Consider the following 115,343-nt stretch of genomic DNA (forward strand, 5'->3'; position numbering starts at 1 on the left):
ACGCACCCACCAATTTTTGAAAGAATTCATACGTTTGAACAATATGAGAAACAAAGCAAAAAGGAGTAGCATGATAGCTACTTCTTTTTTTATAGAGATATAAGTTTCATATTGGGAATATTTATCATTGCTTTTTATTGTGATTTTGTAAATAATAAGCTATAAAATTCTAAAAATCTATATATAAAGGAATAAAGGTGAAAAAATGTATTTTTTACAAAATTTAAAAGTGAAATATAAATTATTGTCGCTTATTTCATTAGCAGTTTTAGGTATGATAATTATAAGCAGTGTAGCAATTAGTTCTATTAATAAGATTAAGCATGATACAGAGGTTGTAGTAGATGATTATCAATATTCTGCAATTTTATTAGAAGGAATGCTTCGCACACAAAATTCACTAGAATATAATTTATTAGAATTAATTACGGCATCACAAAATGAAGTAGCAAATAAAGAGGGAATAATTGATAATATTGAAAAGGATCTTAAAAAATATGATTCTTTATTAAAAGAATATGATGATGGTTTTAATTTAAGTAAGCAAGAGGATGAACTGTTTCAGAAGATGAAGAAATCTTTACCAAGTTATAAAGATACATATAAAAAAATATTTGAAAAGGCGAAGGCAACAAACGAGCCACAAATGGTACATGAATTTCAGAAGGAATTAAAACCGAAGGGAATAGAGTTAGCTGGTTATGCAGTGGATCTAGAATCGTATGTTTCAAACTTAGCTGATCAAGTGTTTAAAGATTCTCAAAAAATGATTGATCGATCCGTTATTACCTTTATCATTCTTGTAGTAGTTACTACAATCGTTATATGTATAGTAAGTTATATTATTAGCAAGCTTATAGTTGCTCCTTTACAAACGGTTAGTCGTATGATGGAAAGAGCGAAAGAAGGAGATTTAACCGTACATGGTGATTATACTGCTAAGGATGAATTAGGTGTATTAGTAAGTAATTTTAACGAGATGATTGCAGGGCTAAGAACAAATATGCAAGAAGTAGAGAATAATATTCAGCTTTTATTCCAACATGCAGACGGAGTAGTATCTGCATCAGAAGTATCTAGTAGTGCAGCGAAGAAAATCACTATGGATATTGAAGAAGTTGCAAATGGTGCAGAAAGTCAAATGCAAGCAATGGAACAAACTGCGGGTGCGATGGAAGAGTTGACACAAGGAATGCAGAGTATAGTCAATACATCATCCTCTGTAAATGAATTATCTGCTCAATCAGCATTAGATGCAGAGAATGGTAACAAATTAATGAAACAAATGATTCAACAGATGGATACAATCCAAAATTCGGTACATAGCGGTGTGAAACAAGTAGAGACTATGAAAGAACAATCAGAAGAAATTGTTAAAATCATTGATGTGATGCAAGGTATTACCTCCCAGATTAATTTATTAGCATTAAACGCTGCAATTGAGGCTGCACGTGCTGGTGAAAGTGGTAGAGGATTTGCAATTGTGGCAGATGAAGTGAGGAAATTAGCAGAACAATCTAGTGATTCTGCAAAACAAATTGAGAATCTTATTACTCAAGTTATGGGAACAACGAACCATACGGTACATATGATGGGGAAAGTAGATAATGAGGTACAGGCAGGCACACAAGTAGTAATGCATACAGAAAAAGTATTTGGAACAATTACAGAAAAAGTACAGCAAGTATCTGAGCAAATTCAAACGGTATCTATGTCAACAGATGAAATTGCAGCGAGTAGTGAGGAAATCTCGGCTTCTGCAGAAGACATGGCTCAAATTTCCCAAAGATCATCTGACCGAACTGATAGGGTAAAAGAGTCTATTCAACAGCAAGAAAAATCTGTTCAAGAGATTTCGGTTTCAATTGAACATATGCATAACGCAGCAGGAAAACTAAAACAAATAGTTGCCCAATTTACTCTTCAAAAGTAGTAGCATATTTGAGTGTTAATAAAGATAAAAAAATCATCCTCTTTTAAGAAAAAAGGATGATTTTTTTATCCCGTTATTTGCTGGGCAGTAAGACCCCCACCTCAAAATTCAGCGAAAAATGCTACCCTTGAAATATAAACTATCAATATAGTAGCCTCCATTAGGTATCTCCTTTAGGTGCCAATAAAGGGAAGTTATAAAGTGAAAAGGAGTTTATAAAGAAATTGTAGAATGTTTTAGTATATAACACCTTAGATGTAACAACTTCCTTTTTGAAAAAGAAAGAAGGAGGCATAAAGCAGAAAGGTAGTGGAAATATTTCTTCTAGAAGATTTGCATTTTATCTTACATTCACCAAAAAATAGTACTCCTGAAACAATGAAGTTCATTTTATTTGAATGAAATAGGGAGAGAGGATAATGAAGAAAAAAATATTGGGTGTAATGATGATTGCGACAATGGCAGGAGGTATATTTGCAGGGACGAATGTGATGCCTGTAAAAGCGGAAGAGTATCCACAAATGATTGTGTTTGAAGATGTTCCATACGGATTTTGGGCATATGATGCTATTATGGATTTAGCGTATCATAAAATTATATTAGGGTATGGAAACGGGAAGTATGGTGTTGGCGATCTTATAACACGTGAACAAGTAGCTGGGACTATTTACAGAACACTTGAGATAAAAGAAGAAGGGCCAGTAGCGAATCCATATAAAGATGTTTCTGATAGTACAACCACTTTTAAAAAGGAAATTTTAGCGTTAACAAAACGTGGGGTTTTTACAGGGGATGGCCAAGGGGATTTTAGGCCGAAAGCACCAATCTCTAGAGCGGAAATGGCTGTCATTTTAAAACGAGCATTTAATTTTGAAACGAAACAAAAACATACATTTAAAGATATTCCAAAAGGTCACTGGGCAGAAGATGCAATTAGTGCGTTACAATCTAATAATGTTGTGAGAGGAACTGGGAATGGCATGTATGAATTAAATCGCCCTGTACCTAGAGAACAATATGCTCAGTTTATTAATAATGCGATTATTAATTATCATTTGAAAGAGGATTGGAAGTAGAGTGAACTATGAAAGCACAAATAGAAATAGTTGTGCTTTTTTGTTTGTTTAAAAAGAATTATTATTCGTATTTATGTATTTTTATGGTTATACACAAGCTTTATAATCAACCCGATGAAAAAGACATGATGTGTAATATGATTCACAAAACCGTCACGAAATGTGTCGAAAAATATATTGTCTCTATACCATTTATTCTGTATATTTTTAAAAAAACATATGCATATTGGGGAGATAATTGGATGAGCAAAAAATTATTAAAAACAGCTACAGCATTAACAATTATGGGTGGGGTGTTATTCTCAGCAGAGAGTGATAGTGTAAAAGCGGAAAGTGCACCGTTGCAAAAAACAAATACAATTGTATTTCAAGATGTACCAAAAGGACATTGGGCATATGAGGCAATTCATGAATTAGCGGAGCAAGAAATCATTTTGGGATATGGTGATGGAATATTCGGTTTTGGGGATAATGTAACACGTGAGCAAGTTGCAGCTTTAATTTACCGTGTGTTTGATATGGAAGAACAAGATGAATATGAAAACCCATATGGAGATATCGATGAAAATTCAACAAGCTTTATCGAGGAGATATTGGCTTTAACGGAAATCGGAATTTTCCAGGGAGACGAGAATGGAAACTTTAGACCGAAGGCAACGTTATCGCGTGCGGAAATGGCACAAGTTCTTACGAATGCTTTTGACTTACAGGCAAAAGGATCTCATAACTTTAATGATGTTTCAGCAAATTCATGGGCAACGAATGCAATTAGTGCAGTACAAACAAATGGTATTACAATGGGAATCGGAGAAGGTAAATTCGGTCCGTCTATGAAGGTAACGAGAGAACAATACGCACAGTTTTTACATAGAGCAATATTGCATGATATGGAACAAGGGCAGTAATAAAGTTTAACTAGTCAAAGTGAAATTTAAAAATAATACAAAAAGGTCGTTGTTGTATAACAGCGGCCTTTTTTTTATAAAATAAAGCGCGAAAGAATGACGTTTTGAAAAAAATGAAATGAATTTTCAAAAAAAACTTCCTTTTCTGAAGATTTGTTATATAATATAAAACATGAAATCAAATCTGTTATAAAACAGTTTAAGAAGGGGATGCTAATATGTCGACGCAAACTTCACGGGTTACACTCGTTGGAGAAATGTTACCAGCGTACAACGAAATATTGACACCTGAGGTGCTTAGTTTTTTGAAGGAACTACATGAGAATTTTAATGAGCGCCGCATAGAACTTTTACAAAAACGTGTAGAAAAACAAAAGAGAATTGATGCAGGGGAGTTTCCGAAGTTTCTAGAAGAAACAAAACACATACGTGAAGCGGATTGGACAATTGCCAAGCTGCCAAAAGACTTAGAGGATCGTCGCGTAGAGATTACTGGACCGGTAGATAGAAAGATGGTCATTAACGCTTTAAATTCAGGAGCGCATCTTTTTATGGCGGATTTTGAAGATTCGAATGCACCAACTTGGGAAAACGCAGTTGAAGGTCAAATCAATTTACGAGATGCAGTAAAGGGAACGATTTCACATGAAAATGATAAAGGGAAAGAATATAGATTAAATGAGAAAACAGCTGTACTCATTGTACGTCCAAGAGGATGGCATTTAGAGGAAAAGCATATGCAAGTTGATGGGAAAAATATGTCGGGTAGTTTAGTAGATTTCGGCTTGTACTTTTTCCATAATGCGAAAGCTCTTTTAGCGAAAGGGAGCGGCCCATACTTTTACTTACCGAAAATGGAAAGTTATTTAGAAGCGAGATTATGGAATGATGTATTCGTATTTGCTCAAAAATATATCGGCATTCCAAATGGAACGATTAAAGCAACTGTGTTACTGGAAACGATTCATGCTTCGTTTGAAATGGATGAAATTTTGTATGAGCTAAAAGATCATTCTGCTGGCTTAAACTGCGGAAGATGGGATTATATTTTTAGCTTTTTAAAGAGTTTCCGTAATCATAATAAATTCTTACTACCAGATAGAGCACAAGTCACGATGACGGCGCCATTTATGCGTTCGTATTCTTTGAAAGTAATTCAAACATGTCACCGCCGTAATGCACCAGCAATTGGAGGAATGGCGGCACAAATTCCGATTAAAAATAATCCAGAAGCAAATGAAGCAGCTTTTGAAAAAGTGCGTGCTGATAAGGAACGCGAAGCTTTAGACGGTCATGACGGGACTTGGGTTGCCCACCCTGGACTTGTACCGGTTGCAATGGAAGTGTTTAATCACATTATGAAAACACCAAATCAAATTTTTAGAAAACGTGAAGAAATATGTGTAACAGAAAACGATTTACTAGAGGTACCGGTGGGAACGATTACAGAAGAGGGCCTTCGCATGAATATTAGCGTAGGTATTCAATATATTGCATCTTGGTTAAGCGGACGGGGAGCAGCACCCATTTATAACTTAATGGAAGATGCGGCAACAGCTGAAATTTCAAGAGCACAAGTATGGCAATGGATTCGTCATGAAGGTGGAAAACTAAATGATGGTCGTAATATTACGCTTGAATTAATGGAAGAGTTAAAAGAAGAAGAATTAGCAAAAATAGAAAGAGAGATTGGTAAGGAAGCCTTTAAGAAAGGGAGATTCCAAGAGGCGACAACGTTGTTTACAAATCTCGTTCGGAATGATGAATTCGTACCATTTTTAACATTACCGGGTTATGAAATTTTATAAAAAATGAAAAGGGGATGGAACAAATGAAAAACGAAAGAATCGAGAAGTTACAAGAAAGCTGGGAATTAGATGAGCGTTGGAAAGGGATCACACGTCCATATTCGGCAGAAGATGTAATTCGCCTGCGCGGGTCAATTGATATTGAACATACGTTAGCGCGTCGTGGTGCTGAGAAGCTTTGGACATCGCTTCATACAGAAGACTATATTAACGCACTTGGCGCATTAACAGGAAACCAAGCGATGCAACAAGTAAAAGCTGGGTTAAAAGCGATTTACTTAAGTGGTTGGCAAGTAGCAGCTGATGCAAACCTTTCTGGGCATATGTATCCAGACCAAAGTTTATATCCAGCGAACAGCGTACCTGCTGTAGTAAAACGAATTAATCAAACGCTTCAACGTGCGGATCAAATTCAGCATATGGAAGGAAGCGGTGATACAGACTATTTCGTACCGATTGTAGCAGATGCAGAAGCTGGATTTGGTGGGCAATTAAATGTATTCGAACTGATGAAAGGTATGATTGAAGCAGGTGCATCAGGTGTGCATTTTGAAGATCAATTATCTTCAGAGAAAAAATGTGGCCATTTAGGCGGAAAAGTACTACTACCAACGCAAACAGCAGTACGCAATTTAATTTCTGCACGCCTTGCAGCAGATGTAATGGGAGTGCCGACAATTATCGTTGCAAGAACAGATGCGGATGCAGCTGATTTAATTACGAGCGATATCGATCCTGTTGATAAAGCATTTATTACAGGAGAAAGAACACCAGAAGGGTTTTACCGTACGAATGCAGGTCTTGATCAAGCAATTGCGCGCGGTTTAGCGTATGCACCGTATGCAGACCTCGTTTGGTGTGAAACGTCAGAACCAAATTTAGAAGATGCAAAACGATTTGCGGACGCAATTCATAAGGAGCATCCAGGGAAGCTACTTGCATATAACTGCTCACCTTCATTCAACTGGAAACAAAAACTAGATGAAAAAACAATCGCAAGCTTCCAAAAGGAAATCGCATCTTACGGTTACAAGTTCCAATTCGTAACACTTGCTGGATTCCATTCATTAAATTACGGTATGTTTGAACTAGCACGTGGCTATAAAGAGCGCGGCATGGCAGCATACTCTGAACTACAACAAGCAGAATTCGCAGCTGAAAAACACGGCTACTCTGCAACACGTCATCAACGCGAAGTGGGAACAGGTTACTTTGATGAAGTGGCACAAGTGATTACGGGCGGAACTTCATCAACGACAGCGTTAAAAGGATCTACAGAAGAAGCACAGTTTACGAAATAAAAGGAAGGGGCACCTTTTTGAAGGGTGCCCCTTATTATTTTCTAAAAGATTCGAAAAGAGAGATTGAGTTGTCGGCAAAAAACAATACTAACTTTTCTTTATTACTAAATCAACTCCACTCAGCCCTATGATCACGAATAAACTTCATATCTTTCTCATAATGCTCTAGATGTCCTTCATCGATCATTCTTTGGAAATTCAAGTCGCCTTCTTGCGCTTTTCGTTTCATATATGTACATAACCCTTCTAATCGAAGTAACACCATTCCTAAGTAATCTTCATCCATATTTTTATCATAGGACTGAACGAACAAATTCACTCTCTCTTTAATACGATCTGCATGTTGCGATGAGTCATAATGAACGGCTTCACCAGATTCTGTATAATACACTCTACTTAAAGGCACACAAGTATAGAGTGTATAAGCGATATCCCATAGTCTTGGACCAGGAGCAGCAACATCGAAATCAATAATCCCTACTGGCTTCTCATTATTAAAAATAATGTTATATATGGCAAAATCATTGTGACATAAAACCTCAATGTTATTTGGAGTGTGATCCATCGGTTTCCAATCATCTAATAACGGAAAATCACTTACGGCATCATGGTAAAGGCGGAGCATCTTTGCGATTTCTTTTAATACATCATTAGATCGCATATATTCTTTTAAAGGATAATTGCCAGCTTCTCCTTCAATAAAGGATAAAATCTCTCTATCTTTTTCATCTACACCTAAAAACTTTGGAGCATAATGAAATCCTTTGTTTTCTAAGTGTTGCAATAGCTTATGAATCTTTTCACTGCCTAGCTTTAACTCTCGCCGAACAGTATTTTCAGAACGATATACGTTTGAGACGTTTCCCCCTGTTAGTCTTTCTTCTTTAGCGTAGTTTGACATGTGAAAATTCCCCCCTGTGATTAAAAAATCCAATTCCAAATAGTGAATAGACCAACAATGGCAGAAAAGAGAAGGGAAGCAAGCAATGCTAGACAGCCAAAAGGAACTAGCTTATCTTGCCATGTTTCTTTATACTCATAAACTAAATTCTCTACTACTTCTTTCTGCATTGAAGATAAGGGCTTATCTTTATCCAAACCCTTTATATGGATAGAATCGCCTTTAAACTTTAAAGCACGTGCAATATGATGAGGACTATTTCCCATTGATTTTTCAAATAATAAACATGATTCATGCATAATATCTGTTTTATGCTCTTCTAGATACCAGTAACGTCCAGCCATTTCCGGATATTGTAATTTATAATAAATATCTCCGAGTTGTTTTCGAAGATGTAATTCATTTGGGTATGTAAAGATGAGGCCATGCAATCTATCTCTTGCTTTTCCAAGATTATTATTTTCAATATCCTCTTCAATTCTTTTTAATGTTTTTTTAGGAATTTTATTGGTCATAAACTCCTCCTTATTTAGAATAGAGATAATTATATTTTATAAGAAATACTAAAAATTAGAAATTCTATTTTCGAAAAAGATTGTACATTTTATTTTAATGTGCTATGATAATGTCAGTTGAATAGTTAAATTAAGCAATCCATATGTTATCAAGTGCTGAAAACGAACGAGAAAAAGTATGTGAGAACTAGTTTATGTTTCGTATTTGATAATGTGTGGATTCTTTTTTTAGACAGGAAGACTAAAAAATTTAAAATTTGTATTTTCTTAGGAGGAAATAATTATGGCAGTAACAGGACAAGTAAAATGGTTTAACAACGAAAAAGGCTTCGGTTTCATCGAAGTTCCAGGTGGAAACGACGTATTCGTACATTTCTCTGCAATCGAAACTGACGGTTTCAAATCTCTAGAAGAAGGTCAAAAAGTTAGCTTCGAAATCGAAGACGGTAACCGTGGACCTCAAGCTAAAAACGTAATCAAACTATAATTTTATAGTTGATGATGGAAAAAAGGATGGCTAATGCCATCCTTTTTTTAGGTTGTGGAGAAAATTTTTCCAGAGCCTGTTTTTATATGTAACTCTCTTTTTTTTATGTTAAAACTGGTAAAAAATTATCGGGAATGCGTATTAGTTTCTGTAGAAGAGTTAGTTCAGCAAGAGCATTTGCTGCGTATGATAGTAAATAACTATAAATTTGTTTTCTCTGTTGAAATGGGGAAATCTTTTCTAGATAGACCTTGAGTAACATCTTTTTTGTTAGCATTGTTGTTGGAATTTTGTACGTTTTGAGATGATGTTTCTAACAGTTGTTCTTGTTCCTTACTAGGGGTATTCAGAGCATCTGAGGGGATGCTATTAACCTGCTGGCTTAATAGATCTTCTTTATCCATAAGTATACAGCTACTTTTTGGAATTCGATAAAAAGTAATGTAATTATAACTAGCTACTTATATATTGTGTTTTTGAATGAAATTATATACAAAACTTATATTACAAAGTTAACTAATTAACGAATTGTTAGTGATGGATAAAGATGTACAAATTTTAATTTTTTAACAAAAATTAAAAGCGGGTAACAAGTACAAATACTCTTTCTCATGTTTTATATAAGGAGCATATTACAAATCAAAAAAGATGTAGAGAACCTTGGAAGAAAATATAGTTGTTTTTTTAAGGGTTAAGAAGAATAAATAAAATGATACTACAAATGTAAAAAGGCATTCCATAAAGGAAGGCCTTTTATTGTTCTTGCCCTGATTTTTTCTTCTCACGTTTTTTACATTCTGTACATTTTGATTTACGAAACGGTTTGGCAAAGAATAGCAGAATGAAAAATAAACCGAATATAATACTAGCTGAGTTTTTCACGATAATGATGCTACTATTTTTCATTTGAATCGATGGTTGGATTTCTTTTTCTTCCATAGTGGCCCTCTATATATTGGATTTACATTTTAATTATAGCAAAGTTAATTGTTTTAATGATGTGAAAATAGGAAGGGATAATAAATATTTATAGGTAGTATAAATGTTGTTTTTATAACTTTAAAATTAAAAATCACTATATTGTGATTTTATTATTTAACAAATGTTTGATAAATGATAAAAAACTGTAAAAAAGCGGAACTTGTAAGCCATTTCCTTTTCATAGATGCTAAAATTATATATGCAGCTGCTAATATAAATGGAAAAAAGGAGATAATGGAGTATGGAAAGTAAAGTGGAACGCTATGTCGAAAATTATGTTGTAACGAAAAATACGATGGCCTTACTTCCTGTTATTCTAAGTGAAAAGAAAATTGTTACGCGAGTCGTTGAAATGAATGATTCTTTTTTCGTATTTCAAAAACCTCTAGATATTATAGAAAGAAGTTGCCGCAAGCATGGCTCTAGTTTCTTAGGCAGAAAAGAAGGAACGAAAGAGTTAACTCATATTACACATAAAGCACCGATTGCGATTAGTCCAGCAGATCAACTTTATTTTTTCCCTACCTATTCTTACTCTAGAAAAGAGTGCGCTTGGTTGTCTCATTTTTATATTGAAAGTAACAAAGAATTAAAAGATGGAAATCTTATTATTAGATTTATAAATGGTTTTGCTGTGAAATTAGAAATATCAAAAACTAGTTTTGAAAATCAACAAAATCGTACAGCGAAATTACGTACTGAATATGAAGATCGTAGGAAAAAACAAGGGAATCCTTGTTTTAAAGAGGTCGATAAAAAAGAGGAATCAACATTAAGACCCGCTTATGAGAAAGTGTATGTTGTTAGAGAAGAAGAAGTGTAATATAGAAAAAGCTGCCTCTAGAATGTTGCTTTAAGCGGCATTCTAGGACAGCTTTTTTGCTATTTAAATATTAATAAGTTTCTTCCTTACGGGCAGCATCCATCATAATGAAGATAGCTGATAAAATATGCAAAATCATTCCTACAAACGGAATCCATGCAAGGCAAGAAGTTACAATTCCTAGCACATTACCGTTAGCACTCATATTAGCTTTTTTAGCCAATACTAAAGTGACGATATGTAATACTAGCATGAAAAGAAGTGGTAACCAAAGTAAAGAAACAACAATAGTTCCTCCGAGTACAGGTATTCCCAGTAAAGCCTCTAAGGCACCAGTAACCCATTTTAATAATTTTACTGTGTCTTTCAAAGTATTTCCTCCTAGAAACATAAAATAAATATATTGCGATATTTAGTATAACAGATTTATGTTGTTATTTTAATAAAAAATGTAAAAAATACTATTTTTTTATATTTAAATAAATTATTTGTAATATACTATTTTTGAAGGGATATAAGGATATTGTTGGATGTGGTGTTATTAATATGTAATATCTTGTCAAATATTGATAGATTATCATAGCTAAATAATGAAGGAATTCTTATGAAAGATATGGAAACTTTAATAAATACATCTCCATATGTCGTATCTACCATTTCCTCTTTCATATAAGCAATGATACAGTAGGGATAGTATTTAGAGTAAAGGGGTAAAGTGTAGAATGGATTTTCAGACAATCAAAGAGTATTTTTCACCAGAAAATATGGATCATATTGTTGAGAGTTATAAAGCGTTCGGACCACTTCTTGGTATTGGTTTACCGATGATAGAGGCGTTGATTCCAGCATTACCGCTTATTGTATTTGTACTGGCAAATGCTGTTGCATTTGGCTTTTGGCTCGGTTTTCTTTATTCATGGCTTGGATCAGTAATGGGTGCATTACTTGTCTTTTTCATCATCCGCCATTTTGGTCGCAGTCGTTTCTTTTCGTTTGTAAATAAGCATGAGAGAGTACGAAAAGCAATGGGATGGATTGAAAGAAAAGGATTTGCACCGATTTTTGTTATATTTTGTTTTCCATTTACACCGTCAGCATTAATAAATGTTGTCGCTGGTTTATCCCGAATTAGTGTAAAACAGTTTGGGCTAGCGTTAGCATTCGGAAAACTTGTGATGATTTTTATTTTAACGTATATCGGTCATGATTTAATGTCATTTATTCATAATCCAGTGAAATCAGTCATTGTAGCGATTGGTATTTTTATTTTATGGTATGTCGGTCAGAAAATCGAAGTAAAGTTAGAACTGCATTAAGAATAGTCTTCTTTGTAAAGGAAAGCTTCAGTATTAAAGGATAAGGGGAGAAGCAGATGAAGAAAACTTTGAAAAAAGAAGGCATAGAGTGGATACGAACAATTTTAATTGGTGTATTATTAGCTGTATTTTTTCGAACGTTTTTCTTTTCGACGTACGTTGTAGAGGGGAAGTCAATGATGCCGACATTACAAGATGGCAATATGCTCGTTGTAAATAAGGTGAGTTATCAAGTTGGGGACTTGAACAGATTTGACGTTGTGGTGTTTCATGCGAATAAAAAAGAGGACTATGTAAAGCGGATTATCGGTTTACCTGGAGATCATATTGAATATAAGCATGATAAATTATATATAAACGGACAATTCGTGGATGAACCTTATTTAGAGAAATATAAGAAGGAGATAAATGGACGACAACTAACAGGTGACTTTACGCTAGAAGAGTTAACGAAGGAAAAAACGGTGCCACCTGGATATATTTTTGTAGTAGGTGATAACCGCCTCGGGAGCTGGGATAGTAGACACTTTGGATTTGTAAAAGCTGATACAGTTGTCGGTAAAGTTGATTTACGATATTGGCCAATTCAAGAGGTGCAAACGAATTTTTCAAAAGGTTGATATAATAGATAGAAGTATAAAAAAAGGCAAACTACTCCGTTTGTCTTTTTTCGTGTCCTATAATACAATTATAGTAGCAAACTAACGTTCGTTATGTAAGTGAAAGGTGGGGTTACATGTCACTTCGATTTGTGATTGGTAGAGCGGGAAGTGGAAAAAGTACACTTTGTTTACACGAAGTGCAAGAAGAGTTAAAACAGCGCCCGAGAGGGGAAACAATATTATATCTTGTGCCAGAACAGATGACATTCCAGACGCAGCAGGCGTTAATTGGAAGTGAGGATGTAAGAGGTTCTATTCGGGCACAAGTTTTTAGTTTTTCACGATTAGCGTGGAAGGTACTACAAGAAGTTGGCGGAGCGAGTCGTCTTCATATTGATGAAGCGGGAGTACATATGTTACTTCGTAAAATTGTAGAGTCTCGTAAAGATGGGTTATCGGTGTTCCAAAAAGCAGCGGAGCAAAACGGTTTCTTTGAACATCTGGGCAGTATGATTGCAGAGTTTAAACGTTACAATGTAACGCCATCTAACGTATATGAAATGTGGCAACAATTAGATGCGCATAGTAGCAGTGCCGAGCAAAAGCTATTAGCGAATAAAGTGTATGATTTACAACTACTATATGATGATTTTGAACGTGCTTTAATCGGAAAATATTTAGATTCAGAAGACTACTTGCAATTGCTAGTGGAAAAGCTTCCGCAGTCTGAATATGTAAATGGTGCGGAAATTTATATAGATGGATTTCATTCATTCTCCCCGCAAGAGTTAGAGATTGTAAGACAGCTTATGATTTGCGGAGCGAGAGTTACGATCACGTTAACGATAGATGAAAAAACGTTAGCGCAGCCAGTAAATGAACTCGATTTATTTTATGAAACGACGGTAACGTATGAAAAAATAAAACAAGTAGCGCGTGAAGAAAAAATAGAAATTGAAAAAACAATTCCACTTATGGAACAGCCGCGTTTTCATTCTCCAGCATTAGCGCATTTAGAAGCTCATTATGAAGCGCGTCCGAATGAAAAATTTAACGATGAAGCGAGTGTAACGATTAGTACAGCTGCGAATTTACGAGCGGAGGTAGAAGGTGTTGCTCGTGAAATTCGTAAACTTGTTGCGGATGAAAAATATCGTTACCGAGATATTGCAGTACTTCTTCGTAATGGGGAAAGTTATTACGATGTGATGCGAACGTTATTTACAGATTACAATATCCCGCACTTCATCGATGAAAAGCGCCCGATGTCACACCATCCATTAGTAGAATGTATTCGTTCTGCACTCGAGATTATTAGTGGGAATTGGCGTTATGATGCGGTGTTCCGCTGCGTGAAAACAGAGCTTTTATATCCATTAGACGTAAGAAAAGAAACGATGCGTGAAGAAATGGATGAATTTGAAAATTACTGTTTAGCGTACGGTGTACAAGGAAAGAGATGGACTTCAGAGGATCCATGGATGTATCGCCGTTATCGTTCTCTTGATGATACGAACGGGATGATCACAGACAGTGAACGTGAAATGGAAGAGAAAATAAATAGGCTACGTGACGTTGTAAGAACACCTGTTATTCGCATGCAAAAAAGGTTAAAGCGTGCAGGAACAGTTATGCAAATGTGTGAAGCAGTTTACTTATTTTTAGAAGAGCTGGATGTTCCAAAGAAACTAGAAGAATTACGTATACGTGCAGAAGAAAGTGGAGATTTCTTATTTGCGACAGATCATGAACAAGTATGGGAAGAGGTAATGAGCCTTCTTGATACGTTTGTAGAGATGCTTGGTGATGAGAAAATGTCTCTTTCTATGTTTACGGACGTTATGTCGACAGGTCTTGAGGCACTTCAATTTGCTAATATTCCGCCTTCATTAGACCAAGTATTAATTGCTAATATTGATCACTCCAGGTTATCTGACGTGAAAGCAACGTTTATTATAGGTGTAAATGAGGGGGTTATTCCAGCAGCACCTATGGATGAAGGTATGCTTTCTGATGAGGAAAGAGAAGTTCTTGGTGCGGCAGGAATTGAATTAGCGCCAACGACGAGACAAACTTTGTTAGAAGAACAGTTCGTTATGTATCAAATGGTAACGAGAGCATCTGAGAAGTTATACATTTCATGCCCGCTTGCAGATGAAGAAGGAAAGACGTTACTTGCGTCTAGCTTTATTAAGAAAATAAAAAGAATGTTCCCTAATGTGAAAGATTCATTTATTACGAATGACGTAAATGATTTATCACGTTCAGAACAAATTTCATACGTAGCAACGCCAGAAGTAACGTTATCTTACGTTATGCAGCAACTACAAACGTGGAAGCGATACGGATTTGAAGGGAATTTAGACTTTTGGTGGGACGTATACAACTTCTACGTAACTTCAGATGAATGGAAACAAAAAAGTAGCCGCGTCTTATCAAGTTTATTCTATCGAAATCGTGCGAAGAAACTAAGTACAGCAGTAAGTAGAGATTTATATGGAGATATAATTAAAGGAAGCGTCTCTCGTATGGAACTATTTAACCGTTGTGCATACGCTCATTTTGCGCAGCACGGTTTATCGCTTAGAGAGCGTGATATTTTCAAGCTTGATGCGCCAGATATCGGCGAATTATTCCATGCGGCATTAAAGAAAATTGCGGACAAGTTATTGCGTGAAAACCGTACTTGGGCGGATTTATCCATAAAAGAGTGTGAGCATCTTTCTGTTTTAGTAATAGAAGAAATCGCACCGTTATTACAACGACAAATTTTATTAAGTTCAAACCGTCATTTCTATTTAAAACAAAAACTACAACAAATCATTTTCCGTACGTCAATCATTCTTCGTGAACATGCGAAGTCGAGCGGATTCGTACCAGTTGATTTAGAAGTGCCGTTCGGTATGGGCGGTACAGGATCACTTCCGCCGATGGAATTCTCACTACCAAATGGTGTGAAGATGGAAGTAGTCGGCCGTATTGACCGTGTTGATAAGGCAGAAGATGAAAACGGGACGTTCTTACGTATTATTGATTATAAATCAAGTTCAAAAGCGTTAGATTTAACGGAAGTGTATTACGGATTAGCGCTTCAAATGTTAACGTATTTAGATGTTGTTACTTCGAATGCACAGACCTGGATGAAAAAAGGTCACACAGCATCACCAGCTGGTGTATTGTATTTTCATATTCATAACCCAATCGTTGAGATGAAAGGTGACGCATCTGAAGCTGAAATTGAAAAAGAAATTTTAAAGAAATTTAAAATGAAAGGACTCGTATTAGGAGATGCTGACGTTGTTCGTTTAATGGATAACAAACTTTCAACAGGAAGTTCAGATATTATTTCTGCTGGCCTGAAAAAAGACGGTAGCTTTAGTGCGCGTTCAAGTATTGCAAGTGAGCAAGAGTTTAACGTACTGCAAAAATATGTACACCATACGTTTGAAAATATCGGAAAAGATATTACAGAAGGTGTTATCGATATTGCTCCTTATAAAATGGGAAATAAAGCAGCATGTACGTTCTGTAACTTCAAATCTGTTTGTCAATTTGATGAGTCACTTGAAGATAATCAGTTCCGATCGTTAAAAGATATGAAAGATAGCGAAGCGATGGAGAAAATAAGAGAGGAGGTTGGCGGAGAATGATAGAAAATTGGCCTAAAAAACCAGAAGGTAGTCAATGGACAGATGACCAGTGGAAAGCTGTTGTAGCGAACGGACGTGATATTTTAGTTGCGGCTGCAGCTGGATCAGGTAAAACAGCAGTATTAGTTGAACGTATTATTAAAAAGATTATTAATGAAGAGAATCCAGTCGATGTCGACCGCCTGCTCGTTGTAACATTTACGAATGCAGCGGCGCAAGAGATGAAAAACAGAATTGGGGAAGCGTTAGAAAAAGTATTAATTGATGAGCCAGGCTCTCAGCACATTAGAAAGCAGCTGAGCTTATTAAATAAAGCTTCTATTTCGACGATTCATTCCTTTTGTTTACAAGTAATTAGAGGATACTATTACATGCTTGATGTGGATCCTCGTTTCCGTATTGCGAATCAAACAGAAAATGAATTGTTAAAAGAAGAAGTGCTAGATGACATATTAGAAGAAGAGTACGGAATCGAAGATAATACAATCTTCTTTGAACTTGTTGATCGTTATACGAGTGACCGTAGTGATGATGACTTACAACGTATGATTTTAGCGCTTCATACAGAGTCAAGAGCGCATCCAAATCCGGAAAAATGGCTCGATAAATTAGTAGAAGCATATGACGTAGAAGGAAAGACAATTGAAGATTTAGTGTACGCTTCTTACTTATTAGAAGATGTGAAATTCCAGCTTGAAACAGCGGAACAGCATATTCGTAAAGCGACGGAGCTCGCGATGCTTCCTGACGGTCCAGCGCCTCGCGTTGAAACGTTGCAAGCAGATGCAGCTTTACTTGGAACGTTATCATCAGCTGCTCGTGAATCGTGGACAAGTTTGTATGAAGCGATGCAAAACGTATCGTGGCAAACGTTAAAGCGCATTAAGAAAAGTGATTATAACGAGGATATTGTAAAACAAGTAGACTCTCTTCGTAATAAAGCGAAAGATGAAGTGAAGAAATTACAAGAAGAGCTATTTAGCCGCAAACCTGAAAGTTTCTTACGAGATTTTCAAGATATGCACCCAGTATTAGAAAAGCTCGTTCAACTTGTAAAAGTATTTACAGAGCGTTTCCAAGCGATGAAGCGAGATAAAGGAATGGTCGATTTCACAGATTTAGAGCATTTCTGTTTACAAATTTTAAGTGAACCAAGTGAAAATGGTGAAATGAATCCGTCAGCAGTGGCGCTCCAATATCGTAATAAATTTGCTGAAGTATTAGTCGATGAATATCAAGATACGAACTTTGTACAGGAATCCATTATTAAATTCGTAACGAAAGATTCTGAGAGTGAAGGGAACTTGTTCATGGTTGGTGACGTAAAGCAGTCGATTTATCGTTTCCGACTAGCCGAACCAGGACTATTCCTAGGAAAATATAAACGCTTCACACAAGAAGGATTAGGCGGCGGAATGAAGATTGACTTAGCGAAAAACTTCCGTAGTCGTCATGAAGTACTAGCAGGTACGAATTTTATTTTCAAACAAATTATGGGCGAAGAAGTTGGGGAAATTGACTACGATGTTGACGCTGAACTAAAGCTAGGTGCTACCTATCCAGAAGGTGAAGATGTAGCGGCTGAACTACTATGCATTCAGCAAACAGAAGAAGAAGTAATAGACGGTGAAGAAGGTTCGGAAGTAGAAAAGGCACAGCTTGAAGCTCGCCTTATGGCGCAGCGCATTAAAGCGATGGTCGATTCAGGTTATGAAGTATATGATCGTAAAACGGATAGTATGCGTCCGGTACAATACCGCGACTTCGTTATTTTACTTCGCTCCATGCCGTGGGCCCCGCAAATTATGGAAGAGTTAAAATTACAAGGAATTCCAGTATATGCTGACCTCGCGACTGGTTACTTTGAAGCGACGGAAGTAAATATTATGATGAACGTATTCCGCGTTATTGATAATCCGATGCAAGATATCCCGCTTGCAGCTGTACTTCGTTCTCCGATCGTTGGATTAAACGATGAAGAACTTGCAACGCTTCGTGCTCATGGAAAGAAAGGCTCGTTTTATGAAGTAATGAGCTCATTCTTAAAAGGGGCACCGCTTGAAGAGGAGCAAGAACTTCATGATAAATTAGAGTGGTTTTATAACTTACTACAAGGATGGCGTGAATTTGCACGTCAACAATCACTTTCTGATTTAATTTGGAAAGTGTACGGTGAGACAGGTTATTACGACTTCGTTGGCGGTTTACCAGCTGGAAAGCAAAGGCAGGCAAACTTACGCGTACTATATGACCGCGCAAGACAATATGAAGCAACATCATTTAGAGGATTATTCCGCTTCTTACGTTTTATTGAACGTATTTTAGAACGCGGTGATGATATGGGGACGGCGAGGGCCCTCGGTGAACAAGAAGACGTTGTTCGCATTATGACGATTCATAAAAGTAAAGGGCTAGAGTTCCCAGTTGTATTTGTAGCTGGACTCGGTCGTCGTTTTAATACACAAGACTTAATGAAACGTTTCTTATTGCATAAAGATTTCGGTTTCGGTTCGCAATTTATCGATCCGCGCAAACGAATTAAATATACAACATTATCACAGCTTGCGATTAAGCGTAAAATGAAAATGGAATTAATTGCGGAAGAAATGCGCGTACTATACGTAGCATTGACGCGTGCGAAAGAGAAGTTAATTTTAATTGGAACAGTTAAGGATGCAAATAAGGAAATGGAAAAATGGCTTGATGCGAGGGAGCATAGTGAATGGTTATTACCAGATCATATACGTGCCGGAGCGTCTTGTTATTTAGACTGGATTGCACCTTCATTATATAGACACCGTGATAGTGAAATGCTTCTTGAATTAGGACAAGGAAGTATTCCAGATGAAATTTACGGGTATGACACTAGCTGGAAAGTAGAAGTTGTGGACGGTAATACGCTACTTGCACCAGAGCCAGTTCAAGAAGAGAAACAAGAATTGTTAGAAGCGCTTCGTGAGAAAAAGGCTGTTCCCCTGCAAAGTGAGCGGAAAGAAGAAGTGTACGACAGATTAATGTGGAAGTACGGATATGAGGATGCGACATCTCATCGCGCGAAGCAATCTGTTACAGAAATAAAGAGAAATTATCAATCTGAAGAAGGTAGCGATAACGCCTTTATTAAAAAACTACGTGCACCAATTAAAACACGCCCGCGCTTTATGGAGAAAAAAGGGTTAACGTACGCAGAGCGCGGAACAGCAGTCCATGCCGTTATGCAGCATGTTGATTTGAAGAAGCCGATTACGGTTGAAGTTCTTCAAGAACAAATTGCTGGAATGGTAAATAAGGAATTATTAACATTCGAGCAGGCGGAAGAAATAGCCATTGAAAAAGTAATTTCATTCTTCGACAGTGACTTAGGTAAAAGGGTATTAGCGGCGAAAAGTGTTGAGCGTGAAGTACCATTTACGATGATGCTTGCAGCAGAAGAAGCATATCAAGATTGGCAAGGGAAGAGTGAAGAAACGATTCTTGTCCAAGGGGTTATCGACTGCATGATTGAAGAGGAAGACGGCATTACGTTAATCGACTTCAAAACAGATACGATTGAAGGAAAATTCCCAGGCGGATTTGAACAAGCAAAACCAATTTTAGAAGATCGATATAAAGTACAGCTTTCGTTATATGCAAAAGCACTGGAGAAAAGCTTACAACATCCTGTGAAAGAGAAATGCTTATACTTCTTTGATGGCAATCATATTGTAAAAATTGAAGAATAGAGGGACTTGAAAATGGCAACGGAAAAAACGTTAAGAACGTGTGAAAAAGGACATGAATACTACAAAAGTAGCGACTGTCCAACTTGCCCAACTTGCGAGAAAGAAAAGAAGCCGAAAACAGGATTTCTTTCACTTCTTTCATCACCAGCACGAAATGCGCTGCAACATCACGGAATTCAAACGATAGAAGAACTCTCAAAATATAGTGAAAAAGAAATTTTAAAAATGCATGGTATGGGACCAGCGTCTTTGCCGAAGCTTAGGAAGGCTTTGGAGGAGAGCGGGTTATCATTTAAATAAAATGAAATAGTGCTTCTTCACTACTTACTTGTTTATACCACTATTTGTGGACAGTAAAGCTCTTGCTTATTAAAATTTCATTTTAATAATTTTGAATTAGATAAAAGAAAAAAGTAGGAGAATATCTCCTACTTTTTTTACGCTGTTCCAATCTGATCTTGATCTGCCACATCAGAATCAAACGTATTTGTTGCACTAACACCGTTAAACGTATTCACGACAAACCCAACATTAGAAGCTCCAGATCCGTTATAGGCTTTCGTGTTTTCTTTCGGAGATACGTTATAAAAATCTCCTAAGTTGAAAGAGCCGTTACTGTTTTGCACGACGAGATTTCCTACAACCGAAGGCATACCATCCACCTACTTTACTAAGCTTTTTAATTACTATATGAATTATTGTGCGGAAGGTTCATCCGTAATATATTGGCGGATTTGCATAATACGAGAGTTATTAAAAGCATAATCAACATTTCCAATTTGAAAGCAACCAGAATTTAAAAGTGTCCGCAATTCAACGTTATTCACTTCAATAAAAGGACATTCATTTACAATATTTAATTTTACATCTGTCGTTCGTTTTGGAATTGTAATGTGTTCATCTGTAAAGATTTCAAAAGCATCAAAGCGACCTTCTCCCCGTATATAACAAGGAATTTCACGGTGGACGGCAATAGCTCTACTTTTTAATTCCATTTGGTTTGCATCTCCAACTTGAAATACGGCAGTAATCCCTAAAGAAATAATAGAAACATTTTGGACAATGGACACATGATGCAACATAATTTCTCAGTCTCCTTAACCTGGAGTAGGAGCGACATCTGTTACTAATGGTACAAATGGACCCTCTGTAACTGTTTCAAATGGTGTATCGAGAATAGAAGATAGAATGAGGAGATTTGCATCTCCAATTAAAAAGAGTGCGGACGACGATACACCGTTCATTTTAATCTGTCCGACTTTTAACTCACGGTTTACAACGTTAAGGTTCATACATAATTACTCCTTTCGGAAATTTCCTGGTATGTGCTGAATAAAGGAGAGAAAGGCTTTGTCAATATCTTGTTTCATTGCCTGAATAATGATATCTCGTAAATAATCTGGATCTGTTGAAATACCTTCATATGATTGCGCTTGTGATAAATAATAAGGGAGTCGATGCTCCATCTGTTTTTTTATGTCATCCACCATCATTTGTCGATACATTTCATCAAGCGGTGTTCTCTCTTCTTGTTCAAAATGGAGAATACGATTATATGCTTCTTCATCTAAGTATCGATGCATTTCTTGGAGGATACCTTGATAAAAGTCTGGGTTTGTTTCGGTTTCAGGGTTTACCTTTAATGTTTCTGTATCCACTTGAAAATCTTCAATTTGTTGTCCTTTTGCTGAAAATGGGTTTAAACCAATATTTAAAGTACCATTTAAATTTTCGACTTTTAATTGATCGAATTTGTATTCCACTTTTCCTACAGAAGAGGAGGGGCGATTTTTTAATTCGTTAAGCTCTTCTTGGAGTTGGCGCACTTGATCTTCTAAATTCAAGATGGCTGCTTGTTGTGTTTGAAGAGCTTGTTGAAGTTGGTGTAAGTAAGTATATATATCTTGATTCATTTGTGAAACCTCCTTTTCAATAGGGAGGGTAAAAATATTCCTACTATATATTTATGACAAGGATGTCTTAAGAAGAACTAGTTGATGGTTTGATAGAAATAATTTGTCCTTTCGCCTGTAATGGGCGAAGCGGCTCCGTAAATCCGCCTGTATTTGAAAATTTAGATAGGGCTTTAATACTTCCGGCAGTACCAATTTGGAACACAGAAGAGGTTGTAATGCTATCAATTTTAATACTGTTGATGACGATACTTTGGTTTACATAAAAGTTCAATATAATCGCCCCCTTTAAGTTGAACCAATTATCGCTTGATCGACGACATCTGAATCGTTGACAGTCGTTGCACTTTGATAATTGTAGACAGAAACGTTATCTCCAACGTTAAAAGAGCCGGCCCCGGCAAAAGCACGTGAGTAACTAATAGGCCTAATCGCAAATACATCTCCAATATGAAAAATACCACTTGATCCAATATTGACGATACGAATATGTCCGACCATAGCTGGCATACAAAACACCCTTCGTTTTTAAAATTTTCTTTTCTACTATTGTATGGGCGTTTCCAATAAAATGTGTATTTTTTTGAAATAAAAGAAACACACGCATTATTGCGTGTGTGTTTTGAACGTTTGATTAGGGTGTAAATCCGTATGTACATGACAAATTACATTTAAGAGCCTGTCCAGTTCTTGGCTACAATCCACTGTTTTTTGAGAAGTCATTCCATAGCGTTCAGCAAAATAAATCATTTTTTCACGTTTTTTTTCAATCGCTTGCTCAAACATTGAAATCGGCTCCATCTCTAAATGAAATTTTTAGTATATATGTAGTACATATTATACAAAAACTTCATAAAAAAGAAATGCATTCGCTAAAAAAAGTAAAATTTCTACATTTTATGCCAAATGATAAAGGAGTAACGAATCGGATATGAGAAGAATATTGTAAAAATTAGCGTGCATGAGAAGGTTTTTTTCTTGCGGATGCGAATACAATTAAAGTGTATGAGTTGTAGGATGGAGAGTGGAAATATTGCGTTTTGTAACGGCGAAAAAAGAAGAAAAGGTATTTGTAGGTATTGTGGATGAAGAAGAAGAAAAGGTATTACACTTAAGAGAAGCGCAAAGACAAAAAGGGGAAAAGGTTACAATCCCTATTACAATGCTAGAGTGTATTGAAAGAGGGACTGAATGCTTTGAGAAAGTATGTGAAATTGTAAATTGGGCAAAAGAGAACGGGGAAGCGGCGTATTATCCGTTAACAGAGGTGAAAATATTAGCACCGATTCCAAGGCCAAGAAAGAATATTTTGTGCGTTGGAAAAAACTATCGTGAGCATGCGGTAGAAATGGGCGGAGTAGAGTCTATTCCAGAAAATATAATGATCTTTACGAAAGCACCAACAACAGTTATTGGCATAAATGAGCAAATTAATGGTCACCCTCATGCAACGGACGAACTAGATTACGAAGGAGAATTAGCTATCATTATTGGTAAGCGAGGGAAACAAATTAAAAAAGAAAAAGCGCTTGAGCATGTTTTTGGTTATACGATTATCAATGATGTAACAGCTCGAGACATTCAAAGAAAACATAAACAGTTTTTCCTTGGGAAAAGCTTCGATACATTTTGTCCGATGGGACCGTATTTAATTCATAAATCGGTGGTTAATGCGCCGAATTCATTACACATTGAAACGGTAGTAAATGGAGAAGTAAGGCAAACTTCCAACACAAATAAAATGATTTTTCCAATAGAAGAAATTATTTCAACGATAAGTAAAGGAATGACTTTAGAACCAGGCGATATTATCGCAACAGGAACCCCGGCTGGTGTCGGAAAAGGTTTCACGCCACCAAAGTTTTTACATGCTGGTGATGAAGTGGTTATTACAGTAGAAGGAATTGGTACTTTGCGAAATGTAGTGAAGTGAAGAAAAGAGCTATCTTGTTAAAAGATAGCTCTTTTTTATGGCCTTGGGTTATAGAGGTAATCGATAACGGAAAAAGTGTAAAGACCAATGAATGCAAGTGTACAAATGCCAAATAGTATAACCGTAAGTGCGCTTTTTTCTCGTCCAAAACCAATGATAGTAAGAATAACAGCAGTCCAAAATGATGCTTTCAGTAGTGTGAATGTAGTAGAAGTTGAGTAGTGAGTAAGCCATGTTGTGGAAAGTAGGAAGCCAAAGAATGTAACTAAAATAAAAGATGTAGCTAAATAGTTAATATGTTTACCATATCTTAATAGCATATCGCACCTCCTTTACGATTTTAAAATACAGAAAATTACAATTTTATCTTAATATAAATGAATATAAAAAGAAAGAGGTTGTCCCAATATGTCGGACAACCTCTCTATCATTACGATAATACAGCTTTAATTTTTTGGAATGCCCACTCTAAATCTTCTTCAGAGATTACTAGAGGTGGTGCGATACGAATTACGTTTTCATGTGTTTCTTTACATAGTAGACCAGCTGCTTTTAGTTGTTCACAGTAAGGACGAGCTGGTTCGTTTAATTCGATACCGATGAATAAACCTTTACCGCGAACTTCAGTGATCATTGGGTTATCAATTTCTTTTAACTGCCCAACTAATTTTTCTCCTAATTGAAGAGAACGCTCTGTTAATTTTTCTTCTTCTAACACTTCAAGAGCTGCGATAGACACAGCACATGCAAGTGGATTACCACCGAATGTAGAACCGTGAGAACCTGGCTCAAATACACCTAAAATGTCACGGTTTGCTGCAACGCAAGAGATCGGGAACACGCCGCCGCCAAGCGCTTTACCAAGTATGTACATGTCAGGAGTTACATCGTCCCAGTCACAAGCGAATACTTTACCAGTACGGCCTAAGCCAGTTTGGATTTCATCTGCTACGAATAAAACGTTTTCTTTTTTACATACTTCAAAAGCTTCTTTTAAGTAACCAGCTGGTGGGATGTTAATTCCTGCTTCACCTTGAATTGGCTCTAAAATGAATGCTGCTGTGTTTGGTGTAATTGCAGCTTTTAACGCTTCTAAATCACCGTAAGGAATTACAACGATGCCAGGAAGCATTGGACCGAATCCACGCTTGTATTCTTCATTTGAAGACATAGAAACAGAACCCATTGTACGTCCGTGGAAGTTATCTTCACAAACGATGATTTCAGCACGGTTTGCTTCTACTTTCTTCACATCATAAGCCCAGCGACGAACTGTTTTAATTGCAGTTTCAACAGCTTCAGCACCTGTATTCATTGGAAGTACCATTTCTTTATTAGTTAGTTTCGCAACTTTTTCGTACCAAGGACCTAATTGATCGCTATGGAAAGCACGAGAAGTTAACGTAACACGATTAGCTTGGTCAATTAAAGCGTTAATAATTTTCGGGTGACGATGACCTTGGTTTACTGCAGAATATGCACTTAATAAGTCCATATAGCGGTTTCCTTCAGGATCTTCTACCCAAACACCTTCTGCTTTAGAAATAACGATTGGAAGTGGGTGATAGTTATTTGCTCCGTATGTGTCTGTAAGTTCGATAATATCCTTAGTTTGAATCATGATTGTTCCCCCTTTTGTTATTACAAGAAGTTTGTAAATACTCTAAATATTATATCATTTAAATGTAAAAAAGCGAAACATTTCCTGAAAATAAATGAACATGTTATCATATAGAGTGAAAAAGTGTGAAAAGAGGAGGTAAGGGATACGATGGTACATATGCATATTACAGCATGGGCGTTAGGTTTAATTTTATTCTTCGTTGCGTATTCACTTTATTCAGCAGGAAGAAAAGGTAAAGGTGTACATATGGGGCTTCGCCTAATGTATATTATCATTATTGTGACAGGTTTCATGTTGTACATGGGTATTATGAAGACTGCAACAAGTAACATGCACATGTGGTATGGTTTAAAAATGATAGCTGGTATTTTAGTTATCGGTGGAATGGAAATGGTTCTTGTGAAAATGAGCAAGAACAAAGCAACAGGGGCAGTTTGGGGGCTATTTATTGTTGCACTAGTAGCAGTATTTTACCTTGGACTGAAATTACCGATTGGCTGGCAAGTATTCTAATAAAAAATAAAACCACCTTATAATCTCAAAGACTTGGGAGATAAGGTGGTTTTTTACGTTATCCCGTAAACACCAGATTGGTGAAGGTTAATAATTAGTGGGGGTTGCCCCACTAATTAAAGTTTTACTTTATGTCGCATCAATATGCAACTCTTCTCCGTTTACTTTTGTAAAACGGAACATATTTTTATTTGATGTAGTGTGACGAACGAAATGATGCTGCAGTGTACAAATCATTTCTTCGTTATCAAACAAAAGAATATTTACTCCTTCGCGTGACTCCTCTTTCGGTAAGAAAGATAAATAATTATGACAATACATGCAATCATATAAAGAGTAGTGAAGTGATTGCAATGATTCCGTTAATAATGTGAAGACAGAGTCAGGTAATTCCTCCAGCCATTCATTATAGCTAAGAAGTAACTTTTTTCGAATACGTATCATTTCACCGTTTTGCAAATGGTGTTGCTCGTTGGCGATTTGTAATACATCTTGTTCATAGAAACGGGCTGGTAGCCAATTGTTATTATACAAAATTTCAAACCCATCTTCGGCAATATCTTCTAATAAAAACGCTTCATCATTTTCATCATCAAAGAATACCCACTCGTTGTTTATATATTCTACATTACCGACTGTATGAGCACGGGGTTGATTATATAAAATATGTTTACGTTGTATCATACACGATTTCTCCTTTATGAAAAGTAGTTATTTCTGTTATAGACAGTTCGTGCATTCTTTATAACTAGACACATCTAGACATAGGTGGGCATACAATAAAACACGTTTTACTGAGTGAAAATGCTATTCCATATGTGGATAGTAGGTTATCGTCAAGTTTTTCATTTTTTAATCCGCACTCTTAGGGTGGGGATTACTGCACGTTCAAGAAAAGAAATAAGATGGAAGGATGATTTATATGTGCGGGATTACAGGATGGGTGGATTATAAACGCTCATTAGAAGGAGAGCGGGACGTCGTTACGAAAATGGCTGAGACGTTAGCGAAGCGGGGGCCGGATGATAATAAAGTTTGGATTAAAGGCAATGTCGCATTTGGGCATAAACGTTTAATCGTTGTGGACCCTGAGGGCGGTAAACAACCGATGACTTGTTTAAAAGATGAAACGAATTACGCCATTTGCTATAACGGTGAACTTTATAACACAGAAGACATTCGAAAGGAATTATTAAGAAGAGGATATACGTTCAAAGGTCATTCTGATACAGAAGTATTATTAGCTTCTTATATTGAATGGAAAGAAGAATGTGTCAGTCATTTAAACGGTATATATGCGTTTGCAGTATGGGACGAACAGAAAGAACAAGTATTTATTGCGAGAGATCGATTAGGTGTAAAGCCACTTTTTTATAAATATGATAGCGGACGCTTACTATTTGGTTCGGAGTTAAAAGCGATATTGTCGCATCCAGATGTGAAGGCGGAAGTAACATTAGAAGGGTTATCAGAAATATTCGGACTCGGACCGTCAAGAACGCCTGGCCACGGTATTTATGCTGGTATAAAAGAATTACGTCCAGGTCATGCGATGACATTTTCAAAGAACGGTTTGTGTATATGGAGATATTGGAATGTAGAAAGTAAAAAACATGAAGACTCCTTTGAAGAAACAGTAGAGAAAACGCGCTTTTTACTACAAGATGCCATTACAAGACAGCTTGTTTCTGATGTACCACTATGTACCTTTTTATCAGGTGGTGTAGATTCGAGCGCTATTACAGCTATTGCGGCGAAAGAATACGAGAGATCAGGAAAAGGACAATTACACACGTATTCAATTGATTACGAAGATAATGACAAATATTTTAAAGCGAATGCGTTTCAGCCAAATTCAGATGCTCCGTTTATTAATTTGATGACAGAGACGTTTCAAACAACCCATCATCGTTGCGTCATTTCGAATGAAAAACTAGCAGAGTATTTAACGGAGGCGGTACTCGTTCGTGATTTGCCTGGTATGGCAGATATCGATTCGTCATTATTATGGTTTTGCCGCGAAATTAAACAAGATTTTGTCGTCGGCTTATCTGGAGAATGTGCGGATGAAATATTTGGTGGATATCCGTGGTTTTATAGAGAAGATGATCTACAATCGAGTGCATTTCCGTGGATGCGCTCTACAGAAGCGCGTGAACAACTTCTAAAAAAAGAATGGAGAAATAAATTAAATTTACAACAATATGTACAAAGGCGCTATGAAGAGTCGATTCAAGAAGTTCCTATTTTAGAGGGAGAAAGTCCGCTAGAAGCAAAAAGACGCCAATTATTTTATTTAAATATGGTATGGTTTATGACAACATTATTAGACAGAAAAGACCGCATGAGTATGGGGGCAAGCTTAGAAGTACGTGTTCCATTTGCGGATCATCGTCTTGTCGAATATGCGTGGAATATTCCTTGGGAAATGAAAATGTATAAAAACCGCGAAAAAGGTCTATTACGTAAAGCGTTAGAAGATGTGCTTCCACATGACATCTTATATAGAAAGAAGAGTCCTTATCCGAAAACGCATAATCCGCACTATACGAAAGCAGTCACAGTATGGCTGCAAGATTTATTAACAGATAAAGGTTCAATTTTACACGAACTATTTGATAAAGAGCAGTTGAGCGGATTGATTCAGTCTGGCGGCAGTGCATTTCAATCACCTTGGTTCGGGCAATTAATGACAGGTCCTCAACTTTTAGCTCATTTAGCACAAATTCACGTTTGGTTTAAAGAGTATGGGGTAAATATTAGGGAATAAGGGAAAAGCGACTTACTTTTATGTAAGTCGCTTTTTATTAAAGGAATTATCAAATGGAATTTAAAATCATATTAGAAGAAATACTTATTTAGAATAATTATCTTTACGTACTTATTGTTGTTTGTTATAATTGGAAACAAACGTTCTTGAAAAAGATTCTCATTTATAAAATTGAGGTGTTATATAGATGACAAAGAAAAAAATAGGTTTACTCGTAATGGCGTATGGAACACCGGAATCATTAGACGATGTAGAGGGATATTATACACATATCCGTCACGGGCGTAAGCCATCAGAAGAAGCGCTTGAAGATTTAATTGGGCGCTATAAAGCGATTGGTGGAATTTCGCCACTTGCAAAAATTACGAAAGAACAGGCGCATAAATTAACAGATTCAATGAATAACATATTTATAGAGTATGAATTTACTTGTTACTTAGGTTTAAAACATATAGCTCCATTTATAGAAGATGCAGTAGAAGAGATGAAGCGTGATAAGATTGGGCAAGCGATTAGTATCGTATTAGCGCCGCATTATTCTACATTTAGCATTAAAGCGTATAATGACCGTGCTATTCGTCTTTCAAAAGAAATCGGTGGTCCTGTTATTGAACCAATTGAACAATGGTATGATGAACCGAAATTTATTTCGTATTGGGCAGACCAAATAAAAGAAACGTTTAAAGAAATTGATGATAAAGAGAAAGTGGTCGTAATTTTTTCAGCACATAGTTTGCCAGAAAAAATTATTGCAGCAGGAGACCCATATGTAGAACAACTAAAGCATACGGCAGATTTAATTGCAGAAGCTGCAAATATTCAAAACTATACAATCGGTTGGCAAAGTGCTGGGAATACTCCAGATCCGTGGATTGGTCCAGATGTGCAAGATTTAACGAAAGATTTATATGAAGAGCATGGGTACGAATATTTCATATATTGCCCAGTTGGTTTTGTAGCGGAGCATTTAGAAGTTTTATATGACAACGATTATGAATGTAAAGTTGTAACGGATGAATTAAATGCCAAATATTTTAGACCAAATATGCCGAATGCGCAATCGGCATTTATCGACTGTTTGGCTGAAATTGTTTCCAAAAAAGTGAAGGAAATAGTTGACAAAGATTTAGTTTTGAATAATAATTAATTTATAATAATTTTAAATAAATAATAATTACTATGAAAGAAAGAGGAGGATCCCCCTAGATGAATCCAAATAATCGCTTAACAACAAACCAAGGTGCTCCAGTTGGAGACAACCAAAATTCTCGTACAGCTGGTCGTCGTGGACCGGTATTATTAGAAGACTATCATTTAGTAGAAAAACTTGCACACTTTGATCGTGAACGTATTCCGGAGCGTGTTGTACATGCACGTGGTGCAGGTGCTCACGGTGTATTCGTAACGAAAAATAGTATGAAGCCATATACGAAAGCTGCATTTTTACAAAATGAAGGAACTGAAACACCTGTATTTGTTCGTTTTTCAACGGTTATTCATGGTCAAGGTTCTCCTGAAACAGCACGTGACCCACGTGGGTTCGCTGTTAAATTTTATACAGAAGAAGGAAACTACGATATCGTAGGTAATCATTTACCAGTTTTCTTCATTCGTGATGCAATTAAATTCCCTGATATGGTACATTCTTTAAAACCAGCACCTGATACGAATATTCAAACGCCAGATCGTTACTGGGATTTCATGACGTTAAGTCCGGAATCTACACATATGATGACATGGGTATTTTCTGATTACGGTACACCAGCAAGTTATCGTGAAATGGAAGGTTTCGGCGTCCATTCATTTAAATGGATTAATGAAGAAGGTAAAATTGTTTATATTAAATACCACTGGAAACCACAGCAAGGTATACGTAACTTAAATGCGAAAGAAGTGCAAGAGGTACAAGGGAAAGACTTCAATCATGCTACTCGTGACTTGTTCGACGCGATCGAAAAAGGAAATCACCCGAAATGGGATTTACACGTACAAGTTATGCAATTAGATGAAATGGATTCTTTAGACTTTGATCCACTAGATCCAACGAAAGTATGGCCAGAAGATCGCTTCCCGTTAATTGAAGTAGGGACAATGACATTAAATCGTAATCCGAAAAACTTCTTTGCAGAAGTAGAACAAGTAGCGTTCTCTCCAAGTGCAACTGTAAATGGTATTGAGCCATCGGAAGATAAATTATTACAAGGTCGTTTATTCTCTTACCCAGATACACAACGTTATCGTCTTGGTGCAAATTACTTGCAAATTCCTGTAAACTGCCCATACGCAGCTGTTCATAATCAACAACGTGATGGTGCGATGCAAGTGAATCAAAACCCATCTACAATCAACTATGAACCTAGTCGTCATGCTGAAAATCCAGTTGAAGACAAAGCTTATCGCGATTCAACTATGAAAGTAGAAGGCTATGTATCTCGTGAAAAAATTGAGAAACCAAATGACTTCAAACAAGCAGGTGAGCGTTACCGTTCATTCTCTAAAGAAGAGCAAGATAACTTAATTGCAAACTTAACAAATGATCTAAAAGACGTAAATGAACGCACAAAATTATTAGCTGTTTGTAACTTCTTCCGTGCAGATCAAGAATACGGTATGCGTTTAGCGCAGGCATTAAATGTTGATATTACGCAATATGTAGGAAATGCTCCGAAATAAATAGGAAAAGACGACCGGGCTTCGGTCGTCTTTTTTGTGTGTAAATTTATGCCGGGGTATTTTTCATCTTCTTCATGTCAGAATTTGTTGGTAAATTGATATGTTGTGTCGAACCGTTGATATATTGAAAGAAACAATCGATATATTTGAAAAATCGTTGATATATCCAAAAAAACGTTGATATATTTACAGTTATACTAGGTGGGGTATGTTGCCTCGTGCGCAAAAAAAGGGATGCAATCTATTAGTAATAGATTGCATCCCTTTTTAGTTTGCTCGCTCTGCATGTTCATAAGCCTTCTCACCATGCATTGAAATATCAAGACCCATGTGTTCTTCGTGTTCATCTACTCGAACAGGGAGGAAGAAGTTGATCGCTTTAATAATGGCATACGTCATGATGATTGTGAATGCATATGTTGCGCCAATCGCTATAAGTTGTTTAAACAGTAACGCGGCGTTTCCGTAAAACAATCCGTTCGCACCATCCCCGTTTACGGTAGTAGTTGCAAATAGTCCTGTTGCAATACCGCCCCAAGTTCCTCCGATGCCGTGGCATCCAAAGGCATCAAGTGTATCGTCATACCCAAATTTTGTTTTTAAGAAGAAAACGGCGCCAAAGCATAATATGCCACCAATTGCTCCGATAAGAAGGGCGGAGAAAGGTGTAACGAATCCGCAAGCTGGTGTAATAGCGACTAGACCAGAAACAACTCCGCAAGCAGCTCCCATCGCAGTCGGTTTTGATTGGAAGAACCACTCTGAAAGCATCCAAGTTAATGCTGAGGCAGCAGCAGCTATATTTGTATTAATAAATGCAGTTAAAGCTACATCATTTAAGGATAATGCGCTGCCGACGTTAAAACCGAACCAGCCAAACCATAATAAGCCTGCGCCTAACATTGTAAATGGCAAATGGTGGGGAGAAGAACCATTTATGTTTTTTCGTTTTCCAAGGAAAATAGCTAATACAAGACCAGCAACTCCGGAAGTGATGTGAACGACGTTTCCGCCAGCGAAGTCTAGTGCACCAAGTTCCCTTAGCCACCCGCCGACGCCCCATACCCAATGAGCGACAGGATTGTAAACGATCGTTGTCCATAGAAGGATAAAAATAAGAAAGGCAGAAAATCGCATTCTTTCAGCAAATGCACCTGAAATTAAAGCTGGAGTTAAAATGGCGAACATGAGTTGAAACATCATGAATAAATTGTGAGGAATAGTAGATGAGTAGTCTGGATTTGGTGCGTAGGTAACTCCGTTTAGACCGAACCAATCAAGTGTACCGATAAGCCCGTGCCAATCTGGTCCGAATGATAAAGAATAGCCGATAACAATCCATTGAATCGAAACGATAGCCATTGCGCTATAACTATGCATCGTTGTGCTGAGTACATTTTTGCTGCGGACCATACCTCCATAAAAAAGTGCCAATCCTGGTGTCATCAACATGACCATTACTGTCGTCACAAACATAAAAACTGTATCTCCCATATTCATGATCTCTCCTCCTGAAATGTTAGAAAAAATAACATCTATTTGTTATGTTTCATATCATATTCGAAATAAAACTAAAAATCAACTAAATATTCAGAAAAGTATATAAAATATGTTAGAAAATCTAACATAGATTATTTTGAGAGGATTGAAATCGACATATGCGTTTCACTTGAATAATTGGTATAATATTCTTACAATTAAAAAAATTGGGGGATGCGTGTGGGGAAAATATGGACTAGGAAACTATTCATTTGTTTTTGCTTAGCTGTTGTTTTGTTTGTACCAATACATACTTTTGCAGACGAAAAAAGAGAGTGGCGAGATGAAGTTATATACTCCATTATGATTGACCGCTTTAATAATGGAGAACCGAAAAATGACAAGCAGTTAGAAGTTGGTAATTTAGAAGGGTATCAAGGAGGGGATATAAGAGGAATTATAAAAAGGTTGGATTACATAAAAGAAATGGGTTTTACTACCGTTATGCTTTCGCCGCTTTTTGAAAGTGGAAAGTACGATGGATTAGACGTGCGAAATTTTAAAAAGGTAAATGAACATTTCGGGACAGACAATGATGTGAAAGAACTTGTAAAAGAAGTTCATGCAAAAGGAATGAAAGTTGTATTTCAATTTCCGCTTGGAGAAAACGAACAACAGGTAATTGACGCAATGAAATGGTGGATAAAAGAAGTTGATTTAGACGGAAGTTATGTTATACAGAGTGAAAAAAAGCCGCGTTCCTTTTGGGATAACGCGCAAAAAGATATGCAAGTGATAAAGAAAGATTTTCGTATTATGACAAAGGAGGATAGCGAATACAACGAAAAAATAGTAGAGTCGTTTTCTAAAGCAGATGTATCGGTGAAATCGTTATACGATGTGAGTAAAAAAGAAGGAGAATTTGTTACGTTCTTAGATAATCAAGAAACAAAAAGATATGCGCGTATTGCAAAAGAACATATGTATTATCCGCCATCACGTTTAAAACTGGCGCTTACTTATTTGTTAACATCACCTGGAATTCCGAATTTTTATTACGGAACTGAAATTGCATTAGATGGAGGAAGTGTACCCGATAATAGACGATTAATGGATTTTAAGTCAGACGAAAAGTTTATGCAACACATAACAAAACTAGGTGAACTTAGGCAGGCGAGACCGTCTTTACGACGCGGTACGTTTGAGCTTCTGTATGATAAGAGCGGGATGAGCATACTAAAACGAAAATATAAAGATGAAGTAACTTTAGTAGCAATTAATAATACGAAAGAAACACAAAAAGTCTCCTTACCTGCAAGTGCAATTGGTGAAAAACAAGAGTTAAGAGGATTGTTGCAGGATGAAATTATAAGAGAGGAAAACGGGGAATTTTATCTCGTTTTAAAGCGTGAAGAATCAAACGTGTATAAAGTTAACGGAGAAACAGGTGTGAATTGGTTATTTATCTCCTTAATCGTTGGGGTGAATGTATTATTTATTGCGTTTTTAATTGCAGTTAAAAGGAAGCGTAGATAAGATGAGAAGTTGCTGGCTCTATGTTCATGTCTTCTTATTGTATATGTAAGTTTGTTCGGTGGCGCGATAGTGTTTATTCTGTTGATATGAAATTTCTTAAGAGAAACGATGTGAGAATGAAAACGTTCCTAGTGAGAGGAGGGCCAGGTTAGGAAGAGGATTTTCTTCCTAACCTGTTTTTTGTGTTAGCACCGATAGGGAAGAATCTTTGAAAAATCAATAATTGCAACTATATTAATTTTACATTACATTAAAAGTTAGAGAATACTCTTATACTAATACAGTGCTAAATAGTAGGTGGGAAAATGGAGTTTTACGATTTGGGTATTACCATTAAAGAGCTTAGAATTAAAAAAAATATATCACAATCCCAATTATGTCATGGAATATGTTCGCAAAGTCAAATTAGCAAAATAGAAAAAGGTGTGATTTATCCATCTAGTATATTGTTATATCAATTATCAGAAAGACTTGGTATTGACCCAAATAATATATTTGCATTAACTCAAAACAAAAAACTAAAATATGTAGAAAATGTAAAATGCGTAATAAAAGATTGCTTAAAGCAAAAACAATATAATGAACTTTATGAAATCGTGAAAAAAGAGAAAGATGAAAGGAATTTCCAGGCAAAAGAAGATAAACAATTTCTCCTATGGCATGAAGCAATTGCTATATTTGAGGCGAACAGATCCATAAAAACTGCTTTAAAGCTTTTAAATAATGCATTAAAACTAACTTTAACCAATGTTGATTTTTTATCAGAAAGAGAAATAGATATTATGCAGACAATGTCTATATTTTATGCGGAAAATAAAGAATATGATAAAAGTATTACTATATTAAGAAGGTGTTTAACTAATTTTAATAAGTTAGATTTTCCGAGAGATAAAGCGATTAAATTAAAAATCATTTTTAATTTAGCGAAATGTTTAGGTATGACCTATCAATATGAAGAGGCGGTAAAATACATTGATAAAGGAATCAAATTAGCTATTAATCTAAATACTTTATACTTATTAGGTGAACTTTACTATTTAAAGGGATGGAATTTATTAAGATTTAAACAACAGAATGAAGAAGATATTGCAAATAACATGAAAAAAGCATTATTTATATTTGAACTAACAGAAAAAGAAAATCTGATAAAAATGGTTAAAGAAAAATATTTTGAAAACCAAAATGAAAAAAGCCACTCATAATTCATTTGGGGATTACTTGAAATATAATAGAACCTACAGGGAAAATCCCTGTAGGTTCTAAACTTATAAACTTTCTTCTAAAATATTAGTGTTTAATATAAATTTTTGAATAAGAGTTTACTTAGTGTACTTTTTATTTTGAAGTCTGCATCTTTATTAACCATTTATGCTTCTTTTTAACTCCATCCAAATATAATTAAAATTAAGATGGTTCAAGTCGGAGGAAGGCGCTTTGAGGTGTCTTTTTTTATGACTTTTATCATTAACTATTTAATGTTTTTTTAAATGATTACATGACATAGTTTTTTTGTACCAAGCTTTGTTGATACAGTTAGACTTATCCGTTAGTGAATTCGCATTATTAGAACATCCTACAGTATTTAGGGAGAATGTGGCCAATAAAAACCATAATATTAATTTCTTCATATAACCACTTCTAACTCTTTTTTAATTAACATTTTTTAAGTTCCTTATTAATTTTACATTACATTAAAGGTTGGGAAATATTCTTATACTCATAAATTGTTACGTTTTGACGGGGAGAGGAATTATGAGTTACAGCGATTTTTAAGATGACTTTGGCCTAGGATGTAATTACTAAGAAAAGTAATTCAAATCGAAGGGAAAACGTCTTAAGTTGTCTTTTTCTTATTTTCCATAAGGTCTGCTAAATACATGTATGAAACAAATTCTACAATAAGGCCTAGTTTGATCATGCGGTCATTTGTAAAGTGCTCGTATGGTTAGACTTTGTTCACTTAGCAAATTTCACCGCATATACCATTTTTCTATGGTTTGTTCTCGTAATATTGTCTCTACAAGACAAAAAAGAAAACTCCTCTAATTAAGAGGAGTTTTCTTTTTAGCGGTAGTTAATGAACTGTACGTCGATTGGTAAATCAGCGCTACGAACAGCTGCGATTACTGCTTGTAAGTCATCACGGCTTTTTGCTGTAACACGTACTTGATCATCTTGTACTTGTGTTTTTACTTTTAATTTCATTTCTTTAATGATGTTGTTAATTTTTTTCGCGTTATCTTTATCGATACCTTGTTGAAGTGTTGCGCGTTGGCGAACAGTGTTGCCAGTTGCAGCTTCAACTTTTCCGTAATCTAAGTTCTTAATTGGAACGTTACGTTTTACAAGTTTAGAGATAAGAACGTCTTTTACTTGCTCTAATTTAAACTCGTCATCAGAAGTTAAAACAAGTACTTCTTTTTCTAATTTAATATCACTTTTACTTCCTTTAAAGTCATATCGGTTTTGGATTTCTTTTAATGCGATATTAATTGCGTTTGTTACTTCAGGTAATTCTACTTTCGAAACGATGTCAAAAGAACTATCTTTTGCCATAGTTAGCACCTCCAAATAAATTTCTAATCTTGTTATGTACTGTACATACTAAAGTATAGCTGAAAACGAGTCTAGACTTAAGTGTTTTCGTACTTATATTCATGTAACCTCATTTTATTATAGTGAATTTTGGGCAGTTGGACAAATATAGGAAAAATCATGTTATAATTAACTTTTGTTTGGAATGATAAAAAAGATAATTTTATATATATAGAAGGGAATTAAAAAATATGTATTTGCAAATAGGATCGATTGAACAGGTAACTGTTTTACGCGAAACGGAAATCGGATATATGGTTGGGAATGAAGAAGAAGAAATTTTCCTACATAAAAACGAAGTAGCTGGAGAAATTGAAGAAGGCGATGCGATTGATGTATTCTTATACCTTGATCACCAAAATCGTATTTCAGCAACAATGAAGGAACCAATTATTACAACTTATGATTGGAACTGGGTAAAGGTTGTAGAAGTTATTCCTAGTTTAGGTGTGTTTGTTGATATTGGTGTGTCAAAAGATATACTAATTCCAGCTGATGAGTTCCCGATTTATATGCCAGTATGGCCAGAAGTAGGCGACGAATTATATTGTACGTTAAAATTAACGAATCGTGATCGTTTAATTGCTCTTCCGGCAAGAGACAGTGATATGCAAGAAATTATCGTAGATGCAACGCCATCTATGCGTAATAAAAACGTAAATGGACGTGTATATCGTTCACTTCAAGTTGGTTCATTCATACTAACGGATGAGCATTTCCGTGCCTTCTTACACCATACAGAAAGAAAAGAACAAGTCCGCATCGGTCAGCGTGTAACAGGACGTATTATTGACGTAAAAGATGACGGTACAATTAACATTTCACTTCTTCCTCGTAAAGAAGAAGGAATGGAAGATGATGCTGCAGTAATTTATGCATATATGGAAGAACGAGGCGGAGCAATGCCGTTTTGGGATAAGAGCCATCCAGAAGATATTAAAGAACGCTTTAACATGAGTAAAGCTGCATTTAAGCGCGCACTTGGTAAGTTGATGAAAGAAGAAAAGGTTTACCAAGAAGAAGGTTGGACTTACTTTAAGAAATAAGATGAAAGATTAAAAAGCACACCCTTATCTAAAAAGATAAGGGTGTGCTTTTTTTAATTTCCTTGCGGAGAAACAAGAGTAAATGTATCTTTCAAATCACTATCATTTATTTTAATATTTGCCTTTTTTAATTCCTCTTGTAACAATTTTTTGCTGAATATAGGGTCAGCGATACGTTCTTCTTCTAAGTTTTTGCGAATAGATTTTTTTACTTCATCGTAAGGTTTTAAATCTTTTTTATCAGTTAATTTAATAACGTGATAACCGTTTGATGATTTTACGGGGTTGCTAATTTGTCCAACATTTAGTTTGTAGGCAGCCGTTTCAAATTCAGGAGCCATTGTACCTGAATTGAAGTATCCAAGGTCTCCACCTTTATCTTTTGATAGTAGATCTTGTGATTCTTGTTTTGCTAATTCTTCAAATGAAGCACCAGCATCTAGTTTACTCTTTATTTCTTTCGCTTCATTTTCGTCACTTACTAAAATGTGACTCGCTTTAATTTCTGGCTTATAGTGGTCTTTTACGTCTTTCTCTGTAATGCTTTTCTTAATTGCTTCATTCATAGCAAGTTTGAACTTAATTTGATTTTTGAAATCCTCTTCATCTTTTAAACCATTATTTTCTAATACTTTTTTGAATTGATCTCCATATTGTTTTTTTACTTTTTCTACTTCTTTATTTACCTCTTCATCAGATACTTTATATTTTTTTGTGATGACGTCTTGTGCCATCATTTCGTATAGCATGTCTTTTCCGTAACGATCTTTCAATTGTTTTTCGAAGTTATCCTTTGTAATGGTCGAGTCTGTTGCTGTAGCGACTGTAGCTGAGCCATTTTTTTGTTCGCAAGCAGATAGCATCAATATACTTATTAGTGCAGTAATAATGAAAATATGTTTCCCTCTCATGCCAACACCTCATCCGAATATGTTATCGCTATTGTAGAATATAGAAGTGAACATGAAGTGAATTTTTAATGTTTTTTTCCTTTAAAATGTAAAAAAGTACATCAACATAATTGTTGATGTACGATGGAATCAAAGGTGATCGGTCTTTTTAGAGTATGCACGTTTACCTTGCTGAATATTTTTTTGCTCTTGCTCATTTTTTTGTGTGCGTTTTGCGTTATTATCGCGTGCTTTTTTGTCGTTATCACTCGTATGTGGCATATGTATCAACTCCATTTCTAAACGTTGTACGTTTATCATTTCCTTTTTCGTAAAGACTATGTATAGCGGTGCATTTATGAAGGGTAAAGGTGGATTCCAAATGGATTTGAAGTTGAATTATACTGAACTTATAAAGAAGTTAATCGTTGTAATCATCGCAGGTTTATTAAACGCGATTGGGATGAATTTATTTTTAACGCCAGCAAAAGTGTATGCGAGCGGCTTTGCTGGATTGTCTCAATTATTATCACAAATATTAGGTGATTTTTTATCGATTCACATATCTACGGGAGTATTGTTTAGCTTATTTAATATTCCTGTCGTTATTTTAGCGTGGAAAAAGGTTGGAAAGGCCTTCACCTTTTTTAGTTTTCTTTGTGTTATATTTATGACTCTGTTTCTAGAAATTATCCCTGTTAGAGCGGTTTCGAATGATATCATATTAAATGCGATTTTTGGCGGAATTATTTCGGCAATTGGAGTAGGGATTGCTTTAAAGTGGGGTGCTTCTACAGGCGGATTAGATATTATTGCCATGATTTTATCAAAAATAAAAGATAAGCCTGTCGGTACATACTTTTTCTTTTTTAATGCAATTATCATTATCGCTGCTGGCTATGTATATGGATGGGAAAAAGCGTTGTATACGCTAGTGACTTTATATGTGTCAACGAGAATTATTGATGCAATTCATACTCGTCATGTAAAGATTACAGCATTAATTGTTACGAAGAATGGGGCAGACGTAAGAAAGGCGATTCACTCGCGATTAGTAAGAGGGATTACAACGATACCAGCAACAGGTGCTTATACGAATGAAAATAAAGAAATGTTAATGATGGTTATTACCCGTTACGAGTTATACGAATTAGAGAGGATTATTAAACAAGTGGACCCAGGTGCATTTACAAATATACTGCAAACAGTTGGGGTGTTCGGATTGTTTCGGAAAGATTAAAGAGGACCAAAGTTGGTCCTCTTTTTTAATGTAAATTCGTAATGTTTTGCAATTGCTCTTGCATTTCACGGAGCTGAACTTTTTCAGCAGTTGAAGAGTTTGCGTAAGCGGATTGCAAAGCATTTTTTGCTCTATACACGAGATCTTGTTGCTCAGTACCGCTTGAACAAGATACGGCATTTTCAACAGCATCTCTAGCTTGTTGGAATAGTAAGTTCCCCATTTAAACCCCTCCAAAAGAAGAGTTACTTCTTGCTTTTTCTGCCTCAGCTAATGTACCTCTGTACGGGAATCTTGCATCATGCTTCATAACAGCATCGGCTCCTTGTTGGATAAAACGTTTTGATTTGTTCTTTTTACCCATTCGAAAAACCCCCTTTATTTAGCTGAAAACAATCGACGCGATGTCTCATGCGTCTACTTATAGTATGGACATTTGGCAGGAAACTATAAGTAGGGAATTTTTAGATTACAACCCAAGAACCTCTTCTAAATATAAAGCAATACCATCTTCTTCGTTCGTTAACGTCGTATGGTTTGCGAGTGATTTTAATTCAGGGATGGCATTTCCCATTGCAATGCCGTGACCAGCAAATTCAATCATTTCAAAATCATTATCTTCATCACCGAAAGCGATAATTCGCTCTTGTGGAATGTTGTAATGACTAGAGATTTTTTGTAATCCAACTGCTTTATTTAATCCACTTTTCACAATTTCAATAATCGGCCAAGGTGCGCCCCATTTTCTATGGTCGATTACTTCCGCATGCATATCCGTTAAATGTTGACGAATTGCAGTGGAATGCTCGTCATGTGCATCAATTAATAAGCAAGTTGGATGATCGTTTAAAATATTTAATAAGTCTCCCGTAAAAATCTTAGGAGAGCCGAATTCGAAAATATGTTTTTTATCTTCATCAATTTCACGAACATACACATCGTCCATTACTTCCGCGTATATATTTTTTACGCCGAAATCAAAGCAAGCTCGTACAATTTCTTGCGCTGTTGCTAGCTCAAGAGGAGAGTGGTGTGTTCCCCAGCTTGAATCAAGAGGATGATGTACGTAAGCACCGTTAAAGTTTACGATAGGTGTGTTAAGAGCAAGTTCTTTATAGTAATCATAACTAGCACGGAATGGACGTCCTGTTGAAATAACAACAATATGTCCCTGTTCCTTTGCTTTTGCAATTGTATGTTTCGTTCGAGTGGAAATTATTTTGTTGTCTGTTAATAGAGTACCGTCTAAGTCTAATGCGATTAAATGTTGTTTGTTCATAATTTCACCTCTTATAATAATTTTTTTGTATCTATCTGTATTTCCGTTTTTAATATGCAGAAATAAGAGGTTAGACTTGGTGAAATCACCATAGATGGAAATTTCACTATATATCCATCTTACGTCTCAAAGTGCTGTGGTGTCTACTATTTATCGTTGGAAATTAAGAAAAGTCAACATCTTTTTAGAAAGTTCAAACAATGTTTCTTTCATTATGTACAAATTGTGAAAAGGGTTACATTGCTCGTATAATGAGGCATATAATGAATATGTAATCTTCTCGTATATGTTTGACTCTCCTTTGAAACTAGCCTAGAGTAGGTTGGTTTCTTTTTTTCTACAAGTAGGAAAGAAATCCCTGCTTACGCTCGTGTCATTCATATATATGTACAAGAATGAGATGTAGTACTGTTTCCTAAACATGACAGAAAAGCTTTCTTTTAAAATGGATATACTAATGAGGCAAGACGTCATGGAAGGAGAATGAAGATGGGACAAAATCGCAGGTTTCGTTCTGGACAAAAAGCGCCGAATGATGGCATTTACGTAGAAATTGGTGAAACGGGAAGTATGGTGAAAGATCCGCAAATGGTGAAATTAACTGCCGGTGAAAAGTTTCCGGATAACACGAATCATAACCGCCAGTGGACATATAAAAGAAAACCGTAACAGGAGCCGCAATCGTTATTGCGGCTTTTTTGTCGTCACACATTGTAATTTCATTTACCGTATTTTTAGCAGTATAATGAATGCTCTCTTTTTCTTTTTCAAATAATAAGTTTGAAAATACATAGGCAAAATTATTGTATAAAAAAGTCAGTTGGCGTATAATCAAATCAAAGGTCAAAGAAAGTCAAACTTTTGGAGGGCTGTAAAGATGGACTTAAATCAAATGACAACAAAAACACAAGAGGCGATTATGAGTGCCCAATCTTTAGCGGTATCTCATCATCACCAAGAGGTGGATACTGTTCATCTATTACTTGCATTATTAGAAGAGCAAGATGGATTAGCAGTACGTATATTTCAAAAAATGAATGTTGATATAGAAGCATTAAAGCAAGGTGCTGAAAGTTTAATTAAAAAGAAACCTTCTGTAACGGGGAGCGGTGCAGAAGTTGGAAAATTGTATGTAACGAGCGCTCTGCAACAACTGCTTGTAAGAGCAGGGAAAGAAGCAGAAAAACTGCAGGATGATTACATTTCAGTAGAACATGTATTGCTTGCTTTTTCTGAAGAAAAAGGCGATATAAATCAATTATTTACAAGATTGCATATTACGAAAGATAACTTATTACAGTCTTTAATGACAGTTCGGGGGAATCAAAGAGTGACTAGTCAAAATCCAGAAGCAACTTATGAAGCGTTAGAAAAATATGGTCGTGATTTAGTAGCGGAAGTGAGAGCAGGGAAAATTGATCCTGTAATCGGACGGGATAGTGAAATTCGACGTGTAATCCGTATTCTTTCACGTAAAACGAAAAACAATCCTGTTTTAATTGGGGAGCCAGGTGTTGGTAAAACAGCAATCGTTGAAGGGCTAGCACAGCGTATTGTGAAAAAGGATGTACCTGAAGGATTGAAAGATAGAACGATTTTTGCGTTAGATATGAGTGCGCTCGTAGCTGGTGCGAAATTCCGTGGTGAGTTCGAAGAGCGTTTGCAGGCTGTATTAAATGAAATAAAAAAGAGTGAAGGACGCATTTTATTATTCATTGATGAACTTCATACAATAGTTGGAGCTGGTAAAACAGAAGGTGCGATGGATGCAGGAAATATGTTAAAACCGATGCTTGCGCGTGGTGAACTGCATTGTATTGGAGCGACGACGCTCGATGAATATCGCAAATATATTGAAAAAGATCCAGCGTTAGAAAGACGTTTCCAACAAGTATTAGCAGAAGAACCAACTGTTGAAGATACAATCTCAATTTTACGTGGATTAAAAGAACGCTTTGAAATTTATCACGGTGTAAATATTCATGACCGTGCGATTGTAGCAGCATCAGTTTTATCAGATCGATATATTTCAGATCGCTTCTTACCTGATAAAGCGATTGACCTTGTTGACGAAGCGTGTGCAACAATTCGTACAGAAATCGATTCTATGCCAACAGAATTAGATGAAGTAACGCGCCGCATTATGCAGCTGGAAATTGAAGAAGCGGCTCTTGGAAAAGAAACGGATCGTGGTAGCCAAGATCGTCTAAAAACATTGCAACATGAATTATCGGATTTAAAAGAAGTTGCAAGTGGTATGAGAGCGAAATGGGAGAAAGAAAAAGAAGACATTCACAAAGTTCGTGACTTACGTGAACATTTAGAACGTCTGCGCCGTGAATTAGAAGAAGCAGAAGGTAATTACGATTTAAATAAAGCAGCCGAACTTCGTCACGGGAAAATTCCAGCAATTGAAAAAGAGTTAAAAGAAGCGGAAGAAATGGGTGCGCATAATAAACAAGAAAATCGTTTATTACGTGAGGAAGTAAGTGAAGAAGAAATTGCAGATATTGTTTCACGCTGGACTGGTATTCCTGTTGCTAAACTTGTTGAAGGCGAACGCGAGAAATTATTACGCTTAGAGCAAATCTTATCAGAGCGTGTCATTGGACAAGAGGAAGCAGTAAGCTTAGTGTCAGACGCGGTTCTTCGTGCTCGCGCTGGTATTAAAGATCCGAACCGCCCGATTGGTTCTTTCATCTTCTTAGGACCAACAGGTGTTGGTAAAACAGAACTTGCAAAAACGTTAGCACAGTCTTTATTCGATAGTGAAGAGCAAATGATTCGCATTGACATGTCTGAGTATATGGAGAAACACGCAGTGTCACGCTTAATTGGTGCGCCTCCTGGATATGTAGGATATGAAGAAGGTGGTCAATTAACAGAAGCGGTAAGACGTAAACCATATTCCGTTGTTTTATTAGATGAAATTGAAAAAGCACATCCAGAAGTATTCAACATTTTATTACAAATGTTAGATGATGGACGCATTACAGATTCGCAAGGTCGTACAGTGGACTTTAAAAATACAGTTATTATTATGACTTCAAATATTGGATCTGCTCATTTACTAGATGGATTAGAAGAAAATGGTTCGATTAAAGAGGAATCAAGAGACCTTGTAATGGGGCAATTAAGAGGACATTTCCGCCCTGAATTTTTAAACCGTGTTGATGAAATTATTTTATTCAAACCTCTTACAACGAATGAAATTAAAGGCATTGTTGATAAAATTGTAAAAGAACTACAAGGTCGTCTAGCTGACCGTCACATTACAGTAGAATTAACAGATGCAGCAAATGAATTTGTTGTAGAAGCTGGTTTCGACCCAATGTACGGAGCTCGTCCATTAAAACGATACGTACAACGTCAAGTGGAAACGAAATTAGCACGAGAATTAATTGCAGGAACAATTACTGACAATAGTCACGTAGTTGTTGATGTAGAAAATAACGAACTAGTCGTTCATGTGAAATAAAAATAAAAAAGAGTTCGGATAAAATCCGGACTCTTTTTTTAGTGTTGTTCTACTGGCTCGTTTGGAATTGCAGCTGAAATTGCTAGTACTAACACAGCAAGAACAACTGAGAAAATAGACGCTTGGTTAAAGTCGTATGTACCGCCAGTCATAGAGCCGATTACATAGCTCATCATATGTACAAGTAAGAACGACCAAATTAATGCCCAAATGAAACGCATATTTTACACCTCTATTCGTTCAATCTGTCCTTATTGTAACACAATTGAAAAAAGAATATAGAAAAATATTTGTAGATTTTTCAACGCAAATTTGCATTCCGTTCATACATTATAAAAGAGTGGTTTTATATGTTTAGAAAATAAGGCGGGGGAAAAATGAGTATTACGGAACGTTTTTTTTACTTAGAAAAAGAACCATGTGTCATTTATTTACCGGAGAAGCCAAATGGATTTTCTGTTATGCTCCTCGGTGATTATAACTACTTTATTGAGAATGGTACAAGTTTATGGACACAGCATGCGGGTAGATCTTATTTTTTACATGGCCTTATTGAGCAAGGCTACACGGTCTTTTCTTCTAATTTATACGGAAGACATTGGGGAAACGACCAATCTGTTCGTCTAGCAAAACGTTTATATGACGTTGTGTTGAGAAAAGAGACATTGAATGCGAAAATGCACATTATGGCAGATGGTATGGGAGCACTTGTAGCACTCGAAATGATGAACAAATACCCTGAGTGTATACGCTCTGTCATTATGTTAAATCCGTGTTTAGATTTACCAGAATATGTGGAGTTTGAAAAAGAGCATAAGTTTTTTTACAAGAGACTCGTGAAGGAATTAAGTTTGGCGTATGATGCCAAAGAAGAAGAATTAGAATCAAAAATAAATAAGAAATCATTTACGCTTCTTCCATCTTGTGTACCGGTCAAAGTTTTCGTATCAACCCAAGAAAAAAGAGGAAGAAAACAGCACTTGCGTAAATATGAGAAAATGAGGCAATTCAATCAATGTGATACTTCTGTCTTGTTCCATCTGCAAGATGTGAAATATAAAATGGTTAGGCAAACGACCGATTTCTTTAAAAAATATGAAGAAGAATTGTGAAGCTCCCATATACATAAATGAGGAGCTATTTGTTTCAGAGGGAAAGGGTTGGTGGTATGGAACGCGTGCTGATAATAGGTGCACTTACGTTTGTAGGTTATCACCTTGTAAATAAAATGATTGAAGAAGAAGTGGAAGTATATGGTCTTGATTTTGATGAATTCGATAGTATGACCAAAATTAATGAAGAGAAGTTATTATTAATTGGGCGAAATGCATTATTTACGTATTATTCGATAAGAGATGAAGATGGATGGAGATCAGTAGAGGAAGAGAGCTTCGATACTGTTTACTTTTGCTTATATGAGCCAAATCAGCAAAGTGGATTTCGGAATGAAAGAGTCATATTACAATATTTAAAGCGAATCATAAGAATGTGTGAAGAACAAAAAGTGAAGTTAAATTTAATTTCTTCTATTGAAGTAGGTAGTACAGATGAATCAGAAAATAAGCGCCTATTTTTGAAAGTAGAAGAAGGATTGAAGAAAGGGAATTTACAATATAGTGTATTTCGAGTTCCTACATTATATGGACCGTGGCAACCATCTTTTATGATGTATCATCAGCTCATTTTATCAGAATTAGACGAGAAAGAGTGCCGTTGTACGAGTGAGGAAAAAGGAAGTGATTTACTTTACATTGAAGATGTATGTGAATACTTATGGGAACATGGAACGAGCGGGGCGCATCTTGGTATATACAATTTACTTAGTGGCAAACAGTCATTATGGGAAAAAGGTATGAATCTTTTACGCGCGGATGATAAAGTAAATCAAAATAATAACGAAGTAAGAGATGAGGCTATCGAAGTAATTTCGATAAAAAGAAATACTCCGTTAGAATATGGTTTAAATAAGCAACTGGCACACATGAAAAAATATAAAGAGTTATACGAAGAGTAGCACGCGTGTTACACTATTGTATGTGAAAGTTTTAATGGAGAGGAAGAGCATAATATGAACGAAAAAAGCATGCAGTTTTTACAAATCGCAATGAAGCATTTACCGGAAGCAAAGGCAATTTTAGATGATAATGGAATTGCACTTGATATGGAGAAAGCACAGCCGGTGTTAGAGTTGTTAATGAAAGTTATGAATGAAGCTTATGAGCTTGGGAAAGCAGATAAAGAATAAAAAGCATCTTTTTAAGATGGAAGAGAGGCCCGAACCGTGGGTAGAAGCGGTCAGGGCCTTTTTTATTCTCGCCTGGGGGAAAATCAGAGATATGAAGAGTATAAAGGAAAAGTGGTGAGGAGAACTCTTTAGTTTAGAAGGAAAGCAGATAAAGAATAAAAAGCATCTTTTTAAGATGGAGGAGAGGCCCGAACCGTGGGTAGAAGCGGTCAGGGCCTTTTTTATTCTCGCCTGGGGGAAAATCAGAGATATGAAGAGTATAAAGGAAAAGTAGTGAGTAGAACTCTTTAGTTTAGAAGGAAAGCAGATAAAGAATAAAAAGCATCTTTTTAAGATGGAAGAGAGGCCCGAACCGTGAATAGAAGCGGTTTGAGTCTTTTTATATTTGAGAGGTATGTTTCTGTTTCTTTTAATGAAAAATAACGTGAATAATGCGTTAGCTTTCTGTTTTATGCGAAATATATTCTAGACAAAAATACATTTATGTTTTAAAATTAGTACCAAGTCATAATAATTGATATAAAACGGAGGGCTGCGATGTGAACGTGGGCATTTTAGGGATCGGAAGATATGTGCCAGAAAAAGTAGTCACAAATCACGATTTAGAGAAAATAATGGAAACATCCGATGAATGGATTCGTACGAGAACGGGAATTGCAGAAAGACGCATTGCCGATGATACAATAGATACTTCATATATGGCCGTAGAGGCTTCTAAAAAAGCACTTGAAGATGCAGGAATTAACGGAGAGGATATCGACCTTATTTTAGTAGCAACAGTAACACCAGATCGTGCTTTTCCAGCAGTTGCTTGTGTAATTCAAGAAGCGATTGGAGCGAAACAGGCAGCTGCAATGGATGTAGGTGCAGCATGTGCTGGTTTTATGTACGGAATGATTACAGCGCAGCAATTTATTCAAACGGGAACTTATAAAAATGTATTAGTAGTTGGTAGTGATAAACTATCTAAAATTGTAGACTGGAACGATCGAAATACAGCAGTATTATTTGGAGACGGAGCCGGTGCTATCGTAATGGGAGCTGTTTCAGAAGGTAAAGGTGTTCTATCTTTTGAATTAGGAGCAGACGGAAGTGGCGGCAAGCATCTTTATCAAGACGAGTATGTTATGATGAATGGCAGAGAAGTGTTTAAATTTGCCGTTCGTCAACTTGGTGATTCTTGTCTTCGCGTTTTAGATAAAGCTGGTCTTACGAAAGAAGATGTGGATTTCTTAGTACCGCATCAAGCAAACATTCGTATTATGGAATCTGCAAGAGAGAGGTTAAATTTACCACAAGAAAAAATGAGTATGACAATTGAGAAGTTCGGTAATACATCAGCTTCTTCAATTCCGATTGCAATGGTAGAGGAATTGCAAAACGGACGTATTCAAGACGGTGATTTAATTATACTTGTTGGTTTTGGTGGCGGATTAACATGGGGAGCAGTTGCTCTTCGTTGGGGTAAATAAGGACTGAGAGAAAAAAGGAGTGTATTTTGTATGGAAAAAAAGAGGGTCGTAATTACAGGACTAGGGGCTGTTACACCGGTCGGAACAGATGTTGAAACAGCATGGGAAAACATTAAAAAGGGTGTATCTGGAATTGGGCGACTTACAAGAATTGATCCAGAACTATTTCCAGCAAAAGTAGCAGCGGAAATTAACGACTTTGAAGTCGAGAAATATATTGATAAAAAAGAAGCGCGCCGTATGGATCGCTTTACACAATATGCAGTGGCAGCAGCGAAAATGGCAGTTGCAGACGCAAAGCTTGAAATTACAGAAGAAAACGGACCTCGAATTGGTGTATGGATTGGATCTGGTATTGGCGGTATGGAAACATACGAAGAACAATTTAAGATTTTTACTGAGAAAGGCCCACGCCGCGTGAGCCCATTCTTCGTGCCGATGATGATTCCAGATATGGCAGCAGGTCAAGTATCAATCGCAACAGGAGCAAAAGGAATTAACACTTGTTCTGTAACGGCTTGTGCATCTGGTGCAAACTCAATTGGTGATGCATTTAAAGCAATTCAGCGTGGTGATGCTGATGCAATGATTACAGGCGGAGCAGAAGCGCCGTTAACAAGTATGGCATTCGCAGGATTTAGCTCAGCGAAAGCATTAACATTTAATGAAGATCCAGCAACGGCTTGCCGTCCATTTGATAAAAACCGTAGCGGTTTCGTAATGGGTGAAGGTTCAGGTATTCTAATTCTTGAAGAATTAGAGCACGCATTAGCGCGCGGTGCTCACATTTACGCGGAAATTGCTGGTTATGGTGCAACTGGAGATGCGTTCCATATTACAATGCCTGCTCCTGGTGGTGAAGGCGGAGTGCGTGCAATGCGTCAAGCTTTAGCTGATGCAGGCCTACAGCCAGAAGATATTGATTACATTAATGCGCATGGTACAAGTACGGATGCGAATGAAAAATATGAAACGATGGCAATTAAAGAAACTTTCGGTGAGCACGCGTATAAAGTAGCGATTAGCTCAACGAAATCAATGACAGGTCACTTATTAGGAGCAGCTGGTGCTGTTGAAGCGATTTTCTCTATTAAATCAATTACAGACGGAGTAATTCCTCCAACAATTAACTATGAGACACCAGATCCAGAATGTGACTTAGATTATGTACCGAATCAAGCGAGACACCAAGAAGTAAATGCAGTATTAAGTAACTCATTAGGATTCGGTGGTCATAACGCAGTGTTAGTATTTAAATCGTATAAATAATAGATGAAATAAGGAGTTTTTTCGTAATATATTGCGAAAAAACTCCTTATTTATTTTTACGTCTTTTTCTTCTGTAGCATATACATAAGAAAAAAGGAGGGATAAAGATGGGGATTGTTGAAACAGCTGAATGGCTACATTTATATTATGGGCGGCCAGAAAAACTTTGTGAGAAATTTACGAAGTATATTCCGTTGCCAAAAGAAAGATTGTATCGCTTTTTAATTTCAAAAGGGATGTATCGCCCAATCATGCGTGGAGAAAAGGAAATTAAAGAATTAGAGGAAAAGGAAATTTGGAAAGAATTGAGCCTGGAGTATGATAAACTGAAAAATTGGTTAAAAGGTCCAGATGTCCCTGTCTTTATTTTATTATCAGATTCCTATAATCGAACTGTACAAGAAGAGTATAACGGTAGGGCTGGATTATCTATGCGTCATGTTATTTTCTTATTCGTATGTGGGCGGAATTCGGTAGAAGAATTAAAAGTGTTATTGGCGCATGAATATCATCACATATGCAGGTTACATCAAATTGAGATGAAAGAAACAGAATATACATTACTTGATACGATGATTATGGAAGGGCTAGCTGAGCAGGCAGTAACAGAAAGGTATACAGAAAAAAACAATGCACCGTGGACGGCGTATCTTTCAAAAGAAGAAGCTATTTATTATTGGAAAAATGTTGTACATGAAAGAATAAGTATAAAACGAGGAACAAGGGAACATGACATCGTATTAAATGGCTTTCACTCTTATCCGAAGATGCTTGGCTATGCGCTTGGATTTCATATTGTCAAAGATTGTGTAACTTTGGAAGGAGAAGATACACTTTCTTTATTATCTATAGATGCAAAAGAAATATTGAATAAAGCAAGTGCATTTCATATATAAAAAACAGGAGTTCTATTTCCTGTTTTTTTATTATTAATAGAAGAAAAAATAATAATTAGAATATATTTCCTCAAGTGGAATAAAGTTAAGCAAAAATGAACATAATGATTGGTACAAACAGTAGTGAAGTGAGGGGTAGTGAATGTTATATCTACATGATGTATGGGTAAATTGGTTTGAAGGTGAAGAAAATGGGTATAACGTTTGTCATTTTTACGAATGGCGGAAAGATGATACGATTGAGCTATTAGATCAAGTGCCATTATTAAAAGTAGATGCCACATTATATCATTACATCGAGAACGAATTGTTAGAGCTTCCGCAAAAAATGCTGGAAGACGTACATCATAAGGCTTATATTCGTAAAAATCATGAACGTTTGCAGCAAGAGTATTGCTTTGTTGTTACAGATGGAAAAGGAATTATTGCGATTGACACAATTGGTTACAATGTACCAATTCGTAAAAGCAGACTTATACCACGCCAAGAGCAGATGGTATATGAGATGGTAGAAAACGTAAAAGCAGAAAAGTATGAGTTCCAAGTAGAAGAAACAGAAAAAGAACATCACATTTTATCACCATCGCCTTTCATTATGAATGGCTTGACTCGTAAAGAAAGACAGCTAAAACAATTATTATTTATGGCGTTAGATCAATTACATACAACGAAAAATACAGCAGAGATTCGCTATTGGTACACAGAGTGGGATCCATCAGCATATGGAACGGTTCAACATATGGAGTTCGAGGATATTTGGGCTAGACTGTATGATGAAGCGAAAGCTGGCTGGTCTGAGAAACATGAACAATTATGTGAGCGTCTTGTAAAAGGACAGCCATTTTTTGAAAAGTTATGGGAAATGGAAAATGAGCAAAAGGTAAATTAAAAAACCGCCGATTGGCGGTTTTTTTAATTTGTTGTAATCTAGCTCCGGCTCCTAGCCCTTCGCGTCTAAGAACCTTCCCCACGAGAAGGTAAAAAGCACCTTCTGTGGGAAAGAGCCTTAGCCGTCAGGGCTAAGCAGTCGCCTCCGCTTTTTATAGAAATCCAGCTCCAGCGGCAAGAATGTTCGGTGGCTTCGCGCCTTCCTGCGAGGCAAAAAGCGCCTCTACGTCAGGAGCTCCATCCCCCTCACATTCTAAGCGAGCCGCTTCCGCTTTATATGAAATCCAGCTCTGGCAGCAAGCTCTTCGTGTCTAAGAACCTTCCGCATAAGAAGACAAAAAGCGTCTTCTATGCGAAAGAACCTTAGCCAGTCAGAGCTGAACGAGCTGCCTCCGCTTTATATGTTACCTACGTTTTCTGCTTAGTCCCATTGCGTTTTCTACTTTGCGTAGTTGTTTGAATGCAACGCGGTTTGCTTTTTCTGCACCTTTGTCTAGAATTTCGTCTAGTTCTGGTGAATTGATTAGTTCGTTATATTTGTCTTGGATTGGACGAATTGCTTCTACGACTACTTGCGCTAGGTCGCCTTTGAAGTCGCCGTATCCTTTTCCTTCGTACATTGCTTCAATTTCTTCAACTGTTTTTCCGGAGAATGAAGAGTAGATTGTTAATAAATTAGAGATACCAGGTTTGTTTTCCTTATCAAATTTCACGATACCTTCAGAGTCAGTTACAGCACTCTTAATTTTCTTTTCAATTGTTTTTGGCTCATCAAGCATACTGATCATTGATTTTGGATTTGGATCAGATTTACTCATTTTTTTCGTAGGTTCTGTTAATGACATAACGCGAGCTCCTACTTTTGGAATACGAATTTCAGGCATTGTGAAGATTTCGCGGTAACGTTTGTTGAAACGCTCTGCTAAGTCACGTGTTAATTCGATATGTTGCTTTTGGTCATCACCAACCGGCACGATTTCAGTGTTGTAAAGTAAAATATCAGCAGCCATTAATGGTGGATACGTAAGTAATCCAGCTGGAACTGAATCTCTACCAGAAGCTTTATCTTTATATTGCGTCATACGCTCTAATTCTCCAACGTAAGCAACAGATTGCATAATCCATCCTAGTTGAGCGTGTGCTGGTACTTCTGACTGTACAAATAAAGTAGCTTTTTCAGGATCGATGCCGCATGCTACATAAAGTGCAGCAAGACTGCGGATGTTTTTACGAAGTCCAACGGGATCTTGAGGTACTGTAATCGCATGTTGGTTTACAATACAGAAATAACAGTCGTGTTCATTTTGAAGCTCTGTAAACTGCTTCATAGCCCCTAAATAGTTTCCAAGTGTAATCGTTCCACTTGGCTGAATACCAGAAAAGATAACTGACATAAGTAATTCCTCCTAAAATTGAATGCGTGATGGGGGGGAAGAGAAGGCAAACAAAAAAGCCCATTCATCCCAAAAACTATAGGGACGAATGGACCGCGGTACCACCCTAATTATTTCACTACTGTGAAATCTCTCTAATCCATAATAACGTTAGGATATAACGCCAAAGCCTACTACTTTCGGTTCGGTTTGGTGCTCAAAAGCCCATTCCATACTGTACAATTACTTGTTCACACCAACCACAAGCTCTCTGAAATTGCCTCAATATGTACTCTTCTTTATCATCGCATACATATAAATTTATTTATTGTTACTTGAGCTCTTTTAATATGAAAGAACTAAAGTTTTATAACAAAATGTTTTGCTGATTATTATATCATATGGGATAGTGTTTGCAAACTACATCAAAATAGTAAAGCTAATGAGGGTCGAGAACAACCCAAGGAAGATACCTGTAATACAAATTGGATATGTCCATTTGAATGAATATGTTTTATAAATACGTTCTTTCTTATCTGTAGGTTCCTCGACTTCTTCAATTAAAGAGTCAATCTTTTTGTTCGTACCAAATACTCTTTGGAATGCGTAAATGGTTACATTGAAAAAACCATTTTGAAATATGTATAAAAAACCGCCGATAAGAATAAAAAACAGTGCAATATAAAACAAAATGTTGACAAAGTTCAACAAAAATTGAGATGAAATGAGGAATGCACCAATACTAGAAGCAATCATCGCTATAAAAATTAGTATACAAGTATGAAAAAAAACTTTATTCAAAATATTCCCCTCCGTCAAAATATTACTAGAATTATTATACTATAAAAGCTATAATAAGTACTAGGATTAATTTTTTGAAAATTATACACAATTAAAGGTCTGATTTTAAGATGATGGTAGCAATGTTAATGTATCCCTTTACGAAAAATTAAAAATATAAATATTTTATTAAAAATTTTAACAAAAAAACAAAAAACTATATTCACAATCGTCTTATTATATGTATAATGAAAATTGTAGAAACTTGGAGATTATTCTTTCAATTCTACTTTTTAACAAGTGAGGGTACAGGAAGTGCAATTAGGGGAGGCAACACAACATGAAGAAAAAGATACCGTTATTACTTGCATCAACTTTAACTGCAAGTATGTTGCTTAGCGCGTGTAGCTACCAAAAAGATGACGCAAAAGCAAAAGGGAAAGAGAACGCTACGAGTAGTAGTAACGGAAAACAGATTCTTAATTTAACAGAGTTATCTGAAATTCCGTCAATGGATGCATCATTAGCATCTGATTCTTCATCTTCTACAGCATTAAATAATACGATGGAAGGTTTATATCGTATTGGCAAAGATCAAAAGAGAATGCCTGGAGTTGCAGAAGATGTCGAAAAGCTAGATGATGGGAAGAAATACATATTTAAATTAAGAAGAGATGCGAAATGGTCGAATGGGGAACCTGTAACAGCTAAAGACTTTGTGTATTCATGGAAAAGAGCAGTAAATCCAGATACAAAAGCAACGTATTCGTACATTATGTTCGATATTAAAAATGCAGAGAAAATTCATAAAAAAGAATTACCTGCTGACCAATTAGGTGTAAAAGCTATTGATGATTATACATTAGAAGTAGAATTAGACAATCCCGTTCCTTACTTTATCGATTTAACAGTTTATCCAGTATTTTACCCACTAAATGAAAACTTTGTAAAAGTACAAGGTGATAAATTTGGTTTAGAGGCAAATACAACATTATATAACGGTCCATTCGTTATGAGTGATTGGAAACATGAACAAAGTTTCCAATTCAAGAAGAATCCTTCATATTGGGATAATAAAACGGTTAAAATCGAAGAAATCAACTTTTGTAAAAAATACAGCAACTGATGTAAATTTATATGAGACAAACGCGATTGATCGAGCGGCTTTAACGTCTGAATTTGTTGATAAGTTTAGAAAAAGCCCAGAGTTCCAAACAAGAAAAGAGGCAGGGGTTGCTTACTTAAGATTTAATCAAAGTAATCAGTACTTAAGTAATAAAAACTTAAGAAAAGCAATTTCAATGTCCTTTGACCGTGATAACATTGCAAAAGTTATTTTAAATAACGGCGCAATTGGAGCTTACGGATTTGTTGGAAAAGATTTCGCTGAAGGTCCAAATAAAAAAGATTTCCGAGCTGAAAATGGAAAGCTAGTTGAAACAAATCCAAAAGAAGCAAAAAAGCTTTGGGAAACAGCGAAGAAAGAGCTTGGAACTGATAAAATCGAACTAGAATTCTTAAACTTTGATAATGAAGATGCTAAAAAAGTTGGGGAATTCTTAAAAGGTGAGATGGAAAAGAACTTACCAGGTTTATCAATTAAAATTAAACAGCAACCATTCGCACAAAAAAATAAATTAGAAGATTCTCAGCAATATGATATTGCGTTTGGTATTTGGGGACCAGATTTCCCAGATCCAATCTCATATTTAGATATGTTTGTTACGAATGGTTCTCAAAATAAAACAGGGTATTCTAATCAGAAATATGATGAGTTAATCCAAAAAGCTAAAACAGATACAAAAGATTTACAAGCTCGCTGGGACAACCTTCTAGAAGTAGAGAAGATGTTAATTAAAGAGGATGCAGTTATCACTCCAATCTTCCAAAAAGGTTCAGCGTATGTAGTAAAAGGTGCCGTAAAAGATATTATCCCAATTAACTATGGTGGTAAATTAACTTACAAATGGGCATCTGTTGAACAAAAATAATCTTTTTTTCCATCGTTTACAAGGGTATATGCCTATGATGGGCATATGCTCTTATTTTAAAAAAATAAAAGTAAGAATATTTTAAACTATCTTATTGCTTTTGAGAAAAACGGGGAGGTGCTTGACTATGGGACGTTATGTATTAAAACGTTTCGTGTACATGGCTTTGACATTATTTTTAATTACTACAATGACTTTCTTTTTGATGAAATTACTTCCGGGTTCTCCGCTTAAAAACCAGGAGAAGCTATCACCGGCACAAAAAGAAATCATTCTTGAAAAATACGGATTGAATGATCCGGTACCAGTTCAATATGCACGTTACTTAGGTAACTTAGCAAAAGGTGATTTAGGGGTATCATTCCAATATGATAACCGCCCAGTAACAGACATGATTGTGGATCGTATTGGACCATCAGCCCAATTAGGTTTACAAGCGATTATATTAGGAACATTTATCGGTTTAATTTTAGGTATTGTTGCCGCACTTCGTAATAATACGTGGGTAGATTATAGTGCAACAGTTATTTCGGTACTCGGAATGTCGGTACCATCATTCGTATTCGCCGCATTACTGCAATATTTCGTAGGGGTAAAACTTGGCTGGTTCCCAGTAGCATTCTGGAAAGGGCCAGAGTTTACTGTAATGCCTACAATTGCATTATCGATGGGAGTTATCGCAACAATCGCACGTTTCTCTCGTGCAGAATTAATTGAAGTTATGCAAGCCGATTACATTTTAACAGCGAAAGCGAAAGGAATTAGCCAAGGCGTTATCATTGTCAAACATGCACTTCGTAACGCGTTAATTCCAGTTGTAACAATTTTAGGACCAATGGTTGCGGCATTAATTACAGGAACACTTGTTATCGAGCAAATTTATGCTGTACCAGGACTTGGGGAACAATTCGTTAAATCGATTACTTTAAATGACTATACAGTTATTATGGGAACTACGATTTTCTATAGTGCGATCTTCATTTTAGTTATTTTCATTGTCGATATTTTATACGGAATTATTGATCCTCGTATTCGTTTAGCGGGAGGGAAAAAATGATGAAAGATGTACAAAAATTATCTCCAGATTTATTTCAACAAGCCAATCAAAATAATGTTGATAATGAAGTCATTGCCCGTCCAAGCTTAACGTTTTGGCAAGATGTAAGAAGACGTTTATTCCAACATAAAGGTGCGATGCTTGGCCTTGTATTGTTAGTTATCATTGCGCTATTAGCGATTTTTGGACCGATGGTAAGTAAACACTCGTATAAAGAGCAAGATTTAGGTCGTGCGAAATTACCACCAAAAATTCCAGTTATTGAAAATGTTCATTGGTTACCATTTGACGGTACAGATCAATATGGTGTTGACCAGTATGAAAAACGTGATATTAAAGAGTACTTCTGGTTTGGTACAGATGATCTTGGCCGTGACTTATGGACAAGAACATGGGAAGGTACACGCGTATCATTATATATCGCTCTTTTAGCGGCAGCAATTGACTTAGTAATTGGGGTTGCATACGGAGGTATTTCAGCATTCTACGGCGGTAGAGTAGATAATATTATGCAACGTATTATGGAGATTATTAACGGTATTCCATACTTAATCATCGTTATTTTAATGGTAATCATTATGGGATCTGGTATTTGGTCAATTACACTCGCGATGGCGATTACAGGTTGGATAGGGATGTCGCGAATTGTTCGTGGACAAATCTTAAAGTTAAAAAACCAAGAATATGTATTAGCATCTCGTACATTAGGTGCAACAAATACACAATTAATTGTGAAACATTTAATTCCAAACGTAATGGGACCTATTATCGTAATGACAATGTTTACAATTCCATCAGCGGTGTTTGGTGAAGCGTTCTTAAGTTTCATCGGTTTAGGGATTCAGCCACCATTTGCGTCACTAGGTTCTCTTGTAAATGATGGTTATAAATCTATTCAAACGTATCCGCATATGATGTTCATCCCTGCGGTTGTCATCAGTATATTAATTTTAGCGTTTAACTTAATGGCAGACGGATTACGCGACGCGTTAGATCCAAAAATGCGTAAGTAAAAGAGGGGAGAGGCAAAGATGAAAACATTGTTAGAGGTAAAAGATTTACAAGTCTCCTTTGATACACATGCAGGTGAAGTACAAGCTGTACGCGGCGTTACTTTTGATTTGAAAAAAGGAGAAACATTGGCGATTGTAGGAGAATCTGGTTCAGGGAAATCAGTTACTTCTAAAGCGTTAATGGGATTAATTCCGAATCCTCCTGGACGCATTAAAAATGGTGAAATCGTATTTGAAGGTCGTGACTTAACAAAATTAACAGAAAAAGAAATGCAGCAAGTACGCGGTAAAGATATTGCGATGATTTTCCAAGATCCAATGACATCATTAAATCCAACGATGACAATTGGAAATCAAATTATGGAAGGTCTAATTAAACACCAAGGGATGAGTAAAGCAGATGCACGTAAAGTTGCTTTAGAATTAATTGACCTTGTAGGTATTCCAAATCCAGAAGCTCGTTTAAAACAATATCCTCACCAATTCTCAGGTGGTATGAGACAGCGTGTAGTTATTGCGATGGCGTTAGCTTGTAACCCGAAATTATTAATTGCCGATGAGCCGACAACAGCGCTAGACGTTACGATTCAGGCGCAAATTTTAGAACTTATGAAAGACATTCAGCAAAAAACAGAAGCAGCAATCATTTTTATTACGCATGACTTAGGTGTAGTAGCAAACGTTGCGGACCGAGTGGCAGTTATGTACGCTGGTAAAGTTGTTGAAATTGGAACTGTAGATGAAATTTTCTACAATCCGAAACATCCATATACTTGGGGTTTAATCGCATCTATGCCAAGTTTAGATGGTTCAGAAGAAGAGTTATATGCAATCCCTGGAACGCCTCCAGATTTATTGAAGCCGCCGAAGGGAGATGCTTTTGCACCACGTAACCCACAGGCACTGAAAATTGACTTTGAAATGGACCCACCTTTATTTAAAGTAAGTGATACACACTATGCGGCAACTTGGTTACTTCACGAGCAAGCTCCAGAAGTAAAACCGCCGGCAGTCGTTGAAAGACGCATTCTTCAAATGAAAGCAGGTGAACAACATGACTAAACAACGTGAGAAATTAATTGAAGTAAAAAATGTAAAGCAGCACTTCGACGTGAGTGGTGGTGTTGTCAAAGCGGTTAATGATATTTCATTTGATATTTACCGCGGAGAAACATTTGGTCTTGTAGGAGAATCGGGTTGTGGTAAATCGACAACTGGAAGAACAATTATTCGTTTATATGATGCAACTGCTGGTGAAGTATTGTTCGATGGTGAAAATGTACATGGTAAGAAATCACGCGCAGAACTGAAGAAATTCAACCGTAAAATGCAAATGATTTTCCAAGATCCATACGCATCATTAAATCCTCGTATGACAGTAGGGGATATTATCGCAGAAGGTATTGATATTCACGGATTAGCGAAAAGTAAAAAAGAGCGCATGGACCGTGTTCATGAACTATTAAACACAGTTGGTTTAAATAAAGAGCACGCAAACCGTTTCCCACACGAATTCTCAGGTGGACAACGTCAGCGTATCGGTATTGCTCGAGCGCTTGCTGTAGACCCAGAATTTATCATTGCCGATGAGCCGATCTCAGCACTGGACGTATCGATTCAGGCGCAAGTTGTAAACTTACTGAAAAAGCTACAAAAAGAAAAAGGTTTAACATACTTATTCATCGCCCATGATTTATCAATGGTAAAATACATTAGTGACCGTATTGGTGTAATGTATCGTGGCCAAATCGTTGAGTTAACAACAAGTGATGAATTATATGCGAATCCAATTCATCCATATACGAAATCACTATTATCAGCGATTCCACTTCCAGATCCAGATTATGAGCGCAATCGTAAACGTATCGTATATGATCCATCGCAGCATGATTACGGTAGCGAAGTGCCAACAATGCGTGAAATTCGCCCAGGACACTTCGTACTATGTTCTGAAGCAGAGTATAAGAAATATAAAGAGATTTATCAATAAGAAAAAGAGCCATTCTTCTGTTATGGAAGGATGGCTCTTTTTCTACTATATAAAAGAATTGTATACATTTGTCGGTCAGTTGATATATTTAAAGAATCGCTAGGATAAATCTCATGTACCATTAGTGATATCCATATGCAAAATTACTGAACTTGAACAGAAATATTCTCTTCTTGCTCCTCGGGTTTAACAAGTGCATAACGTTCCCACGCTCTACTTTTCCAGCGGAAGAACATAATTATGGCACGTGTCCATTCGTCGATGGCGATCGCTAGCCAAATACCAACGAGCCCCATATCTAAATGAAAGGCGAAAAAGTAACCTAGTGGTAAACTCATTAACACCATAGAAAATGCACCGATTAAAACAGGATATTTTGCATCACCAGCTGCACGAAGCGAATTAATGATGACGATGTTCATCGTGCGTCCCGTTTCAAGTAGTACACTTAGTAAAAGAACACTTGCGCCTAACCCGATAATGTGCGGATTATCTGTAAACAGTCCCATTAATTGTGTACGGAATGTAATAACGAGAGCGACCATACATAAAGTTACACCAATCGCCCATTTTACACTTTTCCACAAGCGTTCGTATGCTTCATCTTTTTCGCCACCACCAACGAGGCGGCCAATAATAATGGCTGTTCCCATACCAATTGCAATTGCAAATAAATAAGTGAACATGGAAATGTTAGTAGCGTATTGTCTAGCAGCTAATGATTCCGTTCCTAAGTACGTTGCGTAATAAAGGAAGACGATTTGACAAGCTTGATACATCACTTGTTCAAATGCAGATGGAATGCCAATTTTTAAAATTTTCCCAATGTATTCTTTGGATAAAGTGAAGTAATATTGTAATTTCACACGATATTCCATAACGCGGTATAGTAACCAGAAGAAAACAATAAGTGCGATCAATCGACTGATAGCGGAAGAAATTGCAGCCCCTTGTACACCGAGCTCAGGGAAACCAAATTTCCCGAAAATGAGTACGTAGTTTCCAGCGATATGAATCATATTCATTCCGAGTGAAATAAACATCGCTTGCTTTGTAAAACCGTGTACACGGATAATTGCGGCTAATGAGTTAATAATAGCTTGTAGGAAGATGGCTCCTCCGACGATAGATAAGTAGTTTTGCGCATACGTTAGTACATCGCCTTGTAAGTTCATTGCGAGCATCATATGTTTCGAAAATAAAAGAAAACCAGCGCTTATAACGAGCCCAACTATTAAATTTAATGTGACGGCTAATGCTGATATTTTAGATGCTTCCATAAAGCGTTTGGAACCGAGGTATTGAGATACAACGATAGCAGCGCCGTTCCCGATGACTTCTAATACCAAAATCGCAATATGAAGATATTGATTCGCTGCACCAACCCCAGATACAGCATCGTCTGATAATGCACTTAACATGAAAGTATCAGCGATCCCCATTAACATAAAAAGAAAAACTTCTAGAAAAATAGGCCATGTTAATAAGAATAAACTTAATTTCTCTGTCGGTCCATTTTTTGCCTGAATTGCTGTCATGTCCGTCCCCTCTTTACCGATATCTATTTTTAATATGAAGGGTCTGCTATTTTATGTTAAAAAGGGTGGGATAATTATGCATAAAGTATTATAAAATATAAAATTTATTTTTCTCTGATAATTTAGAAAAATATAAAAATAATTATTTTCAGTACTTTAGTAAGGAGTATCGGTAATATAAAACGTTTACAAAGATATATTTTAAAACGGAAAATTTTAATAAAATAGAAATATAAATATACAAAAAATATATTTGTGTGTATAATATGAATTATTAGAACATATATATATTTCTTTCTGTTTGAAAATGAAAGGGTTAACATTTTTTTTGGAGGGTGGAAGTATGAAAAAAAAGATACCAGTTTTTGTAGCATCAACAGTAGCGATGAGCATGATGTTAGGGGCATGTAGCTATCAAAAAGATGAACCGCAAGCGAACGCAAAAGGGGATAGCGGGAAAAGCGGCGCAAAGCAAGTTATTAACTTAATTGAAACGCAAGAAATACCAACGATGGATCCAGCATTATCAGCTGATGCAGTTTCTTCAAGAGTAATGACTAATACGATGGAAGGCTTATACAGTTTAGGAAAAGATGATAAGCTAGTTCCTGGTGTAGCGAAGGAATTCAAAAAATCAGAAGATGGTAAAAAATATACATTTAAATTACGTGAAGACGCAAAATGGTCAAATGGTGAGCCTGTGACGGCAAAAGATTTCGTATACGCATGGCAAAGAGCGATTAACCCAGATACAGCTGCGAAATCAGCGTACATTATGTATGATATAAAAAATGCAGAGAAAATTAATAAAAAAGAGATGAGTCCGGATCAATTAGGGGTAAAGGCGATTGATGATTATACATTAGAAGTGGAATTAGATAATACCATTCCATACCTTGTAGATTTAATGGTATATCCAATCTTCTATCCTGTGAATGAAAAGTTTGTGAAAGAGCAAGGTACGAAGTTTGGTTTGGAAGCGAATACAACGCTTTATAACGGACCATTTACATTAAGTGATTGGCAACATGAACGTAGCTTTAAAATGACAAAGAGCGCGTCATATTGGGACAATAAAGAAGTGAAGATTGAGGAAGTAAACTTTAATATTGTAAAAGATACATCTACGCCAATTAACTTATATGAAACAAATGCAATTGATCGAGCGTCGTTATTAGCGGAGTTTATTGATAAATATAAAGGAAAACCAGATTTCCAAACAGTAGAAGATACATCTGTGTTCTTCCTTCGTTTAAATCAAAAAGATCCAGCTTTAGCAAATAAAAATATTCGTAAAGCAATTTCACTTGCTTTTGACCGTAAGCCATTCGTGGATACATTATTAAATAACGGTTCTAAGCCAGCGACAGGATTAATTCCTGATAACTTTATTAAAGGACCAGATAAAAAAGATTTCCGTGCTGTAAACGGGGATATTGTAAAACCAAACGCGAAAGAAGCGAAAAAATATTGGGAAGCTGGTAAAAAAGAACTTGGTAAAAATGAAATCGAATTAGAATTATTAAATGAAGATGTAGAGTTATCAAAGAAAACTGGTGAATATTTAAAAGGTGAATTAGAAAAGAATTTACCAGGTTTAACAGTAAAGATTAAACAACAACCATTCGCACAAAAACTAAAATTAGAAGATGCGGGCGATTATGTCATGTCATTCTCTGGATGGAGTGCGGACTTCCCAGATCCAATTACATATCTTGATATGTTTGTAACAGATGGGTCACAAAATAAGATGAAGTACTCTAATCCAAAATACGATGAAATCATTATGAAGGCGAAAAAAGATGGAAGCGATGTAAATGCTCGTTGGAAAAACTTATTAGAAGCAGAAAAAATGTTACTTGATGATGCTGCAATCGTTCCAGTATATCAACGTGGTAGAGCATACTTACAAAGAGAAACAATTAAAGATATGTACAACCATAAATATGGCGGAGATTTAAGCTTTAAGTGGGCGTCCGTAGGAAAATAAAAAAAGCAGGCTAACCACCTGCTTTTTTTAATACGTTTGTTTCTTATAAATGCCTTTTCCGCCAACTTCGTTCCAGCCGGATTGTACATCCGAACTTTTGTTAACAAACTTCATTTTTTCTTTTCCACCAAAGAGTTTTTCACCAATGCTATTTGTAATGACACCAATCAATGCTGTTATTCCGATGATGAGGGCAGCAACCGTAATAAAATCAATGAAAAAAGCAATCATTTGCAAACTCCCCCTTTGCCTGTCTGTATGTTTATTGTATGAGATAAAAAATAAAAAAGAAAGAAATGTCAGAAAAATTTTCGGTTTACTTTAGAAATCTTGTAGACAGGAGGGGGAATGTTTGTTAAAATGAGAACAAACGTTCCTTTTCGTTCTCATTTGTATAGTCTTACATTTCTTAATTGATTTATCACGAAAAAGTAAGAAAACGTTCTCTTTTTCATAGGAAAGATTATAGATAAATAACTATATATTATATGAAAAATCTATGGGAAGTGAGTAGTAAAAGGGTTGAAAGTTATTGTTCAAGTACAGCTGAAGTGAGCGTAATCATGTTACATAGCAGTGGAATACACGGAAGAGTTTTCTCAACTAGCAGGAAATTTACTGTATATTTCTTGCAAAATCTATTGTATAATGATTATAGAAGTTACTTATTAAAAGTAATTGTTGTTTATTATAAGTTGTTGCTTACATGAAATGCGATTTTTGTACTTTTTAATAAGACAAGTTATCGCGAAAAATTGCTGAAGTTAGAAATTAAAACTGTATTTAGTACAGAATTTGTACTCTTTAAGGAGAGTGAGCTTTGTATGGTAACATTATATAGTTCTCCAAGCTGTACGTCTTGTAGAAAGGCGAAATTATGGCTAGAGGAAAATCATATTCCTTATACAGAACGTAATATTTTCTCAGATCCATTAACGATTGAGGAAATTAAAGAGATTTTACGTATGACAGAAAGCGGAACGGATGAGATTATTTCTACTCGTTCGAAAGTTTTCCAAGAATTGAATGTAAACTTAGAGTCTTTACCACTTCAAGATTTATATAAGATGATTCGTGACTATCCAGGGATTTTACGTCGTCCAATTATGATTGACGAGAAACGCCTTCAAGTTGGTTACAACGAAGACGAAATTCGCCGTTTCTTACCACGTACAGTAAGAACGTTCCAATTACGTGAAGCACAACGTCTTGTAAATTAATTATAATAATATGAAAACCTTCTACCTATGATATAGTAGAAGGTTTTTTTTAATGTTTCACATTGCGTAATCGAACTTGTTGTACGATAAAGCCGATGCATAAAATAGTGAAAATGAACAAATAAGGAATGCTTGCAGTGAAACTTGGGTTGTTATGAAAAAAGGTTGCAAGTCTGTCTTCATGTGTAACCATTTTTCCTGCAGTATAGGAAAGAATCGCTGCACCACAATAAATGAGGAATGGAAATCGTTCCATAAGTATTAAAATAAGTTTGCTACCCCAAATAATAATCGGGATAGAAATGAGTAAGCCGATTATGACGAGTAAAAATCTCCCGTGAGCTGCACCTGCAATGGCAATAACATTATCAAACCCCATAACAAGGTCCGCGAATACAATTGTACGCACCGCTTGAAATAAAGTTGTTTTTCCTTGAATAGAAGAAAGATCGTTGCTATTATCAGTTAATAAATTTACTGCGATTAATGTAAGTAAAACGCCCCCGATAAGTTGCAGAAATGGAATGTCGAGTAAATAGACAGCTAGTATAGTAAGGACAATTCTTAGTACGATTGCTAAAAGAGTACCGATCAAAATGGCTTTATTTCGTTTCGATTCAGGTAAGTTTCGGCTAGCTAGTGCGATGACGATTGCATTGTCACCACCTAATACAACATCGATACCGACAATCATTAGTACTGATGTTAAAAACTCTAAGTCCATTCGTCTGCCTCCATTTATGATGTTTTAATAAGCGAACTATATGTATGTGATGAAGAAAGTTGTTGTTAAGTAATCTCTTCCAATAGAAGTTTCACTTTATTACAGTGTACGGGGGAATGTGGAAATGTATGTCCAAATTTTTTGTAAGTAAGAAATCGCTATAATAATATATTTATGTAGTTGATCGAGTAAAGATAGGCATATAACTATTTTTGTAAAATAAATCGATTTTATTTCCATTCTGGAGAATCTTATCATAAAATGAGAGTACAAGAATCTATTGATTTGTCATATGAGTGGGGAATCCCTTCATAACAATTCTAAGCAGGAAGGGAGAGTTGTATTTTGGATATTGAAAGAATTAATGATCATACGATGAAATTTTTTATTACGTACATTGATATAGAGGATAGAGGATTTAATCGTGAAGAAATTTGGTATGATCGCGAACGAAGTGAAGAGCTCTTTTGGGAGATGATGGACGAAGCTCGTGATCATGACGATTTCTTTATTGATGGACCGTTATGGATTCAAGTGCAAGCAGTCGATAAAGGGATTGAAGTACTTGTCACGAAAGCAGAGCTTTCAAAGGACGGGCAAAAGCTGGAACTACCGATAGGGGTAGACAAAATTATAGATATTCCTCTAGATGAAGGCATCGAATCATTATTCCAGCAAGAGTTAGTCGAAGAGGTAGAAGAACAAACAGGAACAACCTTTAATGAAGATGGTACGTTTGGCTTTTTAATTAAATTTAATGATTTTGAAGATGTCATTTCATTAAGTCATCGTCTTATCTTTGAAGATATAAAAGATGAGCTGTATTCATTTGAGAACCGCTATTATGTATATGTGGAATTCGATGAAGTGCTACATGATGAAGAAGAAATTGATCGTATTTTAAGTATTATTTTAGAATATGGAGAAGAATCAACTTTAACAATTCATCGTGTAAGTGAGTATGGAAAACAAATTGTGAAAGAGCATGCGCTTGAAACGATTCGCAATAATTTTCCTGCTAAAACGTAGGCCGATTTCTGTAGTATGAAATCGGCTTTTTATATGAAGAATAGGAAAGCTTTCTTAGTTAGGAGGTAAGAGATGAAAAATACGTTAAAGTTGATTTTCTTTGTTTTTCTATTGTTCGCATTATTTGTTTCACTACGTATGTTTATTGATGTAGCATTTTATTCGGATGTGATTGGGATAAAAGATGTTTCGATTTTAGGTATTATTAGTATTTTATTTACAGTATCTGCGTTTTTAATTGGCTGCGTTATTTTCTTAGAGAACCGTCATCCGTCAAAAACACTTACATGGTTAATTGTGTTAGGTATTTTTCCGGTATTTGGCTTCTTTGCTTATTTATTATTTGGACAAAATTTTCGGAGAAAAAGAATGTTCCAAAAGAAGGCTTTACTTGATGAACAGGCGTTTTTACAATATAAAGGGCATGAAGATTACGAAGAACGGATTTTGCGCAATCATAAGCATCAAGAGCTATTATTTCGTTTAGCGGATCGCTTAGGCGCTTTAAATATTTCATTTCAAACTGAAACGAGAACATTAACAAATGGAGATGAAACGTTTCAGGCCATTTTAGATGGATTAAAACGAGCGAAACATCACATTCATATGGAATATTACATTGTGCGTGATGATAAGCTTGGAACAGAAATTAAAGATATTTTAATACAAAAATCAAAAGAGGGCGTAGTCGTTCGTTTTTTATATGATGCGGTTGGAAGTTTTAAATTATCAAAATCGTATATTGAAGAATTAAACGATGCAGGTGTCGAAATGATTCCGTTCTTCCCTGTGCGCTTTCCGATTTTAAACGATAAGATTAATTATCGAAACCACCGAAAAATCGTTATTATTGATGGAAATGAAGGATTTGTAGGTGGATTAAATATTGGTGATGAATATTTAGGCAAGGATAAGTACTTCGGCTTTTGGCGAGACACACATTTATATTTGCGTGGTGAAGCTGTACAAAGTTTGCAGCTTATTTTCCTTCAAGATTGGTTTTATATGACTGGTGAGGCTGTGCTAGCCCCTGAATATTTACAAGCGAAAGCAGTTGAGGGGGAACATTGGGGAGGCGTGCAGCTCGTTGCAGGTGGACCGGATAATAAGTGGGAAACAATTAAGCATTTATATTTCGCAATGATTGCTTCTGCGCGGAAATCCATTTGGATTGCAACGCCGTATTTCATTCCGGATGATGATATTTTATCCGCATTAAAGGTTGCTGCACTTGCTGGTATCGATGTTCGTTTGTTAATGCCGAGTAAGCCTGATAAGCGTACTGTCTTTTACGCATCGAGATCGTATTTCCCAGAGCTTTTAGATGCAGGGGTAAAGATATATGAGTATGAAAAAGGTTTTCTCCATAGTAAAGTTGTCATTGTCGATTCTGATTTAGCTTCAATTGGGACAGCTAATATGGATATGAGAAGTTTTCATTTAAATTTTGAAGTAAATGCCTTTTTATATGATACAGATAGCATTCGAAAGCTTGTTCAAGATTTTAAAGACGATTTAGAAGAATCCAGTGAAATTCACGTCGATCGTTTTCATAAAAGGCGTCTTCATAGACGAATTGTTGAATCAACGTACCGGTTATTATCGCCTTTATTATAAAAAGAGATGTCCGAAATTGGGACATCTCTTTTTTAAAGGAATTTGTAACAAATTGTAGAATATAAGGAGCTGAAAGGGTGTGATTACGATATTTATCGCTAAAAGAGAAAACGGAGAAAAAATTCATTTACTCTACAATTGTAATGAAGAGCTTTTGCGCCGTATGCGTCAACAGGAACGATTCTTTTGTGTAGCTTGTGGAAAGGAAGTACAAATGAAATTAGGGAAACAAAAAAGTTGGCATTTTGCTCATAAAAAAGTGGATTCATGTCTTGCCTTTTATGAAGCGGAATCTATGTATCATAGGCACGGTAAAGAATTGTTATATAAATGGTTCAAACGTCAAAACTTTCATGTAGATATAGAGCGTTATATGCCAGAGATTCAGCAACGGCCAGATATTTTTATAGAGAGAGCAGGGAGAAAAATTGCGATTGAATACCAATGCGCAAACCTTTCTATAGAGCAGCTGTACAAACGAACATATTCGTATTGGCGAGCGGGTATACAGGTCATTTGGATCATTGGTGGAAATCAATTGAAAAAGCAATCTGCATATTGGATGAAATTCTCCTCACTTATGGCTTTCTCCTTACAATCTTATCCTCAACCATTTCTTATTTTCTTCTGTTCCAAACAAAAATCATTTATGAAATGCGCGTTTCTTACTTCATTTTCTACAAGCGTCTCTTTCTCACATACTATATATTTACCAACTGAAACGACTACTTTTGAACTACTCTTTTCCTCTGTTCCTTTCCAAAAAGAAATATTAGACCGAGAATGGAAGCAACGAAAGGACTATTTTCGAAAAAATGCTTTGCCTATTTGGAATTATAATTATAAGTCACTATTACGCTTTTTATATCAATGTAAATGTACCCCAGCAAATTTTCCTTCTGAAATTGGTGTGCCGCTCCCATCCTCATTTGCTTTTCAAACAAATCCATTTATATGGCAAGCATTTCTATATATGAAGTGTATAGGTGAGCTTGCGGTAGGGGATTGTATTTCTATTCAATATGTGTGTAGTTATGTAAAAAAGTATACGAAAAGGCGTATGCTCCCGTACTTTTCAAAGCATATATGGAAAGTAGCAGTTACTGAATATATGACATTTTTATGTTATACAGGTGTATTACGTAAAGTGGAGGCTTATAAGTACCGGAAAATAAGGGGGATCGTTATGTTAAAAACAGAGGAGGAAGTTATGAAATATGATGAAACTTGTTTAGCGTATGCCTTATCTTTATTTGAGGCAAAGTACAACATGAGAGAAGGAAAAGGGGATATAATAAAGACTGATTGTGAAGGAATTACATAAGAAAAAAACGAATTGTACTTAAGTAGAGATATTTAAAGGAGGGCTTAAAGAATGTCTGAACAAAACAAAGCGAAAACATTACCAGATCGCAATGAGATTGAAGAAGCAAGTACGTGGCGATTAGAAGATATTTTCCAAACAGATGCAGAATGGGAAAAAGAATTCCAAGCTATTAAGGAGCTATTACCGAAGTTAACTGAATTTAAAGGGAAACTTGGTGATTCTGCGGACAATTTACTTGAGACATTGCAATATGAAGATGAAATTTCAATGCGATTAGGTAAGCTCTATACATATGCTCATATGCGTTACGATCAAGATACAACAAACTCTGTGTATCAAGCATTAAATGATCGCGCAACAAATTTATATTCACAAGTATCTAGTGGCACAGCGTATATTGTGCCTGAAATTTTATCTATTTCAGAAGATACACTGCAAACATTCTTGAAGGAAAATAGAGATTTAAGTGTATATGAACATGCATTAGAAGAAATTACACGTCAACGCCCGCACGTATTATCAGAAGCTGAAGAAGCTTTATTAGCGGAAGCATCTGAAGTAATGAGTTCATCAAGCAATACATTCGGTATGTTGAATAACGCGGATTTAAAATTCCCATCTATTAAAGGTGAAGACGGAGAAGAAATAGAAATTACACATGGTCGTTACATTCAGTTTTTAGAAAGTGATGATCGTCGTGTTCGCGAAGATGCATTTAAAGCTGTATATGAAACGTACGGAAAATTTAAAAACACATTCGCAAGTACGTTAAGTGGAGCAGTAAAACGTAATAATTTCAATGCGCGTGTTCGTAAATACGATTCTGCTCGCCAAGCTGCACTGAGCAATAATAATATTCCGGAAGCAGTATACGATCAACTCGTTGAAACGGTAAATGATAACTTACATTTATTACACCGTTACATCGATATTCGTAAGCGTGCATTAGGACTTAATGAGCTTCATATGTATGATTTATATACACCACTTGTACCAGAAGTGAAAATGAATGTGAAATACGAAGAAGCGCAAGACCTTTTATTAAAATCTTTAAACGTACTTGGTGATGAATATGTTGGTATTTTGAAAGAAGCATATGAAAATCGCTGGGTAGATGTGTATGAGAATAAAGGAAAACGAAGCGGGGCATATTCATCTGGTGCATATGGAACAAATCCGTATATTTTAATGAACTGGCATGATAATGTAAATAATTTATTTACACTTGCTCATGAGTTTGGTCATTCGGTGCATAGTTACTATACAAGAAAGACACAACCGCACGTATATGGTGATTATTCCATCTTCGTAGCAGAAGTGGCATCTACTTGTAATGAAGCGCTTCTAAATGATTATTTATTAAAAACGACAGAAGATAAGAAAGAGCGTCTATATTTATTAAATCATTATTTAGAAGGATTCCGTGGTACTGTATTCCGTCAAACGATGTTTGCAGAGTTTGAACATACTATTCATAAGAAAGTACAAGAAGGACATGCTGTTACGCCAGATATGCTAACGGAAATCTACTATGATTTAAATAAGAAATATTTCGGTGACGCTTTAGTAATCGACGAAGAGATTGGTTTAGAATGGTCTCGAATTCCACACTTCTACTACAACTATTACGTATATCAATACGCAACAGGATTTAGTGCAGCGACCGCTCTATCTAAACAGATTTTAGAAGAAGGACAACCAGCAGTAGAACGCTATATTAACGAGTTCTTAAAAGCAGGAAGCTCTGATTATCCAATTGAAGTGTTGAAAAAAGCAGGAGTAGATATGGCATCTCCTGAACCAGTAAAAGAGGCGCTACAAGTATTTGAAGAGAAATTAAATGAATTAGAAGCATTATTATTTGAAGAAAAGTAATGAAAAAAGACGAGGGATTGTATCCTCGTCTTTTTTGTTGAATAGATTCAATGTCGATATTTGTCGAAGAGAAGGGTGGATTTCTTTGTTTTTTCTAACTGAAAGGATAGCTTTACGGCTGACTTTTGAAATTAAAACCCTTTGAATCGTTTTTTATAATTGAAATAAGAGAGTGTGATAACGATGATTCCGAATAAAAGAGGTAAGGCAATAATTTTAGGAAAAGCTTGTAGTAGAGAGAGGATGTACAAGAAAAAAGAAACGATGACAGCTAGAAAGAGAAGAGCAATATAAGATTTTTTCATAAATAAACCCCCTAAATGACCTTTTTTATAGCTTATTCAAAAATGAAAACGTTTAGAATGTGACAAAAGTGTGAAAATCGACAAAAGGGGTTGTCATTTGACGTCGAATCTTGTAATATAATAAGCGTGAACGAATTCACATACAAACATATACCCCTTTGTTTGAACGTGAAAATTTCTCCCATCCCCTTTAATATTTTTATAAGCCGTAAAGAAAAAGACCTGGTGTTTACACCAGGTCTTTTTCTTTTGCTATCCATTTCCAATAACGTTGGCATTTTACTTCAATCATTTGCACTTTTCGTTTCAGTTGTAATTTTTTTAGTTCGCGCTCAATTTCTTGTTGCGGACAGTTATAAATAAATGCTACTTCTTTTGAAGATATAAATTGTGTGGCTTCTAGTAACACTTCTAAAGGTGGTAATGGTTCTGGCTCAATTTCACATTTTACAAGTTCTTTCAATAATTGTACGTATACATCGTAGGAATAATTTCCAGCAATTTTAATACCTTCTTCATCTGAGTTCGCATGAAAAAAGACGAGGGAGGGTATTTCTGTAATATGCATCTCATTCGTGAATTTCAAGTCACATTGGAAAGCTTTTTTTGCACTAGCAGAATGTAGGTCTTTTTTAAATTCTTCTACATCAATATTGCTATCTTTCGCACATGCAAGTAATAGTTCGCAGTCAGGGTTTGATACATTTTCAAGGAAGATGTATTCTTGGAGTTTTCGCAAAAACTTCGAACCTGCTTTTCGGCCTTGCAACTCCGCTGCCTTAATTGCCATCGAAACTAAATATGGTGTTGACGATGCTTCTTGCATATGTACCTTTCCATCACATGAAAAACCTTGTAAACTTGTTGTCTTTTCCCACACAAATCGAATATTAGCAGGTTTATTCCATTTGTGTGAGGAAGCGTTCGTTCCATCCACTTTTCCTGTTACGATATGACGAATAGAGAAGTATTTTCCGTATTCAAGCCATAGTTTAATAATAAAAGGCTCAATTTCCCAGCAATCTTTACAAAGTGGATCAATAAATAAATATGCTTCTACAGACTTATGCTCGCATGCGGAAGGAGATGGCATATTTATATGCTTTGCTTCCTGCTTATCCATTACACTTCACCTGTTTCGTTTGGAGTATTAACCATGTGTTGAGCGGTTAATGCTAAACGTTCAAAAACAAACTCTCTTATATGACCATGCACTTCAGTATCATCCATTGCTTGTTCCATACATGATAGCCAAGCTTCTGCTCGTTTTGGAGTAATCTCAAACGGGAGATGGCGTGCTCTTAACATAGGATGACCATGTTCTTCAGTGTACAAATTAGGACCACCTAAATATTGTGTTAAAAATTGCTTCTGCTTCCTAGCGGTTTCTGTTAAATCTTCCGGGAAGATGGGAGATAAGTCAGGGTGTTTACTGACGTAGGAATAAAATGTATCTACTAATATTGCAATGCATTGTTCACCGCCAATTGCTTCAAATGGTGTCATCGGTTGCTTGCTCATCCTTTATAAACTCCTTTTTCCATGAAATGTATATCTATTGTAGCAATGGAATGTTCGAGAGGGCAAATAAACAGCTTTCTCAAAGATTCTTTGCTTATTCTACGGGTGTAAACTTTTTTAGTGAGATGTATCCACTAGTGAAACATATTCACTAGTGGAATTTTCACTTTAGCGTGCTTTGTTTTGTTTGGCAAGAAAAAAGCGTTTTACTTTGTTATTTGTATGACGAACAGGTATGTTATGTTGCGTTAATAAATGAATAAATGCAGCTTTTCCTGTTTCTTCATCTTGCACTTCAAATTCAATTTCATAATCATCGTGATTGTAATAGAAACTATGATCAAAGACAAGCGTTCCGCCTTTAAATAATGTTTCTGCTCTTTCTGTTGTTAAACTACCCATATATGTTAAAGCAGAAACAGGAATTTGTAATTTATGTAATTGATCTACTACTGCTCCTTGAATGATTGTGTTTGTTTCCATCATCATTTTTGCTTCGTATTCTGTTACGACTTGATGCGTTTCTAATAAACCGACTTCTGCAGGTTGTTTCAACGTTAACGTATAAGTTTCTCCTTTATGACGAATACGAAGTGCAGAGCCAGCTTCTTTTAACGAGAAGTCAGGTGTTTCAAAGTAGTGATTCACTTGTTTTGTAAATGCTTCAATAGAAAACGATTTACATAATGTATCGAATTCTTCTTTTGTAACGATATTTTTGAATTCAATTTCAATTTCTTGTGTCATTGTATAATCTCCTTTTGAAAAATAATTCTTTACACATTATCGCTTTTTCATAAATTTGGTTCAATGTTTTATTTGTTTGCGTCCATGTTATGATACAATAATACTGTTAAGTAAGACAGGAAGTTGAGATGGAGGAGTTAGAGCATGCAAAATAAAATCCAAGTTAAGAGCGTAGAAAAGAGAGAGAATGCTCTTATTTTTTGTGCGGAAAATAGTGAAATAGAGGTAAAGGAGTTAAGTGCGCGTAATCACGTACTTGTAGACTCAGACAATTTATCATTTTTATATATCTTAGAAAACGAATCATCTTTCATTTATGTAAGTATTCCGCACACATGCTGGGAAGCAATGCATGAAGCGATGAATAACGATGTGGTTATGTTCGTTCGCGTGAATGACATTGAAATGGAATTAGAAGGATTAAAAGAAGAAGTAGAATATTTAGTTAAAAATATTGAAGGTAATGCAAATTACGGAGAAGAACTAGTAACTGCTGTAGAAAAAGTATTTCTATAAGCAAATGGATTGATTTTGGTGGTGGTTGAAATGAATCGAAATTGGGAAGAATTTTTAGCACCTTACCACCAAGCGGTGGCAGAGCTGAAAGTGAAACTAAAAGGAATGCGTACTCAATTTGCAATGTTAACAGAGCATTCTCCAATTGAGTTTGTAACAGGAAGGGTAAAGTCGGTTGCAAGTATTATTGATAAAGCGGAGAAGAGAAATGTACCGTTAGACCGATTGAGAGAAGATATGCAGGATATTGCTGGGCTTAGAATGATGTGTCAATTTGTTGATGAGATTAAGCCTGTTGTAGAATATCTTCGAAAACGAAATGACTTTGAAATCGTGGAAGAACGTGATTATGTCACGCAAAAGAAAGATAGCGGTTATCGTTCTTATCATGTTGTCATTAGTTATCCTGTTCAAACGATTCAGGGTGAACAAAAAGTATTGGTAGAAATCCAAATACGCACGCTAGCAATGAACTTTTGGGCAACAATTGAGCATTCTTTAAATTATAAATATAGTGGACGTTTTCCTGAAGATATTAAAATACGCTTGCAACGTGCAGCTGAAGCGGCGTTTTTATTAGATGAAGAAATGTCTTCTATTCGTCTTGAAATTCAAGAAGCGCAAAAGGCTTTTTCAAGAAAGCAAGAAACGAAAGATTCCGAATCATAAACTAAAGGGTGTTGGGCGATGAAATTTACAATTATGTCAAAGGGAGATCAATCATCAGATACACTGGCAAGCACGATGAAAGATTACTTGCTAGATTTTGGATTTATAATGGATGAACAGGAACCCGATATTGTAATTTCTGTTGGGGGAGATGGAACGCTTTTATATGCGTTTCATCGTTATTATAATCGATTGGATGAAACAGCATTTGTTGGTGTACATACAGGACATTTAGGTTTCTATGCAGATTGGTTACCGACAGAAGTAGAGAAATTAGTAATTGCGATTGCGAAAACACCATTCCAAGTGGTGGAATATCCGCTTTTAGAAGTAATTATTCGCTATGTGAATGGAAGTAAAGAGTCACAGTATTTAGCGATGAATGAGGCGACTGTAAAAAGTGCAGAAGGTACATTAGTAACAGAAGTAGAAATACGCGGAGAATATTTTGAAACATTCCGCGGAGACGGCCTTTGTATCTCTACTCCTTCAGGCAGTACCGCGTATAATAAAGCGCTTGGCGGAGCAATTATTCACCCATCTATTGAAGCGATTCAAATTGCAGAAATGGCGTCCATTAACAATCGTGTATTTCGTACTGTAGGATCGCCACTTGTATTGCCGAAGCATCATACATGTGTGTTAAAGCCAGCTGCGGGAATGAACTTACAAATTACAGTGGATCATTTAACGATGGTTCATCAAGATGTGAAATCAATCCAGTATCGCGTCGCAAACGAGAAAGTACGATTTGTTCGTTTCCGCCCGTTCCCGTTCTGGAAACGAGTTCGTGACTCGTTTGTTGCAGATAAATAGAAAGGGTTATATATTTGAACAGATTTACATTGAAATGGGATATAGGGCTGGCTGAAGAGGGAACTTTAGTTAGGGAATTTTTGAAAACGAAAGGTATTTCTAAAGCCGCTTTAACGGATATAAAGTTTCACGGCGGGGCGATTGAAGTAAATGGGCAACATGCGAGTGTTCGTCATCAGCTGCGCGCTAGTGAAGAATTACGTATCTTTTTTCCAGTGGAGGAAAGAAGTGAAGGGATGATGGCAGAAGATATCCCTTTATACATTGTATATGAAGATGATGCGGTTCTTATCATTAATAAAGAGGCGAACATGTCAACAATTCCGTCTAGAGAACATCCGACAGGGAGTGTTGCTAATGCGCTTTTATCTCATTATGATAAGCAGCATCTTGCAAGTACAGTGCACATTGTAACACGGTTAGATCGTGATACTTCGGGGCTTATGCTTATTGCAAAAAATCGTTTTGTGCATCATCTTTTATCGAAGCAGCATCAACAAAAAGCTGTGAAACGAACGTATGAAGCAATTGTTCACGGAAAGATTGTAGAACGAGAAGGAATGATTGATGCACCAATTGGTCGAAAATCTGATAGCATTATTGAGCGAACGGTTTGTGAGGATGGACAAAGGGCAGTTACTCATTTTAAAGTAATTGATAGTACATATCATAAGACACATGTAGCGCTTGAGCTTGAAACAGGAAGAACGCATCAAATTCGTGTGCATATGGCTCATATAGGACATCCATTACTTGGTGATAGCTTATATGGAGGGAGAAGGGATGAAATGAAGCGGCAAGCACTTCATAGTAAATCTTTGACGTTTTATCATCCTATTTTAGAGAAAGAGATGTCTTTTACTATAAAGCTTCCAAGCGATATGCAAGAAGTGTTGCGGCATACTTAAAAAGGGAACAAAATTCTTATATTATAAAGAATTTTGTTCCCTTTTTTCTTAGCGGAATAATATTAAAATTTGGTTTTCACCCGTACGCTTTATGACGAAAAATCCACTTTCGGCTTTTGTAGCAATGCCATTGTCATTTGGACGACAATATCCATGTGCTTCGCAAGTGCCGTCATCACGTACTAACATTTGTCCAATTAATCCGACAGGAAGCCATTCGGCGCGATCTTTTCTTGCTACATATTTGCAAGTTGGATCCCATTCTGTATTTAAAAGAGGTTGTATTTCTTCTGTTTCCGTCCATACATATTGACGTTTTCCAAAGTTATCTGTTTTATAACGTTTTTGCCAACTTAAAGCCCCGCTATTTCCTATAAGAGCAGGGGTGGCACTAGATATTCCTAAAATGAATGAATCGTGTGAAGTAGCTAACCGAATTTTTTCTTCGCTACTAAATGTAACGAAATAACCGACATCAATAGGGGTAGGATCTTCTGTTTCAAACATTTGTGCAAAATCTGTTCCGCTTGCATTGTAAGACGCGCCCTCAATGTACATTTCTCCATTATGGGCAAGCCATTTAGCACCGATATTATGGTCGGTGTCGTTTACACCATTTGCAATAAACCAAGAATAAGCTTCTTCTGCAGTGCCGAAGCGCCCCATAATATGGCTACCTGCAAAATGAGCTGTTGATGTATGATGACCTTCCGCATGAGAAGAGGATCCGTTAGCGATAGTTGCGGTTCCTTCTGCGTGTGCTGCTTCGCCTAAAGCGATCGTCTGTTTACCCTCTGCATGAGAATAAGAGCCGCCTGCTGTCGTTTCACTTCCCTCACTATGCGAACTATGTCCAGTTGCTTTTGAGTTTGATCCTTCTGCATGAGAGAAAGAACCTTTTGCATGTGTTAATAAGCCTTCCGCATGTGCTGCCATGCCCTCTGCATGAGAGTGAAGCCCTTCCGCATATGCATATCGGCCGCCTCTTTTAACTTTTGTACTTTCAGGTGTAGGTGTCTCAATTATGAGCGGTTTTTCAATTTGTATATCATTCGATGAAGCTAATGCTTCTTTTATTTTTTTTACTTTGTTTATAATAGCAGCTGGAATTTCTGGTTCCACTTCTTTATTCACTGCTACAGAAATATTTTCTTCCGTCTTTTCTTCTGTTTGGTTAGAATGTAGTATCTGTTCATCTTGATTTGAAAGCTGTTTATTTTTTTGTTGCATCTTTATTTTTCTGCGATCGATTATGCGGCTCATCACAGCATTTTCTAAAGAGACATATGTTGGTTTTACTTTGCTTTTTTTTGATGACTCTTGTTCTTCCAGTTCTTCTATCGCTGCAGCCCGAATACTACACCAGTTGTTAATTCCGTACATGGGCAGATATAAAGGGGAAAATTTTCTTTTTTGTTTAGAAGATTTTTTCTTCATTCTGTCACCTCCTGCGACATTATATGTAGGGTAATTAAAAAAAGATGCACTTTATTGCATCTTTTTTTAATTACTTTACCTAGTTTTATATGAAATCTGCTTAAATAATACGATAATCTTCCGCTAAGTAAGGTAGTTATGAAATTGGACGGAATTTCTCGGCGACAAAAGGTAAAGAAGAAGGGACAGAGATAGTCTCCATTTCAGGATAACGTAATCCGGTTAATTTGCCACCAAATACAGCGCCAGTATCAATATTGACTGTCTGATTGATGAATCGAGGTTCTGCCACTGGTGTATGTCCATATACAATCCAAGCTTGTCCCTTGTATTCTTGTGCCCAATCGCGACGGACAGGTGAGCCATCGGCATGCTTTTCTCCTGTAATATCGCCATATAATACAAAGGTTTGTACTTTTTTATCTTGTCTTCCTATGTAATCTTGCCGAATTCCAGCGTGACATACGATTACTCTTTTTTCATCTAGTATGTGGTAGAGCGGTGATTGTTCATAAAGAGTGATAAACTTTTCTTTTATAATGTTTTGCTTATGAGAAGGAAGTGCCTCATATTCAGCAACAGTTGTTTCAAGTCCGTGAGCGACTGTTACATTACGCCCAAGGAAAAATCGATATAGTTTATTACAGTGATTTCCAGGAGCGTAATAAGCTTCTTTTTTATGTATGACAAGTTCCCATACAATTTCAATCATACGTAATGAATGAGGACCACGGTCTGTAATATCGCCAACGAATGCAAGTTTACGTTGGTCAGGGTGAACTGGTAGACCGCTACTCCAGTTATATCCTAGCTTCTCCGTTAAATTTTGAAACTCTTGGAAGCATCCATGAATATCTCCTATAATGTCATATTTCATATTTAAACCTCCATCGTATTTTTCATTAGTATATCTAAAAAAGGATAGAGATAAAAATATAGCGGTTTTATGTTGTTCATTTAAATATAAAGATTTTCGTTCTTGAGCGAACATTTAAAATGAATCCAATCGCAATCATGTATGTAAGTAGTGAACTGCCTCCGTAGCTCATAAGAGGTAATGTTATCCCTGTAATGGGAAGTAATCCAATTGTCATCCCGATATTTTGAAATACTTGGAAAGTAAACATTCCGATTGTACCAGCGCAAATGTAACTACCGAAAGGGTCATTACTTTCTAAAGCGATATGAATCATTCGGAAAATGAGTAAGAAAAAAAGTGAAATAATGACACTTGCGCCTAGAAATCCAAATTGTTCAGCGACATTAGTGAAAATAAAATCTGTATGGGGTTCTGGAAAATATACTTGTCCATTTTCCCATCCTTTTCCTTGCATTTCTCCGGATCCAGTCGCTAAGAATGCTTGTCTTAATTGATAGCCTTGTGCATCATATTTGTAAGGTGCTAACCATCCGTAGAAGCGATTTAATTGATATTCTTTTAAAATGTGTGCTTTAAAAAAATCTGTGTGAGTAAAAAAAATATATATTAATGTAGATCCAGCCACGAAAGTAGCTGAAACTAATCCGAAAATAAAACGCCATCGTATGCCAGAAACTAGTATCATTGCTGCAAGCATCGCTGAAATGACCATTGTATTTCCTAAATCTGGTTCTTTTGCAATAAGTAGTAGTGGTGGCAAGCTTGTCGCAAATATTTTTCCAAGTAATAAAAAATCGTCATGTATCGTTTGGGAAAAATATTTCTCATTATGATTTGCTATAATTCGTCCAATGACGATAATTAAAAACAATTTCATAATTTCAGAAGGCTGAAAATTTCCGATACCTGGGAGCCTGTACCAAGCGGTAGCGCCTTTAATTGTAACGGCACCTGGTACTTGAAGTTCTAGTCCAATAAGTAGTACCATTGCAAAGCTGTATAAATACCAAGCAATTTTTTGATAACGATCGAAGTCGATAATCATAATAACACCAATGGCTATAAATCCAATGAAATACCATTGGATTTGCTTTAGTACAAAATTGACGTTTTGTAAAAATGGAGGTAAAGAGGCTTGTGCACTTGCAATAGCACAACAACTAACAATCCCAATGGCAAATAAAATAAATAGTAATAAGTAGTCTATTTGATATTGAGAATTTGGATCTTTCAATGTAGGTATTCCTTTCTACTGCTCTTTATAGTAATGGATTTTATCCCGCATTAATGGGCAGTAAGACCCCCACCTCAAAATTCAGGGAAAGCGAAGAAGTTAGGCGGGGGATCAACTGCCCGTAAAAGCCCGATTGGTGAGGGCTGATTAAAGTTTCACTTTATAGTATGAGAAAGAATGTATGAACTATACGAATGATTCACATATAGTCCATACACTTTTAATTTTGCAAAGTAGTTTAATTGTTTAACTCTTTAATAATTATATCCAAACAATGGGAAAGACGTACATGTGCGTCAGGAAAAATATCTAGTTGATGAAGATAGTATTTTAAGGAACTTTTACACCATTGGTAAGCACTAAGTAGAGCTGCTCTATAGTCCATAGTATTTTGTAAAAAGCCATATTCTTTTGCTGTTATAACAAGGTGTGTGAAATCTTCACAACCTTGAAGGAGCTTATTGTGTATTTGTTGTCCAGCATGGTAGCGAAATTGACTTAAAGGCTCAGAAATGTATATTGCATTTCCTTTAGAAAGTAAAGAAATCCATGAGGCCATATCAACACTACAAGAATATTGTCGCTCTTTAAGGGTGCCAAAAGGTTCAGTGAGTAATTTTTTTCGAAACAAAGTAGTCGTAGGCTCACCGATAATGTTGTGCCCGCCCTTTAACATCCAATTACCTAAAAATATCCCGTTTAATGGGGTGTCTTCACTATATAACCTTTGTGTTGGGTGGGAATCACCTATTAGATTTCCATAATCATCAATACGTACTCGATAAGAAGTAACAAGAGCAAGATTTTTATTGGAATCTTGCTCAAAATAGGCCATCATTTTTTGTATTTTATGCTTATAAAACACGTCATCGTCCATTAAAAAGTTTATATACTCACCATTTGATTTTTCTATGAGCATAAGGTCATTGTGAAATTGTCCTAGAGTAGGGGTATTTCGAATATATGTTATATTTTTATAATTTGGTAAGTATTGTTCGCGTATTAAAGTTGCTGTTTCATCATTTGTACTATCATCTCCGATGATGATTTCAATATTTGAATAAGTTTGTGCCAATGCACTTTCTAGAGCAATTTTGAAATAATGAGGCCGATTATAAGTGGGAATAAGGATGGAAACGAGAGGTGGATTTTTTTCATTCATCATACATAACTTCCTTTCAGAAGCTTTTTTTTTGTAAGAACAATATCTTGGTAACTTGTATATTCATGTCTGCCGCACCATAAGCCGTAATGGGGCTTATTGATTATTTCTAGGTCGTACTTATTCAATAAATTGCAAATATCTGTCTCCGGATAAGCAACTGCGAAATTCGGAATATCTTTATTTACAACGTAGCAATTTTCAATTCGATGATAAAAACCTAATGTACTTTGTCCTGCATTTAAATAATAAGACGATTCAGGGTTTATAAGAAAGAATGTAATGAAACATCTCCCGTCTTTTTTTAATACACGTACAATTTCAGATACGTAATGTTCTAATTCTTTTGGGAGAAGATGCGTAAATACAGAAGTTAAAAAGATAAAATCGAATGTTCCGTCTTCATAGGGAAAACGATATTGAGAGGCATCTTCTTTTCCTTCCGGATTATAGAATTGATTGTATATGTCAACATGTTCAAAGTGAAAATTATTACGCATAGTTGAAATGTTATTTTGACACCAAGTAATTCCATCTTTAAACAAATCAAATCCATAATACGCTCCATCATCATTTAAGTAATTCATTAATGGTACAGCCATTCGGCCGACGCCGCAGCCTACATCCAATACTTTTTCATTTGATTTTAAAGCGCCAATTTGAATAAAATGCTTTAGGAACTCTTTTCCAACCTTTTTGAAGTCGCCACCTACATATTGGACGAGTTCAGGAGGGGGGAGTAAAGTCATTTCTTTGTTAAATTCGCTCATGAGTATACCCCTTTCTTGTGTGAGAATATGCAGTAACTCTATTAATGAAATTTTCAATTTGTAGTGAGAGAAGACAGGAAAACAATTGTTATATGTAAGGAGATTCCGAAAAAAATATTTTGTTGGGTTAGAAGTGAGAGAAGGATGAGTGAAAATGGGATCTCCTATAGATTAAATCTTTTTATTCTTTTCTCCAATAAACGCCAAATACATCAATTTTAGTAATAGGGGCTTTTAAATTTCGTTGCTTTCTAAAGTCTGTCACAGCCTCAGCGCATGGTGGTAGCCCGTAGTCATCGATAATTATATAGCCACCTTTAGAAACTTTATCATATAAGTTCATGAGACCATCCATGGTGGATTCGTACATATCACCATCAAGCCGTGCAATTGCTATTTTTTCAATTGGTGCTGTTGGTAAAGTATCTTTAAACCAACCTTTTAAAAATTTCACTTGATCATTTAGTAAATCATATTTTTTGAAATTCTCTTGTACTTGTTCTAAAGAGACGCGTAAGTAATCGAATGTGTGTAAATAATCACCGTAATCTTTTGGATATTGTTCTAGATTCGGTGCTGGCAAACCTTCAAATGAATCTGCGACCCACACATTACGATCCGTAATGTTGTTTGCTTGTAAAAACCCATTCATAAAAATGCATGATCCTCCGCGCCATACACCTGTTTCAATAAAATCACCTTCTATATTTTCACGAACAACGGTTTCCATCGCCTCTTGTAATTGGTTCATACGTTCTCGACCAATCATGCTATGTGCTGCTCTTGGCCAATCCATTCCATCATGACGTTCACTTTTTGAGACATTTGGTTTTACAATTTTTAAGTTATGGTTTTCGGCATATTGCTTAATGAATAAAGGGAGAGGGACTGTAACTGGTTCGAATTCTAGTTCTTTCGAAATATGTAGAGATGCGGGTAAGTATGCCTCATATTCTAACCATATTTCAAATAAAATTGTCTTCTTTAGCAATTCGAGATAAAGCTGAACAGCAGATTTACTTTCCATATTTGTGCCTCCTGCAAAATGTCATACAACAATATGATTATGTAGGTACTGAATGTTTCATGATTGAATTTGAAATTGAAAAAGCAGTAAAACTGATATCAGTTTTACTGCTAAGTAAAAAATTAAGCAACTTTTTCAATAATAATAGATGCACTCGTGCCAAGAGCTAATGATAGCCCAAGCCCTGTAACAATTACTTCAACTAATGATGGAGTTGTCGTAATTTGCGTAATTGCTTGAATAACGATAGGTGCTCCGAGTGAGATTAAACTTGATCCAGTACCTGGTACAGGTACTCCATTCACTTGGATTGTAAGACCTCCTAATAGACTTGCTGTTGCAGTATTAGCGATAACAGTAATTTTATAGAATCCAGTTTCACTAATTACGAAAGTATCAGCATCTAATTGAGAAATTGCTGTACCAAACTGAGATCCAACAGTATTAAATGGTACTGGATCATTAATTCCTAGATCTAAAGAAATCCCACCGGAGTTAAATGCGTATAGTCCTGCTGGAAGTCCTAGTCCGGATGGTCCAGTTGGTCCAGTCGGTCCAGTAGCCCCCGTAGGTCCAGTAGCCCCCGTAGGTCCAGTAGCCCCAGTCGGTCCAGTAGCTCCAGTGTCACCAGTCGGCCCCGTAAGTCCAGTAGCCCCAGTGTCACCAGTCGGCCCCGTAGGTCCAGTAGCTCCAGTGTCACCAGTCGGCCCCGTAGGTCCAGTAGCCCCAGTGTCACCAGTCGGCCCCGTAGGTCCAGTAGCCCCAGTGTCACCAGTCGGCCCCGTAGGTCCAGTAGCCCCAGTGTTACCAGTTGGTCCCGTAGGTCCAGTTGGCCCCGTAGGTACAGTCGGCCCTGTAGGTCCGGTCGGTCCAGTCGGCCCGGTCGGCCCAGTCGGAAGGGTAAACGGTGGTATCGGTGGTAATGTAGGTCCTACAAGATTAGGGTCAAATGCACTAGCTGATAAAGATTCATCGGGATTTAATCCATTTGAATAATTATTATTTGACATAAATTCACCTCCATAAAGCGTTCATTATATAGTAGATGCAAAACCGAAAGAAAATGACACGGACATTTGAATTATTGAAAAGAAATCTTAAACTACTTGAACAATTTAAAAAAATGGAAAGTTTAGTATAGGTATAACATATGATTGATTTGGAAGAGGGTGATTATGTTGAACAAGCAAGGAATTACAATTAGTTTATGTATGATTGTTCGAGATGAAGAGGAGACAATAGCCCGTTGTTTAGACACAGTTGAAAAAATTGTGGATGAAATTATAGTAGTTGATACAGGTTCCGTCGATCGAACGAAAGAAATCGTAGAGAAATACACTTCTAACATATATGATTTCCAGTGGATTGATGATTTTGCAGCAGCAAGAAATTTTTCTTTTTCAAAAGCGACGCAAGAGTATATATTGTGGCTAGATGCAGATGACGTATTATTAGAAGATGCTCAAGAAGCGTTGAAACTTTTAAAAAGAGAATTAGATCCTAAAATTGATGCCGTTTCGATGCCTTATCACCTTGCAATGGATTCTAACGGGAAACCTTTATATTGTACAAAAAGAAATCGACTTGTAAAACGTGAAAAACAATTTCAATGGTTTGGAAAGGTTCACGAGTATTTAGCTATTTCTGGTGAGGTTTTTAGTAGTAATGTTGCTATTACGCATAAAAAAGAAAAAAAAGTAACAGATCGTAATTTGAGAATTTTTCAAAACACTGTAGCTGCAGGGGAAGAATTGAGTCCGAGGGATTTATTTTATTACGCAAATGAATCTATGGATAACCAAAAATATGATGATGCAGTTCTTCTTTATGAAACATTTCTTAATCAGGACGAAGGATGGTATGAAGAAAAAATTTATGCATGTGGTAAGTTAGGAGATTGCTATGCGAAGCTCGGAATGTGGGAGAAGGCAATTGAATCTTGTGTGAAGTCGTTTCGGTATGACGTCCCTAGAGGAGAGAATTGTACAAGAATAGGATATATATATATGGAACAAGAAAAATATAATGAAGCGATATTTTGGTTTAAACTTGCAACGGAAGTACCAATGGCAACGGAAAGTCCTTTCCATAGTCCAGCTAGCTACACATGGCTACCCTATTTACAAATGTGTATTTGTTATAGCAGGTTAGGAGAGCAGGATAAAGCATATTATTACAATGAATTAGCAGCTTCTTATGTTCCGAATAATGCTGCAATTGAATATAACCGTAAATATTTTCGGGGAGTTTTTGATAAACCATATAAAGCGTAATAGGTTTCGTTTTTTTAGAAATGATTTATCGTTATTCTAACTCTAATAGATTGGTTATATATTAGAGTATCAGTAACGTAACCAATATAGATAAAAATTTTTATACTGCTATTTGCGGGCTAATAATCAGTGGGGGATGAACAAAAACTACACTTTATAGAATTCATATGAGATTTATATTTCTAATTCAATTTGCATAAGGAGTGTGTGAAATGAATCGCGAAAAAAGTTCTTTATATGAAGAAAAATCCGAGCATTATTATAATGCAGCGAATCCGAATTTATTAAAGCATATAAAAAAGGAATGGAAAGAAGTTCTTGATATTGGTTGTTCGAGCGGTGCATTGGGAGCAGCTATTAAAGAAAACGGTACACGTGTATCAGGAATTGAGGCATTTCCAGAGGCTGCAGAAAAAGCGAAAGAAATACTAGATCATGTTATTTTAGGGGATATAGAAAAAATAGATCTTCCTTATGAGGAGGGGCAATTTGATTGCATCCTATTTGGAGATGTATTAGAGCATTTATTTGATCCGTGGGCTGTGATTGAAAAGGTTAAGCCATATATAAAGCAAAATGGTGTGATTTTAGCAAGTATACCAAACGTTGCTCATATTTCAGTATTAGCGCCCTTACTTGCCGGAAATTGGACGTATACAGAATATGGTTTATTAGATAAAACACATATTCGTTTCTTTACATTTAATGAAATGCTAAGAATGTTTTTAAAAGCAGGATATGTTATTAGTAAAGTAGATCGTGTATATGTTGATCATAAAATGTATGAGCCGCTTATTGAGGAGTTGTATGGAATTTGTAAAAAATATCGTCTTGGAAGTGGCTTCATGGCTGAGACAGTTGTATTTCAGTATATTATTGAAGCTGAAAAATCACAATTATGAGTGCTGCAGACAAAACAATATTATTTGTTACATGTATAAATGATCGGAAATTGTATGCAAACTGCGTGCGACATATATTGCAATTGTTAGTACCTCCAGGGTATATTGTTCAATTTATGCCGATTCGAAATGCGAAAAGTATGACGAGTGGATACAATCAAGCTATTTCGCATCCAGCGAAGTATAAAGTGTATTTACATCAAGATGTTTTTATTATAAATAGAGCTTTTTTATATGGATTACTTCAATTATTTGAGGAACATGAACACCTTGGTATGATTGGGATGGTTGGAGCGCAATATGTTCCTCCAACTGGTGTATGGAACGAAGGGCGTGGAATTGTAGGAAAGGTCATTGGTTATATGAATGATTTGTTTTATATGGCAAGTTTAGAACAACCGTATCATGAATCAAAAACATTTATTCCTGTAGAATGTATTGACGGTTTATTAATGGCGACACAATATGATGTTCCGTGGCGAGAAGACTTATTTGACGGATTTGATTTTTATGATGTATCTCAATCATTTGAATTTAAAAAAGCAGGATATACAGTCGGTGTACCTGTACAGCGCGATGCTTGGTGCATCCATTATCATTTTGATGTGAATATGACGAACTATGAAAAGTATCGAAAAATATTTGTAGAACACTATATGGCAGATGTAAATAAGGAAGAATAAAGGGGGGACAAAAATGAAAGATCATACAATATTAGTCGTTGTTTGTGTAAATAATGAGGAGCTTTTTAAACAATGTGAGAGCCAAATAAGAAACATTTTTGTTCCCCCTGGTTACGCTGTACAAATTTTTCCGATACGAGATGCACAAAGTATGGCAAGTGCATATAACCGAGCCCTTTCATATCCAGCGAAATACAAAGTGTATATACATCAAGATACATATCTTATTAATCGAGATATGTTTTATACACTTATATCTCTTTTTGAAGAAAATGAAAAGCTTGGTTTAATAGGGGTCGCTGGGGCTCAGTTTTTACCGAATAACGGGATATGGTGGGAAGGGAAAAATTTAGTAGGGAAAGTGATTGAATATAGAAGACGGAATTATCAATTATTAAATTTGGATCAGGTTTTTTATGGTAATCAACCATTTTTGTCAGTTCAGGCAATTGATGGTTTATTTATGGCAACGCAGTATGATATTCCGTGGCGAGAAGATTTATTTCAAGGGTTTCACTTTTATGATGTGTCACAATCTTTAGAATTTCAAAGGGCTGGTTATTTAATCGGTATCCCAAATCAAGCAAATTTATGGTGTATTCATTACAACGGGGATGAGTTTGATGCGGATACATATGAGAAGTACCGGAAAGTGTTTGTAGAACATTACAAAGATATATTATCTCCATCATAAAGGAGAGATGCAGAGTGAAAGGAATTATTTTAGCAGGTGGTACTGGGTCGAGATTATATCCAATAACGAAAGTAACGAATAAACATTTACTTCCTGTTGGGCGGTATCCGATGATTTATCATGCGGTATATAAACTAAAACAATGCGATATTACAGATATTATGATTATTACAGGTAAAGAGCATATGGGGGATGTTGTTAGCTTCTTAGGGAGTGGTCATGAATTTGGCGTGTCCTTTACGTATCGTGTGCAAGATAAAGCGGGCGGTATCGCACAGGCGTTAGGGCTTTGTGAAGATTTCGTCGGGAATGATCGTATGGTAGTTATATTGGGGGATAATATTTTCTCAGATGATATTCTTCCGTATGTTGAAGAGTTTGCAAATCAAAAAGAAGGTGCGAAAGTACTATTGCAATCTGTAGAAGATCCCGAAAGATTTGGCGTAGCACATATTCAAAACCGAAAAATAGTTGAAATTGAAGAAAAGCCGAAAGAGCCGAAAAGTTCTTATGCTGTTACGGGAATTTATTTGTATGATTCGAAAGTCTTTTCTTATATAAAAGAATTAAAACCTTCTGCACGGGGAGAACTTGAAATTACAGATATAAATAATTGGTATTTAAAACGAGGGGTACTTACTTATAATGAAATGAGCGGTTGGTGGACTGATGCTGGAACTCATGCTTCTCTTCAAAAGGCGAATACGTTAGCACAGGATATTAACTTTGGGAAACAGTTTAACGGAGAATAGGTGAGAATATGAAAGTTATAGAAACAAATTTTACCGATGCAAAATTGTTAGAACCGAGGTTATTTGGAGATGAGCGTGGCTTTTTTTCAGAGAGCTATAATAAGCAGGTGCTAGAAACATTAGGGATTACGTATTCATTTGTACAGGATAACGTATCTTATTCGGTTAAGGCAGGAACGATACGGGGGCTACACTTTCAAAAAAAACCGAAAGCACAAACGAAACTCATTCAAGTTATGCAAGGAGCAATTTATGATGTTATCGTTGATTTGCGAAAAAAATCACCAACATTTAAACAATGGAAAGGGTATATTTTAAGTGCAGATAACCATCGGCAATTACTAGTGCCAAAAGGATTTGCCCATGGTTTTTGCACGCTTGTCCCGCATACTATCGTTATGTATAAAGTAGATGAATATTATAGTGCAGAGCATGACTCTGGATTACTTTGGGAAGATAAAGATTTAGCAATTCCTTGGCCGGTAACAGATCCCATATTGTCCGATAAGGACCGGATATTGCCATTACTAGAGGAATATGAAGATAGTTTTTAAGTAGGAGAGTTGTTTATGAATATATTAGTAACAGGTGGGGCTGGATTTATTGGAAGTAATTTCGTTCATTACATGCTACAAAGTTATGAAACATATAAAATTATTAATTACGATGCATTAACATATAGCGGGAATTTAAATAATGTAAAATCTCTTCAGGATCACCCGAATTACTCTTTTGTAAAAGGAGAAATTCAAAATGGAGAGCTATTAGAACACGTTATAAAAGAGCGAGACGTACAAGTGATTGTAAATTTTGCAGCTGAATCACATGTGGACCGTAGTATTGAAAATCCGATTCCTTTTTATGATACAAATGTAATTGGGACGGTCACTTTATTAGAACTAGTTAAAAAATATTCGCATATAAAACTTGTGCAAGTGTCAACAGATGAAGTGTATGGTTCTTTAGGAAAAACAGGGAAGTTCACAGAGACAACGCCGTTAGCTCCAAATAGTCCATATTCTTCAAGTAAGGCGAGCGCGGACATGATAGCCCTATCTTACTATAAAACATATCAATTACCAGTTATAGTAACGCGTTGTTCTAACAATTATGGGCCGTACCAGTATCCCGAGAAATTAATTCCATTAATGGTTACGAATGCACTGGAAGGAAAAAAATTACCGTTATATGGTGATGGTTTAAATGTAAGAGATTGGTTACATGTAACGGATCATTGCAGTGCGATTGACGTTGTTCTGCATAAGGGACGTGTAGGAGAAGTATATAATATAGGTGGAAATAATGAAAAAACAAATGTAGAAGTTGTGGAACAAATTATTACTCTTTTAGGAAAAACAAAAAAAGATATTGAATATGTTACAGATCGTTTAGGGCACGATCGTCGTTATGCGATTGATGCAGAGAAAATGAAGAATGAATTTGATTGGGAACCGAAATATACATTTCAACAAGGATTACAAGAGACGGTGAAATGGTATGAAAAGAATAAGGAATGGTGGAAACCACTAAAAGATTAGTAAGGGGCATGTTAAATGAAAGAGAGGGTTATCATAACAGGAGCAAACGGCCAATTAGGAAAGCAACTATTTGAAGAGTTAAACTCTGAAGAATATGATATATATGCATTTGATAAAAAGTTACTAGATGTCACAAATATATCCCGAATACAACAAGTGGTACAAGAAATAAAACCACATATAATTATTCATTGTGCTGCCTATACGAAAGTAGATCATGCAGAGAAAGAACAGGATCTTGCATATAGAATAAATGCAATTGGAGCTCGAAATGTAGCGGTCGCTTCACAATTAGTAGGGGCGAAGCTAGTTTATATTAGTACTGATTATGTATTTCAAGGCGCCAGACCAGAGGGGTACGATGAATTTCATAGTCCTGCTCCGGTAAATATATATGGAGCCTCTAAGTATGCGGGGGAGCAGTTCGTCAAAGAGTTACATAATAAATATTTTATCGTTCGCACATCGTGGCTATATGGTAAATATGGAAATAATTTCGTAAAAACGATGATACGATTAGGAAAAGAAAGAGATGAAATATCTGTTGTAGCGGATCAAGTTGGCTCTCCTACGTATGTGGCGGATTTAAATATGGTTATTAATAAGCTCATTCATACTTCTTTATACGGTACATACCACGTATCAAACAGAGGTTCATGCTCTTGGTTTGAATTTGCACAAAAAATATTTTCGTACGCCAATATGAAAGTGAATGTATTACCTGTTTCAACGGAAGAATTCGGAGCTGCGGCTGCAAGGCCCAAATATTCTATCTTTCAACATAACATGCTACGATTAAATGGTTTTTTACAAATGCCGTCTTGGGAAGAAGGATTAGAGCGCTTTTTTATAGAAACCAAAAGTCATTAACAAATTTCTGTTAATGACTTTTTTGTTTGCCTTTAAGCGGTTTTATGTTACTATAATTATAGTATCAGGTACTAATAACAAGTATAAGTATTTCTGGGAGGATATATCATGGAACTATTACAAGGGAAAACATTTGTTGTTATGGGCGTTGCGAACCAAAGAAGTATTGCATGGGGAATTGCTCGCTCTTTGCATAATGCAGGTGCAAAATTAATCTTCACATATGCAGGAGAACGTTTAGAAAGAAACGTTCGTGAATTAGCGGACACATTAGAAGGGCAAGAATCACTTGTATTACCTTGTGATGTAACGAATGATGAGGAACTTACAGCTTGTTTTGAAACAATTAAACAAGAAGTAGGTACTATTCACGGTGTAGCACATTGTATTGCTTTTGCAAATCGCGATGACTTAAAAGGTGAATTTGTAGATACTTCTCGCGATGGATTTTTACTTGCACAAAATATTAGTGCATTCTCTTTAACAGCTGTAGCAAGAGAAGCGAAGAAAGTAATGACAGAAGGCGGAAATATTTTAACGTTAACATATCTTGGCGGCGAGCGCGTTGTGAAAAATTATAACGTTATGGGTGTTGCGAAAGCTTCATTAGAAGCGAGCGTGAAATATTTAGCGAACGATTTAGGTCAACATGGTATTCGCGTCAACGCTATTTCTGCAGGACCAATTCGTACGTTATCTGCAAAAGGTGTAGGCGATTTCAACTCAATCTTAAGAGAAATTGAGGAGCGCGCACCACTTCGTCGTACAACAACGCAAGAAGAAGTTGGCGATACAGCAGTATTCCTATTCAGTGATTTAGCACGCGGTGTAACAGGAGAAAACATTCACGTTGATTCAGGGTATCATATCCTAGGATAAATATAATATTAATTTTTAAAGGACAATCTCTAAATGCTGAGATTGTCCTTTTTATTTGTTCTTAGAAAGAACGATTTTTAACGAAAGTTCTTGCCACGTGATGAATATAACTATAATAGTACACGATTTATTCAGCTACGTATGGAAGTGGGAGGGACGAGTGTGAAGAATAAAAATAAAAGTTCAACAGTTGGAAAACCGTTGTTATATATTACGCAAGTAAGTTTAGAACTTGCTGCACCGAAAATAAAAAGGATTATCCTGACAAACTTTGAAAATGAAGATCAAAAAGAAAAAAGTAATAGACAAGAAAATATTGTAAGTAGTGCTGTGGAAGAGGTAATAGAACAAGAACAACAAGAAGAGAAGCAAGAAGAACAGCAAGTGGAAGGAAAAATAGAAGAAGAGGAAAAAGAAGAACAAGAAGAACAAGAAGAGCAAGAGCAGGTAAGAACCGTCCCGTATAATAAATCATTTAAGGATATGAATAATGATGAAAAAATTCATTTTTTATTAAACCGCCCTCATTACATTCCGAAAGTAAGGTGTAGAATAAAAACAGCTACAGTTTCTTATGTTGGATCAATCATATCGTATCGTAATGGCATCGTATCTATTATGCCGCAAAATAGTATGAGAGATATTAGGTTGTCTATAGATGATATCCAATCGATTAGTATGGCCGGCTTTTAAATATGTAAAGGTGGTAGAAAGCTTCTACCACCCCAATAGTTTTTTAGTTCACTTCACATTAGATAGTAACGTCGCGTAAGCACTGAATCGCACAGAAACAGCTTAAATCAACAGTAATGCAAGTAGATGTCGATACTAGTCTTGCATTTGGTACAGCTAAAAACGTACAAATTGGGTCATCAGTAGGTGGTACAGGAGAGCTATCACCTAATACTACACTTAATACACGTAGTACAGCACAGCTATCATCATCTACACTTTCCACACGGAAAATTGGAGATCGGCAGCCAACAAGGCTTGCAGATGGTGCAAATGCTTCAAAAGGTTCTCCAGTTTTTGTGTATAAAATAAAAGGACGTGTATTTGCTACTGATGCAGTATTGTGTGCACCTAAAAATGGAATTTCACAACCAGATCCACACGTTGTTGTAGAACAATCTTGTAATTCATTGATGAATTTTACAACGTCAACTACACAATGAGAAGAGCCATGGTGTTTATTTTCGTTACAACTCATTAATGTCACTCCTTATCTTCTTGTTTGTATTTACATTAATAAGATATTGGAGTCGAGGAGATTTGGTCACAATCTCAAGACCTTTTTTTTTAAATAGGCGAAAGAGGATAAGGGAAGGTGGAATTATGCTGTTTACAAGCTGGCTTTTATTTTTTATTTTCGCGTTAGCAGCCTTTAGGCTCACTCGTTTAATTGTTTATGATAAAATTACAGCCTTTTTGCGAAGACCATTTATTGATGAATTAGAGATTACGGAGCCAGATGGAAGTGTATCAACGTTTACAAAAGTGAAAGGTAAAGGATTAAGAAAGTGGATTGGCGAATTATTAAGCTGTTATTGGTGTACAGGTGTATGGGTTAGTGCTTTTTTATTAGTTTTATATAATTGGATTCCTATTGTTGCGGAGCCGTTACTTGCATTATTGGCTATTGCAGGAGCAGCAGCAATCATTGAAACGATTACAGGATATTTTATGGGAGAATAATATATTTTCATAATAAGAGAAAAAGCGGAGTTTAAAAGAATGAGGGAACGGAAATAAAGAGTTGTTCATATAGTAAATAGACAGAATTGACAGTAGAGGAGATGTTTGCTGTGAGCAATAATCCAAGGCAAAATTCATATGACCTGCAGCAGTGGTATCAAATACAGCAACAGCACCATGCACAACAACAGGCATATCAAGAACAATTGCAACAACAAGGATTTGTGAAGAAAAAGGGATGTAATTGTGGGAAAAAGAAGAACACAATAAAACAATATGAAGAATGAAACACTCATGTTACTGTGAGTGTTTTTTATTATACATATAAAAAGCGGTATTTCTGTATTAGAAATACCGCTTTTTACTAGCTAATTTGTGCAACTGTTAATGCTGCTGCACGGACGTCTACAGTTCCAATTAACTCAACTGGTACAATTTGAATTAAGTCACCAGGATTTAAGTTAATAAGAATAACACCGCTGGATACGTCTACTTCACCAGTACCAATAACGTTAGAACGAACCGCTGTACCTGATCCAGGAATAATGTTAGCTGGCGTATTTAATGATAAGAAGAAACGACCAGCTTCTGGTGCTACAGGTGCGTTATCAAGACTAATCGTTAATGTATAACTGATTTGATAAATACCAGCTCGTAGAATTCGAATGCCATCTCCAACACTTACTGTATCATTTATTACTGGAACAGTAATATTTGGGTTTGGACTTACGCTAGGTAATAGTAGTGGTGTAAATAGTGAAGCGAACTGAGGTGCAGACGCGTTGAAAGCAAAACCGAAGGCTGGTAGTGTACTAGCTGGCTTTGCCTCACAATCAATTTTAGTAAATTCGCAATCAGAAGAGAACATGTTTTTCACTCCTTTATCTGTTTCTACTTTCAGTTAATGAAAAGGACAGGTTCTATGTTCTAGACAAGTTCCCAATTTTAAGAAATTTACATAATAATACTCTTTAAGTATGGATTGGGTGGCAGAATTATCTGCCACCCAATCCATACTTAACTCATTATTTAGTTTTAAATTGTAACATCGCGTAAGCATTGAATAGCACAGAAGCAACTTAAATCAACAGTAATGCAAGTAGAGGTTGATACTAATCTTGCATTTGGTACAGCTAAAAACGTACAAATTGGGTCATCAGTAGGTGGTACGGGTGAGTTATCACCTAATACTACAGTTAATACACGTAATACAGCACAGTCATCATCATCTATACTTTCTACGCGGAAAATTGGAGATCGGCAACTAGTAAGGCTTGAAGATGGTGCAAATGCTTCAAAAGGTGCTCCGGCTTTTGTGTATAAAATAAAAGGACGTGTATTCGCTACTGATGCAGTGTTATGTGCTCCTAAAAATGGAACTTCGCAACCAGATCCACATGTTGTCGTTGCACATTCTTGCAGTTCATGTATAAAGCGAACGACATTAGATACACAGTTGAAATCACAATCATGTTCATGATGGTCTTCGTTACAATTGCAGCTCATTATGTTCACTCCTTCTCGTGAGTTCTGACATACACTATTACAATATGAGTGGGATATGGCTGATATTACGTTAATTCTCACGATAAAAACAGGGAATTTATATAGGAGGGATGTACATAACGTGATATAAAAAAAGACATCCTTATTTAGTGGATGTCTTTTCAGGTAAATCTTTTCGCACAGTATATAAAAAACGAGATATATCTAATTTCTTTCCTCTGAAAAATTGCGGAGAAGAAATGTAAAGTTCTTCTTTTGCACGTGTAATGGCGACATACAGTAATCGGCGTTCTTCTTCTAACGCTTCAGAAGTTTCCGTAATACGATCATTTGCATCTTTTAAAGAAGAAGTATGGGGCAGGATTCCATCACTCGCTCCAAGTAAAAAGACACATGGAAATTCAAGGCCTTTTGCGTTATGGATTGACATAAGTGAAACGGCATCTTTTTGCGGCATTGTTTTTAATGCTTCCATTTCTTTTTGACCTTGAATCGCCTCGTCGATAAATTGTAAATAAGCTGGAATATCGGTGAAACGAGTTGCAGACTCCATTAATTCTTCCAACATTTCTTCTTGTATGTCTTTATGCATCGTAAAGGAAGAACGATCGTTACTTTGTAAGTACTCTAAATATTTTCCTTTACCATGAATGATTTCTTTTAATGCTTTTTTCGGTTCTAATTCTTTAATAAACTTAATAAAATCGATGCGCTCATTTACCTTTTTCACTTGAAAAGGTTTTAAGCTTGGATTTAATAGTAAGAAATGAAGAAGAGAAGGGAAGCGTCCCTCACCATATTTCCATTGTTCACGTTCAATAAATGAAATACAATCATCACGTCCGATATACATCGTCGGCAATATGTTTGAAAGTGATTCTAGCCGAAACGGCTCAATCACGAGTCTTAAATGATCTAATACAGGCTTAATTAAAGAATGTTCATAAAATGATTGGTTCGCCCCGTGTTTAATAAACGGGATTTTATGAATGGTAAGCTGATCAAGTAACGAACGACTTACAGAATGTGTGCGATACAGTAAACAAAAATCTTTATAGTTTCGGTCACCGCTATCTACTTTTTCTTGAATGAGCTGTAAAATTTGATTTGCTTCATCAAGAGTCGTAGCAGGTCGTGCATAAAAAGGTTGTACACCTTCCTCGCGAACGGAGTATAGCTCTTTATCAAAACGTTCTTGATTTAATTTTATAACTTCATTTCCAAGCCCGACGATAAAGGGATTGGATCGATAATTCGTATTTAGTGCAATAATTGTTGTGTTATCAAATTCTTTTGGAAAAGATAAAATAATTTGGTGACTTGCCCCTCGCCAGCCATAAATTGCTTGATCATCATCACCTGCGATGAACAAATTATTTCTTGGCGTGGCTAACAATTTTACAATTTCATATTGTGCATAGGATGTATCTTGAAACTCATCTACTTCAATGTAGTGAAAACGTTGTTGTAATTGAGTTAGTAAAGGAGCATTATTTTCTAACATATAATATGTTTCCAATAAGATGTCATCGAAATCAATATAATTGTATCGTTGTTTTACCTCTTCAAAACGTTCATATACTTCTTTAAATTCTTGTTCCACTGGTGTTTTCGCTTTTACATCTTTCGGACGATTTAATTTGTTTTTTTCAAGTGAAATCATTGCGAGCATCGTTTCAGCATCGTAATCGTCTTTTAAACGCAATTCTTTTAAGATTTTCTTTATCATAATTTGTTTATGTTTTTCATTTGCTAAAATTTGTTGATTATACCCTTGACTACGAAGCAATTTTAAGAAAACAGAGTGGAATGTACCAGCAACTACGTAGCTACTTGCTGCATGGTTCATACCTGGTAACTTCGCAACACGACTTCGGATTTCTTCAGCAGCTTTTTGTGTAAATGTAAGTAATAAAATATTTCGTGGATGAACTTGTTTTACATTTACTAAATAACCAACGCGAGTTGTTAAAACAGATGTTTTCCCGCTTCCGGCACCAGCTAGTGTAAGAACAGGACCTTCTGTTGTGCGCACAGCTTCTAATTGTTTTTCGTTTAAAAAAACATTTTGTTGTTCTAGAGCGCGGAAATAAGCCGCATCTACATCTTCTTCCATAATTAAATGGGTAGATGTTTTCGGAATATGATATGTCGCACGCGGAATATCAGCGTGTGTTAACGATTTTTGTGAAAATTTTTCTTGTGTCATATGTTCACCTTCAAAACTATAGCATCAACATTTAACTTTAGCGGAAGAAAAAGAAAATAGCAATGTAAAAAAACAGGAGGGGTCACCTCCTGCTTTCAAATTACAATTCTTTTATCATTATGACGTGCGGGATATTTGCTTCCATAAATACATCAGAACTTGTTACATATCCAAGTTTTTTATAGAAATCTTCAGCATGTGTTTGAGCATGAAGTTTCAATTTCGGTAACGAATTTTCCTTTGCATACGCTTCAAGCGCATCCATAACAATTTTTCCGATACCTTTTTTACGATGGGAACCTAACACGCAAATGCGTTCCATTTTTCCTATACCATCAAGGGTGCGAAAACGTCCAGCACCAACTGGAACATCATTGTCATATATAACAACGTGTGTGGAAGTTTCTTCAAACTCATCGTACTCTTCTTCAGCAGAGACACGTTGTTCATTTACAAACACTTGTTTACGTACAGAGAATGCATCTCTTAGTTGTTCGTCCGTTTGTACAATCTGTGCGTGCAAATTAGTTGTTCCCCTTTCCAAGACGGAATGTTTCGTGTACAGTCCATGTTCCATTTTCTAATTGATATAGAAGATGGAAACGATCAATTGGCTGTTCGTAATAGAAATCTTTCATACGTAATCGGCCCAAAACATCAGCATGCTCTGCATCTGATAAGCCTTGTCCGATTGTTAAATGAGGTACGAAAGCATATTCGCGTTCTTGCGTGAATAACCCGCTATGCATTTCTTCATTTAAGAAAGTAAGTTCAGGTGTTTTCTCTACTTTAAAGTAAAGGACGTTATTAACAGGTGCGAATGAACCAACTTTCCCAACATGAAGGGTGAAAGGGTTCGTTTTACTTGCGATTGTATGTAATTCGTTTACAATCGACTCTAATTGTTCATCTTGCGCCTCAAAGGGTGTTTTCAATGTAATATGTGGTGGAACTAATGCGTAGTGCGGGTCATAACGTTTACGCAATCCGTTCGCTTTATCTTGAATCATTTTAGATGGAAAAATTACAATGCCTAATTTCATGTTCCAATTCCTCCCTTTGTAAGTCTAGTTAGATTTTGAGATAAATAAATCTCTTTATCTATTATATCAAATTATTCTGAATACTGCTCTCTATTATTTCATTGCTAGAATATGAGAGAAGGCTTTCGGTAAATCAGTTTGCCAATATTTCCAAGTATGATTGCCTTCAAACTCCTCGTAATGCGTGATGAAATTTCTATCCGTAAGAAGCTTATTTAACTCACGGTTCGGCCCTACGAAATCCGATACTTGTCCATCAGTACGCTTTACAGCCGTTTCTTCTGTACCGATGACGTGATACAGTTCTAACGCCTGTGGATCTTTGAATTCTTTTGCTAAGTTCATCACTGTCTCATCCACAAATGGTGATTGCATAACGACTTTACCGAATGTATGCGGATACATAAGTGCAGTCATAAAGGAAACTGTTCCGCCAAGAGAATCACCAATTAAAACACGACCTTTTCCCATTTGGTACGTTGGATAATTTTCATCAATGTATGGTGCAAGTTCATGAGCAAGGAAACGAATATATGCAGCATTTTTCACTTCATTTGGGAAATATTTTTCTTTACGATCATGTACATTTTTATATGGAATACCGACAATAATTGTACGGTCAATTTCTTCGGTTTCACGAAGGCGCTCAATTACACGGTGCGCTTTACCGAGCTGAAAATAATCTCTACCATCTTGTGCAATTACAACTGTATGTTTGTGCAGTGGTGTGTAATTTACAGGTAAATAAACGAGAAGTGTAACGTCTTCTTGAAGTGATGCGCTATAAAATGAAATTTCTTCAATTCTCCCTATTGTTTGACTCATGTAGATCCCCCTAAATAAAAATTTACTGTAACGATTGTAAGAGCGACGCTTGTAGTGAAAAGGAAAGAAATATTCACTAATTGGCGCCTTAATTTCTATTTTACCATAATGGTACGAAGAATCTAAAAAATTAGTATTTAAGTTACGAAAGAAAACGGATATAATGAAGTGGGATTTTTGACAGGTGAGAGGGGAGACAGGATTTGAAACAAGAAAAATCAATCGCACTACCATTGGCTATTTCTATAATTGCCATTTCCTTTGCAGCAGTTTTTGTAAAGATGTCCTCAGCACCATCTTCAATATTAAGTATGTACCGCTTATGGATTATCGTACTTATTATGCTGCCTATCGTATGGAAAAAAAGAGAGGAATTTAATAGGATTCAAATGAAAGATTGGGGCTTTTTAATTGGATCTGGTTTCTTTTTAGCACTTCATTTTCTTTTATGGTTTGAATCTTTAAAGCATACAACAGTTGCTAGTTCAACAATTATTTTGGCACTTCAACCGATCGTATCTTTAGTTGGAGGTTTTTTTCTGTTTAAAGAAAGAACAACATATTCAGCCATTGCAACGATGGGAATCGCTATTTTAGGGGTAATGTGCATTGGTTGGGGAGATTTAGGGTTAAGTAAGCAAGCAATTTATGGAGACATATTATCCTTTCTAAGTGTAATAGCAGTTGTCGGTTATTTATTTATCGGGCAAACGACAGTAAAGAAAGTATCACACTGGATTTATAGTTTTACAGTCTTTGCGTTCGCAGGTCTTTTTATGGGGATTTATAATGTCATATTACAAGTACCTTTTACAGGTTATACGAAATGGGATTGGACCGTTTTTCTTTTACTTGCGGTTGTGCCGACAGTGTCACATGTAATTAATAATTGGCTGTTAAATTATGTAAATGCAACGACAATTTCAATGAGTATTTTAGGAGAACCTGTTGGAGCATCTATACTTGCGTTCTTCTTACTTGGAGAAAAATTAAATGCAATGCAAATTATCGGTAGCATGCTCGTATTGTTTGGTGTATCTGTTTTCTTACTGCAGCAACAAAAACGTACAGCAAAAAACGTCGTAAACGAGCCGGTGTATACACAGGAATTATAGTGTTAGGGGAGAAAAGAGAAGTTGTGATACTTCTCTTTTTGTTTTATAGAAATATGGGCATAGAAGGGGGATGGAAATCGAATTTCCATCAAAAAAAGATACATGGTTATATCCACTTGTTTTCATTGTTTTTGGTGCTTATTTTGCGACAATTTTTGTAGGGAGAGAATATTTTCTTTTGCTTTTTACAATTCCATTAGCAATGTTGTTTAGCTGGAGTTGTTTTTTGGCAAAATATATTGCCGGGGAAGAAATAATTACAATTAGATCGGGTCTCGTTACAAAACGTATATTTATAAGAGATATAAAACAAATTTCAAATACGAAAAATCCAATAGCAGCTCATGCATTATCATTTGACCGACTTGAAATTGTTTACGATACACATAAAACAGAAATTATTTCTCCAAGAAATAAAGAATAATTTATTAACCTTGTAAAAAGTAAAAACTTAAATATTGAAATCAAGTAAAAGAGTGGCTATGAAGCCACTCTTTTACTTTGGATTTGTCATATAAGGTTGTACATGAATGACACATAGGTCACGGAATTTGCCTTCAGCAGTTGTGACAATTACGACTGCTTTACCTGCACTTTTTCCAGTAATCGTCACGGTGTCACCTTTTGGATATATGGTGATGATATCAGAATTCATATTTGACCAAATAAGCTCTTTATTCGTTGCTTGTATTGGCAAAATGGAAGCTGCTAACACAATGTTTTGTCCCGTTTTTATTTTTAATTTATGTTTTTCCATATGAACACCGATGACTGAAATAACAGAAGGAGCAATTGAAATTTTAGGCGGGTTAGGTTGCATGTTTAAACAAGACGCAGAAGTATTTGTGATAGGTGAAAATTTTCGTGTTTGTTGTTGCTGGAAAGCTGCTAACATGTTGGAGTCCCCTTTCTGTATAAGTGCTGATACTCATACTATAAAGGAGTAGTGTTATGTTAAATTTAACGAAACATAAAGAATTTGTTAAATTTGATAAGAAGATTGTCGAACTGTAAAAAATCTCTGCTGTTACGATAACAGCAGAGATTTTTTTATAAATTATGACGATGTTGTTTTTCGAAATCCTCAAATTGCTCTTCAACTTCTTTTGAAGGTTGTGTTAGTAAACTAACAATTACGATGGCTAGTAAACTAATAGCAAAACCTGGAATCATTTCATATAAGAAATCTTTTAAGAATTTGAATTGAGTCCAAATAATGACTGTAGCGGCACCAGAAATCATACCAGCAAGCGCGCCCCATTTCGTCATACGTTTCCAATATAAGCTTAATAAAATAGCAGGTCCGAATGAAGAACCAAAACCAGCCCAAGCGTATCCAACAAGAGCTAAAATCGTATCATTTTGTTTAAACGCTAAAGCGCACCCAACTAATGCAATAACAAGTACAGCCATACGACCGACAAATACAAGTTCTTTATCAGATGCAGAACGTTTGAAGAATGTACGATATAAGTCTTCCGTTACGGCACTAGAAGTAACGAGTAACTGAGATGAGATTGTACTCATAATCGCTGCTAAAATAGCGGCTAATAAAAATCCAGTAATAAGTGGGTGGAATAAAATTTTCCCAAGTTCAAGGAAAATTGTTTCTGGGTTAGATAATGTTAACTCTTGTTGTGAATAGTAAGCAATACCAATAAGACCAGTAAACATAGCTCCAACAACAGAGAAAATCATCCAGCTCATACCAATTCTTCGTGCGCTTTTAAGTTCTTTTACAGAAGAAATTGCCATAAAGCGTACGATAATATGAGGTTGTCCGACATAACCAAGGCCCCATGCGAATAGAGAAATCATTCCTAAAGTAGAGGCACCTTTAAAAATATCTAGACGTGTTGGATCTACAGATCGAATTGTATCAAATGCAGGTCCAAGTCCGTTCGAATTCATAATTGTTACGATAGGAACAAGAATAAGAGCAACTACCATAATGATTCCTTGCACGAAGTCTGTCCAACTTACTGCTAAGAAACCACCAAATAATGTGTAAGCTACAACAACGCCTGCTACAATGAATAATCCAACATGATAGTTCATGCCAAATGAATTTTCAAATAATACAGCGCCTGAAACTAATCCTGAAGCTACATAGAAAGTAAAGAAAATCATAATAACAAGTCCAGATACTAAACGTAGCATATGAGATTTGTCGTGGAAACGGTGTTCCAAAAATTCTGGAATAGTAATAGAGTTATTTGCAATTTCTGAGTAGGTACGTAAGCGAGGAGCAACATAAAGCCAGTTTGCGTATGCGCCTAGTGTTAGGCCGATCGCAATCCAACTACTACTTAATCCAACGCTAAACATTGCACCTGGTAATCCCATTAAAAGCCAACCACTCATATCGGATGCTCCAGCACTTAATGCCGTTACTGCGGGTCCTAGTGTACGCCCGCCAAGCATATAATCTGTTAAGTTGGACGTTCGTTTATAGGCGAAATAGCCAATTACTAACATCCCGAGCATGTAGATAGAGATTGAAGTTAAAGTTAACATCTGCGTACTCATATAGTTCCCCTTCCTTTTGTCATGTCTTTTGATGCGTTATGCATATTTATCCCGCATTAACGGGTAGTAAAACTCCCACCTTAAAATTGGCTGTGCAAGGAAGTTAGGTGGGAGAGCAACTGCCCGTAAATGCCCGATTGGTTCAACTAATAATCAGTGGGGATGAACACCCCCCACTGATTAAAGTTTCACTTTATAATCTATCATGATTATTCTGAAAAATCCATATAGAAATACGAATTTTCAGAAATGTAAGCGTTTTTTGGCGTCATTTTACTTTTTTAATATATAATATTCATACAAAAAACCTTATTTTTAATAGAGTATTTATTATATTTACATAAAAAGAGGTTGTTTTGTCAATATAATATTGAAAGGAAAGAAAAATAAAATTTTTAAAAAAGTATTGACTTGTGAAAAAATTCAGGTCTATAATGAGTGCAACTTAAAAAAATGCAAGCGTTGATGAAGAAGAGTACACATGATGAACATGTCAGAGAGCTGATGGTTGGTGCGAATCAGTATGGAATTGATGTGGAATGGGCTTCGGAGCTTCCAAACCGAAACGAAAGAAGTAGGCTTTGGCGACATGATCTCATCGATACAAGAGACACGTATTGTTTTTGATACGGTAAAGTGCGTTACATTTGTAACGAATTAAGGTGGCACCACGGGAGTACCCGTCCTTTCTATAGGATGAGTACTCCCTTTTTGTGTATAAAAAATTAAATAAATGAAATCGTTTAAGTAAGAAGAGTACGTATATTGGAGACGTTACAGAGAGCCGGGAATAGGTGGGAGCCCGGTACGGTGCCATATACGGAATGGGCTTACGAGAGGTATGCTGAACAATTATATTCAGTAGGCAACCCGGGTTCCGCCGTTACAAGGATAAGGTATAAATTTTGTACCTGAACAAAGCGGGATGCTTTTGCATCCAACACGAGGTGGTACCGCGGTATATTTATCGTCCTCTACATATTTTCGATATGTAGAGGACTTTTTTATTTTTCAGGGCGAGGTGAAGGACATGATGACGAAAGAAGAATTTATAAAACAAAAAAGAGAGAGAAAGACATTTTTAGTAATCACTGAAGAAGAAGGGGATAGCATTACGCCAATTTCTTTATATAGACGTATGAAAGGGAAGAAGAAATTCTTATTAGAAAGTTCACAGCTTCATCAAGATAAAGGGCGTTATTCTTACTTAGGATGTAATCCTTATGGAGAAGTGAAAAGCGTTGGTACGGAAGTGGAACGAACGATTTTCGGCCGCGCAGAAAAGTTACAAGGTAACGTACTACAAGTGTTAGAAGAAGTAGTTGCACCATCACAAGTAGACAGTCCATTTCCATTTTGCGGAGGAGCAGTTGGTTATATTGGATATGATGTCATTCGGCAGTATGAAAACATTGGAGCGGATTTACACGACCCATTAAATATTCCGGAAGTACACCTTTTACTATATCGTGAGTTTATCGTTTACGATCATTTACGCCAAAAGTTATCGTTTGTATATGTATGCAGGGAAGATGATTCAGCAAATTATGAGGAAGTATACGAAAGACTACGAGTATACAAAGAAGAAGTGCTACAAGGAGAAGAAGCTGAAGTAAATGCAATACCATCCACATTATCATTCACTTCTTCTATAACGGAAAAAGAGTTTTGTGAGATGGTAGAAATGGCCAAAGAATATGTAAGAGCGGGAGATATATTCCAAGTCGTACTGTCACAGCGTTTACAAAGTGAATGTATTGGTGATCCATTCGCGTTATATCGAAAACTTCGAATTGCAAATCCATCACCATATATGTTTTATATCGATTTCCAAGATTATGTTGTACTCGGTTCTTCGCCGGAAAGTTTACTATCAGTAAGGGAGGATAAAGTGATGACGAATCCAATTGCTGGTACGAGACCAAGAGGGAAAACGAAGAGGGAAGATGAGGAAATCGCAAAAGAACTGTTAGGCAATGAGAAAGAGCGAGCAGAGCATATGATGCTTGTAGATCTTGGGCGAAACGATATTGGTAGAGTGAGCGAAATTGGCTCGGTTACGATAGATAAATATATGAAAGTAGAAAAATACTCTCACGTTATGCACATTGTATCTGAAGTTTACGGAACATTGCGAAAACAAATGAGCGGATTTGATGCGTTAGCATATTGCTTACCAGCAGGGACGGTTTCTGGAGCTCCGAAAATTAGAGCGATGGAAATTATAAATGAACTAGAGAATGAAAAAAGAAATGTATACGCTGGTGCAGTTGGATACGTTAGTTTTTCAGGAAATCTTGATATGGCGCTCGCCATCCGAACGATGGTCGTAAAGGATGAAAAAGCATACGTTCAGGCAGGAGCAGGAGTCGTTTACGATTCAGATCCAGTAGCTGAATATGAAGAAACATTAAATAAAGCGAGAGCGCTTTTGGAGGTAATGAAATGATTGTACTTATCGATAATTACGATTCGTTCACATATAACTTGTACCAACTGTTAGGCGAACATGAAGAAGAAATTGTAGTTGTAAGAAATGATGAAATAACGATAGAACAGTTAGAAGAGATGAATCCAAGAGGAATTGTACTTTCACCAGGACCAGGAAAACCAGAGGATGCTGGCATTTGTATCGACGTCATCGGTCATTTTTATAAGAACGTTCCTATATTAGGGATTTGTCTTGGTCACCAAGCGATCATAGCTGCATTTGGAGGAGACATTGTTAGAGCAGAACGTATTAGACACGGAAAAACATCGCGTGTGAAACATAACGGAACGTCAATCTTTTCATATGTGATGCAGCCGCTAACAGCAATGCGCTATCATTCCCTTGTTGCAGAGCAAACGAGCTTGCCAGAGTGTTTTGACATATTAGCGACAGCGATGGACGACGGAGAAATAATGGCAGTTCGTCACAATTATTATCCGCTCTTCGGATTACAGTTTCATCCGGAATCAATCGCAACAGAAGAAGGCGGAAAGTTAATACATGCCTTTTTAGGCGAAGTGAAAGAGGAGGAAAGAGTATGAATAACTATCTTCGTAAATTAGTGGAGGGGCAACATTTAACAGAAGAGGAAATGTATAAAGCAGGGCTTCTTTTATTAAATGAAAACATATTGGAAAGTGAAATTGCAGCTTTTTTAGTATTACTGAAAGCGAAAGGTGAAACAGCAGAAGAAATATACGGTCTCGTTCGAGCTCTTCGTGAAAAGGCATTACCATTTTCGAACCATATACAAGGCGCGATGGACAATTGCGGGACAGGTGGTGACGGTGCCCAAACGTTTAATATTAGCACAACATCAGCATTCGTACTGGCAGGAGCAGGTGTAAAGGTTGCAAAACATGGTAATCGCGCTGTTTCTAGTAAAACAGGAAGTGCAGATTTATTAGAAGAACTCGGTGTAAATATTAGTAGTACGCCAAACGAAATTGATTATTTATTAGAACATGTCGGAATCGCATTTTTATTCGCACCAGCGATGCACCCAGCATTAAGGCGCATTATGAAAATAAGAAAAGAATTAAATGTTCCGACGATCTTTAATTTAATTGGCCCTTTAACAAATCCAGTGAATTTAGAAACACAATTTGTCGGTATTTATAAACGAGATATGTTATTACCAGTTGCACAAGTATTACAAAAGTTAGGCCGGAAACAAGCGCTTGTCGTAAATGGAAGTGGTTTTTTAGATGAAGCATCATTACAAGGGGAAAATCACGTAGTTCTTTTAAAAGATAATGAAATAGTAGAAACGAGTATTGAACCTGAGAAATACGGTTTCTCAATAGTGAACAATGAAGAGATTAGAGGCGGGGATTCGAAAGAAAATGCAAAGATTACAGTCGGCGTATTGAGCGGAGAAAAGAGTGTTTACCGCGATACCGTTTTATTAAATGCAGGTCTAGCTCTTTTCGCAAATGGAAAAACGGAAACGATTGAAGAAGGAATTAAACTCGCGGCACATAGCATTGACTCTGGAAAAGCATTAGCCAAATTAAACTTATTAATTGCAGCAAGCAACGAAAAATTAGAAAGGGTGAACTAAAGTGGAGACGATTTTAGATAAAATTGTAGAACAGAAGAAAAAGGAAGTTGCGGAGTTATGTGAAATATATACACCAGTAAAAGCAAAAAGAAAGACACATTCACTCGTAGAAGCATTACAGCAGTTTACTGTTATTGCAGAAGTAAAGCGAGCGTCACCATCAAAAGGAGATATCAATTTACACGTTGATGTACGAAAACAAGTGAAAACATACGAAGAATGTGGCGCAGGAGCAGTTTCTGTTTTAACAGACGGTCAATTTTTTAAAGGGTCGTTTCATGATTTACAAACGGCAAGAGAAGAAAGTAACATTCCGCTTTTATGTAAAGATTTCATAATCGATAAGATTCAAATTGATAGAGCATATGAAGCTGGCGCAGATATTATTTTATTAATTGTAGCAGCTTTAACGAAAGAGAAATTAAAAGAGTTATATAGCTATGTACGAGAAAAAAGATTAGAAGCAATTGTTGAAGTTCATGATGAAGAGGAATTAGAAATTGCAATCGAATTAAATCCGCACGTTATCGGTATTAACAACCGTAATTTAAAAACATTCGAAGTCGATTTAGGCCAAACAGAAAAGCTTGGAAAACGATTAAATGAGGAGAAATTACTTTGGATTAGCGAAAGCGGGATTCATTCAAAAGAGGATATTATCCGTGTTAAAAGAGCTGGAGCAAAAGGTGTATTAGTTGGAGAAGCACTTATGACATCATCTTCTATTCGTACCTTTTTTGAAGATTGTAAGGTGAACATATGAAAGTGAAAATTTGCGGCATCACTGATATGGAAACAGCAAAACGTGCTTGCGAATACGGAGCAGATGCACTCGGATTTGTTTTTGCAGAAAGTAAGCGGAAAATCACTCCAAAGAGAGCGGAAGAAATCATTCAGGAGCTTCCAGCCAACGTGTTAAAAATCGGTGTTTTCGTAAATGAATCAGTAGAAGTGATCCAGAAAATTGCAGATGAGTGCGGGTTAACACATGTACAACTACATGGGGATGAAGACAATTATCAAATTAGAAGATTGAATATTCCGTCTATAAAGTCGCTAGGAGTAACTTCAGAGAGTGATATGAAAAACGCCCAAGGGTATGAAACGGATTATATATTATTTGATAGCCCGAAGGAAAAGTTTCACGGAGGAAATGGAAAGACATTTTCTTGGGAATTACTTGGGTATATGCCAAAAGAATTACGAGAGAAAACGATATTAGCTGGTGGATTAAACGCTCTTAATATAGAAGAAGCAATTCAAACTGTTCGACCATATATGGTTGATGTAAGTAGCGGAGTAGAGACAGAAGGAAAGAAAGATGTAGAGAAAATAAAACAATTTATTAAAAAAGCGAAGGAGTGTTCCAAATGAATTACGCATATCCAGATGAAAAAGGTCACTACGGTATATATGGAGGACGATACGTTCCAGAAACGTTAATGCAATCTGTATTAGAACTAGAAGAAGCGTATAAAGAGGCGATGGAAGATGAAGCATTTCAAAAGGAATTAAATCATTATTTAAAAACGTATGTTGGAAGAGAAACACCGCTTTATTTCGCTGAGAATATGACGGAGTATTGCGGAGGTGCAAAGATTTATTTAAAACGTGAAGATTTGAATCATACAGGGGCTCATAAAATTAACAATACAATTGGTCAGGCGCTTCTTGCGGTACGAATGGGCAAGAAAAAAGTTGTCGCTGAAACAGGAGCTGGACAACACGGAGTCGCAACAGCTACTGTATGTGCTCTTCTCGGATTAGAATGCGTCATTTTTATGGGAGAAGAAGATGTAAGACGTCAAAAATTAAATGTGTTCCGAATGGAATTACTCGGAGCGAAAGTAGAAAGTGTAGCGGCAGGTAGCGGTACATTAAAAGATGCGGTAAACGAGGCGCTTCGTTACTGGGTTTCACATGTGCATGATACGCACTACATTATGGGATCTGTTCTCGGACCACATCCATTCCCGCAAATTGTCCGTGATTTCCAAAGTGTAATTGGAAATGAAACGAAAAAACAATATGAGGCGTTAGAAGGAAAGTTACCAGAAGCAGTCGTTGCTTGTATTGGTGGTGGTAGTAATGCGATGGGAATGTTTTATCCATTCGTACACGATGAAGAAGTCACTCTTTACGGCGTAGAAGCAGCCGGAAAAGGCGTTCATACAGAAAAGCATGCAGCGACTTTAACGAAAGGAAGCGTCGGCGTTTTACACGGATCGATGATGTATCTTCTACAAAATGAAGAAGGACAAATTCAAGAAGCTCACTCTATTTCAGCAGGACTTGATTATCCAGGTGTTGGTCCAGAACATAGTTTGCTAAAAGATATTGGCCGCGTTTCTTATCATTCGATAACAGACGAAGAAGCATTAGAAGCATTTCAATTATTAACGAGAAAAGAAGGCATTATCCCAGCGTTAGAAAGTTCACATGCTGTCGCATACGCATTAAAATTAGCTCCGAAAATGAAGGAAGATGAGGGACTTGTCATTTGTTTATCTGGCCGCGGCGATAAAGATGTAGAGAGTATAAAACGTTATATGGAAGAGGTGTGAAAAATGGGAGTAGAAAAAATTAAAGCAGCGTTTGAAAGTGGTAAGAAAGCATTTATTCCGTACGTAATGGGCGGAGATGGTGGTCTTGAAAAATTAAAAGAAAGAATTCGTTTTTTAGATGAAGCGGGAGCGAGCATCGTTGAAATTGGCATCCCGTTTTCAGATCCAGTTGCAGACGGTCCAACGATTCAAAGAGCAGGGAAACGAGCGCTAGATGGCGGTGTAACAGTAAAAGGCATTTTTCAAGCATTGATAGAGGTAAGGAAAGAAGTACAAATTCCGTTTGTACTCATGACATATTTAAATCCAGTACTCGCATTCGGAAAAGAACAATTCATTGAGAGATGCTTAGAAGCGGGTGTAGACGGCATCATCGTTCCAGATTTACCGTATGAAGAACAAGATATTATTGCGCCGCTCCTTCGAGAGGCGAATATCGCTTTAATTCCACTCGTTACCGTAACGAGCCCAATTGAGCGAATCAAAAAAATTACGAGTGAATCAGAAGGATTCGTATACGCCGTTACAGTAGCGGGCGTAACAGGAGTACGTCAAAATTTTAAAGAGGAGATTCATAGTTACTTAGAAAAAGTAAAATCACACGTCAACTTACCAGTAGTCGCTGGATTCGGCATCTCAACAAAAGAACATGTAGAAGAAATGGTTACAATATGCGACGGCGTTGTCGTTGGAAGTAAAATCATTGAGCTTTTAGAAAATGAAAAGCGAGAAGAAATATGTGAATTAATATATGCAACAAAACAAAAAGAAGAGGCGTAGTCTCTTCTTTTTGTTTTGTGTAATAAATGTTAAAATATACAGAAAATACATATAATTAAAGGGGAGAGAAGGCATGCTAAGACGTAAACTACTATATCTATTTTTAACTGTACCGCTATACGCTTGGCTAATTAGCATGACGAAAATAGAGTTAATGGCTCTATTTTTAGGATATGTATTCATCTTTTCCAACTTAAATCGCATTCAAGAACAGTCTATTTTAGAAATATGTCTATTTTCGATTAGTATAGAATTATTTAGTATCGTTTCGATTGTATTATTAAATGAATTATTTCTACGGATTCATTCATTTACATTAATGAAATTTTGGAATATTATATTGCAAGCAATATGTACTTACATTGTGTTTGTTGTGTTGAAAGAAATAGTCGGAAAGCAGACAGTTTTTCAGGATAATAGAAAATGGGAGTGAATGAAAAGGAACCGTTTGGTTCCTTTTTTGAATCTGTTGTAAAAACAATTGAAAATTATAGCATCTGTTATATAATAGTTAAAAATTGTATTTTAAACGAAATGAGATGATAACATGGCCATATTGTTGGCACTTATCCCAATTATGATGATTTTCATTTGTTTATTTTTATTTAAACAAACGTCATTAAGGTCCTCGTTAATTTCTTATGCTGTGTCTGTTGGAATCGTTTTATTCTCGCCAATGTTTCAATTAGGGATAAGTGAAACTGTGCACGCAACGATTAAAGGATGGTTAATTTGTTTTATTGTCGGGTACGTTTTATTTTTCGGTATTTTTTTATTTCACCTCATGAACAAAATGGGGTACATCGATCAAGTAGCACGTTTTCTAGAAGCAGTTACTCAGGATCGTTTATTACAAATGCTGCTTATGTGTTTTGGCATTTGCCCACTTATTGAATCAGTAAGTGGATTTGGTATTGGCTTCATGGTTGCAGCACCTATTTTTCTTTCACTAGGGTATAAACCATTTCAAGCTGTACTGCTCTCATTCATTGGCTTACTAGCTAGTTCATGGGGCGCAATGGCAACGGGTACGATTATCGGTTCGCAGCTAATAAATATGCCTCTTACAACACTTGGTACAAATACAGCGCTATTAAGTATTCCGATGTTTGCTTACTTCGTTATTCTTTCTTTACACGTTGTTGGCGGCTGGCAAGCGGTTATAGAAAAGTGGAAAGAAGGAGTAGGGTTCTTTCTATTATTTTCTCTCGGAATATATCTTTCTAATGCGTACGTAAGTGTTGAACTAGCGGGGATATTAAGTTCTATCGTTACGATTACATTTGGCTTTCTTATCATTAAATTAAAAGGAAAAAGTGGGCAAAATCTTATAACAGAACATGCGGCTGCAACGGAGAGAGAAGTATCTATTATAAAAATTATTAGCCCTTATATATTTCTAACAGTTTGTATTTTACTTTCTCGCCTCGTTCCAGCATTACATGATTTGTTCAGATCATATGCGGTTCTTGATTTGAAATCATACTCTTACAAACTAGAGTTACTATATTCACCAGGATTTTGGCTCGGTATGACTTGCTTATTTACTATTATTTTCTTCCGCATCCCGTCTAATATTATTAAACAATCATTCTCACAAACGATCAAACAATGGATTCCATTTGCTATTACGACGACAATGTTTATCGCCATTTCAGAACTAATGGGTGCATCTGGCATGCATTCATTACTTGCAAAAACAGCTGGTGAAACATTTGGAAGCTTTTTCGTTTTTGTTGCTCCGTTTATTGGCGCTATTGGTGGATTTTTAACAGGTAGTAACGCAGGATCAAATGCAATGTTTATAAAACTACAAATGCAAACCGCACAAAACGTAGCACTCCCGTGGCAATATGTCACAACACTTCAAAACACCGCATCATCAGTAGCCACAATCGCTTGTCCATCACGGATTACATTAGGTGCTTACTTATGTAATATCCCTTACCGTGAAAATGAACTATTAAAGAGGACGACGTTAATGATCTTTGGTGCGGTTTTACTTGTAGTGGTAGAGGTTATTGTTTGGTATATGTTGAGAAATTAAAAATCCCCCTAACATAGGAGGATTTTTTTTATGAGTGGATAATGATTTAAATATGAATAGCTTCTACTAAGTCAACAACCCGCCACTTAACACCCTTACGGGGCGTTTGAAGTGGGGGCTTGCGTCTGTCGGAGTTCGACAGTGCTTCTACCCTCATAGAGAGCAACTACGCTTATTCCTACCCAGTAGTACGAACGAGCAATGCTCTCCTACCTTAGTATGGTGGAGCATAAGGACGGTTGACTTCGCCCCTACCACAAGAGCTATACTCCTGTGGTAACTACACTGATATGCTTAATTCCCTTACGGTGTAGATTCATCGCACCAATACGGTCATCATTTGATTGGTATTGGCAATTTTTACACTTAAAAGTGTGTAGCTTTTTATTACGATTTGCTTTTTCAATGTTTCCGCACTTAGGGCAAGTTTGGGAAGTATATTTGGGGTCTACCACAATTACCTTTTGTCCATTCAATTCAGCTTTATACTCAAGCATTTGACGGAACTGATAGAAAGCCCAAGATACAGAAACATAGCGGTTTTTCACTCGTACTTTCTCTGTCGCAGAACGAACCCCTGTTAAGTCTTCTAAAACAAACATAGTACCTCTAGGGTATGCCTCAACGAGTGCCTTTGTAATTTGATGGTTTACATCAGTTACATAACGGTTTTCTCTTGAGCCAATTTGTTTTATTTTCTTACGAGAAGATGGTGTTTGTCGTGTTTGTAATTGCTTACGAGTAGCTTTAAATTTACCACGCTTATGTTTAACAATATTTCCGTTGTAGAAGGTTGTTTTGCCCTGACTATCATAAGTGGTTGCAAGGAAGTTGATTCCTAAATCAACACCAACGATGTTGTTTACATCTGCGAAATCTAATGTTTGGTACTCTTTTGTCATCGGGATATGTAAGAACCACTTTTTGTACTTATGCACTAATTTAGCAGTACCAAATTTCCAAGTGCTGTTGAAGTATTTCTTCATAGCCTTACGCTCATAATTTAGTTTTAGGCGACCTTCAAGCGTGTTTACACTAAATTGGTTTTTGGTTAGTGAATAATCTCGATTCCAGACTAAATCATATTCTGCAAGTTTGAAGTCAATCAAAGACCATTCATGTCCATTTGATTTAGCCGACTTGTAACGAGCAATTACAGTTTTCATCACAGATTGAGCCATTTGACTTTTTAACCTAAATTGATTTCGCAAATCAGAATAATATAAGTTATTGAGATTTACTTGATTAAGGTTCTTTGTTTCAAATATGTGTTTTGATAACCAATTACAAGCCTTGCGGTAAGCGTTCGTTGTTATCTTTAGACTTTCAGCTTGATTATCGGAAACATGGATTTGTATTTTTGCAGTAATTGTAGGCATTATTTTCACCGCCTTTCACTAATTAAATTGTAACAGATTTTTAGTGAAAGCAAACAACTTAAGTAGAGAAAGTAGGAGGAAAGGTGGAAGTTTCAGATACTTGATATGGTACAGAATCTTAGGATTTTTAACGTACCATACCGTATCTGCCGGCAATTCCTCCCCCACTTATCGTTGGGCTATCGCCCTTCACACGATTGAAGTAGGGGGTATCCTTGCCGATTTTAGATGAATAGGAGATGAAATGTATGCCCCTAAAAAACTACGGTGTGTTAAAAGGTACAGTTATACAATCAAAGATTGGAAAAGGGAAAACACCTCATTATCAAGTTCATTTACAGGGCGAAACAGGAGTAGATTATCGTATTGCAATTAACGTAAAGTCGCAAAGTTATCCATCAGAAGTTTTATATTTTGCGAGTAACAATATTAAATCAGAAGCAATTCATATTTTACCGACATTACCATTCGGTTTTACAGAAATAAAAAACAATGAACCGAAAGTGGCTTTAGATTATGTAAGAGGAAATCTATTTGATTCAAAACAAATGATTCCTTTGCCTCCCGAAAAAGCAGGAGCAGATAATGATTTAAACGAAAAAATAGAACGTTATATAAAGCGAGCGATAGAAGAAAAAGCGATTATTTACGCGTTTGGTGAAAGATGGGGACCAGAAGAAAATACACCAGATTCCTATTTTCATTTCAAACCAGGAAACGGTATACATGATATTCACATGAATCAAGGGAATGTAGAGAAATGGAAAGGTGATAATGGCATATGGCAAGACGGAGGGATACTCATTCACTTTGAAAAGGAAGAAGAATGGATTGGTATCTTTCTTGCATTCCAATCACAGTCATGGTGTACCGATGAAGAAGGGCATGCTCGTGTGCCTGTTGAGCATTGTGATTATAAGGGGAATAATTAATAAGAAGAGGGCGTTCAAAAAGAACGCCCTCTTCTTATTTTATAAAACGAAAAACTAACGAGTGTAGAAAGACAAGAGAAAAGCAGTGCTACACTAGAAAACGCAATGAGATACATATTATATTTCATAACCTGTCCAATTAGCTGGTTACTGTCGTATTGAAACAGTCCCGCTATGATGTTGAATAAAAATAAAACGATAAACATGACGATAACTCCGTCTATTGATCCTTTAATGTCTGGTTTACTTAAAGCGATATGTGCGGAAATACAAATGGCGATAAATAAAAATAACCAAAAGGAAGGATTCAATAAATTGCCGATTGTAAATAAGCTTTTCAATAATACAAACGTCGATAAGAGCATGTTTTGGATCATTTCTACATTAATAGAAGTAGAAGCAATCGTTTTTTCGAGAGTTGTATTAAATAAAAAATATGATTCTGGTACGAAATAGCGCATTAAAAGGATTAATGCAGTAATACCAGAAATAATAGGCCCGATGCCGATGAAGAAATTCCCAATTCGTTGATACACACTTTTTTGATTGTATTGATGTTGTACGAAACCTAATGCTCCTTGACTTGTATCTGTTGGGAAAAACTGCGTTGCTACAATTTTATGACGGAACAGTACGCACATAATGGCATGTCCAAGTTCGTGAATCGGAACACCAATCCACGCCGTTAAAAGGAATCCTTTTCTTCCGAAAGCCCTCGACCAATACATTCGTGTTAGTGATTCTAAATAACCTAATAGAAATCCAATTACAATGATAACGCCAATTAAAGAAAATAAT

The 115,343-nt window shown here is 36.2% G+C and carries 119 protein-coding genes, 2 pseudogenes and 3 other annotated features (2 of these 124 running past the window's edge); of the genes and pseudogenes, 71 read left to right on the forward strand and 50 right to left on the reverse strand.

Annotation, left to right across the window (positions count from 1 at the left end):
- The 7 genes and pseudogenes from F3I02_RS14105 to aceA form a co-directional block, all read left to right on the forward strand.
- Window positions 1–69: the final stretch of a M48 family metallopeptidase gene (locus F3I02_RS14105; RefSeq protein ID WP_196478086.1), read on the forward strand. The gene continues 1,200 nt to the left of window position 1, outside the view; 69 of the gene's 1,269 nt are visible here — the last part of the coding sequence; the start codon falls outside the window, past its left edge; its stop codon occupies window positions 67–69.
- 136 nt (window positions 70–205) lie between these two features.
- Window positions 206–985 (forward strand): annotated as a pseudogene (locus tag F3I02_RS35125) (MCP four helix bundle domain-containing protein); the annotation flags it as partial.
- A 156-nt stretch (window positions 986–1,141) separates the two neighbouring features.
- Window positions 1,142–1,933 carry a methyl-accepting chemotaxis protein gene (locus F3I02_RS35130; RefSeq protein ID WP_406940645.1) on the forward strand — a complete coding sequence of 264 codons (792 nt, stop codon included), beginning with the start codon at window positions 1,142–1,144 and terminating at the stop codon, window positions 1,931–1,933.
- Between the two features lie 419 nt (window positions 1,934–2,352).
- Window positions 2,353–3,009 (forward strand): S-layer homology domain-containing protein, encoded by a 657-nt coding sequence (locus tag F3I02_RS14115; RefSeq protein WP_046945922.1) that lies wholly within the window; start codon window positions 2,353–2,355, stop codon window positions 3,007–3,009.
- 137 nt (window positions 3,010–3,146) lie between these two features.
- The gene (locus tag F3I02_RS14120; RefSeq protein ID WP_116777462.1) at window positions 3,147–3,914 is read left to right on the forward strand and encodes an S-layer homology domain-containing protein; all 768 of its coding nucleotides are present in this window, start codon (window positions 3,147–3,149) and stop codon (window positions 3,912–3,914) included.
- Window positions 3,915–4,132: 218 nt separating this feature from the next.
- On the forward strand, window positions 4,133–5,722 hold the full coding sequence (gene aceB, locus F3I02_RS14125) for a malate synthase A (RefSeq protein ID WP_000107337.1): 1,590 nt from the start codon (window positions 4,133–4,135) through the stop codon (window positions 5,720–5,722).
- Between the two features lie 23 nt (window positions 5,723–5,745).
- Window positions 5,746–7,023 (forward strand): isocitrate lyase, encoded by a 1,278-nt coding sequence (gene aceA, locus F3I02_RS14130; protein WP_196478088.1) that lies wholly within the window; start codon window positions 5,746–5,748, stop codon window positions 7,021–7,023.
- 109 nt (window positions 7,024–7,132) lie between these two features.
- On the opposite strand, the gene F3I02_RS14135 is transcribed toward aceA, so the two are convergent.
- On the reverse strand, window positions 7,133–7,924 hold the full coding sequence (locus tag F3I02_RS14135) for a phosphotransferase (protein ID WP_046945920.1): 792 nt from the start codon (window positions 7,922–7,924) through the stop codon (window positions 7,133–7,135).
- 20 nt (window positions 7,925–7,944) lie between these two features.
- Window positions 7,945–8,439 (reverse strand): DUF6584 family protein, encoded by a 495-nt coding sequence (locus F3I02_RS14140; protein WP_163050737.1) that lies wholly within the window; start codon window positions 8,437–8,439, stop codon window positions 7,945–7,947.
- Window positions 8,440–8,722: 283 nt separating this feature from the next.
- On the opposite strand from F3I02_RS14140, the gene cspA reads away from it, so the two are divergent.
- Window positions 8,723–8,926, forward strand: a complete 204-nt coding sequence (cspA, locus tag F3I02_RS14145) for an RNA chaperone/antiterminator CspA (protein WP_000301523.1) — start codon at window positions 8,723–8,725, stop codon at window positions 8,924–8,926.
- Window positions 8,927–9,126: 200 nt separating this feature from the next.
- Here the strand turns inward: cspA and F3I02_RS14150 are convergent, their stop codons facing one another.
- Together F3I02_RS14150 and F3I02_RS14155 are read right to left on the reverse strand one after the other, a co-directional pair.
- Window positions 9,127–9,330 carry a hypothetical protein gene (locus F3I02_RS14150; RefSeq protein ID WP_000356609.1) on the reverse strand — a complete coding sequence of 68 codons (204 nt, stop codon included), beginning with the start codon at window positions 9,328–9,330 and terminating at the stop codon, window positions 9,127–9,129.
- 349 nt (window positions 9,331–9,679) lie between these two features.
- On the reverse strand, window positions 9,680–9,865 hold the full coding sequence (locus tag F3I02_RS14155) for a hypothetical protein (protein WP_000391367.1): 186 nt from the start codon (window positions 9,863–9,865) through the stop codon (window positions 9,680–9,682).
- Window positions 9,866–10,148: 283 nt separating this feature from the next.
- Between F3I02_RS14155 and F3I02_RS14160 the strand changes: the two genes are divergently transcribed.
- A complete protein-coding gene (locus F3I02_RS14160; RefSeq protein WP_046945919.1) occupies window positions 10,149–10,730 on the forward strand; it encodes a competence protein ComK in 582 nt (193 codons plus the stop codon).
- Between the two features lie 70 nt (window positions 10,731–10,800).
- Here F3I02_RS14160 and F3I02_RS14165 read toward each other — a convergent pair whose 3' ends face one another.
- Entirely contained in the window at window positions 10,801–11,100 is a 300-nt protein-coding gene (locus tag F3I02_RS14165; protein WP_000655757.1) for a hypothetical protein, read from the reverse strand.
- Window positions 11,101–11,452: 352 nt separating this feature from the next.
- Between F3I02_RS14165 and F3I02_RS14170 the strand changes: the two genes are divergently transcribed.
- The 5 genes from F3I02_RS14170 to F3I02_RS14190 all read left to right on the forward strand — a co-directional run bounded on the left by F3I02_RS14170 (window position 11,453) and on the right by F3I02_RS14190 (window position 20,320).
- Window positions 11,453–12,046 carry a TVP38/TMEM64 family protein gene (locus F3I02_RS14170; protein ID WP_196478089.1) on the forward strand — a complete coding sequence of 198 codons (594 nt, stop codon included), beginning with the start codon at window positions 11,453–11,455 and terminating at the stop codon, window positions 12,044–12,046.
- Window positions 12,047–12,102: 56 nt separating this feature from the next.
- Entirely contained in the window at window positions 12,103–12,666 is a 564-nt protein-coding gene (gene lepB, locus F3I02_RS14175) for a signal peptidase I (protein WP_000751900.1), read from the forward strand.
- A 116-nt stretch (window positions 12,667–12,782) separates the two neighbouring features.
- Window positions 12,783–16,298 carry a helicase-exonuclease AddAB subunit AddB gene (gene addB, locus F3I02_RS14180; protein ID WP_000058568.1) on the forward strand — a complete coding sequence of 1,172 codons (3,516 nt, stop codon included), beginning with the start codon at window positions 12,783–12,785 and terminating at the stop codon, window positions 16,296–16,298.
- Window positions 16,295–20,020 carry a helicase-exonuclease AddAB subunit AddA gene (addA, locus tag F3I02_RS14185; protein WP_074594663.1) on the forward strand — a complete coding sequence of 1,242 codons (3,726 nt, stop codon included), beginning with the start codon at window positions 16,295–16,297 and terminating at the stop codon, window positions 20,018–20,020. The genes addB and addA overlap by 4 nt, the downstream gene beginning before the upstream one ends.
- Window positions 20,021–20,032: 12 nt before the next feature.
- Entirely contained in the window at window positions 20,033–20,320 is a 288-nt protein-coding gene (locus F3I02_RS14190) for an RNA polymerase alpha subunit C-terminal domain-containing protein (protein ID WP_074594665.1), read from the forward strand.
- A gap of 137 nt (window positions 20,321–20,457) precedes the next feature.
- Here F3I02_RS14190 and gerPF read toward each other — a convergent pair whose 3' ends face one another.
- The 7 genes from gerPF to F3I02_RS14225 form a co-directional block, all read right to left on the reverse strand.
- Window positions 20,458–20,673 (reverse strand): spore germination protein GerPF, encoded by a 216-nt coding sequence (gerPF, locus tag F3I02_RS14195; RefSeq protein WP_001141566.1) that lies wholly within the window; start codon window positions 20,671–20,673, stop codon window positions 20,458–20,460.
- A gap of 42 nt (window positions 20,674–20,715) precedes the next feature.
- A complete protein-coding gene (locus F3I02_RS14200) occupies window positions 20,716–21,102 on the reverse strand; it encodes a spore germination protein GerPE (RefSeq protein ID WP_000902323.1) in 387 nt (128 codons plus the stop codon).
- Between the two features lie 15 nt (window positions 21,103–21,117).
- Entirely contained in the window at window positions 21,118–21,312 is a 195-nt protein-coding gene (gene gerPD / locus F3I02_RS14205; RefSeq protein WP_001052806.1) for a spore germination protein GerPD, read from the reverse strand.
- A gap of 6 nt (window positions 21,313–21,318) precedes the next feature.
- Window positions 21,319–21,933 carry a spore germination protein GerPC gene (gene gerPC / locus F3I02_RS14210; protein ID WP_001070760.1) on the reverse strand — a complete coding sequence of 205 codons (615 nt, stop codon included), beginning with the start codon at window positions 21,931–21,933 and terminating at the stop codon, window positions 21,319–21,321.
- A gap of 67 nt (window positions 21,934–22,000) precedes the next feature.
- Window positions 22,001–22,207 (reverse strand): spore germination protein GerPB, encoded by a 207-nt coding sequence (gene gerPB / locus F3I02_RS14215; RefSeq protein WP_001012516.1) that lies wholly within the window; start codon window positions 22,205–22,207, stop codon window positions 22,001–22,003.
- A gap of 14 nt (window positions 22,208–22,221) precedes the next feature.
- On the reverse strand, window positions 22,222–22,443 hold the full coding sequence (gerPA, locus tag F3I02_RS14220) for a spore germination protein GerPA (RefSeq protein WP_001111188.1): 222 nt from the start codon (window positions 22,441–22,443) through the stop codon (window positions 22,222–22,224).
- Window positions 22,444–22,539: 96 nt separating this feature from the next.
- Window positions 22,540–22,719, reverse strand: a complete 180-nt coding sequence (locus F3I02_RS14225; protein ID WP_000462841.1) for an aspartyl-phosphate phosphatase Spo0E family protein — start codon at window positions 22,717–22,719, stop codon at window positions 22,540–22,542.
- Window positions 22,720–22,966: 247 nt separating this feature from the next.
- Between F3I02_RS14225 and F3I02_RS14230 the strand changes: the two genes are divergently transcribed.
- Complete coding sequence (locus tag F3I02_RS14230; protein WP_001213073.1) at window positions 22,967–23,866, forward strand: fumarylacetoacetate hydrolase family protein; 900 nt, start codon at window positions 22,967–22,969, stop codon at window positions 23,864–23,866.
- 35 nt (window positions 23,867–23,901) lie between these two features.
- Here F3I02_RS14230 and F3I02_RS14235 read toward each other — a convergent pair whose 3' ends face one another.
- Both F3I02_RS14235 and rocD read right to left on the reverse strand, forming a co-directional pair.
- Window positions 23,902–24,186: a hypothetical protein gene (locus F3I02_RS14235; RefSeq protein WP_000926865.1), complete on the reverse strand. Its 285-nt coding sequence runs from the start codon at window positions 24,184–24,186 to the stop codon at window positions 23,902–23,904.
- A gap of 110 nt (window positions 24,187–24,296) precedes the next feature.
- A complete protein-coding gene (rocD, locus tag F3I02_RS14240) occupies window positions 24,297–25,487 on the reverse strand; it encodes an ornithine aminotransferase (protein WP_000616657.1) in 1,191 nt (396 codons plus the stop codon).
- 150 nt (window positions 25,488–25,637) lie between these two features.
- Between rocD and F3I02_RS14245 the strand changes: the two genes are divergently transcribed.
- On the forward strand, window positions 25,638–26,003 hold the full coding sequence (locus tag F3I02_RS14245) for a YisL family protein (RefSeq protein WP_000233490.1): 366 nt from the start codon (window positions 25,638–25,640) through the stop codon (window positions 26,001–26,003).
- 129 nt (window positions 26,004–26,132) lie between these two features.
- Here the strand turns inward: F3I02_RS14245 and F3I02_RS14250 are convergent, their stop codons facing one another.
- On the reverse strand, window positions 26,133–26,687 hold the full coding sequence (locus F3I02_RS14250) for a DUF2777 domain-containing protein (protein WP_000616044.1): 555 nt from the start codon (window positions 26,685–26,687) through the stop codon (window positions 26,133–26,135).
- A gap of 238 nt (window positions 26,688–26,925) precedes the next feature.
- Here F3I02_RS14250 and asnB point away from each other — a divergent pair, with 238 nt between their 5' ends.
- From asnB to katB, 3 genes are all read left to right on the forward strand, one after another.
- On the forward strand, window positions 26,926–28,773 hold the full coding sequence (gene asnB / locus F3I02_RS14255; RefSeq protein ID WP_046945916.1) for an asparagine synthase (glutamine-hydrolyzing): 1,848 nt from the start codon (window positions 26,926–26,928) through the stop codon (window positions 28,771–28,773).
- A 187-nt stretch (window positions 28,774–28,960) separates the two neighbouring features.
- Window positions 28,961–29,920, forward strand: coding sequence for a ferrochelatase (gene hemH, locus F3I02_RS14260; RefSeq protein WP_000162632.1), 960 nt, complete (start codon window positions 28,961–28,963; stop codon window positions 29,918–29,920).
- A gap of 59 nt (window positions 29,921–29,979) precedes the next feature.
- Entirely contained in the window at window positions 29,980–31,446 is a 1,467-nt protein-coding gene (gene katB / locus F3I02_RS14265) for a catalase KatB (protein ID WP_196478090.1), read from the forward strand.
- A gap of 267 nt (window positions 31,447–31,713) precedes the next feature.
- Here katB and F3I02_RS14270 read toward each other — a convergent pair whose 3' ends face one another.
- Entirely contained in the window at window positions 31,714–32,946 is a 1,233-nt protein-coding gene (locus tag F3I02_RS14270; protein WP_087966117.1) for an ammonium transporter, read from the reverse strand.
- Window positions 32,947–33,159: 213 nt separating this feature from the next.
- On the opposite strand from F3I02_RS14270, the gene F3I02_RS14275 reads away from it, so the two are divergent.
- Both F3I02_RS14275 and F3I02_RS14280 read left to right on the forward strand, forming a co-directional pair.
- Window positions 33,160–34,461: an alpha-amylase family glycosyl hydrolase gene (locus F3I02_RS14275; RefSeq protein ID WP_230876831.1), complete on the forward strand. Its 1,302-nt coding sequence runs from the start codon at window positions 33,160–33,162 to the stop codon at window positions 34,459–34,461.
- Window positions 34,462–34,766: 305 nt separating this feature from the next.
- Window positions 34,767–35,663: a helix-turn-helix domain-containing protein gene (locus tag F3I02_RS14280; RefSeq protein WP_196478091.1), complete on the forward strand. Its 897-nt coding sequence runs from the start codon at window positions 34,767–34,769 to the stop codon at window positions 35,661–35,663.
- Window positions 35,664–36,525: 862 nt separating this feature from the next.
- Here the strand turns inward: F3I02_RS14280 and F3I02_RS14285 are convergent.
- Window positions 36,526–37,017, reverse strand: coding sequence for a YajQ family cyclic di-GMP-binding protein (locus F3I02_RS14285; protein WP_001040149.1), 492 nt, complete (start codon window positions 37,015–37,017; stop codon window positions 36,526–36,528).
- Between the two features lie 230 nt (window positions 37,018–37,247).
- Here F3I02_RS14285 and F3I02_RS14290 point away from each other — a divergent pair, with 230 nt between their 5' ends.
- Window positions 37,248–38,102 (forward strand): CvfB family protein, encoded by an 855-nt coding sequence (locus F3I02_RS14290; protein ID WP_000281258.1) that lies wholly within the window; start codon window positions 37,248–37,250, stop codon window positions 38,100–38,102.
- A 53-nt stretch (window positions 38,103–38,155) separates the two neighbouring features.
- Here F3I02_RS14290 and prsA read toward each other — a convergent pair whose 3' ends face one another.
- Window positions 38,156–39,013 carry a peptidylprolyl isomerase PrsA gene (prsA, locus tag F3I02_RS14295; RefSeq protein ID WP_001214205.1) on the reverse strand — a complete coding sequence of 286 codons (858 nt, stop codon included), beginning with the start codon at window positions 39,011–39,013 and terminating at the stop codon, window positions 38,156–38,158.
- A 129-nt stretch (window positions 39,014–39,142) separates the two neighbouring features.
- Window positions 39,143–39,274: a DUF3941 domain-containing protein gene (locus tag F3I02_RS14300; protein WP_001120851.1), complete on the reverse strand. Its 132-nt coding sequence runs from the start codon at window positions 39,272–39,274 to the stop codon at window positions 39,143–39,145.
- A 100-nt stretch (window positions 39,275–39,374) separates the two neighbouring features.
- Between F3I02_RS14300 and F3I02_RS14305 the strand changes: the two genes are divergently transcribed.
- Window positions 39,375–40,232 (forward strand): YitT family protein, encoded by an 858-nt coding sequence (locus F3I02_RS14305; protein ID WP_000364431.1) that lies wholly within the window; start codon window positions 39,375–39,377, stop codon window positions 40,230–40,232.
- Window positions 40,233–40,257: 25 nt separating this feature from the next.
- On the opposite strand, the gene F3I02_RS14310 is transcribed toward F3I02_RS14305, so the two are convergent.
- The 3 genes from F3I02_RS14310 to F3I02_RS14320 form a co-directional block, all read right to left on the reverse strand.
- Window positions 40,258–40,455 (reverse strand): DUF3813 domain-containing protein, encoded by a 198-nt coding sequence (locus tag F3I02_RS14310; RefSeq protein WP_000527407.1) that lies wholly within the window; start codon window positions 40,453–40,455, stop codon window positions 40,258–40,260.
- Window positions 40,456–40,596: a hypothetical protein gene (locus F3I02_RS14315; RefSeq protein WP_000516816.1), complete on the reverse strand. Its 141-nt coding sequence runs from the start codon at window positions 40,594–40,596 to the stop codon at window positions 40,456–40,458.
- A 105-nt stretch (window positions 40,597–40,701) separates the two neighbouring features.
- Window positions 40,702–41,511, reverse strand: a complete 810-nt coding sequence (locus F3I02_RS14320) for a Cof-type HAD-IIB family hydrolase (protein ID WP_001041231.1) — start codon at window positions 41,509–41,511, stop codon at window positions 40,702–40,704.
- 489 nt (window positions 41,512–42,000) lie between these two features.
- On the opposite strand from F3I02_RS14320, the gene F3I02_RS14325 reads away from it, so the two are divergent.
- Together F3I02_RS14325 and clpB are read left to right on the forward strand one after the other, a co-directional pair.
- Window positions 42,001–42,180 (forward strand): YjzC family protein, encoded by a 180-nt coding sequence (locus tag F3I02_RS14325; RefSeq protein ID WP_000531421.1) that lies wholly within the window; start codon window positions 42,001–42,003, stop codon window positions 42,178–42,180.
- 208 nt (window positions 42,181–42,388) lie between these two features.
- Window positions 42,389–44,989, forward strand: a complete 2,601-nt coding sequence (gene clpB, locus F3I02_RS14330) for an ATP-dependent chaperone ClpB (RefSeq protein WP_196478092.1) — start codon at window positions 42,389–42,391, stop codon at window positions 44,987–44,989.
- 38 nt (window positions 44,990–45,027) lie between these two features.
- Here the strand turns inward: clpB and F3I02_RS14335 are convergent, their stop codons facing one another.
- Window positions 45,028–45,210, reverse strand: coding sequence for a YjzD family protein (locus F3I02_RS14335; protein WP_001211116.1), 183 nt, complete (start codon window positions 45,208–45,210; stop codon window positions 45,028–45,030).
- A 156-nt stretch (window positions 45,211–45,366) separates the two neighbouring features.
- Here F3I02_RS14335 and F3I02_RS14340 point away from each other — a divergent pair, with 156 nt between their 5' ends.
- The 7 genes from F3I02_RS14340 (at window position 45,367) to F3I02_RS14370 (ending at window position 51,760) form a co-directional block, all read left to right on the forward strand.
- Window positions 45,367–46,101, forward strand: a complete 735-nt coding sequence (locus tag F3I02_RS14340) for a lipase family protein (RefSeq protein WP_196478093.1) — start codon at window positions 45,367–45,369, stop codon at window positions 46,099–46,101.
- Between the two features lie 29 nt (window positions 46,102–46,130).
- Window positions 46,131–47,003, forward strand: coding sequence for an NAD-dependent epimerase/dehydratase family protein (locus F3I02_RS14345; RefSeq protein WP_002163889.1), 873 nt, complete (start codon window positions 46,131–46,133; stop codon window positions 47,001–47,003).
- Window positions 47,004–47,057: 54 nt separating this feature from the next.
- Window positions 47,058–47,234 carry a ComZ family protein gene (locus tag F3I02_RS14350; protein WP_001986215.1) on the forward strand — a complete coding sequence of 59 codons (177 nt, stop codon included), beginning with the start codon at window positions 47,058–47,060 and terminating at the stop codon, window positions 47,232–47,234.
- 539 nt (window positions 47,235–47,773) lie between these two features.
- On the forward strand, window positions 47,774–48,706 hold the full coding sequence (gene fabH, locus F3I02_RS14355) for a beta-ketoacyl-ACP synthase III (RefSeq protein ID WP_001100544.1): 933 nt from the start codon (window positions 47,774–47,776) through the stop codon (window positions 48,704–48,706).
- A gap of 30 nt (window positions 48,707–48,736) precedes the next feature.
- Window positions 48,737–49,975, forward strand: coding sequence for a beta-ketoacyl-ACP synthase II (fabF, locus tag F3I02_RS14360; RefSeq protein WP_000412656.1), 1,239 nt, complete (start codon window positions 48,737–48,739; stop codon window positions 49,973–49,975).
- Window positions 49,976–50,082: 107 nt separating this feature from the next.
- Window positions 50,083–50,871, forward strand: coding sequence for a DUF2268 domain-containing putative Zn-dependent protease (locus F3I02_RS14365; RefSeq protein ID WP_000513273.1), 789 nt, complete (start codon window positions 50,083–50,085; stop codon window positions 50,869–50,871).
- A 142-nt stretch (window positions 50,872–51,013) separates the two neighbouring features.
- Entirely contained in the window at window positions 51,014–51,760 is a 747-nt protein-coding gene (locus tag F3I02_RS14370) for a YjbA family protein (RefSeq protein ID WP_000966124.1), read from the forward strand.
- 403 nt (window positions 51,761–52,163) lie between these two features.
- Here F3I02_RS14370 and trpS read toward each other — a convergent pair whose 3' ends face one another.
- Window positions 52,164–53,153 (reverse strand): tryptophan--tRNA ligase, encoded by a 990-nt coding sequence (gene trpS, locus F3I02_RS14375; protein WP_000110982.1) that lies wholly within the window; start codon window positions 53,151–53,153, stop codon window positions 52,164–52,166.
- Between the two features lie 77 nt (window positions 53,154–53,230).
- Window positions 53,231–53,447: a binding site (T-box leader), on the reverse strand.
- Window positions 53,448–53,552: 105 nt separating this feature from the next.
- Window positions 53,553–53,933: a DUF3899 domain-containing protein gene (locus F3I02_RS14380; RefSeq protein WP_001044997.1), complete on the reverse strand. Its 381-nt coding sequence runs from the start codon at window positions 53,931–53,933 to the stop codon at window positions 53,553–53,555.
- A 319-nt stretch (window positions 53,934–54,252) separates the two neighbouring features.
- Here F3I02_RS14380 and F3I02_RS14385 point away from each other — a divergent pair.
- From F3I02_RS14385 to F3I02_RS14405, 5 genes and pseudogenes are all read left to right on the forward strand, one after another.
- Window positions 54,253–55,903, forward strand: a pseudogene (locus F3I02_RS14385) (peptide ABC transporter substrate-binding protein).
- A 127-nt stretch (window positions 55,904–56,030) separates the two neighbouring features.
- Window positions 56,031–56,960, forward strand: a complete 930-nt coding sequence (gene opp3b, locus F3I02_RS14390; protein ID WP_000534172.1) for an oligopeptide ABC transporter permease — start codon at window positions 56,031–56,033, stop codon at window positions 56,958–56,960.
- A complete protein-coding gene (opp3C, locus tag F3I02_RS14395; protein ID WP_000974106.1) occupies window positions 56,957–57,973 on the forward strand; it encodes an oligopeptide ABC transporter permease in 1,017 nt (338 codons plus the stop codon). The genes opp3b and opp3C overlap by 4 nt, the downstream gene beginning before the upstream one ends.
- A gap of 18 nt (window positions 57,974–57,991) precedes the next feature.
- Window positions 57,992–59,035: an ABC transporter ATP-binding protein gene (locus F3I02_RS14400; RefSeq protein ID WP_000854347.1), complete on the forward strand. Its 1,044-nt coding sequence runs from the start codon at window positions 57,992–57,994 to the stop codon at window positions 59,033–59,035.
- A complete protein-coding gene (locus F3I02_RS14405; protein ID WP_000166347.1) occupies window positions 59,028–59,963 on the forward strand; it encodes an ABC transporter ATP-binding protein in 936 nt (311 codons plus the stop codon). The genes F3I02_RS14400 and F3I02_RS14405 overlap by 8 nt, the downstream gene beginning before the upstream one ends.
- Before the next feature lie 143 nt (window positions 59,964–60,106).
- Here the strand turns inward: F3I02_RS14405 and F3I02_RS14410 are convergent, their stop codons facing one another.
- Entirely contained in the window at window positions 60,107–61,501 is a 1,395-nt protein-coding gene (locus F3I02_RS14410; RefSeq protein ID WP_000125311.1) for an MATE family efflux transporter, read from the reverse strand.
- Between the two features lie 343 nt (window positions 61,502–61,844).
- Here F3I02_RS14410 and F3I02_RS14415 point away from each other — a divergent pair, with 343 nt between their 5' ends.
- Complete coding sequence (locus F3I02_RS14415; RefSeq protein WP_000727245.1) at window positions 61,845–63,491, forward strand: peptide ABC transporter substrate-binding protein; 1,647 nt, start codon at window positions 61,845–61,847, stop codon at window positions 63,489–63,491.
- 27 nt (window positions 63,492–63,518) lie between these two features.
- On the opposite strand, the gene F3I02_RS14420 is transcribed toward F3I02_RS14415, so the two are convergent.
- Window positions 63,519–63,722 carry a hypothetical protein gene (locus F3I02_RS14420; protein WP_000559973.1) on the reverse strand — a complete coding sequence of 68 codons (204 nt, stop codon included), beginning with the start codon at window positions 63,720–63,722 and terminating at the stop codon, window positions 63,519–63,521.
- Between the two features lie 593 nt (window positions 63,723–64,315).
- On the opposite strand from F3I02_RS14420, the gene spx reads away from it, so the two are divergent.
- The gene (gene spx / locus F3I02_RS14425; RefSeq protein WP_000258267.1) at window positions 64,316–64,711 is read left to right on the forward strand and encodes a transcriptional regulator Spx; all 396 of its coding nucleotides are present in this window, start codon (window positions 64,316–64,318) and stop codon (window positions 64,709–64,711) included.
- Between the two features lie 49 nt (window positions 64,712–64,760).
- Here spx and F3I02_RS14430 read toward each other — a convergent pair whose 3' ends face one another.
- Window positions 64,761–65,435, reverse strand: coding sequence for a TerC family protein (locus tag F3I02_RS14430; RefSeq protein WP_000362616.1), 675 nt, complete (start codon window positions 65,433–65,435; stop codon window positions 64,761–64,763).
- Between the two features lie 345 nt (window positions 65,436–65,780).
- Between F3I02_RS14430 and mecA the strand changes: the two genes are divergently transcribed.
- The 4 genes from mecA (at window position 65,781) to pepF (ending at window position 71,283) form a co-directional block, all read left to right on the forward strand.
- Window positions 65,781–66,464, forward strand: a complete 684-nt coding sequence (gene mecA / locus F3I02_RS14435) for an adaptor protein MecA (protein ID WP_000350719.1) — start codon at window positions 65,781–65,783, stop codon at window positions 66,462–66,464.
- A 72-nt stretch (window positions 66,465–66,536) separates the two neighbouring features.
- Window positions 66,537–68,081: a cardiolipin synthase gene (locus tag F3I02_RS14440; protein ID WP_000799199.1), complete on the forward strand. Its 1,545-nt coding sequence runs from the start codon at window positions 66,537–66,539 to the stop codon at window positions 68,079–68,081.
- A 79-nt stretch (window positions 68,082–68,160) separates the two neighbouring features.
- Window positions 68,161–69,405 carry a competence protein CoiA gene (locus F3I02_RS14445; protein ID WP_061883896.1) on the forward strand — a complete coding sequence of 415 codons (1,245 nt, stop codon included), beginning with the start codon at window positions 68,161–68,163 and terminating at the stop codon, window positions 69,403–69,405.
- A 51-nt stretch (window positions 69,406–69,456) separates the two neighbouring features.
- Window positions 69,457–71,283, forward strand: a complete 1,827-nt coding sequence (pepF, locus tag F3I02_RS14450; protein WP_131250273.1) for an oligoendopeptidase F — start codon at window positions 69,457–69,459, stop codon at window positions 71,281–71,283.
- A gap of 131 nt (window positions 71,284–71,414) precedes the next feature.
- Here pepF and F3I02_RS14455 read toward each other — a convergent pair whose 3' ends face one another.
- From F3I02_RS14455 to F3I02_RS14470, 4 genes are all read right to left on the reverse strand, one after another.
- Window positions 71,415–71,588: a hypothetical protein gene (locus F3I02_RS14455; RefSeq protein WP_000750355.1), complete on the reverse strand. Its 174-nt coding sequence runs from the start codon at window positions 71,586–71,588 to the stop codon at window positions 71,415–71,417.
- A 229-nt stretch (window positions 71,589–71,817) separates the two neighbouring features.
- Entirely contained in the window at window positions 71,818–72,711 is an 894-nt protein-coding gene (locus tag F3I02_RS14460; protein WP_000360646.1) for a ClpXP adapter SpxH family protein, read from the reverse strand.
- Window positions 72,711–73,109 (reverse strand): globin domain-containing protein, encoded by a 399-nt coding sequence (locus F3I02_RS14465; protein WP_000043384.1) that lies wholly within the window; start codon window positions 73,107–73,109, stop codon window positions 72,711–72,713. Before F3I02_RS14465 ends, F3I02_RS14460 begins: the two co-directional genes overlap by 1 nt.
- A gap of 168 nt (window positions 73,110–73,277) precedes the next feature.
- The gene (locus F3I02_RS14470) at window positions 73,278–73,856 is read right to left on the reverse strand and encodes a CYTH domain-containing protein (RefSeq protein WP_196478094.1); all 579 of its coding nucleotides are present in this window, start codon (window positions 73,854–73,856) and stop codon (window positions 73,278–73,280) included.
- Between the two features lie 144 nt (window positions 73,857–74,000).
- Between F3I02_RS14470 and F3I02_RS14475 the strand changes: the two genes are divergently transcribed.
- Genes F3I02_RS14475 through F3I02_RS14490 form a run of 4 tightly spaced genes read left to right on the forward strand, consistent with a single transcriptional unit; the run spans window position 74,001 to window position 76,765 of the window.
- Window positions 74,001–74,372: a UPF0738 family protein gene (locus F3I02_RS14475; RefSeq protein WP_131250275.1), complete on the forward strand. Its 372-nt coding sequence runs from the start codon at window positions 74,001–74,003 to the stop codon at window positions 74,370–74,372.
- A gap of 30 nt (window positions 74,373–74,402) precedes the next feature.
- On the forward strand, window positions 74,403–75,041 hold the full coding sequence (gene yjbM, locus F3I02_RS14480; protein ID WP_001081482.1) for a GTP diphosphokinase: 639 nt from the start codon (window positions 74,403–74,405) through the stop codon (window positions 75,039–75,041).
- Between the two features lie 18 nt (window positions 75,042–75,059).
- Window positions 75,060–75,857, forward strand: a complete 798-nt coding sequence (locus tag F3I02_RS14485; protein ID WP_196478095.1) for an NAD kinase — start codon at window positions 75,060–75,062, stop codon at window positions 75,855–75,857.
- Window positions 75,858–75,871: 14 nt separating this feature from the next.
- Window positions 75,872–76,765 (forward strand): RluA family pseudouridine synthase, encoded by an 894-nt coding sequence (locus tag F3I02_RS14490; protein WP_001079125.1) that lies wholly within the window; start codon window positions 75,872–75,874, stop codon window positions 76,763–76,765.
- Between the two features lie 48 nt (window positions 76,766–76,813).
- On the opposite strand, the gene F3I02_RS14495 is transcribed toward F3I02_RS14490, so the two are convergent.
- The 7 genes from F3I02_RS14495 to F3I02_RS14525 form a co-directional block, all read right to left on the reverse strand.
- Entirely contained in the window at window positions 76,814–78,202 is a 1,389-nt protein-coding gene (locus F3I02_RS14495) for a peptidase G2 autoproteolytic cleavage domain-containing protein (RefSeq protein ID WP_074594709.1), read from the reverse strand.
- A 136-nt stretch (window positions 78,203–78,338) separates the two neighbouring features.
- Complete coding sequence (gene prpE, locus F3I02_RS14500) at window positions 78,339–79,079, reverse strand: bis(5'-nucleosyl)-tetraphosphatase PrpE (RefSeq protein WP_000872696.1); 741 nt, start codon at window positions 79,077–79,079, stop codon at window positions 78,339–78,341.
- Between the two features lie 76 nt (window positions 79,080–79,155).
- Entirely contained in the window at window positions 79,156–80,316 is a 1,161-nt protein-coding gene (locus F3I02_RS14505) for an FtsW/RodA/SpoVE family cell cycle protein (protein WP_000654688.1), read from the reverse strand.
- A 238-nt stretch (window positions 80,317–80,554) separates the two neighbouring features.
- Window positions 80,555–81,481: a glycosyltransferase family 2 protein gene (locus F3I02_RS14510; RefSeq protein WP_002163893.1), complete on the reverse strand. Its 927-nt coding sequence runs from the start codon at window positions 81,479–81,481 to the stop codon at window positions 80,555–80,557.
- Window positions 81,478–82,248: a class I SAM-dependent methyltransferase gene (locus tag F3I02_RS14515; protein WP_196478096.1), complete on the reverse strand. Its 771-nt coding sequence runs from the start codon at window positions 82,246–82,248 to the stop codon at window positions 81,478–81,480. Before F3I02_RS14515 ends, F3I02_RS14510 begins: the two co-directional genes overlap by 4 nt.
- 181 nt (window positions 82,249–82,429) lie before the next feature.
- Complete coding sequence (locus F3I02_RS14520) at window positions 82,430–83,275, reverse strand: TylF/MycF family methyltransferase (protein WP_000444379.1); 846 nt, start codon at window positions 83,273–83,275, stop codon at window positions 82,430–82,432.
- A gap of 122 nt (window positions 83,276–83,397) precedes the next feature.
- On the reverse strand, window positions 83,398–84,285 hold the full coding sequence (locus F3I02_RS14525) for a BclA C-terminal domain-containing protein (RefSeq protein ID WP_196478097.1): 888 nt from the start codon (window positions 84,283–84,285) through the stop codon (window positions 83,398–83,400).
- 165 nt (window positions 84,286–84,450) lie between these two features.
- Between F3I02_RS14525 and F3I02_RS14530 the strand changes: the two genes are divergently transcribed.
- From F3I02_RS14530 to F3I02_RS14575, 10 genes are all read left to right on the forward strand, one after another.
- Window positions 84,451–85,548 carry a glycosyltransferase gene (locus tag F3I02_RS14530; protein ID WP_000932906.1) on the forward strand — a complete coding sequence of 366 codons (1,098 nt, stop codon included), beginning with the start codon at window positions 84,451–84,453 and terminating at the stop codon, window positions 85,546–85,548.
- Window positions 85,549–85,760: 212 nt separating this feature from the next.
- Complete coding sequence (locus F3I02_RS14535; protein WP_001078429.1) at window positions 85,761–86,450, forward strand: class I SAM-dependent methyltransferase; 690 nt, start codon at window positions 85,761–85,763, stop codon at window positions 86,448–86,450.
- A complete protein-coding gene (locus F3I02_RS14540) occupies window positions 86,447–87,133 on the forward strand; it encodes a glycosyltransferase family protein (RefSeq protein WP_001271182.1) in 687 nt (228 codons plus the stop codon). Before F3I02_RS14535 ends, F3I02_RS14540 begins: the two co-directional genes overlap by 4 nt.
- Window positions 87,134–87,146: 13 nt before the next feature.
- On the forward strand, window positions 87,147–87,827 hold the full coding sequence (locus F3I02_RS14545) for a glycosyltransferase family protein (RefSeq protein ID WP_000651519.1): 681 nt from the start codon (window positions 87,147–87,149) through the stop codon (window positions 87,825–87,827).
- Between the two features lie 14 nt (window positions 87,828–87,841).
- Complete coding sequence (locus F3I02_RS14550; RefSeq protein WP_000676158.1) at window positions 87,842–88,579, forward strand: sugar phosphate nucleotidyltransferase; 738 nt, start codon at window positions 87,842–87,844, stop codon at window positions 88,577–88,579.
- Between the two features lie 8 nt (window positions 88,580–88,587).
- Window positions 88,588–89,133 (forward strand): dTDP-4-dehydrorhamnose 3,5-epimerase, encoded by a 546-nt coding sequence (gene rfbC / locus F3I02_RS14555; protein WP_000864167.1) that lies wholly within the window; start codon window positions 88,588–88,590, stop codon window positions 89,131–89,133.
- Between the two features lie 15 nt (window positions 89,134–89,148).
- Entirely contained in the window at window positions 89,149–90,117 is a 969-nt protein-coding gene (rfbB, locus tag F3I02_RS14560) for a dTDP-glucose 4,6-dehydratase (protein WP_001024172.1), read from the forward strand.
- A 15-nt stretch (window positions 90,118–90,132) separates the two neighbouring features.
- A complete protein-coding gene (gene rfbD / locus F3I02_RS14565; RefSeq protein WP_000664658.1) occupies window positions 90,133–90,987 on the forward strand; it encodes a dTDP-4-dehydrorhamnose reductase in 855 nt (284 codons plus the stop codon).
- Window positions 90,988–91,095: 108 nt separating this feature from the next.
- Window positions 91,096–91,866 (forward strand): enoyl-ACP reductase FabI, encoded by a 771-nt coding sequence (fabI, locus tag F3I02_RS14570; protein ID WP_000421886.1) that lies wholly within the window; start codon window positions 91,096–91,098, stop codon window positions 91,864–91,866.
- Between the two features lie 141 nt (window positions 91,867–92,007).
- Complete coding sequence (locus F3I02_RS14575; protein ID WP_080029703.1) at window positions 92,008–92,559, forward strand: spore coat CotO family protein; 552 nt, start codon at window positions 92,008–92,010, stop codon at window positions 92,557–92,559.
- 58 nt (window positions 92,560–92,617) lie between these two features.
- Here the strand turns inward: F3I02_RS14575 and exsY are convergent, their stop codons facing one another.
- The gene (gene exsY / locus F3I02_RS14580) at window positions 92,618–93,076 is read right to left on the reverse strand and encodes an exosporium assembly protein ExsY (RefSeq protein WP_001277741.1); all 459 of its coding nucleotides are present in this window, start codon (window positions 93,074–93,076) and stop codon (window positions 92,618–92,620) included.
- Between the two features lie 125 nt (window positions 93,077–93,201).
- On the opposite strand from exsY, the gene F3I02_RS14585 reads away from it, so the two are divergent.
- Window positions 93,202–93,561 (forward strand): DUF1360 domain-containing protein, encoded by a 360-nt coding sequence (locus F3I02_RS14585; RefSeq protein WP_000899662.1) that lies wholly within the window; start codon window positions 93,202–93,204, stop codon window positions 93,559–93,561.
- A gap of 101 nt (window positions 93,562–93,662) precedes the next feature.
- Entirely contained in the window at window positions 93,663–93,848 is a 186-nt protein-coding gene (locus F3I02_RS14590; protein ID WP_033672524.1) for a hypothetical protein, read from the forward strand.
- A 77-nt stretch (window positions 93,849–93,925) separates the two neighbouring features.
- Here F3I02_RS14590 and exsF read toward each other — a convergent pair whose 3' ends face one another.
- The 6 genes from exsF to F3I02_RS14620 all read right to left on the reverse strand — a co-directional run bounded on the left by exsF (window position 93,926) and on the right by F3I02_RS14620 (window position 99,144).
- Window positions 93,926–94,429, reverse strand: coding sequence for an exosporium protein ExsF (gene exsF, locus F3I02_RS14595; protein WP_000492936.1), 504 nt, complete (start codon window positions 94,427–94,429; stop codon window positions 93,926–93,928).
- Window positions 94,430–94,596: 167 nt separating this feature from the next.
- A complete protein-coding gene (gene cotY / locus F3I02_RS14600) occupies window positions 94,597–95,067 on the reverse strand; it encodes a spore coat protein CotY (protein ID WP_001277698.1) in 471 nt (156 codons plus the stop codon).
- A 142-nt stretch (window positions 95,068–95,209) separates the two neighbouring features.
- The gene (locus F3I02_RS14605) at window positions 95,210–97,276 is read right to left on the reverse strand and encodes an ATP-dependent helicase (protein ID WP_196478098.1); all 2,067 of its coding nucleotides are present in this window, start codon (window positions 97,274–97,276) and stop codon (window positions 95,210–95,212) included.
- Between the two features lie 100 nt (window positions 97,277–97,376).
- Window positions 97,377–97,799, reverse strand: coding sequence for a GNAT family N-acetyltransferase (locus tag F3I02_RS14610; RefSeq protein ID WP_000543304.1), 423 nt, complete (start codon window positions 97,797–97,799; stop codon window positions 97,377–97,379).
- Window position 97,800: 1 nt separating this feature from the next.
- A complete protein-coding gene (locus F3I02_RS14615; protein WP_000765863.1) occupies window positions 97,801–98,319 on the reverse strand; it encodes a YjcG family protein in 519 nt (172 codons plus the stop codon).
- Window positions 98,320–98,412: 93 nt separating this feature from the next.
- On the reverse strand, window positions 98,413–99,144 hold the full coding sequence (locus tag F3I02_RS14620; RefSeq protein ID WP_000084011.1) for an alpha/beta hydrolase: 732 nt from the start codon (window positions 99,142–99,144) through the stop codon (window positions 98,413–98,415).
- Between the two features lie 203 nt (window positions 99,145–99,347).
- Here F3I02_RS14620 and F3I02_RS14625 point away from each other — a divergent pair, with 203 nt between their 5' ends.
- On the forward strand, window positions 99,348–100,259 hold the full coding sequence (locus F3I02_RS14625; protein WP_000806939.1) for a DMT family transporter: 912 nt from the start codon (window positions 99,348–99,350) through the stop codon (window positions 100,257–100,259).
- Between the two features lie 76 nt (window positions 100,260–100,335).
- On the forward strand, window positions 100,336–100,683 hold the full coding sequence (locus F3I02_RS14630; protein ID WP_196478167.1) for a PH domain-containing protein: 348 nt from the start codon (window positions 100,336–100,338) through the stop codon (window positions 100,681–100,683).
- A 72-nt stretch (window positions 100,684–100,755) separates the two neighbouring features.
- Here the strand turns inward: F3I02_RS14630 and F3I02_RS14635 are convergent, their stop codons facing one another.
- Both F3I02_RS14635 and putP read right to left on the reverse strand, forming a co-directional pair.
- Window positions 100,756–101,154, reverse strand: coding sequence for an Ig-like domain-containing protein (locus F3I02_RS14635; RefSeq protein ID WP_000878730.1), 399 nt, complete (start codon window positions 101,152–101,154; stop codon window positions 100,756–100,758).
- Between the two features lie 155 nt (window positions 101,155–101,309).
- Window positions 101,310–102,788 (reverse strand): sodium/proline symporter PutP, encoded by a 1,479-nt coding sequence (gene putP, locus F3I02_RS14640; protein WP_000107210.1) that lies wholly within the window; start codon window positions 102,786–102,788, stop codon window positions 101,310–101,312.
- 453 nt (window positions 102,789–103,241) lie between these two features.
- Window positions 103,242–103,479 (forward strand) — a binding site (T-box leader).
- 42 nt (window positions 103,480–103,521) lie between these two features.
- Window positions 103,522–103,766: a binding site (T-box leader), on the forward strand.
- Window positions 103,767–103,818: 52 nt separating this feature from the next.
- Between putP and trpE the strand changes: the two genes are divergently transcribed.
- From trpE to F3I02_RS14685, 9 genes are all read left to right on the forward strand, one after another.
- Window positions 103,819–105,237: an anthranilate synthase component I gene (gene trpE / locus F3I02_RS14645; RefSeq protein ID WP_061883900.1), complete on the forward strand. Its 1,419-nt coding sequence runs from the start codon at window positions 103,819–103,821 to the stop codon at window positions 105,235–105,237.
- Window positions 105,234–105,821 carry an aminodeoxychorismate/anthranilate synthase component II gene (locus F3I02_RS14650; RefSeq protein ID WP_000636316.1) on the forward strand — a complete coding sequence of 196 codons (588 nt, stop codon included), beginning with the start codon at window positions 105,234–105,236 and terminating at the stop codon, window positions 105,819–105,821. The genes trpE and F3I02_RS14650 overlap by 4 nt, the downstream gene beginning before the upstream one ends.
- The gene (gene trpD, locus F3I02_RS14655; RefSeq protein ID WP_001067349.1) at window positions 105,818–106,843 is read left to right on the forward strand and encodes an anthranilate phosphoribosyltransferase; all 1,026 of its coding nucleotides are present in this window, start codon (window positions 105,818–105,820) and stop codon (window positions 106,841–106,843) included. The genes F3I02_RS14650 and trpD overlap by 4 nt, the downstream gene beginning before the upstream one ends.
- Window position 106,844: 1 nt before the next feature.
- On the forward strand, window positions 106,845–107,606 hold the full coding sequence (gene trpC / locus F3I02_RS14660; RefSeq protein WP_000447789.1) for an indole-3-glycerol phosphate synthase TrpC: 762 nt from the start codon (window positions 106,845–106,847) through the stop codon (window positions 107,604–107,606).
- Window positions 107,603–108,217: a phosphoribosylanthranilate isomerase gene (locus F3I02_RS14665; protein ID WP_000865119.1), complete on the forward strand. Its 615-nt coding sequence runs from the start codon at window positions 107,603–107,605 to the stop codon at window positions 108,215–108,217. The genes trpC and F3I02_RS14665 overlap by 4 nt, the downstream gene beginning before the upstream one ends.
- Window positions 108,214–109,407, forward strand: coding sequence for a tryptophan synthase subunit beta (gene trpB, locus F3I02_RS14670; RefSeq protein ID WP_001105002.1), 1,194 nt, complete (start codon window positions 108,214–108,216; stop codon window positions 109,405–109,407). The genes F3I02_RS14665 and trpB overlap by 4 nt, the downstream gene beginning before the upstream one ends.
- 3 nt (window positions 109,408–109,410) lie before the next feature.
- Window positions 109,411–110,187 carry a tryptophan synthase subunit alpha gene (trpA, locus tag F3I02_RS14675; protein ID WP_000537841.1) on the forward strand — a complete coding sequence of 259 codons (777 nt, stop codon included), beginning with the start codon at window positions 109,411–109,413 and terminating at the stop codon, window positions 110,185–110,187.
- 73 nt (window positions 110,188–110,260) lie between these two features.
- Entirely contained in the window at window positions 110,261–110,620 is a 360-nt protein-coding gene (locus tag F3I02_RS14680) for a DUF4029 domain-containing protein (RefSeq protein ID WP_000946131.1), read from the forward strand.
- Window positions 110,621–110,734: 114 nt separating this feature from the next.
- A complete protein-coding gene (locus F3I02_RS14685; protein ID WP_000996236.1) occupies window positions 110,735–112,234 on the forward strand; it encodes an L-lactate permease in 1,500 nt (499 codons plus the stop codon).
- Window positions 112,235–112,497: 263 nt separating this feature from the next.
- Here F3I02_RS14685 and F3I02_RS14690 read toward each other — a convergent pair whose 3' ends face one another.
- Complete coding sequence (locus F3I02_RS14690) at window positions 112,498–113,613, reverse strand: RNA-guided endonuclease InsQ/TnpB family protein (RefSeq protein WP_001142359.1); 1,116 nt, start codon at window positions 113,611–113,613, stop codon at window positions 112,498–112,500.
- Between the two features lie 248 nt (window positions 113,614–113,861).
- On the opposite strand from F3I02_RS14690, the gene F3I02_RS14695 reads away from it, so the two are divergent.
- Entirely contained in the window at window positions 113,862–114,545 is a 684-nt protein-coding gene (locus F3I02_RS14695) for a DUF2278 family protein (RefSeq protein WP_001128605.1), read from the forward strand.
- A gap of 14 nt (window positions 114,546–114,559) precedes the next feature.
- Here the strand turns inward: F3I02_RS14695 and F3I02_RS14700 are convergent, their stop codons facing one another.
- Window positions 114,560–115,343 carry the 3' portion of a hypothetical protein gene (locus F3I02_RS14700; RefSeq protein ID WP_074594895.1) on the reverse strand. 50 nt of this gene lie beyond the right edge of the window, so 784 of the gene's 834 nt are visible here — the last part of the coding sequence; the start codon falls outside the window, past its right edge; it ends in the stop codon at window positions 114,560–114,562.

Origin of the sequence: Bacillus sp. SRB3LM (assembly GCF_015712745.1) — a bacterium.
Lineage (GTDB): Bacteria > Bacillota > Bacilli > Bacillales > Bacillaceae_G > Bacillus_A > Bacillus_A thuringiensis_K.

Bases quoted from the DNA above. Each gene is read 5' to 3' on its own strand.
- addB (WP_000058568.1), top strand. From the start codon at position 12,783: ATGTCACTTCGATTTGTGATTGGTAGAGCGGGAAGTGGAAAAAGTACA.
- F3I02_RS14420 (WP_000559973.1), bottom strand. From the start codon at position 63,722: ATGATTGCTTTTTTCATTGATTTTATTACGGTTGCTGCCCTCATCATC.
- rfbB (WP_001024172.1), top strand. From the start codon at position 89,149: ATGAATATATTAGTAACAGGTGGGGCTGGATTTATTGGAAGTAATTTC.
- F3I02_RS14235 (WP_000926865.1), bottom strand. From the start codon at position 24,186: ATGCTATTAAGATATGGTAAACATATTAACTATTTAGCTACATCTTTT.
- F3I02_RS14540 (WP_001271182.1), top strand. From the start codon at position 86,447: ATGAGTGCTGCAGACAAAACAATATTATTTGTTACATGTATAAATGAT.
- F3I02_RS14685 (WP_000996236.1), top strand. From the start codon at position 110,735: ATGGCCATATTGTTGGCACTTATCCCAATTATGATGATTTTCATTTGT.
- F3I02_RS14455 (WP_000750355.1), bottom strand. From the start codon at position 71,588: ATGAAAAAATCTTATATTGCTCTTCTCTTTCTAGCTGTCATCGTTTCT.
- fabI (WP_000421886.1), top strand. From the start codon at position 91,096: ATGGAACTATTACAAGGGAAAACATTTGTTGTTATGGGCGTTGCGAAC.
- rfbC (WP_000864167.1), top strand. From the start codon at position 88,588: ATGAAAGTTATAGAAACAAATTTTACCGATGCAAAATTGTTAGAACCG.
- F3I02_RS14275 (WP_230876831.1), top strand. From the start codon at position 33,160: ATGCGTGTGGGGAAAATATGGACTAGGAAACTATTCATTTGTTTTTGC.
- F3I02_RS14410 (WP_000125311.1), bottom strand. From the start codon at position 61,501: ATGACAGCAATTCAGGCAAAAAATGGACCGACAGAGAAATTAAGTTTA.
- F3I02_RS14535 (WP_001078429.1), top strand. From the start codon at position 85,761: ATGAATCGCGAAAAAAGTTCTTTATATGAAGAAAAATCCGAGCATTAT.
- F3I02_RS14405 (WP_000166347.1), top strand. From the start codon at position 59,028: ATGACTAAACAACGTGAGAAATTAATTGAAGTAAAAAATGTAAAGCAG.
- F3I02_RS14510 (WP_002163893.1), bottom strand. From the start codon at position 81,481: ATGATGAATGAAAAAAATCCACCTCTCGTTTCCATCCTTATTCCCACT.
- exsY (WP_001277741.1), bottom strand. From the start codon at position 93,076: ATGAGTTGTAACGAAAATAAACACCATGGCTCTTCTCATTGTGTAGTT.
- katB (WP_196478090.1), top strand. From the start codon at position 29,980: ATGAATCCAAATAATCGCTTAACAACAAACCAAGGTGCTCCAGTTGGA.
- F3I02_RS14285 (WP_001040149.1), bottom strand. From the start codon at position 37,017: ATGGCAAAAGATAGTTCTTTTGACATCGTTTCGAAAGTAGAATTACCT.
- asnB (WP_046945916.1), top strand. From the start codon at position 26,926: ATGTGCGGGATTACAGGATGGGTGGATTATAAACGCTCATTAGAAGGA.
- F3I02_RS14140 (WP_163050737.1), bottom strand. From the start codon at position 8,439: ATGACCAATAAAATTCCTAAAAAAACATTAAAAAGAATTGAAGAGGAT.
- putP (WP_000107210.1), bottom strand. From the start codon at position 102,788: ATGAGTACGCAGATGTTAACTTTAACTTCAATCTCTATCTACATGCTC.
- F3I02_RS14485 (WP_196478095.1), top strand. From the start codon at position 75,060: ATGAAATTTACAATTATGTCAAAGGGAGATCAATCATCAGATACACTG.
- F3I02_RS14695 (WP_001128605.1), top strand. From the start codon at position 113,862: ATGCCCCTAAAAAACTACGGTGTGTTAAAAGGTACAGTTATACAATCA.
- gerPA (WP_001111188.1), bottom strand. From the start codon at position 22,443: ATGCCAGCTATGGTCGGACATATTCGTATCGTCAATATTGGATCAAGT.
- F3I02_RS14590 (WP_033672524.1), top strand. From the start codon at position 93,663: ATGTTTGCTGTGAGCAATAATCCAAGGCAAAATTCATATGACCTGCAG.
- F3I02_RS14315 (WP_000516816.1), bottom strand. From the start codon at position 40,596: ATGGGTAAAAAGAACAAATCAAAACGTTTTATCCAACAAGGAGCCGAT.
- F3I02_RS14300 (WP_001120851.1), bottom strand. From the start codon at position 39,274: ATGCCACATACGAGTGATAACGACAAAAAAGCACGCGATAATAACGCA.
- F3I02_RS14495 (WP_074594709.1), bottom strand. From the start codon at position 78,202: ATGAAGAAAAAATCTTCTAAACAAAAAAGAAAATTTTCCCCTTTATAT.
- F3I02_RS14325 (WP_000531421.1), top strand. From the start codon at position 42,001: ATGGGACAAAATCGCAGGTTTCGTTCTGGACAAAAAGCGCCGAATGAT.
- F3I02_RS14200 (WP_000902323.1), bottom strand. From the start codon at position 21,102: ATGTTGCATCATGTGTCCATTGTCCAAAATGTTTCTATTATTTCTTTA.
- F3I02_RS14340 (WP_196478093.1), top strand. From the start codon at position 45,367: ATGAGTATTACGGAACGTTTTTTTTACTTAGAAAAAGAACCATGTGTC.
- rfbD (WP_000664658.1), top strand. From the start codon at position 90,133: ATGAAAGAGAGGGTTATCATAACAGGAGCAAACGGCCAATTAGGAAAG.
- F3I02_RS14350 (WP_001986215.1), top strand. From the start codon at position 47,058: ATGAACGAAAAAAGCATGCAGTTTTTACAAATCGCAATGAAGCATTTA.
- F3I02_RS14530 (WP_000932906.1), top strand. From the start codon at position 84,451: ATGTTGAACAAGCAAGGAATTACAATTAGTTTATGTATGATTGTTCGA.
- trpD (WP_001067349.1), top strand. From the start codon at position 105,818: ATGAATAACTATCTTCGTAAATTAGTGGAGGGGCAACATTTAACAGAA.
- F3I02_RS14605 (WP_196478098.1), bottom strand. From the start codon at position 97,276: ATGACACAAGAAAAATTTTCACAAAAATCGTTAACACACGCTGATATT.
- cotY (WP_001277698.1), bottom strand. From the start codon at position 95,067: ATGAGCTGCAATTGTAACGAAGACCATCATGAACATGATTGTGATTTC.
- clpB (WP_196478092.1), top strand. From the start codon at position 42,389: ATGGACTTAAATCAAATGACAACAAAAACACAAGAGGCGATTATGAGT.
- F3I02_RS14520 (WP_000444379.1), bottom strand. From the start codon at position 83,275: ATGGAAAGTAAATCTGCTGTTCAGCTTTATCTCGAATTGCTAAAGAAG.
- F3I02_RS14115 (WP_046945922.1), top strand. From the start codon at position 2,353: ATGAAGAAAAAAATATTGGGTGTAATGATGATTGCGACAATGGCAGGA.
- F3I02_RS35130 (WP_406940645.1), top strand. From the start codon at position 1,142: ATGCAAGCAATGGAACAAACTGCGGGTGCGATGGAAGAGTTGACACAA.
- F3I02_RS14665 (WP_000865119.1), top strand. From the start codon at position 107,603: ATGAAAGTGAAAATTTGCGGCATCACTGATATGGAAACAGCAAAACGT.
- F3I02_RS14270 (WP_087966117.1), bottom strand. From the start codon at position 32,946: ATGAATATGGGAGATACAGTTTTTATGTTTGTGACGACAGTAATGGTC.
- F3I02_RS14545 (WP_000651519.1), top strand. From the start codon at position 87,147: ATGAAAGATCATACAATATTAGTCGTTGTTTGTGTAAATAATGAGGAG.
- pepF (WP_131250273.1), top strand. From the start codon at position 69,457: ATGTCTGAACAAAACAAAGCGAAAACATTACCAGATCGCAATGAGATT.
- F3I02_RS14120 (WP_116777462.1), top strand. From the start codon at position 3,147: ATGATTCACAAAACCGTCACGAAATGTGTCGAAAAATATATTGTCTCT.
- gerPC (WP_001070760.1), bottom strand. From the start codon at position 21,933: ATGAATCAAGATATATATACTTACTTACACCAACTTCAACAAGCTCTT.
- addA (WP_074594663.1), top strand. From the start codon at position 16,295: ATGATAGAAAATTGGCCTAAAAAACCAGAAGGTAGTCAATGGACAGAT.
- F3I02_RS14585 (WP_000899662.1), top strand. From the start codon at position 93,202: ATGCTGTTTACAAGCTGGCTTTTATTTTTTATTTTCGCGTTAGCAGCC.
- F3I02_RS14245 (WP_000233490.1), top strand. From the start codon at position 25,638: ATGGTACATATGCATATTACAGCATGGGCGTTAGGTTTAATTTTATTC.
- aceA (WP_196478088.1), top strand. From the start codon at position 5,746: ATGAAAAACGAAAGAATCGAGAAGTTACAAGAAAGCTGGGAATTAGAT.
- F3I02_RS14320 (WP_001041231.1), bottom strand. From the start codon at position 41,511: ATGAACAAACAACATTTAATCGCATTAGACTTAGACGGTACTCTATTA.
- F3I02_RS14465 (WP_000043384.1), bottom strand. From the start codon at position 73,109: ATGAGCAAGCAACCGATGACACCATTTGAAGCAATTGGCGGTGAACAA.
- prpE (WP_000872696.1), bottom strand. From the start codon at position 79,079: ATGAAATATGACATTATAGGAGATATTCATGGATGCTTCCAAGAGTTT.
- F3I02_RS14680 (WP_000946131.1), top strand. From the start codon at position 110,261: ATGCTAAGACGTAAACTACTATATCTATTTTTAACTGTACCGCTATAC.
- yjbM (WP_001081482.1), top strand. From the start codon at position 74,403: ATGAATCGAAATTGGGAAGAATTTTTAGCACCTTACCACCAAGCGGTG.
- trpA (WP_000537841.1), top strand. From the start codon at position 109,411: ATGGGAGTAGAAAAAATTAAAGCAGCGTTTGAAAGTGGTAAGAAAGCA.
- F3I02_RS14155 (WP_000391367.1), bottom strand. From the start codon at position 9,865: ATGGAAGAAAAAGAAATCCAACCATCGATTCAAATGAAAAATAGTAGC.
- F3I02_RS14365 (WP_000513273.1), top strand. From the start codon at position 50,083: ATGGGGATTGTTGAAACAGCTGAATGGCTACATTTATATTATGGGCGG.
- F3I02_RS14135 (WP_046945920.1), bottom strand. From the start codon at position 7,924: ATGTCAAACTACGCTAAAGAAGAAAGACTAACAGGGGGAAACGTCTCA.
- F3I02_RS14650 (WP_000636316.1), top strand. From the start codon at position 105,234: ATGATTGTACTTATCGATAATTACGATTCGTTCACATATAACTTGTAC.
- prsA (WP_001214205.1), bottom strand. From the start codon at position 39,013: ATGAGAGGGAAACATATTTTCATTATTACTGCACTAATAAGTATATTG.
- F3I02_RS14460 (WP_000360646.1), bottom strand. From the start codon at position 72,711: ATGGATAAGCAGGAAGCAAAGCATATAAATATGCCATCTCCTTCCGCA.
- opp3b (WP_000534172.1), top strand. From the start codon at position 56,031: ATGGGACGTTATGTATTAAAACGTTTCGTGTACATGGCTTTGACATTA.
- F3I02_RS14335 (WP_001211116.1), bottom strand. From the start codon at position 45,210: ATGCGTTTCATTTGGGCATTAATTTGGTCGTTCTTACTTGTACATATG.
- F3I02_RS14690 (WP_001142359.1), bottom strand. From the start codon at position 113,613: ATGCCTACAATTACTGCAAAAATACAAATCCATGTTTCCGATAATCAA.
- F3I02_RS14575 (WP_080029703.1), top strand. From the start codon at position 92,008: ATGGAAGTGGGAGGGACGAGTGTGAAGAATAAAAATAAAAGTTCAACA.
- trpS (WP_000110982.1), bottom strand. From the start codon at position 53,153: ATGTCAGTTATCTTTTCTGGTATTCAGCCAAGTGGAACGATTACACTT.
- F3I02_RS14440 (WP_000799199.1), top strand. From the start codon at position 66,537: ATGAAAAATACGTTAAAGTTGATTTTCTTTGTTTTTCTATTGTTCGCA.
- exsF (WP_000492936.1), bottom strand. From the start codon at position 94,429: ATGTTCTCTTCTGATTGCGAATTTACTAAAATTGATTGTGAGGCAAAG.
- F3I02_RS14225 (WP_000462841.1), bottom strand. From the start codon at position 22,719: ATGTTTGAGCAAGCGATTGAAAAAAAACGTGAAAAAATGATTTATTTT.
- F3I02_RS14310 (WP_000527407.1), bottom strand. From the start codon at position 40,455: ATGGGGAACTTACTATTCCAACAAGCTAGAGATGCTGTTGAAAATGCC.
- F3I02_RS14280 (WP_196478091.1), top strand. From the start codon at position 34,767: ATGGAGTTTTACGATTTGGGTATTACCATTAAAGAGCTTAGAATTAAA.
- F3I02_RS14515 (WP_196478096.1), bottom strand. From the start codon at position 82,248: ATGAGCGAATTTAACAAAGAAATGACTTTACTCCCCCCTCCTGAACTC.
- F3I02_RS14160 (WP_046945919.1), top strand. From the start codon at position 10,149: ATGGAAAGTAAAGTGGAACGCTATGTCGAAAATTATGTTGTAACGAAA.
- F3I02_RS14525 (WP_196478097.1), bottom strand. From the start codon at position 84,285: ATGTCAAATAATAATTATTCAAATGGATTAAATCCCGATGAATCTTTA.
- F3I02_RS14635 (WP_000878730.1), bottom strand. From the start codon at position 101,154: ATGTTAGCAGCTTTCCAGCAACAACAAACACGAAAATTTTCACCTATC.
- gerPF (WP_001141566.1), bottom strand. From the start codon at position 20,673: ATGCCTTCGGTTGTAGGAAATCTCGTCGTGCAAAACAGTAACGGCTCT.
- F3I02_RS14620 (WP_000084011.1), bottom strand. From the start codon at position 99,144: ATGAGTCAAACAATAGGGAGAATTGAAGAAATTTCATTTTATAGCGCA.
- rocD (WP_000616657.1), bottom strand. From the start codon at position 25,487: ATGATTCAAACTAAGGATATTATCGAACTTACAGACACATACGGAGCA.
- F3I02_RS14415 (WP_000727245.1), top strand. From the start codon at position 61,845: ATGAAAAAAAAGATACCAGTTTTTGTAGCATCAACAGTAGCGATGAGC.
- F3I02_RS14170 (WP_196478089.1), top strand. From the start codon at position 11,453: ATGGATTTTCAGACAATCAAAGAGTATTTTTCACCAGAAAATATGGAT.
- trpE (WP_061883900.1), top strand. From the start codon at position 103,819: ATGATGACGAAAGAAGAATTTATAAAACAAAAAAGAGAGAGAAAGACA.
- F3I02_RS14475 (WP_131250275.1), top strand. From the start codon at position 74,001: ATGCAAAATAAAATCCAAGTTAAGAGCGTAGAAAAGAGAGAGAATGCT.
- spx (WP_000258267.1), top strand. From the start codon at position 64,316: ATGGTAACATTATATAGTTCTCCAAGCTGTACGTCTTGTAGAAAGGCG.
- F3I02_RS14150 (WP_000356609.1), bottom strand. From the start codon at position 9,330: ATGGATAAAGAAGATCTATTAAGCCAGCAGGTTAATAGCATCCCCTCA.
- F3I02_RS14250 (WP_000616044.1), bottom strand. From the start codon at position 26,687: ATGATACAACGTAAACATATTTTATATAATCAACCCCGTGCTCATACA.
- trpB (WP_001105002.1), top strand. From the start codon at position 108,214: ATGAATTACGCATATCCAGATGAAAAAGGTCACTACGGTATATATGGA.
- F3I02_RS14470 (WP_196478094.1), bottom strand. From the start codon at position 73,856: ATGACACAAGAAATTGAAATTGAATTCAAAAATATCGTTACAAAAGAA.
- F3I02_RS14190 (WP_074594665.1), top strand. From the start codon at position 20,033: ATGGCAACGGAAAAAACGTTAAGAACGTGTGAAAAAGGACATGAATAC.
- hemH (WP_000162632.1), top strand. From the start codon at position 28,961: ATGACAAAGAAAAAAATAGGTTTACTCGTAATGGCGTATGGAACACCG.
- F3I02_RS14400 (WP_000854347.1), top strand. From the start codon at position 57,992: ATGAAAACATTGTTAGAGGTAAAAGATTTACAAGTCTCCTTTGATACA.
- cspA (WP_000301523.1), top strand. From the start codon at position 8,723: ATGGCAGTAACAGGACAAGTAAAATGGTTTAACAACGAAAAAGGCTTC.
- lepB (WP_000751900.1), top strand. From the start codon at position 12,103: ATGAAGAAAACTTTGAAAAAAGAAGGCATAGAGTGGATACGAACAATT.
- F3I02_RS14290 (WP_000281258.1), top strand. From the start codon at position 37,248: ATGTATTTGCAAATAGGATCGATTGAACAGGTAACTGTTTTACGCGAA.
- fabF (WP_000412656.1), top strand. From the start codon at position 48,737: ATGGAAAAAAAGAGGGTCGTAATTACAGGACTAGGGGCTGTTACACCG.
- aceB (WP_000107337.1), top strand. From the start codon at position 4,133: ATGTCGACGCAAACTTCACGGGTTACACTCGTTGGAGAAATGTTACCA.
- opp3C (WP_000974106.1), top strand. From the start codon at position 56,957: ATGATGAAAGATGTACAAAAATTATCTCCAGATTTATTTCAACAAGCC.
- F3I02_RS14615 (WP_000765863.1), bottom strand. From the start codon at position 98,319: ATGAAATTAGGCATTGTAATTTTTCCATCTAAAATGATTCAAGATAAA.
- gerPD (WP_001052806.1), bottom strand. From the start codon at position 21,312: ATGAACCTTAACGTTGTAAACCGTGAGTTAAAAGTCGGACAGATTAAA.
- F3I02_RS14370 (WP_000966124.1), top strand. From the start codon at position 51,014: ATGTTATATCTACATGATGTATGGGTAAATTGGTTTGAAGGTGAAGAA.
- F3I02_RS14430 (WP_000362616.1), bottom strand. From the start codon at position 65,435: ATGGACTTAGAGTTTTTAACATCAGTACTAATGATTGTCGGTATCGAT.
- F3I02_RS14305 (WP_000364431.1), top strand. From the start codon at position 39,375: ATGGATTTGAAGTTGAATTATACTGAACTTATAAAGAAGTTAATCGTT.